This window comes from Tateyamaria sp. ANG-S1 (assembly GCF_000814025.1).
Classification (GTDB): domain Bacteria; phylum Pseudomonadota; class Alphaproteobacteria; order Rhodobacterales; family Rhodobacteraceae; genus Tateyamaria.
In genome coordinates, this window is record NZ_JWLL01000010.1 from 56776 (window position 1) to 139830 (window position 83055).

Annotated in this window: 76 protein-coding genes and 2 pseudogenes (1 of these 78 only partly in view); 38 read left to right on the plus strand and 40 right to left on the minus strand. The window is 61.3% G+C overall.

Annotated elements, in window-relative coordinates:
- Positions 1-591: the final stretch of a TonB-dependent receptor gene (locus RA29_RS18540; RefSeq protein WP_052249771.1), read on the plus strand. 1422 nt of this gene lie to the left of the window's left edge; only the last 591 of its 2013 coding nucleotides appear in the window; its start codon lies off the left edge, out of view; its stop codon occupies positions 589-591.
- Positions 592-603: 12 nt separating this feature from the next.
- On the opposite strand, the gene RA29_RS18545 is transcribed toward RA29_RS18540, so the two are convergent.
- The 5 genes from RA29_RS18545 to RA29_RS18565 form a co-directional block, all read right to left on the minus strand.
- Positions 604-1362, minus strand: a complete 759-nt coding sequence (locus tag RA29_RS18545; protein WP_039688815.1) for an ATP-binding cassette domain-containing protein — start codon at positions 1360-1362, stop codon at positions 604-606.
- The gene (locus RA29_RS18550) at positions 1359-2243 is read right to left on the minus strand and encodes an iron chelate uptake ABC transporter family permease subunit (RefSeq protein WP_241462653.1); all 885 of its coding nucleotides are present in this window, start codon (positions 2241-2243) and stop codon (positions 1359-1361) included. Before RA29_RS18550 ends, RA29_RS18545 begins: the two co-directional genes overlap by 4 nt.
- 49 nt (positions 2244-2292) lie before the next feature.
- On the minus strand, positions 2293-3246 hold the full coding sequence (locus RA29_RS18555) for an iron chelate uptake ABC transporter family permease subunit (protein WP_039688818.1): 954 nt from the start codon (positions 3244-3246) through the stop codon (positions 2293-2295).
- A gap of 4 nt (positions 3247-3250) precedes the next feature.
- Positions 3251-4147, minus strand: coding sequence for an ABC transporter substrate-binding protein (locus tag RA29_RS18560; RefSeq protein WP_039688821.1), 897 nt, complete (start codon positions 4145-4147; stop codon positions 3251-3253).
- Between the two features lie 104 nt (positions 4148-4251).
- Positions 4252-4551 carry a DUF2218 domain-containing protein gene (locus RA29_RS18565; protein WP_039688947.1) on the minus strand — a complete coding sequence of 100 codons (300 nt, stop codon included), beginning with the start codon at positions 4549-4551 and terminating at the stop codon, positions 4252-4254.
- 232 nt (positions 4552-4783) lie between these two features.
- On the opposite strand from RA29_RS18565, the gene speA reads away from it, so the two are divergent.
- The 10 genes from speA (at position 4784) to RA29_RS18615 (ending at position 18780) form a co-directional block, all read left to right on the plus strand.
- Positions 4784-6727: a biosynthetic arginine decarboxylase gene (speA, locus tag RA29_RS18570; RefSeq protein WP_052249773.1), complete on the plus strand. Its 1944-nt coding sequence runs from the start codon at positions 4784-4786 to the stop codon at positions 6725-6727.
- Between the two features lie 21 nt (positions 6728-6748).
- Positions 6749-7954 carry a saccharopine dehydrogenase family protein gene (locus tag RA29_RS18575; protein ID WP_039688823.1) on the plus strand — a complete coding sequence of 402 codons (1206 nt, stop codon included), beginning with the start codon at positions 6749-6751 and terminating at the stop codon, positions 7952-7954.
- Positions 7954-9129 (plus strand): carboxynorspermidine decarboxylase, encoded by a 1176-nt coding sequence (locus RA29_RS18580; RefSeq protein WP_052249774.1) that lies wholly within the window; start codon positions 7954-7956, stop codon positions 9127-9129. Before RA29_RS18575 ends, RA29_RS18580 begins: the two co-directional genes overlap by 1 nt.
- Entirely contained in the window at positions 9126-9980 is an 855-nt protein-coding gene (gene speB, locus RA29_RS18585) for an agmatinase (RefSeq protein WP_039688825.1), read from the plus strand. The genes RA29_RS18580 and speB overlap by 4 nt, the downstream gene beginning before the upstream one ends.
- Before the next feature lie 123 nt (positions 9981-10103).
- Entirely contained in the window at positions 10104-11918 is a 1815-nt protein-coding gene (locus RA29_RS18590) for an IucA/IucC family protein (RefSeq protein WP_082029610.1), read from the plus strand.
- Complete coding sequence (locus RA29_RS18595) at positions 11905-13608, plus strand: IucA/IucC family protein (protein ID WP_039688829.1); 1704 nt, start codon at positions 11905-11907, stop codon at positions 13606-13608. The genes RA29_RS18590 and RA29_RS18595 overlap by 14 nt, the downstream gene beginning before the upstream one ends.
- Before the next feature lie 3 nt (positions 13609-13611).
- Entirely contained in the window at positions 13612-14835 is a 1224-nt protein-coding gene (locus RA29_RS18600) for an AMP-binding protein (protein ID WP_039688831.1), read from the plus strand.
- Positions 14832-16103 (plus strand): DUF6005 family protein, encoded by a 1272-nt coding sequence (locus tag RA29_RS18605; RefSeq protein WP_039688832.1) that lies wholly within the window; start codon positions 14832-14834, stop codon positions 16101-16103. The genes RA29_RS18600 and RA29_RS18605 overlap by 4 nt, the downstream gene beginning before the upstream one ends.
- Complete coding sequence (locus RA29_RS18610) at positions 16100-16939, plus strand: sugar phosphate isomerase/epimerase family protein (RefSeq protein WP_039688834.1); 840 nt, start codon at positions 16100-16102, stop codon at positions 16937-16939. Before RA29_RS18605 ends, RA29_RS18610 begins: the two co-directional genes overlap by 4 nt.
- A gap of 11 nt (positions 16940-16950) precedes the next feature.
- Positions 16951-18780: an ABC transporter ATP-binding protein gene (locus RA29_RS18615; protein ID WP_039688835.1), complete on the plus strand. Its 1830-nt coding sequence runs from the start codon at positions 16951-16953 to the stop codon at positions 18778-18780.
- A gap of 74 nt (positions 18781-18854) precedes the next feature.
- Here RA29_RS18615 and tagF read toward each other — a convergent pair whose 3' ends face one another.
- The 13 genes from tagF to RA29_RS18680 form a co-directional block, all read right to left on the minus strand.
- Positions 18855-20246, minus strand: a complete 1392-nt coding sequence (gene tagF / locus RA29_RS18620) for a type VI secretion system-associated protein TagF (protein ID WP_039688838.1) — start codon at positions 20244-20246, stop codon at positions 18855-18857.
- A gap of 3 nt (positions 20247-20249) precedes the next feature.
- The gene (tssM, locus tag RA29_RS18625) at positions 20250-23741 is read right to left on the minus strand and encodes a type VI secretion system membrane subunit TssM (protein ID WP_039688840.1); all 3492 of its coding nucleotides are present in this window, start codon (positions 23739-23741) and stop codon (positions 20250-20252) included.
- Entirely contained in the window at positions 23738-25201 is a 1464-nt protein-coding gene (gene tssL, locus RA29_RS18630; RefSeq protein WP_152613080.1) for a type VI secretion system protein TssL, long form, read from the minus strand. The genes tssM and tssL overlap by 4 nt, the downstream gene beginning before the upstream one ends.
- Positions 25202-25230: 29 nt before the next feature.
- Positions 25231-26562: a type VI secretion system baseplate subunit TssK gene (tssK, locus tag RA29_RS18635; protein ID WP_039688841.1), complete on the minus strand. Its 1332-nt coding sequence runs from the start codon at positions 26560-26562 to the stop codon at positions 25231-25233.
- A gap of 16 nt (positions 26563-26578) precedes the next feature.
- Positions 26579-27835 carry a hypothetical protein gene (locus tag RA29_RS18640; RefSeq protein ID WP_039688843.1) on the minus strand — a complete coding sequence of 419 codons (1257 nt, stop codon included), beginning with the start codon at positions 27833-27835 and terminating at the stop codon, positions 26579-26581.
- Positions 27832-28812 carry a type VI secretion system baseplate subunit TssG gene (gene tssG, locus RA29_RS18645; protein ID WP_052249777.1) on the minus strand — a complete coding sequence of 327 codons (981 nt, stop codon included), beginning with the start codon at positions 28810-28812 and terminating at the stop codon, positions 27832-27834. Before tssG ends, RA29_RS18640 begins: the two co-directional genes overlap by 4 nt.
- 1 nt (position 28813) lies before the next feature.
- Positions 28814-30589, minus strand: a complete 1776-nt coding sequence (tssF, locus tag RA29_RS18650; protein WP_039688845.1) for a type VI secretion system baseplate subunit TssF — start codon at positions 30587-30589, stop codon at positions 28814-28816.
- On the minus strand, positions 30582-31112 hold the full coding sequence (gene tssE, locus RA29_RS18655; protein ID WP_193743580.1) for a type VI secretion system baseplate subunit TssE: 531 nt from the start codon (positions 31110-31112) through the stop codon (positions 30582-30584). Before tssE ends, tssF begins: the two co-directional genes overlap by 8 nt.
- Positions 31113-31116: 4 nt before the next feature.
- The gene (locus RA29_RS18660) at positions 31117-31905 is read right to left on the minus strand and encodes a type VI secretion system accessory protein TagJ (RefSeq protein WP_152613081.1); all 789 of its coding nucleotides are present in this window, start codon (positions 31903-31905) and stop codon (positions 31117-31119) included.
- On the minus strand, positions 31902-33326 hold the full coding sequence (gene tssC / locus RA29_RS18665; RefSeq protein ID WP_052249780.1) for a type VI secretion system contractile sheath large subunit: 1425 nt from the start codon (positions 33324-33326) through the stop codon (positions 31902-31904). Before tssC (RA29_RS18665) ends, RA29_RS18660 begins: the two co-directional genes overlap by 4 nt.
- Before the next feature lies 1 nt (position 33327).
- Positions 33328-34806, minus strand: a complete 1479-nt coding sequence (gene tssC / locus RA29_RS18670) for a type VI secretion system contractile sheath large subunit (protein WP_039688846.1) — start codon at positions 34804-34806, stop codon at positions 33328-33330.
- A gap of 2 nt (positions 34807-34808) precedes the next feature.
- Positions 34809-35324, minus strand: coding sequence for a type VI secretion system contractile sheath small subunit (tssB, locus tag RA29_RS18675; RefSeq protein WP_039688848.1), 516 nt, complete (start codon positions 35322-35324; stop codon positions 34809-34811).
- A gap of 114 nt (positions 35325-35438) precedes the next feature.
- Positions 35439-36482: a type VI secretion system ImpA family N-terminal domain-containing protein gene (locus RA29_RS18680; RefSeq protein WP_082029614.1), complete on the minus strand. Its 1044-nt coding sequence runs from the start codon at positions 36480-36482 to the stop codon at positions 35439-35441.
- Positions 36483-36782: 300 nt separating this feature from the next.
- Here RA29_RS18680 and tssH point away from each other — a divergent pair, with 300 nt between their 5' ends.
- The 5 genes from tssH (at position 36783) to RA29_RS18705 (ending at position 42777) form a co-directional block, all read left to right on the plus strand.
- Positions 36783-39365, plus strand: coding sequence for a type VI secretion system ATPase TssH (tssH, locus tag RA29_RS18685; RefSeq protein ID WP_039688850.1), 2583 nt, complete (start codon positions 36783-36785; stop codon positions 39363-39365).
- Between the two features lie 70 nt (positions 39366-39435).
- A complete protein-coding gene (locus tag RA29_RS18690; RefSeq protein WP_039688852.1) occupies positions 39436-39912 on the plus strand; it encodes a type VI secretion system tube protein Hcp in 477 nt (158 codons plus the stop codon).
- A 90-nt stretch (positions 39913-40002) separates the two neighbouring features.
- A complete protein-coding gene (locus RA29_RS18695; protein WP_039688854.1) occupies positions 40003-41166 on the plus strand; it encodes a hypothetical protein in 1164 nt (387 codons plus the stop codon).
- A 340-nt stretch (positions 41167-41506) separates the two neighbouring features.
- Positions 41507-41905 (plus strand): rhodanese-like domain-containing protein, encoded by a 399-nt coding sequence (locus RA29_RS18700; RefSeq protein ID WP_039688856.1) that lies wholly within the window; start codon positions 41507-41509, stop codon positions 41903-41905.
- 8 nt (positions 41906-41913) lie between these two features.
- Positions 41914-42777: an MBL fold metallo-hydrolase gene (locus RA29_RS18705; protein ID WP_039688858.1), complete on the plus strand. Its 864-nt coding sequence runs from the start codon at positions 41914-41916 to the stop codon at positions 42775-42777.
- A gap of 100 nt (positions 42778-42877) precedes the next feature.
- Here the strand turns inward: RA29_RS18705 and panC are convergent, their stop codons facing one another.
- The gene (panC, locus tag RA29_RS18710; RefSeq protein ID WP_039688859.1) at positions 42878-43732 is read right to left on the minus strand and encodes a pantoate--beta-alanine ligase; all 855 of its coding nucleotides are present in this window, start codon (positions 43730-43732) and stop codon (positions 42878-42880) included.
- Positions 43729-44562, minus strand: a complete 834-nt coding sequence (panB, locus tag RA29_RS18715) for a 3-methyl-2-oxobutanoate hydroxymethyltransferase (RefSeq protein ID WP_039688862.1) — start codon at positions 44560-44562, stop codon at positions 43729-43731. Before panB ends, panC begins: the two co-directional genes overlap by 4 nt.
- Before the next feature lie 162 nt (positions 44563-44724).
- Here panB and RA29_RS18720 point away from each other — a divergent pair, with 162 nt between their 5' ends.
- Both RA29_RS18720 and RA29_RS18725 read left to right on the plus strand, forming a co-directional pair.
- Entirely contained in the window at positions 44725-46176 is a 1452-nt protein-coding gene (locus RA29_RS18720; RefSeq protein WP_241462654.1) for an ABC transporter substrate-binding protein, read from the plus strand.
- 110 nt (positions 46177-46286) lie between these two features.
- Positions 46287-46682 carry a cupin domain-containing protein gene (locus RA29_RS18725; protein WP_039688865.1) on the plus strand — a complete coding sequence of 132 codons (396 nt, stop codon included), beginning with the start codon at positions 46287-46289 and terminating at the stop codon, positions 46680-46682.
- A 43-nt stretch (positions 46683-46725) separates the two neighbouring features.
- Here the strand turns inward: RA29_RS18725 and RA29_RS18730 are convergent, their stop codons facing one another.
- A complete protein-coding gene (locus RA29_RS18730; RefSeq protein WP_039688867.1) occupies positions 46726-47826 on the minus strand; it encodes an acetoin utilization protein AcuC in 1101 nt (366 codons plus the stop codon).
- Between the two features lie 40 nt (positions 47827-47866).
- Entirely contained in the window at positions 47867-48436 is a 570-nt protein-coding gene (locus RA29_RS18735) for an NAD(P)H-dependent oxidoreductase (protein WP_039688869.1), read from the minus strand.
- A gap of 70 nt (positions 48437-48506) precedes the next feature.
- Here RA29_RS18735 and RA29_RS18740 point away from each other — a divergent pair, with 70 nt between their 5' ends.
- The 14 genes and pseudogenes from RA29_RS18740 (at position 48507) to RA29_RS18805 (ending at position 60512) form a co-directional block, all read left to right on the plus strand.
- Positions 48507-49139 carry a TetR/AcrR family transcriptional regulator gene (locus RA29_RS18740; protein ID WP_052249786.1) on the plus strand — a complete coding sequence of 211 codons (633 nt, stop codon included), beginning with the start codon at positions 48507-48509 and terminating at the stop codon, positions 49137-49139.
- Positions 49140-49151: 12 nt separating this feature from the next.
- Positions 49152-50099: an ABC transporter permease gene (locus tag RA29_RS18745; RefSeq protein WP_039688871.1), complete on the plus strand. Its 948-nt coding sequence runs from the start codon at positions 49152-49154 to the stop codon at positions 50097-50099.
- Positions 50096-50911 (plus strand): ABC transporter permease, encoded by an 816-nt coding sequence (locus RA29_RS18750; RefSeq protein ID WP_039688873.1) that lies wholly within the window; start codon positions 50096-50098, stop codon positions 50909-50911. The genes RA29_RS18745 and RA29_RS18750 overlap by 4 nt, the downstream gene beginning before the upstream one ends.
- On the plus strand, positions 50908-52461 hold the full coding sequence (locus tag RA29_RS18755; protein ID WP_039688875.1) for a dipeptide ABC transporter ATP-binding protein: 1554 nt from the start codon (positions 50908-50910) through the stop codon (positions 52459-52461). Before RA29_RS18750 ends, RA29_RS18755 begins: the two co-directional genes overlap by 4 nt.
- The gene (locus RA29_RS22095; RefSeq protein ID WP_052249783.1) at positions 52461-52928 is read left to right on the plus strand and encodes a GNAT family N-acetyltransferase; all 468 of its coding nucleotides are present in this window, start codon (positions 52461-52463) and stop codon (positions 52926-52928) included. Before RA29_RS18755 ends, RA29_RS22095 begins: the two co-directional genes overlap by 1 nt.
- On the plus strand, positions 52925-54367 hold the full coding sequence (locus tag RA29_RS18765; RefSeq protein WP_039688877.1) for an aldehyde dehydrogenase family protein: 1443 nt from the start codon (positions 52925-52927) through the stop codon (positions 54365-54367). The genes RA29_RS22095 and RA29_RS18765 overlap by 4 nt, the downstream gene beginning before the upstream one ends.
- Positions 54360-54860 carry a GNAT family N-acetyltransferase gene (locus RA29_RS22100; protein ID WP_052249784.1) on the plus strand — a complete coding sequence of 167 codons (501 nt, stop codon included), beginning with the start codon at positions 54360-54362 and terminating at the stop codon, positions 54858-54860. Before RA29_RS18765 ends, RA29_RS22100 begins: the two co-directional genes overlap by 8 nt.
- Positions 54857-55572 (plus strand): annotated as a pseudogene (locus RA29_RS18775) (SDR family NAD(P)-dependent oxidoreductase). Before RA29_RS22100 ends, RA29_RS18775 begins: the two are co-directional and overlap by 4 nt.
- A 59-nt stretch (positions 55573-55631) precedes the next feature.
- The gene (locus tag RA29_RS18780) at positions 55632-56372 is read left to right on the plus strand and encodes an SDR family oxidoreductase (RefSeq protein WP_039688879.1); all 741 of its coding nucleotides are present in this window, start codon (positions 55632-55634) and stop codon (positions 56370-56372) included.
- Between the two features lie 40 nt (positions 56373-56412).
- A complete protein-coding gene (locus RA29_RS22585) occupies positions 56413-56922 on the plus strand; it encodes a GNAT family N-acetyltransferase (RefSeq protein ID WP_082029619.1) in 510 nt (169 codons plus the stop codon).
- 44 nt (positions 56923-56966) lie between these two features.
- Positions 56967-57317, plus strand: coding sequence for a cupin domain-containing protein (locus RA29_RS18790; RefSeq protein WP_039688968.1), 351 nt, complete (start codon positions 56967-56969; stop codon positions 57315-57317).
- A 49-nt stretch (positions 57318-57366) separates the two neighbouring features.
- Entirely contained in the window at positions 57367-58371 is a 1005-nt protein-coding gene (locus RA29_RS18795) for a P1 family peptidase (protein ID WP_039688883.1), read from the plus strand.
- Positions 58358-59149, plus strand: coding sequence for an alpha/beta fold hydrolase (locus RA29_RS18800; protein WP_039688885.1), 792 nt, complete (start codon positions 58358-58360; stop codon positions 59147-59149). Before RA29_RS18795 ends, RA29_RS18800 begins: the two co-directional genes overlap by 14 nt.
- A gap of 10 nt (positions 59150-59159) precedes the next feature.
- A complete protein-coding gene (locus RA29_RS18805) occupies positions 59160-60512 on the plus strand; it encodes a tetratricopeptide repeat protein (RefSeq protein WP_039688886.1) in 1353 nt (450 codons plus the stop codon).
- A gap of 104 nt (positions 60513-60616) precedes the next feature.
- On the opposite strand, the gene dxs is transcribed toward RA29_RS18805, so the two are convergent.
- From dxs to RA29_RS18875, 14 genes are all read right to left on the minus strand, one after another.
- Positions 60617-62548 (minus strand): 1-deoxy-D-xylulose-5-phosphate synthase, encoded by a 1932-nt coding sequence (dxs, locus tag RA29_RS18810; RefSeq protein WP_039688888.1) that lies wholly within the window; start codon positions 62546-62548, stop codon positions 60617-60619.
- A gap of 267 nt (positions 62549-62815) precedes the next feature.
- Positions 62816-63904 (minus strand): photosynthetic reaction center cytochrome PufC, encoded by a 1089-nt coding sequence (gene pufC, locus RA29_RS18815; protein WP_039688890.1) that lies wholly within the window; start codon positions 63902-63904, stop codon positions 62816-62818.
- Positions 63905-63906: 2 nt separating this feature from the next.
- Positions 63907-64896 carry a photosynthetic reaction center subunit M gene (gene pufM, locus RA29_RS18820; protein WP_193743581.1) on the minus strand — a complete coding sequence of 330 codons (990 nt, stop codon included), beginning with the start codon at positions 64894-64896 and terminating at the stop codon, positions 63907-63909.
- 4 nt (positions 64897-64900) lie between these two features.
- On the minus strand, positions 64901-65764 hold the full coding sequence (pufL, locus tag RA29_RS18825) for a photosynthetic reaction center subunit L (RefSeq protein ID WP_039688892.1): 864 nt from the start codon (positions 65762-65764) through the stop codon (positions 64901-64903).
- A 144-nt stretch (positions 65765-65908) separates the two neighbouring features.
- Positions 65909-66067, minus strand: coding sequence for a light-harvesting antenna LH1, alpha subunit (pufA, locus tag RA29_RS18830; RefSeq protein WP_039688972.1), 159 nt, complete (start codon positions 66065-66067; stop codon positions 65909-65911).
- A 9-nt stretch (positions 66068-66076) separates the two neighbouring features.
- A complete protein-coding gene (gene pufB / locus RA29_RS18835; protein WP_039688894.1) occupies positions 66077-66232 on the minus strand; it encodes a light-harvesting antenna LH1, beta subunit in 156 nt (51 codons plus the stop codon).
- Positions 66233-66391: 159 nt separating this feature from the next.
- Complete coding sequence (pufQ, locus tag RA29_RS18840) at positions 66392-66622, minus strand: cytochrome PufQ (protein ID WP_039688896.1); 231 nt, start codon at positions 66620-66622, stop codon at positions 66392-66394.
- Entirely contained in the window at positions 66619-68109 is a 1491-nt protein-coding gene (bchZ, locus tag RA29_RS18845) for a chlorophyllide a reductase subunit Z (protein ID WP_039688897.1), read from the minus strand. Before bchZ ends, pufQ begins: the two co-directional genes overlap by 4 nt.
- Before the next feature lie 100 nt (positions 68110-68209).
- A complete protein-coding gene (bchY, locus tag RA29_RS18850) occupies positions 68210-69778 on the minus strand; it encodes a chlorophyllide a reductase subunit Y (protein ID WP_039688899.1) in 1569 nt (522 codons plus the stop codon).
- Complete coding sequence (locus RA29_RS23320) at positions 69775-69951, minus strand: hypothetical protein (RefSeq protein ID WP_193743582.1); 177 nt, start codon at positions 69949-69951, stop codon at positions 69775-69777. The genes bchY and RA29_RS23320 overlap by 4 nt, the downstream gene beginning before the upstream one ends.
- 10 nt (positions 69952-69961) lie before the next feature.
- A complete protein-coding gene (locus RA29_RS18860) occupies positions 69962-70990 on the minus strand; it encodes a chlorophyllide a reductase iron protein subunit X (protein ID WP_039688903.1) in 1029 nt (342 codons plus the stop codon).
- A gap of 4 nt (positions 70991-70994) precedes the next feature.
- Positions 70995-71930, minus strand: a complete 936-nt coding sequence (gene bchC, locus RA29_RS18865) for a chlorophyll synthesis pathway protein BchC (RefSeq protein WP_039688905.1) — start codon at positions 71928-71930, stop codon at positions 70995-70997.
- Between the two features lie 157 nt (positions 71931-72087).
- On the minus strand, positions 72088-73203 hold the full coding sequence (locus RA29_RS18870) for a methyltransferase (protein ID WP_193743583.1): 1116 nt from the start codon (positions 73201-73203) through the stop codon (positions 72088-72090).
- Positions 73200-74081 carry a polyprenyl synthetase family protein gene (locus RA29_RS18875; RefSeq protein WP_039688907.1) on the minus strand — a complete coding sequence of 294 codons (882 nt, stop codon included), beginning with the start codon at positions 74079-74081 and terminating at the stop codon, positions 73200-73202. Before RA29_RS18875 ends, RA29_RS18870 begins: the two co-directional genes overlap by 4 nt.
- Before the next feature lie 96 nt (positions 74082-74177).
- On the opposite strand from RA29_RS18875, the gene crtD reads away from it, so the two are divergent.
- Both crtD and RA29_RS18885 read left to right on the plus strand, forming a co-directional pair.
- Entirely contained in the window at positions 74178-75743 is a 1566-nt protein-coding gene (gene crtD / locus RA29_RS18880; protein ID WP_039688909.1) for a 1-hydroxycarotenoid 3,4-desaturase CrtD, read from the plus strand.
- The gene (locus RA29_RS18885; RefSeq protein ID WP_082029620.1) at positions 75740-76612 is read left to right on the plus strand and encodes a carotenoid 1,2-hydratase; all 873 of its coding nucleotides are present in this window, start codon (positions 75740-75742) and stop codon (positions 76610-76612) included. Before crtD ends, RA29_RS18885 begins: the two co-directional genes overlap by 4 nt.
- Before the next feature lie 19 nt (positions 76613-76631).
- Here the strand turns inward: RA29_RS18885 and RA29_RS18890 are convergent, their stop codons facing one another.
- Positions 76632-76859, minus strand: coding sequence for a hypothetical protein (locus RA29_RS18890; protein WP_193743584.1), 228 nt, complete (start codon positions 76857-76859; stop codon positions 76632-76634).
- A 223-nt stretch (positions 76860-77082) separates the two neighbouring features.
- Between RA29_RS18890 and RA29_RS22990 the strand changes: the two genes are divergently transcribed.
- Entirely contained in the window at positions 77083-77421 is a 339-nt protein-coding gene (locus tag RA29_RS22990) for a hypothetical protein (RefSeq protein WP_152613083.1), read from the plus strand.
- Between the two features lie 129 nt (positions 77422-77550).
- Here the strand turns inward: RA29_RS22990 and RA29_RS18895 are convergent, their stop codons facing one another.
- From RA29_RS18895 to RA29_RS18905, 3 genes are read right to left on the minus strand one after another with little or no spacing between them, the layout of a single operon-like run.
- Entirely contained in the window at positions 77551-78033 is a 483-nt protein-coding gene (locus RA29_RS18895) for a TspO/MBR family protein (protein WP_039688915.1), read from the minus strand.
- Between the two features lie 5 nt (positions 78034-78038).
- Positions 78039-79073, minus strand: coding sequence for a 15-cis-phytoene synthase (locus tag RA29_RS18900; RefSeq protein WP_039688916.1), 1035 nt, complete (start codon positions 79071-79073; stop codon positions 78039-78041).
- A 42-nt stretch (positions 79074-79115) separates the two neighbouring features.
- Positions 79116-80654, minus strand: coding sequence for a phytoene desaturase (locus RA29_RS18905; protein ID WP_039688919.1), 1539 nt, complete (start codon positions 80652-80654; stop codon positions 79116-79118).
- A gap of 97 nt (positions 80655-80751) precedes the next feature.
- On the opposite strand from RA29_RS18905, the gene RA29_RS18910 reads away from it, so the two are divergent.
- From RA29_RS18910 to RA29_RS18920, 3 genes and pseudogenes are all read left to right on the plus strand, one after another.
- Complete coding sequence (locus RA29_RS18910; RefSeq protein WP_039688976.1) at positions 80752-81459, plus strand: spheroidene monooxygenase; 708 nt, start codon at positions 80752-80754, stop codon at positions 81457-81459.
- Positions 81456-82463, plus strand: a complete 1008-nt coding sequence (gene bchI, locus RA29_RS18915; protein ID WP_039688920.1) for a magnesium chelatase ATPase subunit I — start codon at positions 81456-81458, stop codon at positions 82461-82463. The genes RA29_RS18910 and bchI overlap by 4 nt, the downstream gene beginning before the upstream one ends.
- Before the next feature lie 127 nt (positions 82464-82590).
- Positions 82591-83055 (plus strand): annotated as a pseudogene (locus RA29_RS18920) (magnesium chelatase ATPase subunit D); the annotation flags it as partial.

The following is an 83055-nucleotide window of genomic DNA, read 5'->3' on the forward strand; positions in this document are numbered from 1 at the left end:
GACAACGCCTACATTGCCGCAAGCTATGATACCGGTACGTGGATGATTGACGGTAAAGTGTTCGGCACTGACATCAACGACGCGCGTGCGGGCAGTTTTCGCGGGGGGCCAAATGGACGGGCAGACGTTGCATCCCGCGGGTTTGAACTTGGCTTCTCAACCACGTGGGAGCGCGGTTTCTTCCGCATCGGCTATGCAAACATTGATACCGAAGTGAACGGCGTCGCAGCGAATTCCTTCACAGGCAACTACCTAGCGATACCGCTTGGTGAATTCATTACATTCCAGACCGCGCATCGCTTTGACAATGGTGTTTTGATAGGCGGCGATGCACAAATCGCTCTGGACTATGACGACACCCTTGATGACGATGGCCGCTCACCCACAATCCAAGGCTATACCGTTTTCAATACATTTTTGGAGTACTCCCCACAGCGTATGGATAACCTGACGCTTCGGATGGAGATCAACAACATCTTCGATCAGCAATACGCCGCCAGGGCAACATATGGCCAGGAGTTTATCGGCCAGGTCGAGCCGTTGAACGAACCCGGACGCTCCATTCGTCTGAGCGCTGAAATCGTATTCTGACGGTGCGGGGCCTCAAGGCCCCACATCCACGATGCGGCGGTTGTTATGGTTTATGACCGCCGCATCTGTACCATAGATTCTATTGATCAAGTCGTCGGTCACGACCTCTTCAGGGTTGCCCATGGCCGCAACACGCCCCTCAGCCAGCACGACCAGATGATCGGCATAAGCCAGTGCATAGTTGATATCATGCAGTACAATCACGACAGTCCGCCCCTGTTCGTCTGCCAGACCGCGAAGCTGCGCCATCAACCGGCGAGACGCGGCGATATCGAGGTTGTTGAGTGGCTCGTCAAGCAACAGGTAGTCCGTGCCCTGGGCAAAGATCATCGCCAACAGCGCGTTCTGCCGTTGCCCGCCCGAAAGCGTATCCAATGCACGGTTGCGCAGATCGGTTAGCTGAAAGGCAGCCAGCGCTGCATCAATGATCGCGCCATCCTGATCTGTCAGGCGCCCGCGTGAGTGCGGATACCGCCCAAACGCGACAAGGTCAGACACGCTTAACCGGGGTGCCGCATCCTGGATCTGTGGCAGGATGGCCAGAATCCGCGCCAACGCCGCGGTGTCGCAGGTCGCAATGTCGTGCCCGTCGACGGTCACGCGCCCATGCTGCAGCGGCAAGAGCCGCGCGATCAGTGACAAAAGCGTCGACTTGCCAGCGCCGTTTGGTCCGATCAGGGCTGTGACGCCATGCTTTGGCATATCAAGCGACACATCCCGCAGGATGGCTTTGCCCGCGATATCGTAGTCTATATTGCGGATCGAGATCATCTGGATCGGCCTTTGAGCAAGAGGAAGAAGAAAAACAGCCCGCCTAGCAGATCGACAACGACCGACAAAGGTGTGGACAGGGCAAACACCCGTTCCAGTGCCAATTGCCCGCCTACAAGAGTGATGCCAGAGATCAATGCGGCAATCGGTAAAAGCCGCGCATGGGTTTCAGAGCCATCGACCAACCGGGCAAGGCTGACCACCAAAAGGCCAAGAAAGGCGACCGGCCCAACCAAGGCTGTTGATACTGAAACCAGCACCGCGACCAGCAGAAGCGCAAACACCGTTTCTAATCGAACCCGCAGACCGAGATTTGTGGCTGCATCATGGCCAAGAGCCAGTACATCCCACTGCCTTCGCCTGTGCCAGACCAGTGCGATGGCTCCGAGGCAGAGGACTGAGGCGAGCGGCAGCAAGTCGGTATCGATCCGGTTGAAACGGGCATAGGAGGCCACTTGGATCACCTGGAACTCGTTCGGATCGATCATCCGCTGCCAGAATGCCGTCAGTGATCGAAACAGCGTCGCAAAGATAATCCCCGTCAGGATCATGCGCAGCAGATCGCCGCGTGTCTGCGCGATCAGCGTTCCAAACAACAGCACAGCGCCAAGCATCAAAAGCCCGGTGTTCAGACCAAACAGCGCCATCGGCGGCAACTGGATCGTCGCTTGCGCCCCCAGAAAAAACACCAACCCCGTCAGAAGTAGGCTGTAGAGCGCGTCAAATCCCATGATCGATGGTGTCAGGATCCGGTTGCCTGACACGGTCTGGAACAGCACGGTCGCCGTCGAAATGGCCACAGCAACCAACACCAACCCCGCCAGCTTGCCCGCGCGAAATGGGATCACAAAGCTCCACGCACCTTTTGCGCCGAGGGTCATGTACAGGACTGCGCACAGCAACAGCACCACACACAAGACAGCGACGGGCCTAGAGCGCATGAGACTTTGGTCTGTAGAGCAGCCACAGGAACAGTGCGGCACCCAGAATGCCCATCACTGTGCCCACCGGTATCTCAAACGGATGCCGCAGCAAACGCCCAAGGATATCGGAGAGCAGAACGAGTGCGGCCCCACCGCCAGCGATCATGGGCAGTGTGCGGCGCAGATTGTCACCGGCATAGCGTGCCACGACGTTCGGCACGACAAGCCCAAGAAAGGGAATGGCACCCACGGTGACGACAACCAGTGCCGTCACGATCGAAATTGCGAGCAGGCCAATGATCATCACCTGCTGGTAGTTCAGGCCCAGATTGATGCTTGCGGTCCGCCCCAAACCGAGGATCGCAAACTGGTCTGCCGCGGCGTAGGTCAGCGCAGCCACCAGAGCTGCGATCCAAAGCAACTCATACCGCCCGCGCAGCACGCCGGAGAATTCTCCGTTCATCCATACGTCGATGTATTGAAGCATGTCGCCCTGATAGGCGATGAAGGTCACCGCCGCCCCGAGGACGCCGCCATAGATCAGTCCCACCAAGGGGATCAGCAACGGTTGTGTCGGTGGCAATCTCTGCACGATGGTCAGAAAGCCTGCACTGGCCAGCAAGGCTGCGGCGGACGCAAGTGCCATCTTTGCGAGCAATCCCGCCTCCGGCAAAGCCCACGTGGTGAGCAGAATACCCAGTGCGGCCCCCTGTCCTGTTCCCGTCGTCATCGGCTCGACAAAACGATTGCGCACCATGCTTTGCAAAAGCGCGCCGCAGACGGCCAACGTGCCTCCCGCGATCACAACGGCAAGCGTGCGTGGCACACGGCTGTCGCGCAGTAGTTCCCATGCCGCCCGGTCGTGTAGCACATCTATTGGCGTAACTGGGATGACGCCCACGAAAAGCGAAAGAAGGCAAAGGGCCGCCAGCCCCCCGCCTAAGCACAGCGACGCACGCATCAGGTTATTGATCCGTCAGAGCCGCCGCAATTTCATCGAGCGTGAGCATCATCGACTGTATGCCGCCCCCAGCCAGATAGATGGGCGCCGAACTCAAGTAGACGACCTTGCCGTTTTTCCATGCGCTTGTCTCGTGAACAAGCGGATTGTCCAACGTGGCCCGCGCGCTGGCACCGTCCTGACCAATGGCCGACATCCTATCTACAACCAGCAGGATGTCCGGATTGGCATCGCGGATGAACTCGAAACTGATCGCTTCGCCATGGGTGCTTTCCTCGACATTGTCGATTGTAGCTGGAAGGCCAATATCCGTGTGCAACCAGCCAAAGCGGCTGTCAGCACCATAGGCAGATATCTTAGGCCCATTGGTCATCACAATGAGGGCGCTTCCCTGCCCCTCCAGATCCGTCTTCAACGTATCAAGCCGCGCATCAAATCTGGCAGCGAGTGCGGCGGCTTCGTCCTGCTTACCGAAGATGGTCCCGTAGACCGCAAGCCGGTCTAGGCCCTGGCCCACAACATCTTCCCAGATTGTCATGTCGATGGTGGGGGCAACACGTGCCAGATCCGGCACCACCCTCGACGACCGCCCACCGGCAAGGATCAGATCGGGATCCATCGCGGCGATGGCCTCGTAATCCGGTTCAAACAGCGTCCCCAATGGGGCCGCTCCGTCCATGGCATCCGCCAGATAGTCCAGCATCGGCGGGCCAACGACCCCGTCGGCCGCGACGCCAAGTGCGTCTAACGTGTCGAGAATGGCAAAATCCATCACGGCAATCGTGTCTGGAAAGGGGGTCACCTCCACCTGGCCAGCATAGGTATCAATTGTCTTGGTTTGGGCGTTGGCGGCGGGGCTCAGTGCAAAAACGATCGCACAGAAGGTGGCAAAGCGAAGCATTGGTGTCCTCATGCAGGCGTGTACGCATGGCTAAGGACTGGCTGTGCGCTTTCAGTGATGGGCCCCGGTTACGGCATCGGGGCAAATAGGTAAATCGATCAGTCTTACGCTGCCTGTGCGCCCACCCTCCACGACATCGTTTCAAACGCTTCGCGGAACGCAAATCGTGCCAGATGCGCATCAATCATGCGCTGTGCGTCCTGCGGGTCTTCGCCATCGTTCAAGGCGATGGTAACGGTCAGTGCTGTCTCAGACGCGGCAAAGGTCGTGTCGCCGAAACCCAGTGCTGCAAAGCCACTGGCATCGGTGTACTCGGCTTGAACTTTATGGCCGAAATGCTTGCACAACTGTTGTAGGTATCGCGATCCGTTCGAGGTATCAAAAGTGCCGATCAAAGAGGTCATAAGCATTTTCCTGATTATTTTTATCAGAAATATGTAGATCAGGTGATTATTCAAGTTAGTAAATAGCTTAGACGCCGCTTCGGTGGATTCTTGCGCGTCGAATTTTTTTCACTACGTCCCCCTTGCGCAATCTGAGATTGAAGTCTAGGCCATAGCCAAATACGCCCGGTAGGCTCAACCGCACACCCTTGCGCCGGTGACCACCAAGCAGTTTCTGAACATGAGACGGCGTATGAAATCCCTTACTATTGCTTCCGGTGACGTGACCCCAGTAACGGTCGGTCAGTCAAAATCAGATGCTGCTGCGCTCTATGGCATCGACCGTTGGGCGGACGATCTCCTGTGTGTGACGCCAGCCGGAGAGCTGGCGTTCAAAACTCCTGAAGCGCCGGACGCACTGCCTGTATCCCTGCCGCGGATCATTCAGGCCCTCAAACAGCGCGGTATCCCGGCACCGGTCCTTTTGCGGGTCCAACCGTTTCTGGATCGTTCGCTGGTGCGTTTGCAGGATGCCTTTGCGTGTGCCATTCGCGATTGCTGGTACAAGGGCGCGTATCGCGGCGTGTTTCCGATCAAGGTGAACCAACAGCCCGAAATTGTCGAACGAGTGGTCGATATGGGCCGTCCCCACCACTTCGGGCTCGAGGTTGGGTCAAAACCCGAGCTTCTGATCGCGCTGGCGCAATCCATGTCCCCGGATGCTCTGCTGATCTGCAACGGGGCCAAGGACGCGGCCTTTATCCATCTTGCCCTCCTGTCCCTGAAACTGGGGTTCAACACCGTCATCGTGCTTGAAAGCCTGCATGAGTTCGAGACGGTCCATCGCATTGCAACGGACCTCAACATACGCCCGCGTTTGGGTGTCCGTGTGAAGCTGATGGAGACCGTTGGCGGCAAATGGCAAGCCTCGTCGGGTGACCGTTCCGTCTTTGGCCTCGGCGCGCTGGATCTGGTGGAGCTGGCGGAACGGCTCGATGACACGGGGATGATGGATTGCCTCGTTCTGCAACACACCCATGTCGGGTCACAAGTGCCCCACATCATGGATGTGCGTCGCGCGACAACTGAGGCGTGCCGCTTCTATGCCGAACTGTCGCGTATGGGCGCGCCCCTGCAATACCTGGACCTCGGCGGCGGTCTTGGCGTCGACTACACCGGCGCCCGGCGCGCAGACGATAACTCGGTCAACTACACGGTTCAGGAATACTGTACTAACCTCGTGGAAAGCGTCTTTTACGCCATGGAAGAGGCTGATCTGCCCCACCCCACTATCGTTACAGAAAGCGGACGGTTCATTGCGGCGCAATCGGCGATCTTTGTTTTCGATATTCTGGATGCGACACTCTACGACACGCCGGAACGCCCAGCAATCGTCGCCGGTGATCATCACTTACTCAGCGACCTGCTTGCCATAGAAACCTACATCAACGGCGACAGACTGCAGGAAGCGCTGAACGACGCGATTTACTACCGCGACGAGATCCGCACCCTCTTTCGACACGGTCAGATCGGACTGCCGCTGATGGCGCGTGCGGAACAAGCGTTTCTATTTCTGCTGTCGCGCTTCAAAAAGGTTGCCGGACAAGACGGGTGTTCCGGGCTGATCGACCGGCAATTGTCGCGCTTCGTGGACTATTACCACGGCAACTTCTCTGTCTTTCAGTCCTTGCCAGATGTTTGGGCCATTGATCAGATGCACCCGGTCATGCCGCTTAGCCGGCTGAACGAGGCACCGACGCGACAGGCAATCCTCACAGACCTGACCTGCGACAGCGATGGTAAGATCGACCGTTTTGTGCTGCGTGACGGAATTGCAAATGCCTTGCCCGTCCATGACCTGCGCCCTGACGAAGACTACAACATCGGCGTCTTCTTCGTCGGTGCCTACCAAGAGACTTTAGGCGATTTACACAACCTGTTTGGCGACCCGAATGTGGTGACAATATCACTCGATGCAACGGGCGGTTTCACTATTGAAAACGAGACCGAAGGCGACAGGATTGCCGAGGTTCTGACATATGTCGAATACGATCCTCAGGCCTGCCTTGCCACCTTCCGCAAGACGGTCGAACGGGCAGTAAAAGCCGGACGTGTCGACGCGACCGAGCGGCGCACAATGATCGCCGCCTACAAGGAGAGCCTGGCTGGCTCCACCTATTTTTCCACTGACCGCTAACTGCAAAGCGAGGATTCAATTATGGGACGTGTTTTGGTCATCGGGGCTGGCGGTGTAGGGGCCGTTGCCGTCGTGAAGATGGCGATGAATCCGGAGGTTTTCACGGACATAACCCTCGCCAGCCGCACCCTGTCAAAATGTGAGGACATTGCCGCAAACGTGCTAAAACGCACCGGCGTCACCATCAAGACCGCGCAAGTGGACGCGATGGATGTGGCCGCAACCGTGGCCCTGATCCGCGAAACCCAGGCAGAGCTGCTGGTCAACCTCGCCCTGCCCTATCAGGATCTCGTCCTCATGGACGCCTGCCTTGAGGCGGGGATCCACTACCTCGACACCGCCAACTACGAACCCGAGGACGAGGCCAAGTTCGAATACAGCTGGCAATGGGCCTATCAGGACAAGTTCAAGGCCGCCGGTCTCAGCGCAGTCCTCGGCTCCGGGTTCGATCCCGGTGTCACCTCGATCTTCGCCACATGGGTCCGCAAACACAGGCTGGACGGCATCCGCCTGATCGACATCCTCGACTGCAATGGCGGCGACAATGGCAAACCCTTCGCCACCAACTTCAACCCCGAAATCAACATTCGAGAGGTCACCGCCGTGGCCCGCCATTGGGAAAACGGCGACTGGGTAGAAACCCCGGCGATGAGCCGCAAGGTCGCCTTCGACTTCCCTGAAGTCGGGGAAAAGAACATGTACCTCATGTATCACGAGGAACTTGAAAGCCTCAAAACCCACTTCCCCGAAGTGCAGCGCGCGCGCTTCTGGATGACGTTTGGCGATGCCTACATCAACCACGTCACCGTGCTGCAGAATGTGGGTATGACGCGGATCGATGCGGTTATGCACGAGGGGCAGGAAATCATCCCGCTCCAATTCCTGAAATCCGTACTGCCGGATCCCAGCGATCTGGGCGAATTGACCAAGGGCAAGACCTGCATCGGTGACATTATCACCGGACCTACGTCGGACGGGGAAAAGACCTTTTACATCTACAACATTTGCGATCACGAGGAGTGCTTTGCCGAAGCAGGTAGCCAGGCCGTTGCTTATACCACAGGCGTGCCTGCGATGATCGGCGCGGCCATGATGCTCAAGGGGATTTGGAAGCAGCCCGGCGTCTGGAACACCGAACAGCTCGATCCTGATCCCTTCATGGACATGCTCAATACCAACGGTCTGCCCTGGCAGATAGTGGAACTAGACGGACACCCTGAGTTCTGATGGTGGACATCGTCGATCTTTCACGACGGGGTTTCGCCCGGTTCGACCTGTCGCGAGTCCCCTCGCCCTGCTTTGTCGTGGATGAGGTCGCGGTCGAGCGCAACCTGACGATCCTGCAAGATGTCGCCGAACGGTCTGGCGCGCATATCCTCTTGGCGCTCAAAGCCTTCTCCATGTTCGCCCTCGCACCTCTGGTCAATCGCTACCTTGCTGGCACATGTGCATCAGGCCTCTACGAGGCGCGGTTGGGGCACGAGAAATACGGCGGTCTGGTCAGCACCTACTGCGCAGGCTTCAAACCCGCCGACCTGCCAGAGATCATCCGCCTGTCGGATCACCTGATCTTCAACACGCCTGCACAGCAAACCCGCTTTGCATCTGAGATCATCACTGCGCGCGAGCAAAGTGACGCTATAAGCATCGGCCTGCGGATCAACCCCAAGCATTCCGAAGGCTGGAACCCCAAATACGACCCTGCGGCCGCCTGCTCCCGCCTTGGCACACCGCTGTCGCAGATAACCGACACTGACCTGAAGGGCATCGAAGGGCTGCACATGCACACGCTGTGTGAACAAGGGTTCGAACCACTTCTGAGCACGTGGGAGGCCGTCGAACCGCGCCTCGCCCCTTGGCTACCGGAGATGAAATGGCTCAACCTCGGCGGCGGGCACCACATCACCATGCCGGACTATGATCGGAGCGGTCTCATCGACCTTATCCGCCATATCCGCGCGCAATATGACATCGACGTCTTCCTCGAACCGGGCGAAGCGGTCGCGCTGCACGCAGGCATTCTGGTGGGTGAGGTGCTCGACGTGGCCCAGAACGACATGGCGCTGGCCATCACCGATATCTCCGCCACATGCCACATGCCCGATGTGATCGAAGCGCCCTATCGCCCCGACCTACTAGGCGAGCAGAAAGAGGGCACGCCGATCCGAATGGGCGGCCCCTCCTGCCTCGCAGGCGATGTGATCGGTGACTATGTTCCTGCTGCACCCGTGCAGCCCGGCGACCGGATCGCGTTTCTGGATCAAGCCCATTACTCGATGGTCAAAACCAACACGTTCAATGGCGTGCCCTTGCCGGGGATCGCCTTGTGGAACTCCGATACCGACGCCCTGCAGATGATCCGCACCTTTAACTACGATGACTTTGTGGGGCGGTTGTCATGACGCATTTCCTTGCAGGGGAACTCACTGCCGCAGAACGCGATCCACGTACCGCCGGGTTCCAAGTGATCCCTGTGCCCTTGGAACGCACGGTCTCTTACGGCGCGGGCACCGCCCAAGGTCCCGAAGCCATCATCGAGGCAAGTACGGAGCTAGAGCGGCTCTTTGCCGGATCAGAGCCTTGTACAAAAGGTATCGCTACGCAGGAGGCAGTAGAATGCAGCGGCCCACTCCCCGAAGTGATGGAGAATATTGCCGCACGCACGGAAAGCGCCGTGCGCGCAGGTGCTGTACCGGTGACCCTCGGCGGCGAGCACGCGCTTACCTACGGAGCCGTGTGCGGCATCAGGCGTGCGGTGGCGCGATCTATAGGCATCGTACAAATTGACGCCCACGCCGACCTGCGCTGCGCTTACCAAGGCGAGAGGCACTCCCATGCCTCTGTCATGCAGCTTCTGGCTGAAGAGGAAGGCATTCCACTGGCTCAATTCGGTGTCCGCGCGCTGTGTCAGGAGGAGGCGAACCTCCGTAAAACGGCCAATGTGTTCTTCCGGGATGCCGAAGAGCTTGTTGTTGGCGATGTTCACGCTGTGGATCTTCCGACCGATTTTCCACAGGACATTTACATCAGTTTTGATCTGGACGGGCTCGACCCTTCGATTTTGCCAGACACGGGCACGCCCGTGCCCGGAGGCTTGGGATATTACCAAGCGCTCAACCTGCTGCGACACGCACTGAAAGGACGGCGCCTGATCGGCTGCGATGTTGTCGAGCTCGCACCCACCCCCGGAGGCGCAGTGTCCAGCTTCACAGCCGCGCAAATCACATACGCACTCATGTCCCTCGCGGACTAAGCCAGGCCGCGCGCCCCAGCTACCCCAACATCGCAACGACCTGATCGCCCCGGGGGCATCCACCCGCGGGTCATCCGGTGATCAACCACTGGCCACTTCGGTCAGCGCAGGAGGTATGCCAGAATGCAAGCACCAACTCTTGAGATCACAAAGAGCGCTCCGCCACCGACACAGCCGCTGGTACATACGGCGACGCAATCACGCACGTTGGACGCAAGTCGCTGCGCCGAACGCGCAACGCTTAAGGCACTGCTGAATTGCTATATCCGCGAGGTCTGCGCAGGCGCAGTTCTCCGCCCTGACGACCAAAGTGCGCCCATGCAGATGGAGGTTGCCCTCCCCCAAAGCGCAACACGCCTTCGGGTCGAGCTCCACTATTGTTCACTGGTCGGCCCCCACGACTTCGGACCCATCACCCAGTTCGATCAACAGGCCAAGACATGGCGACCTGCCCATCCCGCGCAAGTGATCACTATGCTGCTTATGGAGTGCGAGGCGCGGGTCCCCGGCGCGAATGGCACCGGGATGCTCGAACTGATGCGCCGTGTGCTTAACAGCTACGATCAGATCAGCAAACTTTGCCAAAACGCACCAGCACCCTGCGCCAGTTTCCTGCCTGCCGAACAGAGCCTCTATTTCGGTCACTGGTTACACCCCACACCCAAAAGCCGTGAAGGCATGACCGACTGGCAACAAGCCGTCTACGCCCCCGAGTGTGGACGTGCGTTCCAACTCCATTATTTCGCTGTTGATAGCACATTGATCGAAACCGGATCGGCAAATGGTCAAAGCGCGCAAGACCTGCTCGCCGATATGCCCGATCTCGCGCTTGACGACGTCCGTCCAACTGAAACCGCAATCCCTATGCACCCGCTGCAGGCGCAAACCCTGCTGCTGCAACCCCAGGTCCAAGGGCTCATCGCAGCCGGACATCTCCGCGACCTTGGACCGCGAGGCACGGAATTTGCTGCGACGTCTTCGGTCCGCACGGTCTACGCACCCGACTGCCGATGGATGCTGAAATTCTCGCTGCCCGTCAAAATCACAAACTCCCGTCGTGTAAATCTGCACCACGAGTTGGAAGCCGGTGTCGTCATGGCCCGCCTACTAGACAAAATCGGCCCCCTGCCGCCGCAATTTCATATCATCAACGACCCTGCCTTCATGACACTGTCCTTGCCGGACAGCACCGAAAGCGGCTTCGAAGTCATCTTTCGCGAAAACCCCTTTGTCGATCAGGCTGGCGATGGCGTTACCACCATCGCAGCTCTGACGGCTGACCCTTTGTCGGGGCAACAATCGCTATTGTCCCAAACCATCATGGCGCTGTCGCGTGTTAACAAGACCTTGCCCAGCAAGATGGCAAAACAGTGGTTCGCAGCCTACCTCGATTGTGCACTCAAACCGGCACTTGCGCTTTACGACCGCTGGGGCATCGCGCTTGAGGCGCATCAGCAAAACACCTTACTCGACATCGGCACGGGTCTGCCCACACGCGCCTTCTTCCGCGACAACCAAGGGTACTACATCGTAGACACGAAGCTCGATCGTCTCGCCACGCTGGAGCCAGGTTTGCGCAGCATTAAGGCGCTTTGCTTTGCCGAGGCAGAGATAAACGAACGCTATTGCTACTACCTGATCGTCAATCAGGTCTTTTCCATCATCAGCCGCCTGGGCCGCGATGGCCTAGCCGACGAAAGCGCGCTTATCGCTCACCTTCGCACGTGCCTGGCCGACATCGGTGCGCAAGCCATGGGCCCCGCTGCAGGCTTCATTCAGTTTGTCCTGACCGCGGATCACCTGCCCGCCAAAGGCAACCTTCTGACTCGTCTGCATGATGTGGACGAGCTGCAGGCCGAGGGGGAGAAAGCAGTCTACGTACGCCTTCCAAACCCCCTTTCCACACCGACGACGGAGGCCCGACATGTCCCTGCGTGAGGCCGTCCGCATTGAGACGACGGGTCAGCGGGTCGTGCGCCAACTATGCGAGGCGCTGATTTTTGAAGGGCTGTGCAAGCTCGCCCCAAACATCGGGATCGGGTGCTGGACATGGGGTGGCACAACCATTCGGGCCAAAATCACGTTGGGTGGCTTCAACCGCCCACGGATTACACCTGGTTCAGTGCAGATACAGTGCGGCACGGGTTGGGCACCGGCATCTGCAACAGATCTGCTCGCAACCGCGCCGATAGCAGAAGCCATGCGACAGGAATTGGCCGAAGATCTGCACCGCAGCGAAGCATTGACCGATCTGACGGGTCCCGATGTCCACCAGCGCGGACTGCGCAGCGGCATGAGCTGTGACGCGCTGGAAAGCGCCTTGCACGAAGGACACCCCTACCACCCCTGCTTCAAGGCGCGTAGCGGGTTCTCGGACAAAGACCACCTGATTTACGGCCCCGAAGCCGGGCGCTGCTTCCAGCTTGAATGGCTGGCTGTAGATCAAACCTTGGTCGATCAGTCGCTTCCCGACCGCTTTCTCGACACCGAGTTGGACGCCGCCACGCGGCTGCAACTCTGCGCGCAAGCAACAGCCAAGGGTGTCACGCTTGCCGCTCACACACTTGTTCCTGTGCATCCCTGGCAGCAGCGCGCACTTCAGGGCAATGCAATATATCAGGCGTGGCGTGATGCTGGGCGCATCACGCATCTCGGCGCCTTCGGCGACCGGTACCGTGCCACGCAATCGGTGCGTACGCTTGCCAATGCCGATCACCCAAACCGTGCACACGTGAAGATGGCGATGGCGATGCGCAATACGTCGTCACTGCGCATCATAGAACCACACTCTGTGTGCGCGGCACCGGCCATCAGCGACTGGCTCGTCACCATCATCGCAAACGATCCTGTGTTCAGCGACACATGCCGCCTGACCCTGTTGCGAGAATACGCCGGGATCATCGTCGGGCGGGACACACCATTGTCGGGGCATCTCGCGGCGATCTATCGCGACAGCCCTCAGGGCGCGGGCCTCAACGCGCACCAGGTCATGCCGCTCAACGCGCTCGCCGTCACCGAGGCCTCGGGCGAGCCGCTCATTGCCCCGTGGGTGCAGCGCTATGGCATACATGTTTGGGTAGATCAGGTGCTGCGCACCACTGTCTTGCCTATATGGCACTTGATGGTGGCCCACGGCATCGGGCTGGAGGCACATGGCCAAAACCTGCTTCTGGAACACGACAACGGCTGGCCCATTGGTCTGATCGCGCGGGACTTTCACGAAAGCGTGGAATACGTGCCGGACCTTTTATCGCAGCCTGACCTCGTTCCCGATCTCGCAGCCATCGACCCGGTCTATGCCAACGCCGCTCCGGGCCAGTTTCACCGCATGGCAGGGGGCGAGGACCTGCGCGAATTGGTGATGGACACATTGTTCGTCTACAACCTGTCAGAATTGGCCGCGCTTTTGCAGCGCCACTACGGGCTGACCGAGACGCTGTTCTGGCAGCGGGTGCGTACCGTGATCGACCAGCATGTCGCCCGCCGTGAGTTGAAGGCGCGGCAAGCGGCCTTTGCCCCCTTCGTGCCCAGCATCTCTACCGAGTCTCTCCTGACACTCAAGCTGAACGGTGGAACGGGCGTGTTTCGTCACACCGTGCCCAATCCGCTCTGCACCACGAAAGGATAACCGATGTTCATTCTGAATGACCGGCAAGTCGATATCGCCCCACTGTCCGGGCAAGACTTCATCAATCCCGAAAGTCATCGCTACGCTATACATCTGCATGATAAGGACGCAGTACTTAGCCATATCCTGGCTCTCTGGTGGGCTGATGCCGGGGTGTTTCCCATCCATCCTGACATCCCAGCGACCAAGGCGCGTGACATGGCCTTGCAGGCAGATTGCGACAGGTTGGTCAATGAAGCGGGCGTGCACGCGCTGCCCGTCGTGGCTGACGCACTGGGTGGTGTGCTGGTCCAGATGAGCTCTGGCACGACCGGTGCACCAAAGGTCATCACCCGCACTTGGGACCAAGTGCGGCGTGAACTCGAAAGCTACGTCGCCGCTTTTCCTGAACCCGCTGACATGACGCCCGTTATTGCCTGTCCGATCACTCATTCCTACGGATTGATCGCTGGGGTCATGGTCGCGCTGGAGCGGGGTCACATGCCCGTCGTTATCGACACCCTGAACCCAAAATACATATTGCGACGTATGCGCGAGCTGCGCGCGCCGCTCCTCTACACCTCTCCGGCAATGCTGCATACGCTCGCGGCCTTTTCACCAGCGGATCATCCCATGTACGGGGCCATGACCTCCGGCACGATCCTGTCAAAGCCGTGGTTCGAACAGATCAGGGCCAAGACCACCCATCTGTTCCAGCAATACGGCTGCTCGGAAGCGGGCTGCATCGCCATCAATCCCGATCTTCAGGACGCCGCTGCGGTTGGGCGCCCTCTCACCCATCTGAAGTTGAAAACCAGCAAAGACCCCAACGCGCCAGCGCCCATAGTTGTCAATGATGGGCAGCGCAACATCGATACAGGCGACCTCGGGTACCTGACCTCGGATGGCATGCTCGTCTTCGTGGCGCGGCAGGACGATGTCATCGACGTGGCGGGCCTTAACGTCTACCCGCAAGAGGTCGAACAGGCCGCCCTCGCCATGGACGGTGTCGGCGACGCGCTGGCCTTTGCGCAAAAGGACGCGCTCGGCGGTGATCGCGTCGGCCTCGTTTTCGAAGGGTCCGACGTGGCACCCAACGATCTGCGCCTGTGGCTGATAGAGCGTCTTGCGCCCTACCAACTCCCAGCGACGCTGCATTCTGTCCCGCGCCTCCCTCGCGAGGCCAACGGCAAGATCAACCGTCGCGACGTCGCCCGCCGGTTCGCCGAAGCGGAGACAACGCTATGAAAGACGCACACATCCTGTCCGCCATCGAAACCACCCTGCGCGGCCCAATGGCCAACGCTCACATGGCCAATTTCGACCCTGACGCGCGGCTAAACGAGGATCTGCATCTCGACTCGGTCCTGATCCTCCACCTGCTCCTGCACCTCGAAACCATGCACGGCATTGACGTGCCCGAACGGGAGATGAGTAAGGCAGGCGTCGGAACCGTCCGTGACCTGATCGCTTTCCTGACCGGGCAGTCCATTGAGGCAGAGCAAGAGGAAGAAATCGACATCAAGGTTCATTGCGTCGTCAGCTGCCTGAGTGCCGCGATCAAGGCGTGCCCAGACCTCGACCACCGCCCCTTCTACTTCGGCGTGTGGGACACCGGCTTCGAGGTCGATGACGCCTTTCGACTGTCCTACCACGGTCCAACAGTCAAACATGACCACTTTAGACACTGGTTCCGGCGGCTTTACGGGGTCAACGTGATTGGCTGGTACAGCAAGGACCGGACCAAGGCCGAAAACATCGCGTGTTTCGAACACCTCCTGGCAACCAAACGCAGCACCGAACACCTTATGGTGATGCTGGACATGTACCACCTCCCCGAGCGGGAAAATAAGTTCAACCAGAACCCGTTTCCCCACTACATCATGATCGAAAAGACCCCCGATCCCGACCGCTGGTTCATGCACGATCCCGACTACCGGTGGGAGGGCATACTGCCCCGCGCCGCCATCCTGAACGCCATCAACCAGCCCACGGTCGCGGGCGGCTATATCTTCGACCGAGCCAAGGCGCGCGCGCCACGCAACGAAGACCTGCGCGCCTATTTCGAGGCCGTGTTCCTTGAAAAACGGAACCCCATGATCGACGCCACGCGCCGGATCGTGCGCGCTCATCTCGACCCGGCGGGGCCGCTCAATCACACCGCGCTTGCAGATGCCCTGCGCGAACTGCCCGTGCTCGCCATCCGCAAATACGCCTATGAGCACGGGTTCGCGGTGTTCTGGCGCGCGCTCGACCTGCCCGATCAAGACTTCGAAGACTGGTGCGACGAGATCGAAGCACTGCACCAGGGTTTCCGCACGCTCCAGTACAAGATCACCAAACTCTCCGCCTCCGGCGACCCCGCACTGGCCACACAGGTCTTTGCCGCCCTCGACGCGCTCGACCAGCGCGAAACCCACATCAAGGCCGGGCTCAAGGCCTGGTTCGTCAAATGGCAAGTCTCGACCTTCGCCTCGGGCGAAGTCCCTCTCGTCATGACAGGAGCAGACCAATGAACATCTCGCTGTGCACGATCACCTTTCGCCACCACCTTGTCAGCCTTGAACAAATCGCCGATTGGGCCAGCCGGAACGGCTTTCAGGGGATTGAGATCTGGGGCGCCCATGCGCGGCATATCCCCTTTGCCACGGGCCATGACGCGCGCTGGCTGGCGGGTTTCGGGCTACAGGTGCCTATGGTCAGTGATTACTTGCCGCTTCACAAACCGGAGGCTCTGGAGGATAAAACCGTGGCAGCGCTCAATCAGGCGCGGCGCTGGGACACGACCAACATCCGCACCTTCGTGGGTCCATCTGGCAGCGCAGACATGGCCGAACCGGACCGGAAGAATATCACAAGCGCTCTGCGCGCCGCTTGCGAACAGGTGGCAGAGCACGGGCGGTCCCTACTGGTTGAGACCCACCCAGGCACACTGGCTGACACGCTGGCCTCGACCGTGAGGTTGCTGGATGAAGTCGACCACCCCGCCCTCGGCATCAACTTCGATGCCCTGCATGTTTGGGAAGGCGGCGACGATCCCTGCGCCGCCCGGCAAGTGCTGCAGCCGAAGATACGTAACTACCATTTCAAGAACATATCGGCGCGTTCCGCACTGCCTGTCTTTGCCCCCAACAACATCTATGACGCGGCTGGTTCGCGCGACGGCATCGTACCGGTATTCGAGGGAGAGATGGACTATACCCCGCTTCTCCAGGACCTCGCCGAAGAACCGGACGCGCGCATATCGCTGGAATGGTTCGGTGACAACGTGTTCGACACATTGAAACGCGACTGCGCCGCTCTGCACAAGATGCTGGGTGACGCGAAGACCTCATTGCAACACGCCTCCTGATACGTCCGGCCATGCCTTTCCGTTTCTTCGAAAACCGAATTGACCCGTTCGCTGACATTGTGGACGGTGCACGGCCCCGCACAGTTCTGGGCTACATCCGATCAGAACTTATGCCCTATCGCCGCTGGTTGCCCTTGATCGCACTTACGGGGCTTCTAACGGCGCTGATGGAAAGCGGACTGATCTTCTATTCCGGGCGCCTCATCGACCTTATGACGACCAGCGGTCCCGCTGCGTTTTGGCAACAACACAGTACCGAGGTGTTGCTGGCCCTGTTCGTTGTTCTTGCGATCCGACCTGCTCTCGTGATGCTCAACCACCTGTTGCTGGAGCAGACACTGTCGTCAAACCTGCAGGAACAGGTGCGGTGGCGGGCGCATAAACACCTTTTGGGGCAATCGGTTGGCTTCTTCCAAAACGACTTTGCCGGGCGTTTGTCGAACCGTGTGATGCAGATGGGTCCCGCGGTTCAGGACAGTGTGCACATGACGTTCGAAGCCCTGTGGTTCAGCGTCACCTACGTGATCGGGGCAGTACTGATCCTCAGCCAGATTGACATCCGCCTGGCACTGCCTCTTGTCCTGTGGGTGATCGGCTATGGCTTCTATGTCCGCCATATCGCGGTAAAGGTCGGTACCGCCTCTGAACGATGGGCCGATGGGCGATCTATGGCGACAGGACGGGTTGTTGACGCCTACAGCAATATCGAAACGGTCAAGCTGTTCGCCCACAACAGGCAGGAGCAAGACTATGCGCTGTCCGCCCTGCGGCGCCTGCGCCTGCGCTTTCAACGGTTCCTGCGATTGATGACAATGCTGGCATTTGGCATGAACGCGATCAACGGCCTCCTGATCCTGATCCTTGTTGGACCGGCCATTTGGTTTTGGACCCTCGGCACGGTGACAATCGGAGAGGTAGCCGCCACCTCCGCCCTTGCCATCCGGCTGAACGGGATGAGCAACTGGATCATGTGGGTCACCATCCGGCTTTTTGAAAACAGCGGCATTATTCAGGAGGGTCTGCGGTCCATCGCAATACCGCATTTGATCAGAGACACCCAAGGGGCTTCCGTCCTGCCCCGCAGGGCAGGCGAGATTTCAGTGCGGAATGTCACCCACCGCCACGGCAAGAATGACAACGGACTACAAAGCGTGAACCTGAACATCCCCGCCGGCCAGAAACTCGGGATTGTCGGCAAATCCGGCGCTGGCAAATCCACGCTCGCCAACCTTTTGATGCGGTTTGATGATCCCGAACAAGGGCAGATCTTGATCGATGGCACACCCATCGACCAGCTCACGCAGCGCAGCCTGCGGCAACAGATCGGCATGGTCAGCCAGAATAGCGCGCTCATGCACCGCTCCATCCGCGAGAACCTGCTTTATGGCAACGATACCGCGACCGAAGCAGATATGGTTCGTGCGGCCAAGCAAGCCCACGCCCATGACTTCATACTGACGCTTCGCGATAGTGCCGGGCGGCTTGGCTACGACGCACATGTCGGCGAACGTGGAGTAACCCTTTCCGGAGGTCAGCGTCAGCGTATCGCGATTGCCCGCGTGATCCTCAAGAACGCACCCATCCTGATCCTGGACGAAGCGACATCCGCTCTGGACAGCGCGGTCGAGGTCGAAATCCAAGAGGCGCTTCAGACGATCATGCAGGACAAAACAGTAATCGTTATCGCGCATCGCCTGTCCACGTTGGTGAACATGGATCGCATCATCGTTCTTGAAAACGGTCGAATTATCGAGGATGGCCCTCCAGCCACATTGCGTGCAAGCACGGGCCGCTTTGCAGAGTTCTGGCGCATGCAGCGGGGCGAGGTGCGCTCCGCTTAACATCTGCGCTCTCTAGGTTGTTTCGGTAAGCTCTCACGAAGCATAAACGTTTCAACGGGTGGTGACGCGGCTCGTCAGTCCCCGTCATTGCGCGACCGAAGCCGAACGCACATGGCGCTTGCGTCACACGACGCCCCGGCAATCAATGCGTCTTGCGTGAGCTCCTCAACTGCTGCACGGGGCGTTGATGCCCGCGCCAATGTATGCGCAATCTCCTGTTGGCTCAGCGCAGTGGTGACACCGGGTGATGCCAGTAGAAAGCAGTCTCCGGGTTCGACCTGCCCGATTGCAGTCGAGGGTGCCGCCATCTGGTCCGCACCCAGTGCTTGCGTCACAACCCCGCGCAGCCTGGTATCTACATGCGGGCGGTTCAGGGAAAAGAGCGTTCCGTCTCGAAAGAGGAAGGCGCTGCAATGGCCAACCCAAAGTAATGCATACCGCCGCGCTTGCACCAGCAATACGATTGCAGACGCCGCAACCGGATCCTCAGCGGCCGTGGCCATACGCGCACGGGCTGAAAGCCGAGTGTTGGCCGAGCCGAATTTTCCCTTTGCGACTGCGATCAGGTCGCTCATTGAAAAAGGATCGGCAATGTCCTGAAACACCGGCACCAGACCGTTGATTTGTGATGCCAAGGACGGCGCCGACCCGATCCCGCTGAGCAGCGAGAACGCCTGATCATCTTTGTTGACGGCGGTGGCCTCGGTCAGTGTAGCGCTGCGTGCGCCTCGCAGACATGCGCTTGCGTGGTCCGCTTTAAGTAACTGAACAGGTGCGGGTGTTGGCGCAGGTGTTCGCGTTTCGCTGGGTGTTTCCGTCAAATGCAACCGGGTTTGCGGGTCCGGTGTGTCCTCGTCCGGTGGCGGCGGCCCCATGAACATGTCCGCAAACTCCGACGGGGATGGCAGGGCGCGTGTCAGGTGCGCGCGCGCGCCATCGGTGCCGGTCCACCAATAGGCGACAGGGGCTTCGGCATCCGCGACATCCGGAGGTGCGAGATTGCGCAACGCTCCGAAAGGCAGTGCCTCGACCTCCAGCGCGAGGTCGGTGGGAAGCTCGGGCGCCCGCAAGCAGGACATCACCAGCGCTTCGGCGGCATCGAAGAAAGCTGTGTCTTCGGTCAGCGCCATCGGATCGCGCTCTCCCAGATCAGGGCGCGACACGGCGATCACCAAGGGGAAGTACCGCCCCACGCGGTCGACCGATGGCATCATGACGCCTGCCACCGGATCAGGGCCTCGCCCGCCTGTTTCAAGAACGAAGCGCCAGACAGGTGTCACCAGAAACGCATCAAGCCATCCGCGCCCAAGGCTCTTTTGGCTTTCCCGCATCGCGGCGCGTAGCCAGTGGTCGAATGTGGTTTCGACATCGCGCGGCAGGCCTCCGCTCACGAAATCGCCTGCTTGCGGAATTTTCCCAAAAAAGCCGCGCCAACCTGTTCGAACGGGGTCCGGAGCAACGGACATGTTTTAGAACCCCTCCGGGCATCGAAACGCCGACAGCGCGGGCAACATGAATGGGTTGTTCACGCTTCCCGATGTGATGCGGAATGTGACCTCTCGCCCGTCCACGAGGAAGGTGGCGTCGAACCTGTTGTCATTTCTTGGCGTGGTTTGCGCCTTGTCGAGCAACCTGAATGGTGCCCAGACCCCAGTTGCAGTTGGCGCCGTGGTCCTGTCACCGGGCAGCAGCATGACGCTTGCGATGTCGCCACCTTCTTCGGGGGGCCAAACAAGCCGCGTGCCATCTGACAAGTTCTGGCGGAACGCCGCCCGTGCACTGCCCACGAAGAACAGTGCGACATTTGCGTTCTCTGCAATATCGACAAGGTCCACAGACAGTTCGACCCGCGGTTCGGCTATTCCATTGGGGAAAAAGGCGTTGCGGATTGCGGCTGCACGTTGGAATTGCTGGAGCGCGCTTGCATCGCTGGCCTCACCAGCAAGGCCACCGCTGAACGTCCAGGGGTCCGTCGTGGTATCGACAATCTGCGCAAGATGTTCGTCAAAGAAGGTCTTGAACAGGCCTGTGGGACCAAACATCGCAATGAAGTCACTGCGCGTCACCTCGGTAGAAGCTGCCACGCTGAACGGGTATCGGTCACTAACGGCCCGCCGACAGGCCGCAGCACCTTCGGCCCGCCATAGCCGGTCCGCGCCGGCGCGGGCTTGCCCGACAGAGGCTTCGGCAACCCGGGATGCGATGGTGACAACCCATGTGTCTGCCGGTGCATCCAATTGACGTCCGGCTGCCATGAGCGATTGCGCAGCATCACGTAGACCGTTTTCGGATGCAAGTGCCTGTACTGCAGCAGGATCAGGCATATCCAACCGGTTGAGCTGTTGAAAGACCTCATCATAGAGCGGTGTCAGTGACGACAGTGCATCAACGGTGTTGCCATCACCATCCGTCTCACCCTCAAGCGAGCGGCGGAGCGGCCCGAAGGGATCAGGTGCGGCGGTTGGATCAAAGGGCAGTTCTGCGAGGTTGATCCCTGCCCCATCCGAAATCCCGGTCAGGTCGGTCTGTACAACGATGTCGCGCACAAGGCGGCCCAACGGATCAGACGCCGAAGCAAGGGCCGACATCATATCGGCGGCCTGCCCGAGACTGTCCGTTTCGGCCACCGTCGTATTCGCGATCGCGTCCCGCCAACTGCGCTCGAATTCGCTGTAGTAAAGCGCGATCGCATCCATCGCGATCTCGGACGGGTCGGTCCGCGTGGCCGCGCCCGGTCCACGCACCCAGTCCTCGCTTGCTGCAATTTCCGCCAGCGGGCCAAGTTGAGGTATCACGACCTGCCGATACCCGGTGCTGGTGAAAATCCCATCAATGCGCACACTTGCCATGGCATCGGAAAACACCTCAGTTGCTTGTGGGCCTGCAACGCCTGCGGGCCGCCAATCGCTCAACGCGCGCGTCGCCTCGCGCACAGCGAGCAGGTCCATCACCCGGCGCGCCGGGTTGCGTTGCGCAACTGTTGCGCGCACGTCAGCCACAAGATGGTCGTCGATTTCGAGTACCGGTAGCGTCCCCTTATCCAGCATCGCGGTGACATGTTCCAGAAGCGCGTCTCGCGTCGCTTCCCTGCCCGAGCCGGGATAGAGTTCGGCGAAAATGCGTTCCGATTGGGCCAGCAGCCCGTCGCGATCAATTGGGCCAAGGCCCGCGAGCGACAGATAGTGTTTGAGCGTCTCAAAGGCGCGTGCTTCGGATGTATCAGGGTCCTTCAGGATGTTCTGCAATGCGACCATGTAACGGGGCAAAAGGTAGGCCCCCAACGCCCGAGCATAGGCCACGGAGTGCCCTCGTTCGATCCGGGGGCGCCGATCCATGCCCAGCCCCGCCCGCTGCAGCGGTATCGGACCAACTTCGATGGTGTCGAAGACATCAGGGCTGCGCGCAAGCCGTTCGAGCGCAGGTAGGACGCGCAGAAAATCCTGATCCTGCACGTCTCGGACAGGGATCGCATTTGTCAGCGCCTCGTATTCGACAAGGCTGGTGTCGATTGCCGCAAGGGATTGCCGGTTGGCGATATAGCCAAAAGTCCAACTGGCCAGGAAGAAGGTGGCGATCAGCGCCGCCGCCGCCGTTCCAAGCGATGTTGCGATCTGTTGGCGACGCCCGACCCGGCTGTCCTGTGTGACAAGTGCCGCTTCGCCAAGGATCACGTCGCGAAACAGGCGTTCGACAAAATAGGTCCGGTTCATCGCGGACGCGCGGCGGGGAACGCCCGGAACCGAAGCTGGCTGCGCTGCATTTTCCTGCGTTGCGGACCCGAAATAGATCCCGCGCAGAAGCGGCTCGGACACGGACCCGGTGCCCGAAGACAGCTCTTCGATGATTTCACGCAAGGCATCGTGCAGGGCTGCCACCTGCGCTGGAAAACGAAAGATGCGCCCGCGTTCGGTGATGTCGGTTTCCTGCTGGAGCCGTTCAACGAGCATCGCGTTCAAGCGCGCCAGCAAGGCGTGGAACTCGCGGGAAAACACATCGGCCAGATCACTCTCGGTGACAGCGCCGCGTGTTTCTTCAGCTTCGCTGTAGGGGAATGTGATGCCCCAGACCTGTCGCCGCGCTTCCTGTCCCAGTGCGTCAAAGAAACGCCGAAAGCCCGTCAGCCGGTCAGCCTTGGTCAGCACGATGTAGATGGGGACACGCGCGCCCAGTGCGTCTTCCATCTCGGTCATGCGCTGACGCATGGCGCGGATATCGCGCAAGCGCTCTTCTGGGTCCTGGGTCAGAAGGTCGGTCAGGGACAAGGTCAGGATGACACCGTTGATCGGTTGTCTGCGTCGGGTTTTGCGCAACATCGTTAGAAAGCCAAGGAACCCTTCGCGATCTCTCGCACGGCCTGTTTCCTGCGTAGTATAGCGGCCCGCCGTGTCGATCAGAACGGCCCGATCCGTGAACCACCAGTTGCAGTTGCGCGTGCCGCCCACGCCCTTGACCGGGTCGGCCCCTTCCGCTTCGCCCAAGGGGAACTTCAGGCCGGACCGCGTGAGCAAGGTGGTCTTGCCTGCCCCAGGCGCGCCCATCATCAGATACCAGGGATATTCGTAAGCCGCGCCAAACCGACGCTTTGCCAGCCTGCGCATCGTCTTAAGAGCCGTGCGAAGACGTTCGCGCAACGCGGCGATTTCTTCGCGCGTTTCACCGGCTTCGATGTCTTCCGGGCTTTCCGATATCGCGTCATCTTCGGCCTGCGCCCGGCGGCGCTGACGTAGCCATGTCACGCCCGCGTAGATAAGCCAGATGAAGACCACGATGGCGATGGCGATCAGACGCGGACGGATTGGAGCCAGTGGATAGCCGCCGCCATATGGCAGCCGCGGGCCAAACATCCAGATGATCGCGCAGATGGCACCCACCCAGATCAGGGAGGCAAATCGCGGTCCAAGCACCGCAACATAAGACGAAACATTGGACCGGAACGAGGTCCACATGCCAAGCGGGTTCATTGTGCTGCCTCCTCGGGAGTGATCAGGCCATCCGGGTCAGGCAGGCCTTCTGTCAGCAAACTGTCGGGCACGCGCGCACCGGGTTCGCGCACGAGTATTTCGGTGCGCCGGTTCGCTTCCCTGCCCTCTTCTGTCTCGTTGGTGGCGATTGGGCGATTAGGGCCCAGTCCATCAATGGTGATACGCTGCTCTTCGACATAGGGCAGCAGTAGGTCACGCACGGCGCTCGCGCGGGCCTGGCTAAGAAAGTAGTTGTTGGGGAACGGGGCTGCCCTGATGCCCACATTGTCTGTGTGTCCCAGAACGGTCACGTCGAATGTTTCGGCCGCAAGGGCCTGTCCGATGCGGTCGAACACGTCCACAAAGGTTTCTTCGATCGTGGTGCTGCCCGATCCGAAGGCGCCGTTGTTTGCGATGCGGACCAGAACGGCATCCTCGGCCCGGAACAGCCGCACCAGACCCTCATCCACTTCGGGCTGCAGAAAGGCGACGAAAGCGTCGATGGGCGGCGTCTGCGGTGGGCTTTCAGGCGCGGGTGGAGGGGTAACCAACGGCTCAGGCTGTGGTTCGGGTTCCGGCGCTGGAGGCTCCGGCACATAGAGGGACGGCGGACCATCCGGTGGCAGAACGGAAAGTTGCGCCAGCGTTCCATCGGCGGCGCGGTTCAGAAGGGAGGTGTAGACGATGAACACCACCAGCAAGGCCAGCAACGCGGCACCGGACAACAGCCAGAACAAAAGGCCCGCACGGATTGGGTTGTGGGCGGCATCCTCACCACGCCATTGTGGTGACAGATCACGTTCGACGATGTCGAACTGCGTGCGCAAGGTACGGAACAGGTTTTCACGCACAAGCGCAAGTTCGGCCAGCCCGCGCGATGACACACGCGCGCGCCCTTCAAATCCAAGCGACAGACACAGGTAGATGAGAAGCAGAAGATCACGGTTGTTGCGTGGTGTTTGCTGGAAATGGTCGAGCAATGCGAACACCTTGTCGCCGCCAAGGACGTCGTGGTGAAAGGTCGACACCAAACCCTCGACCGCCCATTCACTGCCCCAATCGGTGTTGCGGATCACATCGTCCAACGTTGCGCAGACAACGTAGTGCGCGGCCCGCGCCTGATCCGGAAGCGTTCCAGCTGCGGCCAATGCGGCCTCGTACCGCCGGGCGGCTCCGGTCAATTCGCGGCGCAGTTCCGGAACGGCTGGTGGGTTCTGGCCTGTTCGGAGAGCGTGGGCGAGGTTGAGAAGCGGCGCGGCCTTGGCAACCATGTCAGGCAGGTCGCCGCCAGAGAACCGGAACCCATTCAGAATGTCCCCGACCGACAACTCTGCTGCCGGAGCCGGTGGGTCCGTATCGACGACCTGCGGTGCAGGGTCCGCCGGAGGACGGGCGGCGCCCGGTGTGGGCAAAACGATACGCGGTGTCTCGTCATCCTCTTCAGGGATGCGTTGCGACACCTGATCCTTGTTTTTTCGGGCTTCGTTGCTCACCCTCTGATACCCCACAATTCAAGGTCGATACCCGGGATGTCAGTCGCAAGATGGATGGCAAGTGCGCCGCCTTCGGTGGCATCGGCCCATAGCTCGTCCGAGGTTTCGAGTTCGAAATAGACAGAGCCCGCGCGGAACGGCAGCTGTCGTGGCGCGACGGGCGACGGGCGGATCGGGATACCCGGTAAGGCGACGTTGACCAGTTCGCTGATCCGCTCGACTGGCCCGATCTTGATCTGGTTGGGCAGCGTACGGCGCAACTGTTCGACCGGCAATTCGGACCGGGCCGCCAAAACCATGGCCGCATCGGATTTCAGCCCTGCATCTGCCAGCATACCGACACGCACCCCGTGGCGGCGCATCTCAAGCGGTATGGGCGTGGCGGACTGATCCAGAACGGCAGAGAGAGACCGGCGCAACTCGTCCATCACCGGGGCAAAGGTCGCTTCGGGATCCATATGGCCGTAGGGCGGCAGCTCGGGCGCGAGATTGTCGGATGCAATGAACGTCGCCAGTTCCCCTGCCAGCGCGACAAGGGTCGCAAATATGCGTTCGGGGTGGATCTGCCCGGCTTGCGCTTCGAGGTGCGCGACCAGCGGTGTCGATCTGTTGAGGGTTTGAAGCATCATGTAGTCGCCGATTTCCGCCGCCCCCCTGATGGATGGGTCGCCGATGCGGCGCGCAATGGCGGCGGAACGGTGTTGAAGCAGCCCAACCAGTTCTGTGAGGTACCCTTTCAGTCGCGGCGATGCCCCGACCTGCATCACTGGCGGGATCATCGTATCATCCAACACCACCCGAAGATCCGCGCCTGTCTCAATGACGCGCGCGACCGGCAGGCATTCAAAGCCTTCGCGTTCATCCCGGTCGGTTTTGAGTGAGAGTTCAAAGCGGCCCACCTCGATCGCGGCGGTAAAGGCCGTATCGGCATTCGCGTCCTCGGCTTCGTATTCGACGCGGCGGTGCCGTGCTGTCCCGTCGCCAGCCGGGCCATATTCGTCTTGTCCACCCTTCGCCATGCGCACAGCCAGGTAGACGGTTGTCGCACCCGATCCTTCGGCCAACTGAACGGGCGCGGGCAGATCGGCAAGGTCGGGGGCGGAGACCGGCGCGCCATCCGGCAACACGCAGGACAACGACGACAGCGCGACCCGACCGACCCCGAGAGCGGAGCGATCAATCTCAAGCTGCGTGAATCCCCAAGAGTATGGGCTGAGCGCGGCAGTGCGATCACGCAACATGCGCTCGGTCCATCGGTCCGCTTGCTGAAAGTGCTGAACCTTGAGGAACATGCCCTCGGTCCATGCGACACGGTTGTCAGTTTTCACGAAACGTCTTCTCCTGTCATTTCCGCGGTTCGCCACCGGGTGTGGGCAGCGGGAACGGTGTTTCGTCATGTGTTGCGTCGTCTTCGGTCTTGGCCGAGTGCGCGCGGATTGCGGCACTCAGAGCACGATCCGAAAGCGGCGGATCATCGCGCCCGCCCGCAAAACGTTCTTCATAAAGAGCCCAGGCCCTGGCAGCGGTGCCGACCCGCAGCGTATTGGTCGCATTTGCGCGCAGGCTGTCCGGATCAAGCGCCACACGCGCAGCGGCAGCAAAGGCATAGGCACCGTCATGCGTGGCCGCGTAGGTGCGCGCCAAGGCGTCAAGCCGTGCTTCCAAATCTGCGAGGGCACCGCCCCCGGATTGCACGGCGCCGAGGATCATATGGATCGCATCACGCGGTGCTGGCCCAACTGCCTCGCTGGCCCGATCGGCAGCGCGGTTCAACGCAGCACGCTCCAGCGCAACGATACCATCAAGGGCGGTTCGCAATATGACCCCCAGCGCTTTCATCGCGTCTTGGTTCAGATCATCGAGTTCATTGGCTGAAAGACCTGCGCCGTTCAGGAAGGCCAGCCCATCTGGTCCGATGCGGCGATTTTGCTGCAAACCGTCGCCAATGGTTTGCGCTGCCACGACATGACCTGTTGGGCGTGATTGCCCGCTGCGCGCATCGGTGTCAGAGGCGTTCGCGTCGCCTTTGTCCGTGTGCCAGTCGTCAGGCAGAAACGTCCCGCCTGAGTGCAGAATGTCGAGCGGCGTGTCACGTTCCCCGTCTTCTTCTGTTACCTCAGCACGGTGATCGAACCGGCCCAGCCGGTCCCAATCGGGGCGTTTTGTCCCAGGTTCACCGGTCAGCCTTGAAATCCAGTCGTCGTCTGAGCGGGCTTGCACAGGGCTTTCGGCAGTGATCCCACCGGGTGCGATATCGGCCAGGATGGTGCTGATTGTGGGGGCTGCCGACGCGCGTGCATCGGTCAAATCATTGCGGAAACGCGCTGCGATCCGATGCGACCCCAAGCCGATCACCGCACCATCGGACACGGTCCGCGCCTCGCCCGTCGCAAGGGCGCGCTGGTCCAGATGCGCGGTGCCGCGCACCAGAACAACGCTTGCCCCGCCGCTTTCGGCAGTTACGCGCAATTCGCCGCCACTGTCCTTACCGCCCGCAGCAAGCGACCATGTTGCGTTTGGATAGGTTCCAACGGTGAAGGGTTGCCCGGCCTGCACAATGCGCCTGTCGCCAGCGTCGAGGTGTTCGAGAACCAATGTCATGCACACAGCGCCTTTTCGCTGTCGATGATCGCTTCGACGCTGTCTGTGGCCGCATCGGCATCGCGCGCCCAGCTGTTCCATCCAAGGCGCGGCGCAGGGCCGTCACCGCCCAATCGGGTCTGTGGGATGTCACGTCGATCCAGAACAACCTGAATGTCAAAATCGAGGACGGGACCGACAGCAAACCGAACCAGTCGCGCCAGGTCGCGAAGACGCGGCTGGCCTTGCTCTAGCGACAGGAAATCGGTGTAGCGCACCGGGCCGACCACCAGCCGGATTTGGCCAGCGCAGTCGCGTATCCAGGACCCTGTCGTTGCATCGTCATCAAGACGTCTGGTGCCATTCAAGCATGTTTGTTCGTCCGGCAGTACCTGACGCCACTTTAGTTGGAACTGCTGCACCTTTACCGGCAATCCCAGATGCCTGTGGGCGATGGCCTCAAGGGCCACGGCAGAGCGCGTGCGTTGGGCCAGTAACCCGGCATGCACAAGCGTGGCGTCTTGAAACAGCGGCGCCCGCGCTTCAAGCCCGGGCGTCGCCAGACCGATCAAGGCGTTTAAAGCTTGCAGAACACCGTTCGCGCGCCGCGGTGCCCATTGTAGAAGCACGGTCAAATCATACTTGGCCGCCGCCCGGGCAAATAAAATGGCGAGCCGGGATGAGAAAAGGTCGAGAAACGCCGCCAGACCACCCGCGCGGCGGCGGCGATCAGCAGCAGCGAGTTCGGTCCAGGCCGGTGGCAGTGGCGATAGTGGGCCTACCAATCCGGCAAAGCTGGCCTCTAACCGCACTTCGGTTGCGTCCACAGACACGCGCGAGATTGCAGTGGGCGCAAGCGTGCCTGTCGGCGGTGCCGTGATGTGAATTGGAACGCCCCGGCGTTTGGCTTCTGTCTCCGCCAGTCTGAGCGCGGTCATCGGCTCGAACAGGTGCGGATCCTGGCACAGACGGTCAAAGGAATGGTTTGGGGCAGTCATGTCAGATCAGTGCTCCTTCGCCCGAGCGCGCAGGAAAACGCGCCAGAACATCAAGCCGGTTCTTCATTCGGACGCTCAGCCGGGTGAAGGTATTGATGGTCGTGTAGCAGCCAAAGAAACGGTCCAAAACGGAAGCAAATACAACCGCTTGCCCGGAAGAGATACGGCCGTCATCCAGGGTGAGCGTGATGTCGGTTCCGGTCACGTTCATGCCTGACATACGTGCCAGCCCTGTCTCGGTCTCAACCCTGTCAATGGCATCAATCATCTGCGTCATCTCGGGACCGTCGCCGGGGTCGTAAAGCCGCAGGATTTCGCGCAGTGTCGCGGCACCACCCGATTGCAGGGACAGGTGGTTCAGTGACAGATGCGACATCAGTTGCCAGGCCCGGTCATCATCTGCGGCAGGGCGTCGCGGCGCGGTTGGTGCCCGCAGGCACGCGATGCCTGCGACGTGATCAATCGGAGCGGACAGAGCGAGTCGGGGTTGACCGCCACCGAACGGCAATTTGCGTGGCAGCATCCCATTGGTGGCCAGGATGTCGACCCCAGCTGTGCCAGCATCAGATGCCGTATCCACCCCGCGCCTGTCTAAAAAAGCGAGCGTCGTACGACCGGTGCCATCCTCCTTCCGCGATGTATGCCGACGCAGTTGCCAATAGACCTCGCCCTCCCGCCTGTCAGTCAGCCGGTGAAAGAGCGGTGGTGCGACCTGCGTTTTGCCATCGGACCCGGCGATTGTGACACGGGTGACTGAATGGACTGCGCGGGTTTCTGGGCGGCGGGCATCTGCGGCCAGCGGATATGCCGTTCGACTGCCATCCAAGGCGATTGGTTCCGCTCTGGCCGGAAAGAGGTTTACGGCAGGTGTCGCATGCAACGTGACCGACCCCACACCAACGCGGGCCAAGGTGTCATCCGGGGAACTATCAAAATACAGGTACACATCCAGCCTGTCGGTCTCCCGCAAAGGCCCGAGGTCAATGTCGAAGAACAGAAACTTCTCCGAGAGTGCGGCGAATTCGGCCAGGCTTCGGTATCCTGCGAAGCTGCCCTTTGGCCAAGGTGTCAAAGCCGTGTCAGCATCGAAGCCAACCGGCGTGACGGACGACGCAGGAAGGCGCCGTGCATCAGGATCGGAAGCATGGGCCGCAAGCGCCACCCCGACTGTCGATTGCAGCAGGAGCCGGGCCAGGCCCTGCGCCTGTGCCGTTGGCCCGGACAGGAACAACCGAAGCCGATCAAGCCCCATGTCATTCAACGCCACCTTGCCTGTCGTTTCTATCGTCAGGCGCAGGCAAGCCGCAGCGCTTGCAGGTGCTGAGGGGGCTTCGAACGGGCGGGCACGCAAGCGCGTCTCGGTAAGCCGGATAGGGGCGAGATGCACCTCTTGTGTCGTTGCAAAACAAACGCGATCCCCATCAATCGGTTCCGATGTCACTTCGGTCCCGCGCGGCACTGGAAGCGCACCGTCCAGGGCCGGATCCGGGGCGAAGGAAAGGATCGTAAAGGATGGCTGCGGCGCGAGATAATGCGGGTACAGGGTTTCGAGCAGCCCGTCGGTCAGTTCCGGCAACCCGTCCTCGAGCTTCTGACGCACCCGGGCCGCAGTATAGGAAAAGGACTGGATCAGCCGTTCGATGTTTGGATCATCTGCTGCATCGTCAGACAAACGCAAACGGGCGGCAATCTTCGGGTGCGCTGCGGCAAAGCGCGCCGCGCGTTGCCGCAGCGCCTCAAGTTCAGCGTTGTAAAAGTCGAGAAAGCGGTCAGCCATTGCGTCCTCCCCTATTTCCGCCCGCGCTGCTCGTCGTGTCGCTAACGCTGAAACGGCCCGCGACCGGATCCATTGCAGTTTCAAACACGATTGGGGGCAATCCGGGTCGCGCCACATGGCGTGCCTTGATCCGGAGCCTCAGATGCCGACGCGAAGGTATCGGGTCCGATACCAGATCCACGGTCAGATCACTGAGCCGTGGTTCGAACTTCTCGATCCGTTTTCGGATTTCCTCGGAAAAGGCCTTGCGTTGGGCCTGCGTCACCAGTTCCGCTGAAAAGAAGTCTCCGGACCCGTAGCTCAGCGCGCTGTCGCCAAGCTCCATAAGATGTTGCGGCAGATGACGGGGTGCTGTGCGCGTGTTCAGGAGCATCTCCAGATCCCGACGCAGCGCAGCCCGCAGCCCGGCAACTGTTTCCATGTCGGTCCTGGGCGGGTCTTCGGACAGGTCGGGATCAAGGTCGATCAGCCGATCCAACAGGGCCGGAGCAACGCGATGTTCCTGCGTGTTTCTCTGTCGCATTTGATCAACCATTGAAAACCACAGTGGTTGGGTCCAGCAGGCCGCCGAGGGTGTCATTGAGCAGATAGGATCGTTGCCCATGTCCGCGGGTGACGTCAGGCACCACTTGCGAGAAATCGGTTACGCGGCCAAGCATTTCAGCCCCACTGCGCGGCGCATCATAGATTGCTGCGAGCCTCAGGTCGGCAGTCGAGCCGTCACGCAACCTGAGCCGGGCCGGTCTTGCCAGTACGTCAAACGGTGCAACGACGGGCTCAAAATCAATGCGTGCAATGCGGGCGAGATCAATCCACAGGTAGTGTCCGCCAGGTGTCAGCGCCTCCACCGCATGCGGCAGCCGATCATCAACATCCCGCAGGTCTTCGACCTCAACCTCGTCCCAGGTTACAGGGCATGTTGCCCGTGTGTCTTCCAGTTGCTTGGCCAGTGCAGCAGCTTCGGTGTCATCCCTCGACTTAAGTGCCACGTTCAGTGCCATGGCGATTGCATCGGAGGGTGTTGGCGCGCCCGGAAATTCAGGTGCCGCACCGTCCGACCACCACGCTGCTCGCGCGTGCAAGGCCCGCAAATACTGGCGGAATTCTGACAGCGCCACCGTATGTCCCACGCTCTGAACTTGCGCCATCTTGGCATGGGTCTCTGCCCGCTCCAGATCTCCGGACAGGGCCAGAAGCTGGGCAAGTGTGACGCGCAGCTCAATATCATTTGGCGCAGATTTGACGCCTGTGACAGCGGCATCCACCGCCTCTGATATGGCGTCCTGAAATAGAAGTTCGCGAACTGAGATACTCACGCGATGGCCCTTTCCACGCCAGCCGGAGCCTCGGAGACGAGGTGAAAGCTGGTCGAAATGTCGTCGAGTTGAAAATGTGGTTGCAGCCTGATCGTTGCTGCATAAGCGCCCGGTCGCCCTGGCAGGGGTGCCACACGGGCTGATGCGTCGCGCAGCGGATACTGCGCCTTGAGTGCTGGATCTGCATCCTCATTGCCCAGGCAATAGCCCCGCAGCCAATCGTTCAGCCCCTTTTCGATGACCTCAGGCGGCGCAACAGACCCGATCTCGTCCCGCATCAGGACCTTGAGGTAATGTGCAAAACGCGACGTGCAGAGCACATACTGCAGCATGGCCGAGATGCGCGCGTTTTCGCTGGCAATGCCGGTACCGAAACGGGCGGGCTGATGCAGCGACGGGTTGGCGTTGAAGACAGCGGTTTCACTCATCGGCAGAGTGCTAAGCGGTATGACACCGCGGGCAATCAATGCGTCTTCTTGCGTTGCCGTGAGGCGCAGCGTTGCGGGTGGCTGGCGTGACAGGCCGTGGCAATCCACACCAAGGTCGTGGCCGGGCCATCCCGGCACCGTGCCCGCACCCTGCGCTTCATCCTGGGCGCCTCTGATCGCGGCGAACCAACCTGACCGCAGGTAGGCTGCGACAACGGTCACAGCAAAACCAAAGGCACCGGTTACGGTAAGGGGCGCACGCAGGTCTTCGTCGAACGTGAACCCGTCTGCGCGGGCAGGCGACAGGCGCGTACGGGGCGCACGAATGACAAGATCCGGTGCAACAAGACCAAGAAAGCGCGTATCTTCTTGCTTACGCAGCGCCGACCAACGCATGTTTTGCGCCCGCTCGCTTTGGCTCGGTCGACGCTCGGACAGGTCCGTGTGCGGAGCGATCCGGTCATAGCTTTCAACCCCCAGCAGATCAGGAGCCGCGCCAAGCACAATTGGACAGAATGCGCCCGCACCGACGGCCGATAAGCGCGCCAGTGTTTCGACCTGATCGCCGCGGGTGCGATCCGTGGCCGAAGACACCGCGTAGTCCCCAACAATCAGACCAAAGGGCACGCCACCCGGCATCCCGAATTCGCCGTCATGCACAAGGCGGTGCAGATGCGATTGATCGAACTCCACCGCACGATCAAGGTCGCGCACGACCTCGGGCCATGCGGCGTCAAATACGCGCACGATAACTTGTCCATCCGATCCGGCCTGCGCAACAAGCCGCGCGAGGGCACGCCAGCGCGCCTCCAATGCACGGACCTGCGGAGCCCCGAGGATCGCGTTGACCTGGCGCGTCAGGGCGGCGTCTATCGCCGAAATGAGCCTATCGACCCGGGCCGCGATATGCGCGAAATCCGGGTCCGGTTCATCGAACAACGCCGCCCCGGCACCGCCCGCGTGATGCGGGGCGATGACGGGTGCAGTTGTCATGTCACTGCTTCTCCGGAATCCGCGCCACCATCCGCAGGGACGTGGTTAGTTCTTCCATCTGAAGCCAGGGACGCAACCAGGCCACGGCGTTGTAGCTGCCGGGCTTGCCGGGGATCTCCTCGACCGACACACGCGCGTCGCGCAGCGGATAGGCCGCCCGCATTTCGGGGCCCGCATCGTCATTGGCGTTGACGTAGTTGTTGATCCAGCGGTTCAGCCAGGCTTCGCAATCCTCCGGCTCCATGAAAGACCCGATTTTATCGCGACCGATCACCTTTAGGTAATGCGCAAACCGCGACGTCGCCATCATGTACGGCAGACGGGCCGAGATTGCGGCATTCGCGGTCGCCTCGGGTCGATCGTATTTGGCCGCCTTGTGCGTCGTCTGCGCCCCGAAGAACACGGCGTAGTCGTGGTTTTTGTAGTAGCACAGCGGCAGGAAGCCCATAGCGCCAAGCTCTGCATCGCGCCGGTCGGTGATCGCAATCTCGGTCGGGCACTTGATGTCCGTGTCACCTGCATCGGTTGAGAACAGGTGCATAGGCAGCCCGTCAACCTTGCCGCCATTCTCTGCGCCGCGAATGGCCGTGCACCAACCGGTCTGATTGAACGCTTCGGTCAGGTTTGCGGCCATCGCATAGGCTGCGTTCATCCAGCAATAGTTGTTGTGTGGGATGCGGTCACCTTCGAACGAAGCGGCCTCATCATAGCTGAACTCGTCAATCGTGCGCGTCGTTGGGCCGTAGGGCATACGGGCAAGCACGCGGGGCATGGTCAGTGTGGCAAAACGGCTTTCGTCCGATGCCCGGAAGTTGCGCCATTTCGAGTATTCAGACGCATCGAAGATTTTCGACAGATCGCGTGGCTTCGACAGTTCCGTATAGTCATCGAAACCAAAGAGCTTCGGTGATGCTGCCGAAATGAACGGTGCAAAGGCCGCGGCAGAGACCTGACTGATGCCTTGCAGGCATTCCAGATCCTCAAAGCTGTTGTCGAACTCGAAATCTCCGATCATTGCGCCCAGAGGCTCGCCGCCCGGCGTGCCGAATTCGTCTTCATAGATAGATTTGAACAGCCGCGACTGGTCAAATTCCACGGCCTTGGCCAGATCACGTCCGATTTCGGATTTCGATGCGTTCAGTACGCGGATTTTCAGGTTCGCTGAGGTGTTCGAGTTCTGCACCAGATGCCACAGACCGCGCCACGACCCTTCCAGCTTGGAAAACTCCGGGCTTTGCATGATCGCTGCCAACTGGACGGATATTTGTTCGTCCAGCGCCTCAATCGCCTTGGTCAGTGTGATGGTCAGATTGCGATTGTAGCTGACGGTGCCATCGAGCGCGGCGTCGGTCAGTGTCTTGAGCAGTTCCTTGGTGCGGTCCGGTTCGGTCTGCCGGGTTGCGCCAATGACACTGTCCAGAAGTGACTGTTCATTGACGGCCTGGGCTGCGCCCGCCTCGGTTTGAAATTCGGTACCCATTCTCACTTGTCTCCTTGATCACCGGTTTGCGCTTCGAGCTGATCAACAACGTCCTTGATCGCGGTATCGTCCTGCAGAAGTTTCTCCAGCAGCGTCTCAAGCTCTTCAGAGCGGTCGGCCTTGGACAGCAGGTCACGCAGCTGATTGCGGCTTTCCAACAGCTTGTTCAGCGCAGGCACCTGGCTGACGACCTGCGCCGGCTCAAAATCCTCAAGACGGGAAAAGGACAGTTGAACCTTCATTTCCTCGTCCGCATCGCTAAGCGTGTTTTCGACGCGGAAATTCAGCCCGGGTGTCATCTTCGCCATCACGTCGTCGAAGTTGTCTTTGTCGATTTGGACAAACTTACGCTCGCCGAAGGGTTTCAGCTTTTCGGTGGGATCGCCTGAAAAGTCGCCAAGGACGCCGACCACAAAGGGCAGCTCCTTTTCGACCATCGTGCCTTCTGTTTCGACTTCATATTTGATGTGCACGCGCGGTTTGCGCACGTTGTCGAGTTTGTCGTGAATACTTGCCATGGGTGGCCTCCTTAAAATTCGGTGAAGTTTCGAGGTGGGTTTGCACCTGCAATTGAAATGCGTTTCGCGGATTCAGTGTGCGCGTGCGGCAGGATCGCAGCGTTTTGTGTTAGGTCACTCTCCGTTCTGGTTCTTGTCTGGTTGGCGCCCGATGCCTGCGGTGGTCATCACGGCGGTGCGGGCGTGTTCGTCCGGGATCAGTTCGGCCAGCAGGGTCGCAAAATCCATGCGCCCGCGGCGGACCAGCGTCTCAAGCGCATCGGCGATGGGTGAATGCGGTTCGGCACACCGGAAGTAAGCGGCAATGCGCAGCATCTGGTCAAAGGCGTCCTCGCGCGACGAAATTGTGCCGGATGAGGGTGTGGTTGCGGGCGGCCCGTCTGACATTGCAACCGTATCGCCGTTCGGGGCCTCATTTTCAGATACATCTATATCAAGGCTATCTGCGGCCAGACTGCGAATGGTCCGCGCGGCCTCATCCAACGCGTCTGCAATTTTGTTGAACGGTGGGGCTTCGGGACCGAGAAGATCACCAAGAAGGTTGTCGCAGCGTTCCAGTTCAGAGCTTGCATATTGTATAGCGTGAAGTTGGGCGCTGACGGCTGCCTGCCCGGATTGGGCCAGCGCGTTGGATACTGCTGCACTGCCGCCGCCATCGGTCACATTCCAAAGCCCATGCTCGCCGTAATTGCCATCCGGTGACAAGGGGACGAGGCGCAGGGGTGCGATCAGCGTGCCTTCCCGCCCGACGCCGTTCAACGCGCCGATGATGTCAAATGGACGGTCGAGGGCATCTTCCGGTTGCGGGTGCAGATTCGTTCCGTGCGCCGCGATCATGTCAGCGAGTCGCACAAGCGATTCGCCCAAACCCGTGAACCCATCAAGTCTGGTGCGCGCCTCAATCAGCCACACCGCGACTTCTATATCCAACCCGATTTCGTCGAGCAGATACGCCGCTGTATCGGCGACATGTCGCCAATCCGGCGCAATCTTGAGTACACGCTCTGCGGGTTCCGCCCCCTCCTGTCGGCGTTCTTCCGCTCGCGCTGCTGACCGGGCATCACGCAAGCGGCGATAATCCGCTAGCGCTGTGCTGGATTCCCGCGGGTTCTCGCCAACCGAGAGGGCTGTTTGGGGAAGCCTGCTGTCGTCTGGCACCGTTTTACTCTCCTACCGTAAATCATGTTTTTTCAATAAAAACCGAGACTTAATGAAATTCACATCTCGATTCGTACAAAACCGTACCCGAGCAATTCCGGAATTCCGAATGGATAATTTGCTTGAAGAAAGTTCAACTGACTGAGACCTTCACTGGTAACGAAGGCGTGTGATCGTCAGCAAACCTTGAAGCGAATTCAGCGTGTTTCAGGGCGCTTGTATTACAACCTTTGAATGTATTTTAATGCGTAAATTCTTGCGCTGTAACGACGAGCAAATCGTTTTGATTGATGTGTAACTATGTCCCAAATTGATCTGCATGTTTTGATTTCCCGGCTGGCGCCAGATGTCTCAGCCACCCTCGAAGAAGCCGCCGGAATTGCGGTGCGCCATGGGCATGGAACGATTGAGCCAGAGCACTGGATCGTCGCCATGTCCGCGTCAAAGCCTGCCGCCGAGGCCATCGAAGCGGCTGGCGTCAATCCTGACGAAGTGCGGTCCCAGGCCCAGCTTGCGGTGGATGGTTTGGCGCGTGGAGCGGCCGCGACCCCCACAATGGCGCCAGCGGTTGTCGATCTGGCACGCGAAAGCTGGACGGCTGCCAGCTTGCGGTTCGCGCAAAGATCAATCACCGCAGAGACACTGTTGTACGTCCTGACCAGCGACACCGCCCTAAGCGCCAACTTGCGACGCGCGGCACCCGCATTGCTAAAGCTGGACAAGGCCGTCCTGCAGGACCGGATCAAAGCCTCTGCAGACACACATTCGCCGGACGATCCCTCGCCCGCTGTTGGCGGCGAGGATTTCCTGGCGCTCTACACCCACGACCTGACAGCGCAAGCCCGCGATGGAAAGATCGACCGTATCGTGGGTCGCGATGCCGAATTGCGCCAAATGGTCGACATCCTGCTGCGCCGCCGCCAAAACAACCCGATCCTGCTGGGCGAAGCGGGTGTCGGCAAAACCGCCGTTGTCGAAGCCTTCGCCATCATGATCGCTGATGGGACAGCACCAGGGCCGCTGAAGGACGTCACGCTCTATACGCTTGATTTGAACCTGCTTCAGGCGGGCGCTGGCGTGAAGGGCGAATTTGAACGGCGTCTGACCGGTATTCTTGACCAAGTCAAAGCGGCTACAGGCCCTGTCATCCTGTTCATCGATGAGGCACATGGCCTTATTGGCGCTGGTGGTCAGGCGGGCCAAGGTGATGCTGCCAATATCCTCAAGCCTGCCCTTGCGCGAGGCGAGTTGCGTACCATCGCAGCGACCACTTGGAGCGAGTATAAAAAGTATTTTGAAAAGGATGCGGCCCTCACACGTCGCTTCCAACCGGTCAAAGTCGATGAGCCTGACATCGAGACAGCCATTCGCATGATGCGCGCCGTTGCGAGCAAGTTCGAAGCGCATCATGGGGTGCCCATCCGGGAAAACGCATTGCGTGCCGCCGTGGAATTATCGGCCCGCTATCTGCCCGAGCGCCAACTGCCGGACAAGGCCGTCAGCGTCATTGACACCGCGGCCGCAGCCGTCCGTCTGTCGCGCGAAGTCGATCCCGAAGCGCTTGAACGCCACAGGACCGAGGCCAGGCATTTGTCGGCCGAGATCGCGCGGCTCGAAAGCGAGCCCACGCTGTCCGGCGCGAAGGAAAGCGACCTCAAATCACTGCGCACCGCACGCAGTGCTGAGGAAAGTGCCGCCGATGCGGTCGCGGGACAGCTCAGCACACAACGCGCGCTGGCGCAAACAGCGGATGAGATCGCCACGGCAGACCAAGCGGACCTGCCCAAGCTCGCAGAAGCCGAACGCGCGCTGGCCAAGGCTGCGGGGGAAGCGCCGCTGGTGCATCGCGTCGTTGATGCAGATGCCGTTGCACAAGTGATCGGGCGCTGGACCGGTGTTCCAACCGGTCGCCTGATGCGGAGCCAGATCGACGCTGTCGAAACGCTGGATCAGCGCCTCAAGGCGCGCGTGCTGGGTCAGGACGCAGCCCTCAACGCGCTGTGCGAAGCAATGCGCGTTGCGCGCGCGGGATTGGGCGAGGTGCGCAGACCGCAAGGCGTGTTTCTGCTGGCCGGTATGTCAGGCGTCGGAAAGACGGAAACGGCGCTGGCACTTGCGGATGAGCTTTATGGCGGCCAGCAAGCGTTGAGCGTCATCAACATGTCGGAATTCAAGGAAGAGCATAAAGTATCGCTGCTCATGGGATCGCCCCCCGGCTATGTTGGCTACGGCGAGGGCGGCGTGCTGACCGAAGCGGTACGGCGCAGGCCCTATGGCGTTCTATTGCTTGACGAAATCGATAAGGCGCACCCGTCGGTGCAGGACATTTTCTATCAGGTCTTTGACAAGGGTATGCTGCGCGACGGTGAGGGTCGCGATGTGGATTTCCGCAACACGACGATCCTGATGACCGCCAACACCGGCACGGAAACGCTGGCCACATTGGCAGAGGACCCCGATGCCATGCCTGCGCCCGAGACGCTGCCCGATCTGATCCGGCCGGAGCTTTTGGCGCATTTCAAACCCGCCTTCCTCGGTCGGCTCACGGTGGTGCCATACCAACCGCTCGATACAGAAACCCTGAACGGCATTGTTGATCTGCAGATCGCCGGCATCGCGGAGCGGTTGGCTGGAAGTTACGATGCACAACTCAAGATCACCGATGCCGCCCGCGATGCGCTCGGCGCCCGCGCGAAATCAAGCGAAACCGGCGCTCGGGCAATCGAGGCGATGCTGTCACAAAAGGTCCTGCCCAAGCTGGCTGACCTTTTCCTGGATTCGGTCACCCGCGGACTTGTGCCGCGGGTGGTCGAACTAGACGTCGATGAGAGTGGCGAAATTTCTGTCGCCGCAATCGGAAAAAGGAGACGTCTGGCAAGCTAGCCGCCGCTGTGCTTGCCGAATTCGATACCACTACAGACTGCAACCCAATTGACTCAAGGAGCAATACAATATGCCAATCTACATGCAACTCGACGGTGTGCCTGGTGACGCGACGCACGAGACCCACCGTGAGTGGATGGACATCGAAACACTGCACTGGAACGTGGCACGCAACATGAACACGCAGGCCGGTTCCACCGCGAACCGCGAGGCGTCCGAGCCAACGGTCAGTGAAGTGGTTCTGACCAAAGTGACCGACAGCTCCTCGACCAAACTGTTTGCCGAGGCCTGCACCGGTCGGACAGGCAAGCTGTGCACGATCCATCTGGTGACCACCGGCAACCCCGGCGACACCTATGTCGAGTACAAGCTGACCAACACGCTGGTGTCGAACTACTCGGTCGATACGTCGGGCGACCGCCCGGTTGAGACCATTCGTCTGAACTTCACCAAGATGGAAGTGAAGTACATCCCGCATGACGAAAACCACAGCCCGCAGTCGCCGATGATCGCGTCCTACGATCTGACAACGACCAGAGCTGCGTAAGCGCATTCGGCCGATCCCCGCCTCCGCAGGGGTCGGCCCACCTTTTCTGCCCAAACTCCATTTTGTCAGCGAAAAGAGGGACGCCCTACCATGGCCACCGATGCAAAGACGAGGCTTGAAGCGCACGCGCGACGGCTCGGTTCGATCAAGTCAGACTACTACGGACATGTGTTTCAAGGCGTTGCCGGCGCTTATTCAGATGCGTTTAATGCATTCAACAAAAAGCTGGATGAACAAAAGACCGCCGACGATCTGAAGATGGAACTGGCGATGACCGTGCTGATTGTGGCCGCCGTCGCCGCCGCGCCCATCGCTGCGGGCAGCGCCGTCACAGCACTTGCAGGAACCGCCGTTGGTAGGACCATGGCAACCTATTCAGCACGTGTTGCCTCATCGGGTGTTGCCACGTCGAAGGCCGTGCAATGGGCCGTCTCGCAAGGGGGGGCCCTGCACTCTGCAACCACCCAGCTGTCCAATCGCACCGTGGTGAAAGCCATCTGGGCGCCTGTGCGGTCCGAGGTCGCCAGTTACGTGCGCAAGCAAAGCGCAAAGCAAGCGACACGGATGACCACGGATGTACCCGGGCTTGAGATTGAAACAGGCAACCCCAGCTCCCTGCTGCGGGCGATGACGGCATATGTAAAAGATTCCTACGCCTATCTTGAAACGCAGATTGAGGCAGCGATTGCCAGCGATGGGCACAAAGATATTCTCGAAGCATTTGCCGACGATCTGGACAAGCACCCGTTCCTCAAACGCCCGCCGACCATCGACGAAGCAACGCTGGCAACGATGCGCCGCCGCTTTGAGTTGGCGTTGTTTCTCGACTACCTGATGCAATTTGATCGTTTGGAAGTCACGACATTCAGCCACCATACCCGGAAGGATGCGATCCCTGTCTACACGACGACATCCTCCGCAATTCCAGCGCTGCCGGGGTCGCCCGACTACCCGCGCAATGTCTCCAAGCAGTATTCGCAGGAAGGCCAGCGTGTTGTTCACCGTGATCCAGGCAACAAGGTCGAGGATCGTATAAACGAGTTGATGGCCGCTGAACTGGACGCGAGCAACACGCTTGTGCAACTCAAGGATCTGCCGCGTACGCTGATCCGGGACCGGTCCATCTTTGAAACCGGCCCCTTCGGCCCAGACGTGGATGCAAAGGCCATGCGCGACAGTGCGAAAGTGCTGCGTGCCCTGAACGACGCATCACCGCTGGTCAAACTGATCCCCGCACAGATGGCGGCGGGGTAGCAGACACCAGAGAGGTGCGCCTTAAGAGACGAACGCCAGCATCGACATATGTCGTGCCGAACTGGACCTCGATTGGAAGATCGATGCTGGCCCACCGACCTCACCTACGCGCGTTGATCAGCGACTCTTTGACGGCCAACTCGTAACAACCGTACAGGCATTTTCACCCGTGAAAATGTCAGAAACGGGTACAAATCTAGGTCCGTGCAAAGGCAACAACCGTCACCCGCAGCGCCTTGGCCCATAATCAGTGGGTTTTAAGCACAGCTCGCACGGGCACAGAAACCTTGCCGAGAGCGTCATCCGCTGGCACAGTTTTGCCCGCAATACGGAGACGCACATGGCCCTGAAGACAACTGCCGCCCAAATGGTCGCAGATGCGCGCGCCCGCATAAGGGAAGTTGAGACCACAGACGCCATCAAAATGGTCAATGACGCCGACGTGGTTATCGTCGATATCCGCGACATACGCGAACGTCAGCGCAGCGGCTACATCCCCGGATCGGTACACGCCCCACGCGGCATGATCGAGTTCTGGGTGGACCCCGACAGCCCGTACTTCAAGGACGTGTTCGGTCAGCCAGACAAGACCTACCTGTTTCACTGCGCCTCCGGCTGGCGATCGGCCCTCACCGTCGCCACATTACAAGACATGGGATTTGATGCGGCACATCTGCGCGAAGGGTTTTCAACCTGGGAAGCGCAAGGAGGGCCGGTAGAGAAGGAGGACAAGACGTGACACCAGACATGACCTGCCATCCGATTGTAACACCGTTCTTTGATGAACGATCCAACACCATCTCGTATGTTGTGCAGGAGCCCAACGGACGGGCCTGTGCAGTAATCGACGCCGTGATGGACATTGACTATGCCGCAGGTGCTTTGAATTTCGACGGCGCGGACAGGATCATAGCCCATATCCGCGCCAATGACCTGCAACTCGACTGGATCATTGAAACCCACGTCCACGCCGATCACCTGTCCGGTGCGCCATACATACAGGACGCCCTTGGCGGCAAAATCGGCATCGGTGCCAAAATCACCGAAGTGCAGGACACCTTTGGAAAGGTGTTCAACGAAGGCACCGAATTCCAGCGGGATGGCTCGCAATTCGATGCGCTTTTCAAAGATGGCGACACCTACGAAGTTGGCGCAATGACCTGTTTTGCCATCCACACACCCGGCCATACACCGGCCTGCATGGTGCATGTGATGGGCGATGCAGCCTTTGTCGGCGATACGCTATTCATGCCGGACGGCGGCTCCGCCCGTGCGGATTTCCCCGGCGGCGATGCGGGCCAGCTTTATGACAGCATTATGCGCGTTCTGTCCCTGCCCGACGCGATGCGCCTGTTTATTTGCCACGACTATGGTCCCGGCGGGCGGGCTATTGCATGGGAAACCACGGTGGCCGAAGAACGGGAAAACAACATCCATGTAGGCGGAGGCAAATCACGCGCGGATTTCATCAAGTTCCGAACCGAACGGGACGCGCAGCTCGCAATGCCAAGCCTGATCATTCCAGCATTGCAGGTGAACATGCGGGCGGGCGAGATCCCGCGCGATGATGCGGGCGACATGGCGCTCAAGGTGCCGTTGGGCAAGCTGTAGCGGTCTTTGACGCAAAGACCCGCTGGAAATCGGCGCGATTTCCGGTCCCAACTGCGGCTTTCTGCGTCAGAAAGCCCACGGAGTTTGCGTCAAACTCCGTTTACCTGGCCAAAGGCACGTCGATATTGTCGATCAACCGCACCCCCGCCATGTAAACGGCGGCAAACAATCGCGCCGGTGTGCCCGCCCGTTCAATCAAGCTGAACGTATCGTTTGTCCGCATCTCCAGATAGTCGATGTCGCCGAACCCCGCCGCGGCCAGACGCGCCTCGGCATTTGGCAGCAGATCAGCCATAGATGCCCCCTGCCCCAACTGATCAACCATGTCTTCCATGACCTCGTTCAGCGCCGACGCACGGCTGCGCGCCTGATCCGACAACAGCAGGTTGCGTGATGACATGGCCAGCCCATCAATCTCCCGGATGGTCGGGCAGCCCACCACCTTAACCCCGAGGTCCAAATCACGCGCCAACCGCCGGACGACCTGCAATTGCTGAAAATCCTTCTCCCCGAAAAACGCCAGATCGGCGGAGGTTTGGGTAAAGAGTTTCGTGACAATCGTGGCGACCCCATCAAAATGACCGGGCCGATGCGCCCCGCACAGCACGTTGGTCAAGCCATCAACGCTTACAGTGGTGGCAAAGCCGTCCGGGTACATCTGCGCACCGTCAGGCACGTAAATCGCATCGACAGCAAAGCGCTCCAGCTTGCGCGCGTCCTCGTGCTCGGTCCGGGGATAATTCGCGAGGTCCTCGGGATTGTTGAACTGCTTGGGGTTCACAAAGATGGTCACGATCACCCGGTCGCTCATCTCCTTGGCACGCGCCACGAGGCTCAGGTGCCCGTCATGCAGCGCACCCATGGTCGGCACCACGCCAATCGTTTCGCCCGCCCTCTGCCAACCGCGCGTCATCTGTCGCAACTCGGCCAAGGTACGCACAATTGGCGCAGTCATGCCTTGGCTCCCGGAACGACGTCTGCAAAGACATGCTCCGGCCCGGGAAAACGACGCGCGCGCACGTCCTCAGCATAGGCGCCGATGGCTGCTTCACCGACTTTGCCCAGTTCCGCATAACGCTTCACGAACTTGGCCTTGAAGGCAGTGAACAGGCCCAACATGTCATCCACCACGAGGATCTGGCCGTCGCAGCCTGCGGACGCACCGATACCGATGGTCGGAATCTCGACGGCTTCGGTGATGTCGTTGGCAAGCCTTTCCGGCACCTTCTCCAACACCACGGCAAAGGCTCCGGCCGCCGCAACGGCCTCTGCATCCGCCTTCAGCGCAGCCCCTGCGTCACCCCGGCCCTGTACCTTGTAGCCGCCCAGCGTGTTGATGGATTGCGGGGTCAGGCCCACATGCGCCATCACCGGAATACCCCGCGCCACAAGGAACGCGATGGTGTCGGCCATCGCCACGCCCCCTTCCAGCTTCACCGCCCCCGCACTCGTCTCTGCCATCAGGCGGGCTGCATTCCGGAACGCCTGTTCGGGGCCTTGCTCGTACGAGCCAAAAGGCATGTCGATCACCATCATCGCCGACGACAGCCCCCGCGCGACGGCCTGCCCGTGCATCACCATCATCTCCATCGTCACCCCCAGGGTCGACGGCAAACCATGCAGCACCATGCCAACGCTGTCGCCAACCAGAACAAAATCGCAATGGGCATCCATCATCTGCGCCATTGGTGTTGTGTAGGCGGTCAAACTGACAATGGGCGTGCCGCCCTTCATGGCGCGAATGTCGTCGGGCAAAGGGGCGGTCTTGCGGGCGGTGGCGCTCATCTTCGGGCCTTTCGCTGGTCGTTTCGTGGGCGCAGATACCAGCCTTCCGCCCTCTGCGCCACTGAACAAAAGGCGCACCAGACTTGCGCGACGCCACGTTTGCGGGAAAGCTGTCTTTGAACCGGACCGACAGGGGAGACCGCCATGTTCCACCGACTGCTGATGACCACCGCCGCCATCGCTTTAGCCTCAAGCGCGTGGGCCAAGACCGACATCACCGTGGCGATCCAGCTCGAACCCCCGCATCTCGACCCGACCTCAGCGGCAGCTGGCGCCATCGACTCGGTGCTCTATTCCAACGTGTTCGAGGGGCTCACCCGCTTCATGGGCGACGGATCGGTCGTGCCAGGCCTCGCCGAAAGCTGGGAAATCTCGGATGATGGACTGACCTACACCTTCACCCTGCGCGACGGTGTGACATTCCACGACGGCACCACCATGGATGCCGAAGACGTCAAGTTCACCTTCGACCGCATCCTCGCCGAAGACAGCGCCAACGCACAGAAAGCGCTCTATGCCGCCATCAGCACGGTCGAGATTGTAGACCCGCAAACTGTGCAGATGACGCTGTCGGAACCCAACGGCAACCTGCTCTTCAACCTCGCCTGGGGCGATGCGGTGATCGTGGCCCCCGATAGCATCGAGACCATCAAACAGCAGCCGATCGGCACGGGCCCCTTCAAATTCGACAACTGGACCCAGGGCGACAGCATCCGGATCAGTCAATATGACAGCTACTGGGGGGACGCCCCCGCCCTAACAGAAGCCACGTTCAAATTCATCTCAGACCCGACCGCGGCCTTTGCTGCCGTGATGGCCGAGGATGTGGACGCCTTCATCGGCTTCCCGGCGCCCGAGAACCTGCCTCAGTTCGAAGCTGACCCGCGTTTTCAGGTCCTGATCGGGTCAACCGAAGGCGAAACGATCCTGTCCACCAACAATGCGGTGGCCCCCTTCGACGACCTGCGCGTGCGGCAGGCGGTGGCCCACGCCATCGACCGGCAGGCGATCATCGACGGAGCCATGTTTGGCTACGGCACACCCATCGGCACCCATTTCGCACCGCACAACCCGGCTTATGTCGATTTCACAGGTGGTTCCGCCTACGACCCGGAAAAAGCGCGCGCCCTGCTGGCCGAAGCAGGCATGGCCGACGGGTTCGAGACCACTCTGCATCTGCCGCCGCCCTCCTACGCCCGCCGCGGGGGTGAGATCATCGCCGCCCAATTGGCCGAGGTCGGGATCAGGGCCGAGATCATCAATGTCGAATGGGCCCAATGGCTCGAAACCGTGTTCCGAGGCAAGAACTTCGGCCTGACCATCGTCAGCCACACCGAGCCAATGGACATCGGGATCTACGCAAACCCCGACTACTACTTCCAATACGACAACCCCGCCTTCCAGGAACTGATCGCGACGCTCAACAGCACCACCGACCCTGATACGCGCACCAACCTGATGGCCAAGGCGCAGGAAATGATCGCCAACGACGCAGTCAATGGCTACCTGTTCCAGCTCGCGCAGCTGGCGGTGGCCAAGGCAGAGCTTCAGGGCCTCTGGACCAACATGCCAACACAGGCGACAGACCTCACAGGCGTAAGCTGGGCCGAATAAGCGCAAGGTCCCCGCTTCCCTGTTTTAAAAAATCCTCCCCGAAGGACCGATCCGCCAAGGAGCCGTTCGGGGAATTCAAAGTCCATCGCGCCAATGTCAGAGGACACCCAATGATCATCCATCCCGCAGGCAGCCGTGCCAGCTTACGCGCCAACCCAGACTATTTCACAGGCGACGTCTGGCAGGGCCCGATCATCTCAACCGAAGCACCCGCCCGGCTACAGGCCCTCTTGGTCCACTTCGCGCCGGGTGCCCGCACCGCCTGGCACACGCACCGGTTGGGTCAGACACTTCATGTCACACAAGGCACAGGCCTAATCTGCCTGCGCGGCGAGACACCGCAGATAATCCGCGCAGGTGACACCGTATGGATCCCGCCGGGGGTCGAACACTGGCATGGCGCGGGACCGGACACTGCCATGTCACACATCGCCATGCAGGAGGCTGAAGACGGCGCGGCTGCAACATGGCTCGAACAGGTCAGCGACACGGACTACGGCGGATAGGTGAGAGGGGGGCCAGCCCCCCGGCTGCGCCTCCCCCCAGAGTTTATCTGGCAAGATGAAGGATCTTGTCGCGTACCTCGTCCCGGATAGGTCCGTTGCGTGGTGCGTCGCGCAGGTTTGTGAACCAATGCTCCGGCGGGTTCTTGCCGCGCCGGTTGCCGTCAAAGCGCAGCGCGCGCAGCACCTCTTCGCCCGCATATTCGACACGATCCGGGATCTCATAGCCACTCAACGTGGCCCAAACCCCCGTCCAAAGCCGTCCGACTGACCATGGGTTGTATCCGCCACCGCCCAACACCAACAGGCGCGGTGCCATCCCGATCAGCGCTTGCACGACAGCCCAATGGGCGTTGTTTGACAGGGACAAATGCGCCTGCGGGTCTTCCTCCACCGCATCCGCACCGCATTGCAGGACGATGGCGTCGGGCTTGAAGGCCGAAACACGGAGCAAGATCACATCATCGCGGATCAACGCCATCTCGTCATCGTTCAAACCACGCGGAACGGGCAGGTTCACCAGCGTATCAGTCGCCTCAAGCGGCCCTGTACGCGGCCAAAGCCCGTCCTCGTGGACCGAGATCATCAGCACGTCCGGATCATCGGCAAAGGCCAACTCGACTCCGTCGGGGTGATGCGCGTCTATATCCACGTAGGCCACCCGCTGCGCCCCGTTGCGGCGCAGGGACAGGATCGCCAGAACGGGATCGTTGAGGTAACAAAACCCCCCTGCCCGATCCGGCATCGCATGATGCGTACCCCCGGCCGGGTGGTAGACAATGCCGCCATCCGCCAGAAGTTCCCCAGCCAGCAGCGACCCACCTGCCGCAGTCGCTGGGCGCCGGTACATTTCCGGAAAAACGGGGTTGTTCGAAGTGCCAAGCGCGTGCCGCGACCTGACATCGGCGGTTACGGCCTGTGCCGCCTCAGCCGCGTGAAGCGCTGCAATATAGTCCGGCGTGTGCCAGATCGTCAGCGTGTCGGGCTTCGCACGCGGGCTGGGCACATAGGCGTCGCGCGGCAGCCAGCCCATGGCCCGGCTCAGATCAATCACGGTCGACACCCGCGGCACCCTCAGCGGGTGCCACGGGCCATAGGACGATCCACGATAGATCTCCGATCCGATGAACAGCGGGCGGGGCAACATCGCCCATAGATAGGCGGCCCGCCGTTCAAAACGAGGGGGATCAAGCCGCGGCGGCACCCATCGTCTCTGCCCGCGACAACCAGCGGTCGATCTTTTCCGGTTTGGCGAGTTTCACGGATCCGAACATCACGACATTCCGAGGTTTGACGCCCACGAACTTCATCACCTGATTGCGCATCACACGACGCCCCGGGCTGCGATAAATCAGAGTGTCGAGCCAGGTCGGCGTGTCCGCCGTGATAATCGCATCGCCCGTCCGCCCATCCAGCAGCTTGTCCCAACCGAGGCCCCGGTCATGGTACTTGTAGGCAAATCCCGATTGCAGGCCCGCGTCCATCACGGCCTTGGCCTGCGCGGGCATCGCGCCCCACCAGTAGGGGTGTACGATCATCACGTGATCGGCCCAGCTAATGTTGTCCTGCCAGACCTGGATGTCGGGCGAAAGATCCTGCCCCTCGCTGTAACCAGCCTCGGGCGCCATGTCCGACAGGTGCATGATCCGCACATCCGCCCCCTTGGCGCGGGCGCCTTTAGCATAGCGCTCGGCCAGTGCAGCGTTCAGCGATCCGGCCTTGGGATGCGCCACCCAGATGAAAACACGTTTGGTCATTTCGAAAACTCCATCGCTTGCTTGACACAGTGTCAATTGACAGCGTGTCAACTATGTGCTTCTTGACATCATGTCAAGTGAAGTGATCGACACCCCGACCAAAATTTTGCGCGCCACGCTGGAGCTGCTGGAAGCCCCCGGCGCCAAGCTGCCCACGATGTCTGACATTGCGCGGGCGACAGGGATCAGTCGGCAAGCGGTCTACCTGCATTTCCCCAGCCGCACCGACCTGCTGGTCGCCGCAACGCGCTATCAGGACCGGCAAAACCAAGTGGACGCCGCACTCGCCCCCAGCCGCGGCGCACGCTCCGGGGCCGAACGGCTCGACGCCTTTGTCACCGCTTGGGGGAACTACATCCCCAAGATCTACGGCGTGGCGCGGGCCATCATGGCGGTAACGGACACGGATGCCGAGGCGGCGGCAGCCTGGAACACCCGCATGCAGGACATGCGCGAAGGCTGCGCGGCTGCCATCCAAGCGCTGGCGGAGGACGGCTCTCTGCCCCCAGACACCGACATCGAACAAGCCACCGACCTGCTCTGGACGCTGCTCTCGGTCCGCAATTGGGAGAACCTGACCCAAACCTGCGGCTGGTCGCAGGAGTGCTACATCGCCACGATCCGGGGACTTGCCATGGCCACCATCGCCCGCGACCTCGGCGCTCTGACGGACGTGCTTGCCTGCACAGACCCGCCCGCCTAACGTCGTGGCTACATGCTGCGCTACACCCTCAAACGGCTCCTGTCGCTCATCATCAGCCTCGCCATCGCGTCGCTGGTCATCTTTACGGTGATCGAGGTGGCACCGGGCGATCCCGCCTCCTTCATGCTGGGCATCAACGCAGCCGAAGATACGCTGGCCGCCCTGCGTGCTGAGTTGGGCCTCGATCAGCCGAAATGGCAACGCTATCTCGCGTGGGTCGGCGGGATGCTTCAGGGCGATTTCGGCACCTCATACCAATACCGTACGCCCGTGTCCGAGATGATTGCCGACCGGCTTTGGGTGTCGCTACCACTCGCACTCTATGCCCTGACACTGTCGACGCTCATTGCATTTCCGGCGGGCATCTACGCCGCCTCGCGCCGGGGGAAAGCAAGCGATGTCGGCGTGATGGGCGCCACACAAATAGGCGTCGCCATCCCGAATTTCTGGTTCGCGATGATCCTAGTGCTGATCTTTGCCATCAACCTGCGCTGGTTCAGCGCGGGCGGTTTCGCGGGCTGGGACAAGGGGTTTTTCGCCGCGATGAAATCCCTCACCCTGCCCGCCATCGCGCTCGCCCTGCCGCAAGCCGCCATCCTCGCACGGGTGATGCGGTCATCGCTGCTCGACGTGCTGGATGAGGACTTCATGCGCACCGCCCGGGCCAAGGGATTAAGCCGCGGCGCGGCGCTGCGCCGCCACGGATTGCGCAACGCGATGATCCCCGTGCTGACAATCCTCGGCCTACAATTCTCGTTCCTGCTGGCAGGAGGCATCATCATCGAACAGGTGTTCTACCTGCCCGGCCTCGGGCGGCTCATTTTCCAAAGCATCTCTGCCCGCGACCTCATCGTCGTGGAGTCGGTCACGATGCTTCTCGTCTTTGCAGTGATCACGGTGAACTTCCTCGTCGACCTCGCCTATGCCGCCGTGGACCCAAGGCTAAGGGCGCGCGCATGAACCGAACGCTGATCCTCGGCGGCATCCTATCCGCCCTCATGGTCATCGCAGCATTGCTGTCCTTTGTCTGGACACCCTTCGACCACAGCGCGATGAACATCCCCGAAAAACTGCAAACACCGAACAGCAAGCACTGGTTCGGCACCGATCACTTCGGGCGCGACCTGTTCTCGATGATCATGGTGGGCGCACGCACGTCCATTGCAGTCGCCTGCGTGGCAGTGGGCATCGGCATCGGGCTCGGCGTGCCGCTCGGCCTCTGGGCCGCCGCGCGGCAAGGCGGCTGGGTGGACGAGGTGATCATGCGCGGCAACGACCTGATCTTTGCCTTCCCCAGCCTCGTCATCGCCATCCTGATCACGGCGATCTTCGGTGCTGGGGCCATCAACGCTATCGTCGCCATCGGCATCTTCAACATCCCTGTCTTCGCCCGCGTCACGCGAGGTGGCGCCCTGCCCCTCTGGGCGCGTGAGTTCATCCTGGCCGCCCGTGTGGCAGGCAAGGGCGCGGCACGGATCAGCATCGAACACATCCTGCCCAACATCGCGAACCTGCTGATCGTACAGGCTACAATCCAGTTCAGCCTCGGCATTTTGGCCGAAGCAGCGCTGTCCTATGTGGGCCTTGGCGCGCAGCCACCGACGCCAAGCTGGGGCCGCATGCTGGCAGACGCGCAGACGCTGGTCAGCATCGCACCCCACATGGCACTGGTGCCGGGCTTCGCGATCATCCTTACTGTTCTGGGCCTCAACCTGCTCGGCGACGGGCTGCGCGACGCGCTTGATCCCAAGCTCAGGGTGGCAAGAGTATGAGCCTGCTGGACGTCCAGAACCTGTCGCTATCAATCGCAGGCACACCGATCCTGCGGGACGTGTCGCTGACGCTGGCACCGGGCGAAGTCGTGGCGGTAACCGGTGAAAGCGGTTCCGGCAAATCCATGACAGCCCTTGCCGTGATGCAACTTCTGCCCTCCGCCGCGGTCGCAACCGGTAACATCACACTCGACGGCAATGACATGCTCGCGCTGGATGAAAGTACGCTGTGCACCCTGCGCGGCGACCTCGTCGGCATGGTGTTTCAAGAGCCGATGACCGCGCTCAACCCGGTGCAGACCATCGGCGCACAAGTGGGCGAGACAGTGCGCTTGCACCGCCCGGACCTCGACCCGAAGATGCAGGCACGGGAGGTGCTGGACCGTGTCGGCCTCGACGCCATCCCCCTCACCCGCTACCCGCACGAGCTGTCAGGCGGCCAGCGCCAGCGCGTCGTCATAGCCATCGCCATCGCCTGCAGACCCAAGTTGCTGATCGCCGACGAACCGACCACAGCGCTTGATGTCACCACACAGGCGCAAATCCTCGACCTGCTGAAACAGCTTGCCGCCGATGATGGCATGGGCCTCCTGATGATCACCCACGACCTCGCCGTCGTGGCCGAAATGGCCGACCGGATCACCGTGATGCACCATGGTGAAGTGGTCGAGGCGGGCGACACGCCAGCCTTACTCGCCAACCCGCAACACCCTTACACCCAAGCCCTTCTCGCAGCCTCTGACCACCAAGTCGATCTGCCGCAAACCCAAAAACAGGCCCCGCTGTTAAGGGTGCAAAATGTCGTGCGCGACTACACACTGCCCCGCACCCGCCTCTTTGTCCCCGCGGGGACACATCGTGCAGTGGATGATATCAGCTTCGACATAAAAAGGGGCGAAAGGGTCGGATTGGTCGGCGAGTCGGGCTGCGGAAAATCGACATTGACCCGCGCCATTCTTGGGCTTGAGCCGGTACAAAGGGGCACCATCACACTTGATGGCACCCCGGTCACCGACCCTTCTGTGCGGCGCAAGATGCAGGTGGTGTTCCAGGACCCCTACGGCAGCTTCAACCCGCGCCACCGCGTTGCGCGCCTGATCTCGGAACCCTTTCATCTGCTGGACACCACGCCGGACGATCGCGAAGCCCGTATCGCCGCGGCCCTCACCGATGTGGGCCTGTCGCCCGAGGATGCACAGAAATACCCGCACCAGTTCTCAGGCGGGCAGCGCCAACGCCTCGCCATCGCGCGGGCACTCATAATCCGCCCGGAGCTGGTGATCTTTGACGAGGCTGTGAGTGCTCTCGACGTCTCGGTGCGCGCGCAAATCCTCGACCTGATCGCTGATCTCTGCCGCCAATACGACCTGACCTATCTGTTCATCAGCCATGACCTGAGCGTCGTACGCACAATCACAGACCGGGTTCTGGTGATGAAAAAGGGCCAGATCGTCGAGGCAGGCGAGACCGAGCAGGTGTTCACGCAGCCCGCTCACCCCTATACCCAAACGCTGATCGAGGCGGCCCCAACCCTGCCGGGAGCGGCGTGATGCAGGTTGCACTCACCCCGCTGTCCAGCGCGGACACGCCGTGGCTACTTCACGTCGCAGAACCCTACTTCAACGAACTGGTCCCGGGTTTCGGACAACTGGCACAGGACCGCTTCGATATCTGGTGGACGGACGCAGACCGCGCAGCCTATGCCATCCTCGTCAACGACAAACGCTGCGGATTCGCCCTGATCCGCAGATGTGAAGATGGCCATCACGAGATATCCGAGTTCTGCATCGTACCGTCCGCTCGAAACGCAGGCACCGGCACCCATGCAGCCACCCTATGCCTGCGGCAACATCTCGGCCCATGGCGTATTGGCGTTGCAAGCGCGCTGCCGGGCACCGCTCGCTTTTGGGACCGACTGCTGAAAACAACACCCGGGATCACAGACCTTGCACAGGGCCCCGCCCTGACACCATCTCAGGCTCACAGCTATACCTTCACGTACCGGAACACCCCATGACAGACGCCCTTTGGTTCGACCCCTCCCTCATACTGATCGGAGGCACCTGGCGCGCTGCCACGGGGACGCTGCCCCTCATTAACCCTTCCGACGGCAGCGATCTCGCACGCATCGCACGCGGCACGGCAGACGACATCTACGCGGCGGTCAGCGCCGCCCACGCCGCACGCGCAGGCGATTGGGGGCGCATGACCGCCACCGAACGGGGGCGTATCCTGACCGAGATCGGGCGCCGCGTGCTGGACCGCGTCGATGAACTTGCAACACTCGAAGCCTTGGACGTCGGCAAACCACTGACCCAGGCGCGCGCCGATGCCACGGCTCTGGCGCGGTATATGGAATTCTACGGTGGTGCCGCAGACAAGGTGATGGGCGAGACGATCCCCTATCTCGACGGCTACACGGTCTATACCTTACGCGAACCGCACGGCGTCACAGGCCATATCGTGCCATGGAATTACCCCATGCAGATCATTGGACGCAGCGTTGGGGCCGCCCTCGCCATGGGCAACGCCTGTGTCCTCAAACCGGCAGAGGAAGCGTGCCTGACCGCCCTCGCCTTCGCTCACATCTGCCAAGAGGCCGGGCTACCCGATGGCGCATTGAACGTCGTACCGGGACTGGGGGCCGAGGCGGGCGCAGCTCTCGCCGCGCATCCCGGCGTGCAGCATATCAGTTTCACAGGCTCGGTTGGAACAGGGGCGCTGGTCCAGCAGGCGGCAGGGGCCAACGTGGTGCCGGTAACACTGGAACTCGGCGGCAAATCCCCGCAGCTTGTCTTTGACGACGCCGACCTCGATGCGGCCCTGCCCTTCCTCGTGAACGCAGGCATCCAGAATGCTGGACAAACCTGCTCCGCCTCGTCCCGCATCCTGGTCCAGCTCGACATTTACGATGATATACGCCACCGTATGTCCAAAGCCTACGAAGACCTAACTGTCGGCCCAGCCCTGTCAGACCTGCGCGTCGGCCCCCTGATCTCGACGAGGCAGAAGGAGATCGTCCAAGGCTTCCTCGACCAAGGCGCGGACCTCACCATCGCAGCACAAGGACGGCTACAAGACGCCCCCAACACCGGCGCCTATGTCCTGCCAACGCTCTTTGCCGATGTACCCCCAGACCACACGCTGGCGCGGGAAGAGATCTTCGGCCCCGTGCAGGTCCTGATCCCCTTCGACACCGAAGAGGACGCATTGCGCATCGCGAACAGCACCGACTACGGCCTCGTGGCCAGCGTCTGGACCCGCGACGGCGCGCGCCAGATGCGACTGGCCAAGGCGCTGCACGCGGGCCAGGTCTTTATCAACAACTACGGCGCAGGCGGCGGGGTGGAACTGCCCTTCGGCGGGGTGGGCAAATCGGGGCATGGGCGCGAAAAGGGTTTTGAGGCGCTCTACGGCTTCTCGACCCTCAAAACCGTCGCCGCACATCATGGCTGAGATTATCCCGCTCACTTGGCCAGACGATGGCCCGCGCATCCTGGACCTGTGCCACCGCGCCAGCGACTATGTCATGCTGGAACGGGGCCAGTCGCCTGACCTCGCCTATGTCGAAAGCGAAATGACCGAGGCGCCGCCATCGGTCCCGCCGAACCAGATTTGGTGCTGGGGACACTCGCAAGCAAACGGCTCACTCGACGGCGTCGCGACCTGCCTCAAGGGGTACTATGACCCCGATGACTGGTACCTCGGTCTCCTCCTGCTCGACCAAGCGGCGCGGGGTGCTGGTTTGGGCACGCAAATGGCCCAGCATGTGATTGAGCAGGCAAAGGCGGACGCCGCCCAATGTCTGCGCATCGCCGTGCTTGATGACAATCCCCGTGGCCGCGCGTTCTGGGAACGGCTCGGGTTCGCACATGAAAAATCGACCACTGCAGGTGACGGCCGTCTGCGTCACGTCCACCGCTTGCCGCTTAGAAAGGCCGCCGCATGATCTTCGAAAACCGCTTTCAGGGCCGCAAGGCTGTTATCACCGGCGGGGCTGCGGGCCTTGGCCGCGGCATCGCGGAACGCATAGCGGCAGAGGGCGGCGATGTTGAGATCTGGGACATCAATGCCGAAGCGCTCGCGGCATTCGACATGAGCACCCGGCAGATCGACGTCACGGACGCAACCGCCGTGGCCGACGCCATGACGCAAGCCCAGCCAGACATCTTGGTTTGTTCCGCCGGGATCACAGGGCCGAACACAACCACATGGGACTACCCGATCGACGACTGGCTGCGCGTGCATGACCTGAACCTCAACGCCGTCTTTTACTGCAACCGCGCCGCCGCCCCGATCATGCGCGGCAAAGGCTGGGGCCGGATCATCAATATCGCCTCCATCGCGGGAAAAGAGGGAATCCGAACGCCCCGGCCTACTCCGCCTCCAAGGCAGGCGTGATCGGCCTGACCAAATCGTTGGGCAAGGAATTGGCCACCAGCGGCGTCACCTGCAACGCCATCGCGCCCGCCGCAGTACGCACCGCCATTTTCGACCAGATGACGCAGGAGCACATCGACTTCATGCAATCCAAGATCCCGATGGGCCGCTTCGGAACGGTGGACGAAATCGCCAGCATGGCCTGCTGGCTCGCCTCGGACGAGGCCAGCTTCACCACCGGCTTCTGTTTTGATCAATCCGGCGGACGGGCCACGGCATAACAGGTTGCGTCGGCCAACAGGCCGCACATCATGCACATGAAAACGGGGGGGATTTCCAAATGCAGCTAAAGGGCAAAACAGCCATCGTCACCGGCGGCGCAAGCGGCTTCGGCGAGGGGATCGCCCGCGCCTTTGCCAGCGAAGGGGCGCGGGTCTTGGTGGCGGACATCAACGCCGATGGGGCCGAAGCCATCGCAAGCGACATTGATGGTGTGGCCGCACAGGTCGACGTATCGAACGCCGCTTCGGTCGCGTCTCTGGCCAAGCACGCCCTGTCGACCTTTGGTCATATCGACATTCTGGTGAACAACGCAGGGATCACTCACCTGCCCCAAGCGATGGAGGATGTCACCGAAGAGGAGTTCGATCGCGTTCTCGCCGTGAATGCAAAATCCGTGTACCTCACCGCCCGTCACCTCGTGCCCCACTTCAAGGCGCGGCAGGCCGGCGCAATCCTCAACGTGGCCTCCACCGCCGGGGTCAGCCCCCGGCCCCGGCTGAACTGGTACAACGCCTCCAAGGGTTGGATGATCACCGCGACCAAGGCGATGGCGGTGGAACTCGCCCCGCACGGTGTCCGCGTGAACGCGATCAACCCGGTGGCGGGCGAAACACCGTTGCTCAAATCCTTCATGGGCGAAGACACACCAGAGACGCGCGAGAAGTTCCTGTCGACCATTCCCTTGGGGCGCTTCTCCACACCGCAGGACATGGGGGCGGCGGCCACCTTCCTATGCTCCGACTCGGCCTCAATGATCACGGGCGTCGCCATGGAGGTGGATGGCGGGCGTTGCATCTGAGCCGCCGGGACATCAGAGCCGGAATAACCAAGGCGATCACATGACAACGCCCTCCCGCTACACGTTCCGCACAGCGACGCTGGATGACCTCGCTCTTTTGAAGGATTGGCAGTCAAACCGGCATGTAAGCGCGTGGTGGGACACGGATACGCCCTATGAAGCAGCCGACTTGGACAACCCACTGGTCAGGCGCTGGATCGTTTCAACCAACAACCGTTCCTTCGCTTTCATTCAGGATTACACGGTTCATGGCTGGGAAGATCATCACTTCGCCGGTCTTCCAAAGGGATCGCGGGGTATCGACCAGTTCATCGGCGAACCAGACATGGTCGGGATCGGCCACGGGTCCGCGTTCATTGGCCAGCACATGCGCAGCCTCTTTGATGCTGGTGCGCCGGTGATAGCAACCGATCCGCATCCTCAAAACGGACGGGCCATAGCAGTCTATACCAAGCTGGGCTTCGCGCCCCTGGGACCCCGACAAGACACGACATGGGGCTTGATTTTGCCCATGATCGCGCATCCACAGACCATATCGACACCCTTGTAGATGCCGACCGTTCGGGCATGATAGCGCCCAGACAGGAGACCGCCATGCAGCCCATCAACCTCAACACCAAGCTCTCACAATTCTCGACCCACTGGGATCCGCATGTCATTGCCGACTACAACGAGAACGATGTGATGGTGGTCAAATTCCAGGGCGAATTCCCCTTCCATCTGCACGAGGACACCGACGATTTCTTTCTGGTGCTCAACGGCGAAATGGTCATGGACCTCGAAAACGAAAGCCACGCGGTCAAAGCCGGTGAGCTTTTCATCGTGCCCAAAGGCGTGACACACCGCCCGCGGGCAGACGCGGAATGCAAGGTGCTTCTGATCGAACCCAAAGGCGTGCCCAATACCGGCGATCCCGCCACTGCGGCGCCCAAACCGCGTATCTGATCCACCTTCATCTTGCCAAGAAAACTCCCGCCGGAGGCACAAAATCCAAATGACCCCAGGCCCGCAAAATGCGATCACCGACATTGCCGGGCTCAAGGTCGGCCACGCGCAGGACGACACCCTCAAATCCGGCGTAACGGTGCTTACGGCAGACACACCCTTCACCGCCTCGGTCGCGGTGCAAGGCGGCGCACCGGGGACTCGGGAAACAGACCTTCTAGCCCCCGACAAGTCCGTAGCACAGGTAGATGCGCTGGTGCTGTCTGGCGGCTCTGCTTACGGGCTCGACGCCTGTTCCGGCGTGGTGGCAGGCCTAAGAGCCCAAGGGCGCGGCTACCGCGTAGGCAACGCGATCATCCCTCTTGTGCCAGGCGCCATCATCTTTGACCTTTTGTCCGGCGGTGATCAAAGCTGGACCGACACACCCTACCCTGCACTAGGCCGCGCCGCACTCGACGCGGCAACCGAAAGCACACCGATCGGCACCGTGGGCGCAGGCACCGGTGCCATGACCGCGATGATGAAGGGCGGGCTGGGCACCGCCTCCCTCACCCTCGACAGCGGTATTACGGTTGGCGCACTTGTGGCCGCCAATCCCATGGGCAGCGTGACCACGCCCGGGGACAGACACTTCTGGGCCGCTCCCTTTGAGATCGATGGCGAATTCGGCGGCCTTGGCCCCGATCCGAACGGCGGGCTGGGACGCAGCACCGACAGCCGCAAGCTCACAGCGATGATGGAACGCGCCAACACCACCATCGCCATCGTCGCAACCGACGCCACACTGGACAAGGCCCAATGCCAGCGGGTCGCCATCGCGGCCCATGACGGCATCGCCCGGGCCTGCGTCCCGGCGCACAGCCCTGGTGACGGGGACCTCGTCTTCAGCGTCTCTACCAGCGCCAAGCCCATGACATCACCGCAGGACCTGGCCCTGATCGGCCACGCCGCCGCGCTCTGCCTCAGCCGCGCCATCGCGCGCGGTGTGTATGCGGCAACACCCGCCCCAAATGACCTGCTACCAACCTGGAGCCAGCTCAATGCCAAAACTTGAGACGGGCGACATAAACCTCCACTACGAGGTGACCGGCAACGGGCCGCCGCTTCTGATGCTGGCGGGCTTCATGTCGGACCACGCCAGCTGGACGCCCCTGATCCCGCTGCTGCAGGACCATTTCACCTGCATAACCCCCGACAACCGCACCACTGGGCAGACGACACCGTGGAACGCACCGGTCAGCATTGACCTGATGTGCAAAGACGCGCTGGCGCTAATGTCCCACCTCGGCCACGACCGTTACCACACCATCGGACACTCCATGGGCGGGATCATCGCCCTGCACATGGCGCAAGAGGCGCACGAGCGCATGGCCTCGACCCATATCGCAGCCTCGGCCCCTGTGCGTCTGCCCCGCAACACAGCGCTCTTCGCGACGCTCATCGCGATCCGCCGCAGCAACGCGCCCGAAGACACATGGCTACGCGCCCTCTTCCCTTGGCTCTTCAACCCCCGCGTCTACAACAACCCATCAGCCGTGGATCAGGCGGTGGCCGACAGCCTCGCCTACCCCCACGCGCAATCCGCAGACGCCATGGAACACCAGCTCACCGCCCTGCGCGGATTCGACGGGACGGCCCTCGCCAACCCCAACTGTCCTACCCAAGTTCTGATCGGAACGCTTGACCTCATCGTACCACCGGACCACATCCTTGCGGTCCTCAGCCACCTGCCGCACCATATCCTTGAAGGGGCCGGGCACTCGATCCACTGGGACGCGCCCGACCAGGTCGCAGACCTGCTACGCGCCTACGCAGCCAAACACCCGATCTGAAAGGGGCATCATGCAAGACCTCTACAGCCTGCCAATCACCTGCGAAAACGACACGACCCGACAAGGGATCGACGACTTCGTCCACGGCTTCATCAGCTTCCAGACCAAGGCGGTGAACATCCTCAAGGCGGCCAAGGCTGACCCCTCAAGCGGCCTCGCCAACGCCTACGCCGCGATCCTCTACATGCTGCTCGAAGCGCCCGCGGCCCCCGCTCTCGCCCAGCCCTTCCTCGACAACGCGCTCGCCGCCACAGACCTCACGCCTCGCGAGGACGCAGCCGTCGAAGCCGCCCGCCTGTTCGTCACGGGTGACATCCCCAAACTCATCGAACTGTGCGAAGCAACCGTCAGCGCCTACCCCCGCGACATGGTCATGCTGAAACTGGGGCAGTACCACACGTTCAACATCGGCGACTTCCCCGCAATGCTGCGTATCGCACAAAAGGCACAGCCACAGGCGGCGGACATCGCTTACGCCCACGGCATGCTCGCCTTCGGGTTCGAGGAGTGCCACCTGCTCGACGATGCAGACGCCGCCGCGCGGCACGCGCTCACGCTCGACGACAGCGAACCCTGGGCGCACCATGCGCTCGCACACATCTACCTCACACGTGGGCAGGTGGCCGAGGGCACTGCGTTCCTGGAATCCGTCGCGCACCATTGGGCCGACCTCAACAGCTTCATGCACAGCCACAACTGGTGGCACCTAGCGCTGTTCTACATCTCCGCCGGGCGCACCGATGACCTGCTTGCGGCCTATGACACCCACGTTTGGAACCAGAACAGGGACTACAGCCAAGACCAGGTGGGCGCCGTGTCCCTGCTGGCGCGCATCGAGTTTGCGGGCATCAACGTGGGCGATCGCTGGCAGGACGTGGCGGACCACATTGCGAAACGGGGCGCAGACACAACCAGCCCTTTCCTGACGCTGCAATACCTCTACGCCCTCGGGCGCACCCAGCGGCCCGAGGGCGAAGACCTCCTCAAAGCCATCGAAGCCCGCGCCGAAGACGAGACGAAACACGACTGGCCCGTCTGGCGCGATGTGGCCCTGTGGGCCGCCCACGGCATCGCCGCTCACGCGGCCGAGGATCATGAAGACTGCATCCGTTTCCTGGGCAAAGCCCTGCCCCGCCTCGCTGAATGCGGGGGCAGCCACGCCCAACGGGACCTCTTTGAACAGATCCACCTCGACGCGCTGATCAGCGCGGGCCGCACATCACAGGCGCAGCAAGTTCTCGAAATGCGCCGCACCTTCGACCCGGACGGCGTACCGCTGAACACGATGCTGGCCGATGTCTACGAGAAGTCAGGGCTTCCAGCCCAAGCCGCCAACGCACGCGCGCGTGTTTCTTCTGACTGAAAATACGACCGCCGGAGGCTCCCACATCAGATGTCGGAGCCTCCGGCGGGGATTTTTTGAAACAGGGAAGAAGAGACCACCTCGCCAAATGTGACGGCGGCGCGCTATTCGCCTGCGATCAGATCAACCACGTTTGTCTCTGCCGAGCGCATGGCTTGGCGTATGGTGTTGGCAATATCGTCGGCTGTGAGGCCCGCATCCGCATACATCTCATCCGGGTTCGCCTGATCAATGAAGCGGTCTGGTAGATGCATCGTGCGCACCTTCAGCCCCTGATCCAGCAGCCCTTCGGCTGCCATCGCCTGCAGCACCATCGCGCCAAAGCCGCCCACGGCGCCCTGTTCAACGGTGACCAGCAACTCATGCCGCGCCGCAAGATCGCGGATCAGTTCCATGTCGAGTGGCTTGGCAAAGCGGGCATCGGCGATAGACACCGACAACCCTTCGGCCTCCAACCGTGCCGCCGCGCGTTCGCATGCGTCCAGATGCGTGCCAAGAGACAGGAGCGCAACGTCTTCGCCCTCTTGGATCATCCGGCCCTTACCGATCTCAAGCACCTCACCCTGTTCCGGCATTTCGACCCCGCGCCCATTGCCCCGCGGGTAGCGGAAAGCGATGGGGCCGCTGTTATGGGCGGCGGCGGTTGTGACCATGTGGACCAGTTCCGCCTCATCCGCCGCAGCCATCACGACGATGCCCGGCAGCGACGCGAGATACCCGATGTCGAACGACCCGGCATGGGTCGCGCCATCGGCACCGACCAGTCCTGCCCGGTCGATGGCGAAGCGCACGGGAAGCCTCTGCAGCACAACGTCATGCACCACCTGGTCATAGCCGCGCTGTAAAAAGGTCGAATAGATCGCGCAGAACGGCTTGAGTCCCGACGCTGCCATCCCGGCAGCAAAGGTCACGCCGTGCTGTTCGGCAATGCCCACGTCAAAGACGCGGGCCGGGAAGCGGTCGGCCATTTTGTTGACACCGGTGCCCGACGGCATGGCGGCAGTCACAGCCACAATGGACGGGTCCTTCGACGCCAGATCGGCCAAGGTCTCACCAAAGACCGAGGTATAGGATGGCGCGTTGCTCTTGCCCTTGGATTGCTGGCCCGTCTCAACATCGAACTTGCTGACACCATGGTACTTGTCCGCCGACCCTTCGGCGGGAGCGTAGCCCTTGCCCTTGACCGTGCAGGCGTGGATCAGAACGGGCCCCGTGGCGCGCGTGCGTGCTGCACGCAGGACACCCAGCACCTGCTCCATATCATGGCCATCAATCGGTCCGATATAGTCAAACCCCAGCTCTTCGAAGAACGTACCCCGGCTTTCTACCCCCGTCACCATCTCGCGCGCACGGCGGGCGCCGTCGCGCATGGGTTTGGGCAAGGCCGCCTCCATACCCTCGGCGATCGCGTGCAAAGGGGCAAAGGGCGAGTTGCGAGAGAGGTTCGACAGGTATGTACTCATGGCCCCGGTGGGCGGCGCAATCGACATCTCATTATCGTTGAGGATCACGAACAGCCGACGCCCCTCGTGACCCGCATTGTTCAACGCCTCGTAGGCCATGCCCGCGCTGATCGACCCATCGCCAATCACAGCCACCGCGTCACCGGTTGGCATCCCCATATCGCGGCCCACAGTGAAACCAAGAGCCGCCGAAATCGAGGTCGAAGAATGGGCCGCTCCAAAAGGATCGAAATCACTCTCGGCCCGCTTGGTGAACCCGCTCAACCCATCCTTCTGGCGCAAGGTGCCCATGCGATGCCGCCGCCCCGTCAGGATCTTGTGGGGGTAACATTGATGGCCCACATCCCAGATCAGCTTGTCGCGCGGCGTGTCAAAGACGGCGTGAATGCCCACCGTCAACTCCACGACGCCAAGGGACGACCCCAGATGCCCGCCCGTCCGGCTGACCGCATCAATCACATCGGCGCGCAGCTCATGGGCCAACTGCCCCAACTCCGCATCGTTCAGCCGTTTCAAATCAGCCGGTCCGGCAACCGTATCCAGCAGTGGTGTCTTGGTCATCGAATGGGTCATTGCGCACATCCTCCTTATGCCGCCCCACCCGCCTTGCCAAACGGACCCCTGGGGCAAAAAGGCGTCGTGCCTGAGGGTTCAAGCACGACGCCAGGTTCCTGTAGCCAACAGGAAGGGAACCGGGATCAGATGATCCCGCACGTGGGTCAAGGAAGCCGATGACCCGCGCCTGGCGTCACAGGGACGGCGCGAACCGCCCATGTCACATCTTGCTGCGCCCGCACCGGGGCGAAAATCGTAAGGCGGGCGTGTCGCCCGCCCAAGGCATCACTCGTAAACAGGCGCACCCGTCGTCGCCAGTTCAGGCCAGTCGGCCACCATGTTCATGCCCTGCAGCGGCTTCTGATAGCCCTTGTGGCACGTCCGGCAGCCGACCTTCGGTGCATCGGCAAAGATCGGACCAAGGCGCTCCGGCGGATATACCTCGCCCAGGGGGATCAGGTATTCCTGGTTCAACTCGATCACCATCTGACGCCCCAGAAGTGCAGTGCTCCACTGCGGCGTCACCTGCGCAGGGTCATAGAACGCACGGCTGTTGTGACAGAACACGCAGTTCACACCCAGCGAGTTCGAGAAGTAATTCATCAACGAATAGGTCATCTCGGTCTTCTGGATGGTCGCGACATCCTCGTCGATGCCCGGCACACCTGCCACCCGGCTTTCCAGATCGTGGACGTTCACCTGGCTGTCATAGTCGGTCAGGTAGACCTCGAGCGCTGACGATGGCAGGGACGTTGACGAACTCATCGACGTTGCACGGTTTTGCACCGCAGCCCAGCCACCGACATTCTCATTCACCGGTGTGACATTGAACCAGATGTCCGAAGGCACCGCCTCGCCACGGTGGCAGGTGTAGCAGTTCACACCTGCATTGCCGTTCACATTGACATGCGACGCCCAGTTTTCATTTAGGTTCTGGGTCATCTGGATCATGCGCCGCGCGACCACGGTCTGATAGTTCTCCTCCCCGTTGAACAGAACGTTGATCCCAACCCATGTCCGCATGGCGTTGACAACCCGTTCGTAGTTTTCCGGCGTCAGATCAGCGAGCAGCGGCTCGGCGTTCTCGATCACGTCACCGGCACGGACCGCATCCGGCCCCGGCACCACCGGAGGAGAGGAACTGTACCCGGCAATTGTCGGATCCTCGGCCAGACGTGACACGTTGTACTCCGGCACCGACATGCCCGTGCCGCGTGGACCCGTTTGCATGCTCTCGGTCTGAAGCGGGTTGCCCCATGTCACGACCAGAGCGGCGACAAAGACAGCACTGCCCACGATACCGATGGCGATGGCGGGCCCGAACACATTGGTCGGGTTCGCCTTGTTCCAGTCATTGAACCACTTGGGTAGCATGATCAGTCCTCCTGCCCGATAAAGGCTTCGTAGGAGCCATAGTCTTCGTAGCCATAGGCGCCGTCATACATCGGAGCGAAGTTGTGCTCCTGCGCCCAGATGAACCAGTTGTCCACGACCGTCCCGGTCAGCAGGATGCCGATACCACCGGTAATCGGGGTCAGCACCGCAAACCACCAGGCCCATCGGTGAATACCCTCCATGGTCGCGTTGAACCCCATGGTCCAGCGCCAGAACAGGGCCGCCCGCTCGGTCGCCGTGCCGCGGTCATAGATCTGCTCCAGCTCGCGGTCGCCGCCATAGCGGGTCACAGCCAGAATGGTGCCGCCGTGCATACAGAACAGCAGGACAGAGCCATACAGGAACACAATCGAAAGACAGTGGAACGGGTTGTAGTACAGGTTGCCGTAGCGGATCGAGAACGCCGTGGTCCAGTCAAGGTGCGGGAAGATGCCGTAAGGCACGGCCTCACTCCACGACCCCATCAGGACCGGACGGAACAGACCCAGCACCAGGAACAGCCACACGGCTGAGGCAAAAGCCCAGAACACATGCTTGCCCATCTTGTGCTCAGCCGCCAGCAGATACGACCGCAGCAGCCACGTCATCACCGAAACCAACAGAAAGAAGCTCGCGATGATGTACCAGCCACCTTCATTCAGCGGCGGCATCGACAGGCCGTATTCTGGCGATGGCGGCTCAAGCGCCAGCCAGAACAGTTGTCGGATGAACTCGGGGATCGAGTAGCCGACCTGCGCCAGCATGTTGAAGCCCACGATCACGAACCAAATCAGGCCCGTCGCCAGCGACACCATCCCGGTCCAGCCCAGATAAAGCGGCCCGATCTGTGCGTTGCCCAGCCAGCCTGCGAGGGTGGAGAACCAAGGCTTGCCGACACGCTCGCGTGTCATCTCGCCGCTGTCGTCCATACCCCATTCGGGGTTCCCCTGAACTTGGACCTGGGTGAAGATGTTTTGATATTCAACAGCCATGATCTTAGCCCCCAAATCCGGATTGATAGACAGGCAGCGGATCGGCACCCCAGATGGGCAGGTTCAGCCACCAGTTCCACCATTCGGGCCAGCCAGCGGTCCAGACGGGGCCAGAGATAATGATGCAGATCGCACTCCAGAAGCCAGCGTTGATGGCCAGCAGCCAGCCAAGGCGGTGAATGCCCAGCGTACCGATGGAATAGCCGATGAAGTCACGGAAGAACGTGTCCTCGTGATCCGGCGTCTTGGCCAGCTCGCCTTCCTCGGGGTTGGCGGCGGACAAGATCAGCGCGCCGTGCAGCGCCAGCGCCAGCGTGGTCGTGAAGAACAGCGTGACGGCCAGCATGTGCGCCGGGTTGTAATGGAAGTGCAGATAGGCGTAGCCGGTGTTGCTCACCCAATCGAGGTGGCTGAAGATGCCATATGGGAACCCATGCCCCCACGCGCCCATCAGAAGCGGGCGGAAGATCACCAGCGTCACATATGCAAAGATGGCAAAGCCGAAGCCGATGGGCACATGGTACCCCATGCCCAGCTTGCGACAGATCTCAACCTCGCGCAGCGCCCATGAGATAAAGGCGCCCGTCGCACAGATCGTGATGATCTGCCACAGCCCGCCTTCCATCAGCGGCGCCATGCCCAGACCGTAACTCAGGTCCGGCGGTGCGATGTTGATCAGCCAGGGATTAAACGTGCCCTGCTGGGATGCGCCCCAGAAAATCAGGATTGTGCCCAGCAATGAGAAAAAGGCAGTCGTGACCCCGAAAAAGCCCACGTAGAATGGGCCGACCCAGAAGTCGAACAGATCGCCGCCGATCAGCGTCCCTCCGCGGACGCGATACTTTCGTTCGAAGGATAGCAGTGCCATCTCGTACGTCTCCGCGTTTGGCGGCGCGGGCCCCCGATGGGCACGTCAGCCGTCTTTTGTCGTCAGAATTGATTTGCTGCGGGCAGGCAGGGGCGCACTTTATGCCCCGCCCGCAGCGCTGTCTTGGATCCCTTCAGACCGGTCTTACTGGGCGGTTTGGGCCGCCAGTTCGAACCAGTTGAAGTGCTCCGTGCTCAGCAGGACGAGGTGAATCATCGCTGCCAGCAGGAACAGAAAGACGCCTTGCGCAACGAACACGCGGCGGGGATCAAAAATGAGCCAGATCTTGTAGAACTTTGCCATGTCCATTCCCTACCAACCGTTCGCGAACCAGGGACGCCAGATGTACGTTGCCAAGTGAGCGACAACGGCCACGGCTGTGAAAAGCCAGAGCCCGCTCATGTAGACAGCGTGCAGCTCTTGCGCCTGCTCGTCTGTGAGACCTGTGAATGACAGGTTTTCAGCCATAGTAATTCCTCCGGAATTCAGTGCTGACGCCGCGCACCCCGCGGCCGGGTCCATCGGGGTCACCCCCTCCGGGCTCTGTCCACCTGTTGCCAGGCGTCCAGTCTCTGATCTCGGCAGGCGCACATTGCCAAGAATTCCGTGTTATGCCGTGGGCACCGATCACGCGTTAAAGATCATCGGCGTGATGATCCGCGCTTGGGTCCAGGCCCGGGCCATCGGGCCCTTGTCCGTAAAGCTGCGCGACTTGATCGCGGCCAGCGCCCAGGTCAGGCAGGCCAGCGGCAGGGTCGCCACAAAAATGATCGCGAAATAGACCATGAACTCGGTCCGCTCGCCGTTGCGCTTTTTCGCATGGGTCTCGGTGACCACGTTCGATGTCATGTCAGTCATGCTGTTCCTCCTTCGGAAACGTTGTCTGACGACCCGGCAAGGGCCGGGTCTAATGCGCGCACGGTTTCGATCACAACCCGGTCCGCGCCTTGGGCGAGGGCTGCTTGCTCAGCCGCATCGCGCAGGGTCTTGGCCGCGGAAATCCGGGTCAGGATGGGGTGCTGCTCGACAATCTTGTCGAGCATGGCCTGCGCATCGGCATCCCAGGGGAAATCCCGGCGCAGGGTCGTCGGTGTCGCCTCGGCGGCATCCATATCGGTGGCCAAGGGCAGAATGTGAAAGAGCGCATCAAAGAGGCCATTGCAGACCTCCTGAATGACATAAGTGGCGCCCGCATAACCCATAAAGGGCGTCCCCGTGGCCCGCCGGATCGCGGCACCGGGGAAGCTGGCGGGAATAAACGCGGGGCTCGGCCCATGCCCACCCTTCAACTCAGCCAGATACATCTTTTCATTGATGGACCCAAAGACGACCAACGGTCGCTTCTGTCCCATCCAGGCGCGCACTTCCTCGTTATTGGTCTTCTTGCCCGCCACCCGGGCGGTGGCAAAGGCGCACGGCAGGCCCATGTCTTCTTCAAGGAACAGGCGCAGCCCGCGGGCATAGGTCTCGTTCGCCACCACGGCAAAGCTGGCCGTTGCAAAGAAATCCTGCGTCACGGACCGCCACAGGTCCCACACAGGCTTCAGCGTCGAATGCTTCTCGCGCTGGATAAAAGGTTCGGGGTCGAGGCCGACCAAGGTCCCCAGTGCGCGCAGGAACTTGGTGGTACTCTCGACCCCTATCGGGGCTTGCAGATACGGCTTGGCAAGAAGCTCGCACAACCCGCGCCCGAACTCGCGGTACATGCAGATGTTCACATCCGCATTCACCAGATTTCGCATCTCGGCCACATGGGCGCCCAGGGGCATCACCATGTTGACCTCGCAGCCGATGCCTTCAACAAGGCGACGGATTTCAGCCAGGTCCGACGGCATGTTGAACGTGCCGTACATCGGACCCAGGATGTTGACACGAGGCTTCGCACTTTCCTCCCGCTTGGCCTCGCGGGGCATCCGACCCTTGGTCATACCGAACTCGGTAAAGATCCAGGTCATCGCCCGGTCTGCTGCTTCCCACTGATCTTCGTCGATGGTGCGTGGCAGAAATCTCTGAATGTTGGTGCCTTGGGGCGTGACCCCGCCCCCGATCATCTCGGCGATGGAGCCGGTGACGACAACCGCAGGCAAAGCCGGATCAAGCGTGCCCCAAGCCCGCTTCATGGCACCCTCGGTCCCGTCCCGGCCCAGCTCTTCTTCGCCCAGACCGGTAGTCACAATGGGCAACTCATGCGGCGGCAAGGCGTCGGTGTAGTGCAAGACGGACGTCACCGGCAGGTTCTCACAGCCCACCGGGCCGTCGATGACGCATTGCAGGCCCTTCACAGCACAGAACGCATAGACCGCGCCCCAGTACCCGCCAGCCCTATCGTGATCCATGATCAGCATGGCACGCCCCCCGCGGGCTTCTTCAACCGCGCTGCGGTCTCATCAGCCGAAGAGGTCCGAACCCGGACCGATGAGGCTAAATATGAACCCCGCGAAACCATCAAATCATCTCCGCCGCCTTCGCGGCCTTCGCTTGACGTTCCAGCTTCTTGGCGTTCTGCGCCCGGAAATCGGGCCGCACATTCGGATCGCCTTCCCAGACGCCAGCAGTGTCACCCTCGCCAACACCTTCAAAGAACTCCCACATGTGATCCATGCGCCCCTTGTTGGCGATGGCCGCATTGATGACCTGCGCCAGCGATCCAGCACCGGCTGGCCCCATCAAAGGCCGCGCTGAAATCAGGTTGGTGAAATACAAGCCAGGCACACCCAGTTCCTTGGCCTTCTGCACCACCGGCGTCGTGCCTATGGCAAGATCAGGCGTCACAGCCTCCATCGCCGCACAATCATCTTCCAGCGACGCGCGGAACTTCACCTTCACGCCCTTGGCCTCAAGCCACGCCTGATCCTCGGCATTCCATGGGGTACGCGGACATGCAGTGCCCACATAAGGCACCTCCGCCCCGCTCTCGATCAGCAGACGGGCCACCAGCAACTCAGACCCTTCGTAGCCGGACAAGGTAATGGTCCCCTTGATCGGCATCGCGGCCAGCGCACCAGCGATCGCAGGCAGCATCGCATTCTGCGCCTCAGCGATCTGCTCCGCCGAACAGCCATGGGCCTCGCCAATCGCCTTCAACCACGAAGCCGTGCCATCCCGGCCCACAGGGGCAGAGCCAACAATAGGCCGACCGGCGGCCTCAAACTCACGTACCGCCGCCGTGTAAAACGGATGCACAGCCGCCACGACCGCACTGTCCAAAGCAGCATACAGCTCGCGCCACTCACGACACGGCACAACGGGCCCCGCCGCCAGCCCCAAAGGCGCCAGCATTTGCCCGATCATCATGGGATCCGCCGGGAACATCTCACCCAGCAGCGCCACGGTCGGGCGATCAGATTTCCCACCCACGGGAGCCGCCACCGGCCCCGCCTCGACCTCGGCGCGGGCATAGTTCAGCATTGCTCCGGCCAGAACATCCTTGGCCTCGGCATGAGTGGGAATGCCAAATCCGGGCACATCGATACCGACGATCCGGACACCATTGATTTCGCTGGGCAACAGCCGCAGCGGCACGCCGGATGCCGTCGGAACACACAGGTTCGTCACGACAATGGCGTCGTATTTGTCAGGGTCGGCAAGGTCATGGACAGACTCGCGAATATCCTCGAACAGCTTGCCAGTCACCAGCGTTTCAGAATTGAACGGCACATAGCCAACCGACCGCCGCGCGCCGTAGAAGTGCGAGACGAAGGTCAGCCCATAGACACAGCAGGCCGACCCGCTCAGCACCGTGGCGGTGCGGCGCATCCGCAGCCCCACACGCAACGACCCGAATGCCGGGCACATGCTCTGCGGCTTGTCATGCGGCCCTTGCGGATAATCGGCAGCAAACTTGTCCAGCATCTCGGAGTTGCCCGCCATCCGCGCGGCCTTCTCCATCTCGGACCCGGAATGACATCCCAGCCCGTCAACAGGCGCTTCACCGCGCGGCATCTCTGCCTCGCGCGGATGGCCTTCGGTCACCACAACCTCTTCCGAGGCGTCATATGTGACCTTGGGGCTCATGCGTTCTCCTGCCGCTGTTCAGGCGAAGCCGCCGCGAATCCATGATTCAGAACATGCAAACGATCCGACTGCTCGCGCAGGCGTCGCGCGCGCTCCAGGCTCTCGTTGGCCATCACCGTGGCGACACGGCTGCGCTGTTGCAGCGTTTCGCTTGAAACACGCAGTTCATCCATGGATCGCACCTCAGGCATCGTCATAGATCACCTCCAGGCTTTCCTTGGGCTTGGCATTCTTGCCGCGCATGTCGGTATCCGTCGCAGGCTCCAGCACCACCCCGGCGCCCGTATCCGAGCCATCAAACAGTTCCAGTAGACCATCCTGGCTCAGCGGCGCAGGCCGCACCGGCGGCGCATTGGCGACGTTCATGCCCAGCTCGGCGAACAACGCGCCCCACTGGCTTTCTGCCGTGCCGACAATCTGATAATTCGCGGATTTCTTGCGCAGGTCATCATCCTGCGGGATCGACGCCAGCACCGGGATGTCGACGGCCTTGGCAAAGGCCTGCGCCTCACCCGATCCGTCATCCTTGTTGATGACCAGACCGGCCACGCCGACATTGCCGCCCAGCTTGCGGAAATACTCCACCGCCGAACACACGTTGTTGGCCACATATAGCGACTGCAGGTCATTGGACCCCACCAGGATCACTTTCTGAGCCATGTCCCGCGCGATCGGAAGGCCGAAACCGCCACAGACCACATCTCCGAGAAAATCCAGGAGGACATAGTCAAAATCCCAATCGTGGAAGCCAAGTTTTTCGAGGAGTTCAAAGCCATGGATAATCCCCCGGCCACCGCAGCCGCGACCCACTTCCGGCCCGCCCAGCTCCATTGCAAATACACCGCCGCGCTTGAAGCACACGTCGCCTATGGCGACCTCTTCCCCGGCCAGCTTCTTCTTTGTGGATGTCTCGATGATCGTCGGGCACGCCTTGCCGCCAAAAAGCAGGCTCGTGGTGTCCGACTTCGGGTCGCAGCCGATCAGCAGAACCCGCTTGCCCTGCTCCGCCATCATGTGGCTCAGATTGGCGAGGGTGAAAGACTTACCAATCCCGCCCTTGCCATAGATCGCGATGATCTGCGTTTTCTTTGTCGCCTCCTGCGGCAGCACGTCAGCCAGGTCTTCGTTGGCCTCATCCCTCAGACGCTGATCGAAATCCTTCAGGTTGGGGACGTCGCTCGCATCCGAGCGCTTATCAAGCTCGTCTTTCATCGCTTCAGTGCTCCCAATCCAAAATCATTTTCAGGCAAGCGCCGTCACTGAACGCCTGCTCATAAGCCGCGCGCGCATCCGCCGCGGGCCGTGTATGTGTGATAAGGCCATCGAGCCGCAGCGCCCCGCACTCGACCAGCGCGCGCGTCGCGGCCAAGTCCTCTCGGGTCCATTCGGCCGCCACCCGGAACCGCGCCTCTTTCATAAAGGCGGGCGGGAAGGCGAAGCTCAGCGGGGCCGTGTAAAACCCGGCCAGCACAATCTCACCGCCCTTGGCGATACGGCCCACCAGATCGTTCAGCAGATCACCGCGACCCGACGCATCATAGATCGACCGGTAATCGCGGCGCTCATCGTCGTCCGGGTGCATGACCTCATAACCCTGCGCACCATCGCGGCGGGCCGGGTCAATCTCCCACACCATCGGCGCAGGCGCGCCCGAGGCAATCGTCAGCCGCGCCAGCAGCCGACCCAAAACACCGTGCCCGACAATCAGGTCCGGCACAGCCTTGTTCATCCCGGCCATCGCATGACGCGCCGTCGCGGCCAGCGCCAGCAGCGCGCCTTCAGCGCCCAGTTCGGGATCAATGCGGGTCACCCGCGCGCTGTCGGTGATCAGCGTCTTCGCCGCGCCACCGAACAGGCCAAAGGCACCCTCGAAACAATTCGACCCCGGCACAAAGACGCGGTCGCCGGGCTTGAACCCCGTCAGCGGCCCCGCCTCAACCACCTCACCGGCGGCCTCATACCCAGGCACCAGCGGATAGCCCATCCCGGGAAAGGGGGGCATCTCGCCCGTCCAGAACAGTTTCTCCGTTCCGGTCGAAATCCCCGAATGCGTAACATCGACAACCAGATCACCCGCGCCCGGCGCGGTCAGCGCAAGCGTGTCCACGTCCAGATCCTTGGGACCTTTGAGAAGGACGGCAGAGGTGTCCACGGGTGTCTCCTTTGGTTGGCACTGCCGGGACCCGGATCACATGTCAGAGACTCAGGGCGGCAGTATGTCGCTATGTGTCATTCTAGTTAGACAACAATATGTGTCAATCAGATTAGACACATTGACAAAGATCAATCGTCAAACACGAAAACAGGTGTCATTCGGGACGCACAGCCGTCACAACCCGCGTCACGTAAGACCGGGCAGGCGCACGGCTGCGGATTTCAGCAAACCCCGCCTCGGCCAAAAGCGCCCCAATCTCGGCGGCCGACCGGGCACGGCCCGTCTGCATAGCCATTGTATAGAAGGCGAAATAGACATCCCCGGCCCGATCCGGCCGCACGCCGCCGCCCATCGGCTCGGACACAATCAGCCGTCCGCCCGGGGGCAGCGCGTCATGCACCTTGGCCAGCAAATCGCGCACGGTTTCGTCCGCATGATCATAAAGAACCCGGATCAACGAAATCGCATCCGCCCCCTCGGGCAGCGCGTCTACACGAAACGACCCAGGCGCAATCGTCACCCGGTCCGCCATCCCAGCCGCATCGAATCGCGCTTGCGCATCAGGCACCACGGGCGGCAGGTCAAACAGGGTCATCTGCATGGACCGGTTCGCCTGCCCCGCCGCCTCCAGAAACGCACCCGTCCCGCCGCCAATGTCCAAGAGATGCTGCACACCCTTCAACGACACGGCCCGCAACGTATCCTCGGCCACCAGCCGCTGGCTCTGCGCCATCAGGTCCGAATAAATCGCAGCGTCACCCTCATCGACGCTGCCCCCGAACACATAAGGCCAGAACTGGCTCAACTGCGTCTCTTCGGGTTTGCGCAGCAACGCCACCGGATCGCGCAGATCATCATAGAACGCCTTGTGATGCCGGATCATCGCCTCCAGCCCCGGCACACCCATCAAGGCGGCCCCCTTGCGGGCCAGCGCAAACTTGTCCCGCTTCCGCTTGAGCAGCCCCAAGGCGGCTCCAGCCTGCAACAGCACCTGCATCCGCTCGGCAGGCACATCACAGGCCCGACCCAGCACCTCGGCACTCCGCGGCCCAGCCCGCAACCGGCGGAACAGATCCAACTCAACCAGCGCCATCAGCACCTGACTTTGAACAAAGCCCTGCACCACATCAAACAGCGCAGCCCCATCGGCCCGCGCCCGTGATCGCGTGAGTGGAAACTTACTCGCCCAGCTTTGAAAACCCGGACGTGCAACAAGCCGGTTCAGCCAGCCGCCCCGCCATGCGGGCAGATCATGCGCCTCGGCGCTCATTCACCCGGCACACGGCTTGGGGACACAACGGGGGTCAACCGCTCCGCATACATCCGCACCATCTCAGCCAGCTGCGCCTCACCGGGGCATGACGGGATCGAGGCAATCGCCCCGCCCAGAATATCCTTCAGCCGCGAGATCGCGCCCTGCACGCCAAGTTGCGTCACCGCATTGGGCCGCCCATGCAGATCATCCTGACCCGCAGGCTTGCCCAGCGTCGCCTCGTCATACAGCGCGTCGCGCAGATCGTCGGCCACCTGAAACGCCTCGCCAATCCGGTCGCCCAATTCAAACCACGGCTCCGCATCCTGCCCCGCCGCAACGGCCCCCATCTGGGTCGCAGCAATAAACAGCGCTCCGGTCTTGGCCTGGTGGTAGGCGGACAGGTCCACCTGTTCCTCGCTCTCCCACCCCTGCCCCGCACAGATGCCACCGGGCATCCCGGTCCGCTGCGCCAGGGTCATAATCAACTGCGCCACACGCTCGGGCGCCTGCCCCGATTGCCGCGCCAAGGTCTCAAACGCGAGGACAATCAAACTGTCCCCCGCCAGCACAGCCAGCGGCTCCGAAAACGCCCGATGGACCGAGGGCTTCCCCCGCCGCACATCCGCATCGTCAAAGCACGGCAGATCGTCATGGACGAGCGATGCGCAATGAATCATCTCCAAAGCAGCAGCAGCAGCATTGGACACCGCAGGGCGATCATCTCCACAGGCCATGGCCACAGACATCAGAATGGTGGGCCTAATACGCGCCCCTCCTGGAGCGGTCGCATAATGCAGCGCCTCCGCCAGCTTCGGCGGCGTCGCACGCCCGGCCCCCTGACCCACGGCCACAGCCTCCGCTACCGCCGCCTCGATCCGTGTGCTCAGGCCCATCTGCCGCTCTCCTCTCGGATAAATGTCACGATGGCGATACACCAAAGTGTAAACCATACTGGACATATGCGGTATCACGAGTCAACATGTCCGCCCATGACTCATGTCAATGCGCCTGCCCCCCAACGTGCTGTCATCATCGGCGCGGGCATCGCAGGTCTGGCCTGCGCGGTCAGACTGCGGGAAGCGGGATTTGCAGTGACACTCCTGGAACGACACCAAACAGTTGGCGGCAAGATCCGCACGATCCCTTCGGACGCGGGGGCCATCGACGCGGGCCCCACCGTGCTGACCATGCGCCACGTCTTCGACGATCTCTTCGCTCAACTGGGCACACGGGTCGAAGACCACGTGACGCTCATCAAACAGGATGAGCTCGCCCGCCACTTCTGGCCCGATGGCAGTAAGCTCAGTCTCTACGCCGACGAAGAGCGCACAATTAACGCCCTCCGCACCTTCGGCGGACCCGAGGCCGTGGAAGACTTCCTCAAGTTCACCAACCGCACCCGCCAACTCTTCTCCGCCTTCGACGCCCCCATGATGCAAGCGCCCGAACCGAAGCTAACAGCGCTCACCAAACACGTCCTACGCCAACCGCACCTCATTCCGGCGATGGCCCCGCTCTCGACACTCAAAACCCTGCTCAAACGCAGCTTCCGCGACCCGCGCCTGCGGCAACTCTTTGGCCGCTACGCCACCTATGTCGGCGGCAGCCCAACCCACGCCCCCGCCATCCTGTCCCTGATCTGGCAGGCCGAGGCGAACGGCGTCTGGGTGGTCAAGGGTGGGATGCACAAGCTGACCCAGGCACTCGGGCGGCTCCTCGACGCGCACGGCGTCGAAACGCAAACAAACGCCCATGTCGACCACATCGAAACCCAAAACGGCCACGCCAAAGCCGTCCACCTCGCAGACGGCACGCACATCCCCTGCGACGTCCTTATCCACGCAGGCGACCCACGCGCACTGGCAACAGGCGCCCTAGGCCGAGACACAAGCCAAATCGCCAAACAAACGGCCAAGGCGAAACGCAGCTTCTCCGCTCGCGTCCTTAGCTTCGCCGCAGCACCCCACGGCCCGGACCTCGCCCACCACAACGTCTTCTTCGCCGAAGACGCCCAGTCCGAATTCAACGACCTCATGGCAGGCCGCGTGCCCACGCACCCGTCTTTCTACATCTGCGCCCTCGACCGCGGCCACGGCAAGCACACGCCCCAGCTCGAACGGTTCGAAATCATCACAAACGCTCCCGCAACAGCGGACGACAGCAATGCGCCCGGTACAGCGGGCGACACTCCGGAGGACCTCTCCCCATGGCTTCATCAGATCACGCACCAGATGGCGCAACACGGGATCAGCTTCAGCCCGACCCCGGACACGACAACGATAACGACGCCCCAAGCCTTCGCGCAGATGTTCCCAGCAACGCAGGGCGCGCTCTACGGCCAGACGCCCCACGGGCTGACAGCCGCCCTGCAACGCCCCACAGCCCGCACACAGATCCCGAACCTCTATCTCGCGGGCGGGGGGACGCACCCGGGGGCGGGTGTGCCCATGGCCACCCTCTCCGCCCGGCACGCGGTCGAGGCGATCTTGAGCGACCAAATTTCAACATCGACGTCGGCCCAAACGGCTACGCGTGGTGGTATGTCGACGGCCTGAGCGATTGCGGCACCCGCGCCGTATCGGTCATCGGCTTCATCGGCTCCGTCTTCTCGCCGTGGTACCGCTGGTCCGGTCGCAAGAACCCGCAAAACCACGTCTGCATCAACGTCGCCACCTATGGCAAAGGCGGCCGCTTCACCATGACCGACCGGGGCACCTCCGCCCTCCGCCAAACGGCCTCAAGGTTCGAGGTTGGCCCCTCCATGATGCGCTGGGACAACGATCAACTGATCATAGACATCAACGAAATCTCCTCCCCCCCACTGATCTCCCGGATCAAGGGCCAAATCCGCGTCATCCCTTCGGCACTCACAAACGTCGAACTTGCGCTCACGGACGACAACGCCCATATCTGGCGCCCCTTCGCCCCGCGCAGCCGCATCGAAGTCGACATCGACCGCCCCGGCTGGCAATGGTCTGGCGAAGGGTACTTCGACGCCAATTTCGGCACACGGGCACTGGAGGAAGACTTCAGCTACTGGACCTGGGGCCGCTACCCGACCGGGGACGGCGCCACCTGCTTCTACGACGCGACCCGTCTTGATGGCAGCGAGCTCGCAGCCGCCTTCCACTTCGACGAACAGGGCAAGGCCACCGACATCCCCCTACCCCCCAAAGCGCCCATGCGCCGCTCCCTCTGGGCCGTCAAACGCGAAACGCGCGGCGACGCCGGGGCACAGGCGCGCCAAGTCCAAAACATGCTCGACGCGCCGTTCTATTCCCGCTCGGCAGTGGAAACGACCCTGAACGGAGAACGGACCACAGGCGTGCACGAGGCGCTCGACCTGCGCCGCTTCCGCTCGCCACTGATCAAACCGATGCTGGCTGTCCGCGTGCCGCGACGAGCACGGTGGCAGTTCGACTGAACCACCACCCCGGCAGATGCTAGATGTCACATCCGCGTTGACGCGCCAGCGATTCAACCGACGCCTTCTGCGCGGCCTCGGTCTCGGGGTTCAACACAAGGCGCGTGGCATAGCCGCACCAGGGCGCTGGATTGTCCGGCTCAAACAGGGGCACGGGTTCCGGTTCCGGCTCCGGTTCGGCCGGAAGCTGAGGCCCGAAACACGCGGCCAGCCCAACAAGCAACGACATCAGACAAAACAACCGCATCTCAATCCCCTTGTTCAACCTGGGGTCAGGTTCGCAAGCCTGAGACGAATTGCAAGCAAAACTTGTTCATCGCGGAGCAGATGTGGGGTAACTTGTTGCAACGTCCAATTGCGGTGACCAACAAGCAAGGACCACTAAAGCACGGCGACTAGTAGAATCAACATCCTTTAAAAGACTTAGAAAATCTTATCGTTCAAGTAATCTGAAGCCGGAGGGCTTATACATGCCGAATAGATTTATCCCGGTGAAGCTGTCAGGAAAAACGTTGAAAGCAAATGGTCGACCCCTAGACAAAGGAGCTGCAGCAAAACGCGTTAAGTCAGGCAAGGACGTCTACAGCACAAAACAACAGGCCAGAGCGCTATCGAAAGCGATTGGTGGCGGTCGAAAAATCAAGTCAGATAGTGAGGAAGACCAGTGGATAATCAAGGAAATACACTCCAAAAACAAGGGCGAGATATACTTTGAACACTTCCACAATCCCCACCGAAAGGAACGAAAAAAGTCCGGACGAAAGAAAATGGGACACATGTTTTTTGGAGATGGTTATGAAGTCAAATAGCCTCCGACGCTGTCAGAAACTATGTTGCTAGCTTCTGCAGAGGCAGAAATTCGAACTGTGGAAACCGCTCGGCGCGTGGACAAAACAATCCGATGTACTCCAAGCCCAAAGTCAAAGCAGTAGTAAACCTCACTCCGCCGCCACAGACCCCTTCGCCGCCTCATCCCGGTTCAACCGCCACACCTCTGCATTCAGCGCCGACGCAATCGTCACCCACACCAGATATGGGGCAAACAGCATCCCCGCGATCATATCGACCTGCCACAGCGCCAGCATCGCGCTGAACACCGTCACCCACAAAACGCCAATGATCGCCATGCCCAGCCGGATATTCCGCAACCCGAAAAACACCGGCGTCCACAGACCGTTAAATGCGATCTGCATGGCCCAGAACGCCATCGCAATCGCGTTGTCTTCGGCCATCGCCGCCCGCGCACCGGCCACGGCCATACAGACATAAAGCACCATCCAGGTGACCGGAAACACCCAGTCCGGCGGCGTCCATGTGGGCTTGCTCAGGTCGCGATACCACTGACCCGGCGGGAACAGCCCACCGGTCACGCCAGCACCCAAACAAGCAGCAAAGAAAATGCAGAAGAGCAGCCAAAACATGACTGTCAGGTAGCGCGCGCCCGTGGCCCGATCAAGGTGGCGCGGTCTGCCTGCCGTTTCGTTTCCAGGGCCGCCAGGGCTTCGAACAGGCTGTCGCTTCGGCTGGTCCGCGCGCCCTTTGCCGCAGCATCGACAAGAAACTGCACCTCCGGCAACGGCTTGGCATAAAGCACGGCGGATTGCGGCATCACCGACGTTGTGGCACTTGCAGCCACCGACTGCGCCAACCACCCCAACTTCTGCGCCTTCGACGTCCGCGCCCGGACCGAGATGCTGTCATATTCCATCCCGGTCAGCCGCCCGCCAATGCCCGCATAGATAAACCGCGCCGCATAAATGCCCGGCCGACAGGACACAGGCAGCGCCGCAATTCCCGCTTCGGAGCGGTAATAGAGCCTGTTTGCCTCCATCACCAACCGCTTGATCATGCCCCGCACCGCCTTGGTCGGGCGCGGATCGGCAAAGAAGCCCTCCGGCGTCATCCCCGCCTCAGCCAGCCAGTCGGTCGGCAAATACAGCCGCCCCTCCAGCGCATCCTCGCCCACGTCGCGGGCAATGTTGGTGAGCTGCATGGCCACACCCAGATCGCAGGCCCGCGCCAACGCATCCGCATCGCGCACGCCCATCAGCACACACATCATCGCGCCGACAGCCGACGCCACCCGCGCCGAATAATCCTTAACCCCGCTCAACGTGGCATAGGTCCGCCCCTCTGCGTCCCACGCCAGCCCCTCCAACAGCGCATCCGGCAACGCCCGCGGCATATCAAACTGCTCAACAACAGCAGAAAAAGCCCGGTCAGCCGCTGCATCCTTCGGCGTCCCGGCATAGACCAGATCCAACCGGTCCCGCAGGCGCAGCACGGCCTCCACCTTCTCCGCCTTCAGATCGACCTCATCATCAGCCAACCGGCAAAACGCATACAGCGCCAACGCCGGATCCCGCACCCGCTTCGGCAACAGTTTCGAGGCTGCATGAAAAGACAACGACCCATGCCGGATAGCCTCGGTACACGCCTCAAGGTCTCTCGGATCAATCATGGCATATCTCCCGTAGGGTATGCGCTCTGCGCGCACCGCACCTCACGCCACCGCATCCGGCACCAATTGCGCCAGAACCTCCGCCGTCGAAATCACACCAGGCACACCGGCCCCCGGATGCGTCCCGGCGCCCACCAGGTACAGCCCCTCGGCCTCCTCACTGATGTTGTGCGGGCGAAACCACGCCGACTGCAAAATCCGCGGCTCAATCGAAAAACCCGCCCCATACGGCGACAAATACCGATCCCGAAACGTCTCTGGCGTGAACACCTGCTCGGTCGAAATTTTCGACCCTAATCCGGGCAAAAGCTGGTCCTCCAGCACAGCCAAGACCTTCGCCTTATACGCCTCAGCCTCCGTGCTCCAATCCACGCCCCCATGCCCCAAATGCGGCACGGGGCTCAGCACGTAGAACGTATCATCCCCCTCAGGCGCGACACTCGGATCAGTGACCGAGGGGCGATGCACATACAGGCTCATGTCATCCGACAGCTTGCCCTTCATAAAGATGTCATGCAGCAACCCAGTATAGCGCGGGCCATTCAGGATCGTGTGATGCCCCACATCGGCCCACTCGCCGCGCGTGCCCTTGGTGCCAAAGTACCAAACAAACAGGCTCATAGAATACCGCGTCCGCTTCAGCTTCGCCGGCGTCCACCGCTTCTTCGGCAGCGCCCGCATCAACCGATCATAGGTATGCCCCGCATCCGCATTGCTGACGACCACATCGGCCCCCAACTCCAGCCCAGATTCCAACCGCACCCCACGCACACGACCGTCTTCAACGACAATCTCGTCAACGGTGGTGTCCATCAGCAGCGTGCCGCCTTGATCCTCCACCACATCCGCCATCTTGCGCGCCATCCCGGCCAGACCACCCATGGCATAATGCACGCCAAACTGCTTCTCGAGGTAGCTGACCAGAATATACATGCTGGTCACATGGGTCGGATCACCCCCGATAAAGAGCGGATGAAACGAAAACGCCATCCGCAGCTTGTCATTGATAAAGCGCCGCTTGGCATGGGCATAGACAGAGCGATCCGCACGCAACATCCCAAAGGTGGGCAAGACCTTCACCAGCTCCCAAAGCTGGTGCATGGACCGGCGGCCCAGATCCTCGAACCCAAACCAGTACCGCTTCGCCGAATCCTCTAAAAACCGATCAAAGCCCGCCACATCGCGCGGCTCGATCTTGGCAACTTCGGCACGCATCGCCTCAGTATCATGCTGAGCGACAAATTTCGTCCCGTCCGGCCACCGGATCTCATAGAACGGATCAAGCGACCGCAGCTCCACATCATCCTCAAACGACCGGCCACAAGCCGCCCACAGCTCCTTGTAAAGCTGCGGCACCGTCACGATGGTCGGCCCCAGATCAAACCTGTGCCCGTCCTGCCAAATGGCCGACCCACGGCCCCCCGGCACGTCCAGCTTGTCGATCACAGTGACGGTATAGCCCTTGGCACCCAACCGCATGGCAGCCGCCAAACCGCCCAGCCCCGCACCAATCACAATGGCGCGGTTGCCCACAAGTTTCCCTACTCGGGCCTTCGATTCGATGGGATCAAGGCGTGTCATCTCCTACCAACAATAAGAGTGTCTAGTTTAGTTGACAATTTCTTTTCGAAGGATAGGCTGAAAACCGTGCCATTGTGCACGCTGCCAGTGCGAAATGATGAACCAGACAACCACCATATCCTTCTTCCGCTTTCCGCGGTGGCGCGACCGGGCATGGGCGCTCACGATGATGGGCGGCGCTCGGGCTGCGATGTCCCGCGTGCCCGACCTCGGCTTTTGGAAACTCTGCGGCTCCGGCACGGGCGAAGGGTTCACACCAGTCCCCAACACGGCCGTCTACGCCATCCTTTGCACCTGGCCGGACGAAGCCACCGCCCGCAAACGCATCGAAAACACACGTATCTTCCAACGCTACCGCGCCCGCGCGGCGGAACACTGGACCATCTACCTCTCCCCCACCTCCGCTCGCGGCGCTTGGAGCGGGAAAACCCCCTTTTCCGCTGTATCAGAGCCGAAATCAGGCCCGCTCGCCGCCCTCACCCGCGCCACAGTCAAACCCCGCGTGGCCGCAAAATTCTGGAACCGCGTCCCCGACATCTCCACAATGATCGGCAGCGATCCCAACGTGGTCTTCAAAATCGGGATCGGAGAAGTCCCCATGCTCCACCAGGTCACCTTCTCCATCTGGCCGGGCGCACAGGAAATGGCCCAATTCGCTCGCCAAAACGGCCCCCACGCCGAAGCCATCAAGGCCGTCCGCGACGGCGCATGGTTCCGCGAAGAGCTTTACGCCCGCTTCACCATCCTCGGTGACAGCGGCACATGGGGCGGCACCAGCCCGCTCGAAGGACTGCGACTGCAATGACGAAAACCCCCTTCCCTTTCTCCGCCATAGTCGGCCAGGACGACATGAAACAGGCCATGATCCTCACCGCGATCGACCCCGGCATCGGCGGCGTTCTGGTGTTCGGCGACCGGGGCACCGGCAAATCCACAGCGGTCCGCGCACTCGCCGCCCTCCTACCCCCGATCACGGCCATTCAGGGCTGCCCGATCAATGCAGAATCCCACGACGAATGCCCCAAATGGGCCAATGTAGAGACGAAAAAGACCCAAAAAATTCCCACCCCCGTCATCGACCTGCCCTTGGGTGCCACCGAAGACCGCGTGGTGGGTGCTTTGGACATCGAACGCGCCCTCACCCGCGGCGAAAAGGCGTTTGAGCCGGGCCTCCTCGCCCGCGCCAACCGAGGCTACCTCTACATTGACGAGGTCAACCTGCTCGAAGACCACATCGTCGACCTCCTGCTCGACGTCGCCCAGTCCGGCGAAAACGTGGTCGAACGCGAAGGGCTATCCATTCGCCACCCCGCCCGCTTCGTACTCGTAGGTTCCGGCAACCCGGAGGAAGGCGAATTGCGCCCCCAACTCCTCGACCGCTTCGGCCTGTCCGTCGAGGTGCGCAGCCCCAACGACGTGGCCGAGCGCATCGAGGTCATCAAACGCCGCGACGCGTTTGAGAGCGATTTTGACGCCTTCATGGACAAATACACCAAGGAAGATGCCAAAATCCGCCGCAAGATCCTCGCCGCGCGCAAACTCCTGCCTCAAATCGAAACGCCAGACGCCATCCTGCACGACTGCGCCGAGCTGTGCATCGCCCTCGGTTCCGACGGCCTCCGTGGCGAGCTGACCCTCCTCCGCGCCGCCCGCGCCCTTGCCGCCTACGACAAGGCCAAGGTGCTCACCCGCGACCACCTGAAACAGATCGCCCCCATCGCCCTCTCGCACCGCCTCCGCCGCGACCCGCTGGACGAGGCCGGCAGCACCACCCGCGTCACCCGCACGGTCGACGCCGTGTTGGCATGAAACGCGAGGCGGAGGACACCTCCGCCTTACGCACGCCCCCGCTCCGTAGGGCGGGGTTCACCCCGCCACGCACCATCACAACCGTCCGTAGGGTGCGCATTCACTGCGCACCAACCCCCAAAATCCTATGACCGCCGAAACATGGCATAACGCGGCCCTCGCCCTCAAACTCCTGGCCCTCGATCCGCAGGGCCTCGGCGGAGCCGTTATCCGCATGCGTGCCAGCCCAGACCGCGACGCTCTTCTCGCTGGGTTTACGCCTGCCCTCCCCATCCGCAAACTCCCCATCACAATCCCCGACGACCAACTCTTCGGCGGCATCGACCTCACCGCAACACTCTCCTCCGCACAACTCATTGAAAATAAATCATTTTTCAATGATCCAGTCATCGCCCAAATCCCCATGGCCGAACGCTGCCCCCCAGCCCTTGCCGCCAAACTCGCCCAAGCCGCAGATCAGTCTCTAACACAGGGCTTTTTGCTCCTCGACGAAGGCATAGAACCCGACGAACGCACCCCCGACCCCCTCGCCGACCGCTGCGCCTTCCACCTCGAACCACAGGGCCGAAACGCACTTGTCCCCGCGGGGACA

Coding starts and splice junctions, on each gene's coding strand:
- RA29_RS18545 (WP_039688815.1), bottom strand. CDS start 1,362: ATGATCTCGATCCGCAATATAGACTACGATATCGCGGGCAAAGCCATC.
- RA29_RS18550 (WP_241462653.1), bottom strand. CDS start 2,243: ATGACCCTCGGCGCAAAAGGTGCGTGGAGCTTTGTGATCCCATTTCGC.
- RA29_RS18555 (WP_039688818.1), bottom strand. CDS start 3,246: ATGCGTGCGTCGCTGTGCTTAGGCGGGGGGCTGGCGGCCCTTTGCCTT.
- RA29_RS18560 (WP_039688821.1), bottom strand. CDS start 4,147: ATGCTTCGCTTTGCCACCTTCTGTGCGATCGTTTTTGCACTGAGCCCC.
- RA29_RS18565 (WP_039688947.1), bottom strand. CDS start 4,551: ATGACCTCTTTGATCGGCACTTTTGATACCTCGAACGGATCGCGATAC.
- speA (WP_052249773.1), top strand. CDS start 4,784: ATGAAATCCCTTACTATTGCTTCCGGTGACGTGACCCCAGTAACGGTC.
- RA29_RS18575 (WP_039688823.1), top strand. CDS start 6,749: ATGGGACGTGTTTTGGTCATCGGGGCTGGCGGTGTAGGGGCCGTTGCC.
- RA29_RS18580 (WP_052249774.1), top strand. CDS start 7,954: ATGGTGGACATCGTCGATCTTTCACGACGGGGTTTCGCCCGGTTCGAC.
- speB (WP_039688825.1), top strand. CDS start 9,126: ATGACGCATTTCCTTGCAGGGGAACTCACTGCCGCAGAACGCGATCCA.
- RA29_RS18590 (WP_082029610.1), top strand. CDS start 10,104: ATGCAAGCACCAACTCTTGAGATCACAAAGAGCGCTCCGCCACCGACA.
- RA29_RS18595 (WP_039688829.1), top strand. CDS start 11,905: ATGTCCCTGCGTGAGGCCGTCCGCATTGAGACGACGGGTCAGCGGGTC.
- RA29_RS18600 (WP_039688831.1), top strand. CDS start 13,612: ATGTTCATTCTGAATGACCGGCAAGTCGATATCGCCCCACTGTCCGGG.
- RA29_RS18605 (WP_039688832.1), top strand. CDS start 14,832: ATGAAAGACGCACACATCCTGTCCGCCATCGAAACCACCCTGCGCGGC.
- RA29_RS18610 (WP_039688834.1), top strand. CDS start 16,100: ATGAACATCTCGCTGTGCACGATCACCTTTCGCCACCACCTTGTCAGC.
- RA29_RS18615 (WP_039688835.1), top strand. CDS start 16,951: ATGCCTTTCCGTTTCTTCGAAAACCGAATTGACCCGTTCGCTGACATT.
- tagF (WP_039688838.1), bottom strand. CDS start 20,246: ATGTCCGTTGCTCCGGACCCCGTTCGAACAGGTTGGCGCGGCTTTTTT.
- tssM (WP_039688840.1), bottom strand. CDS start 23,741: ATGAACCCGCTTGGCATGTGGACCTCGTTCCGGTCCAATGTTTCGTCT.
- RA29_RS18640 (WP_039688843.1), bottom strand. CDS start 27,835: ATGACATTGGTTCTCGAACACCTCGACGCTGGCGACAGGCGCATTGTG.
- tssG (WP_052249777.1), bottom strand. CDS start 28,812: ATGACTGCCCCAAACCATTCCTTTGACCGTCTGTGCCAGGATCCGCAC.
- tssF (WP_039688845.1), bottom strand. CDS start 30,589: ATGGCTGACCGCTTTCTCGACTTTTACAACGCTGAACTTGAGGCGCTG.
- tssE (WP_193743580.1), bottom strand. CDS start 31,112: ATGCGACAGAGAAACACGCAGGAACATCGCGTTGCTCCGGCCCTGTTG.
- tssC (WP_052249780.1), bottom strand. CDS start 33,326: ATGACAACTGCACCCGTCATCGCCCCGCATCACGCGGGCGGTGCCGGG.
- tssC (WP_039688846.1), bottom strand. CDS start 34,806: ATGGGTACCGAATTTCAAACCGAGGCGGGCGCAGCCCAGGCCGTCAAT.
- tssB (WP_039688848.1), bottom strand. CDS start 35,324: ATGGCAAGTATTCACGACAAACTCGACAACGTGCGCAAACCGCGCGTG.
- tssH (WP_039688850.1), top strand. CDS start 36,783: ATGTCCCAAATTGATCTGCATGTTTTGATTTCCCGGCTGGCGCCAGAT.
- RA29_RS18690 (WP_039688852.1), top strand. CDS start 39,436: ATGCCAATCTACATGCAACTCGACGGTGTGCCTGGTGACGCGACGCAC.
- RA29_RS18695 (WP_039688854.1), top strand. CDS start 40,003: ATGGCCACCGATGCAAAGACGAGGCTTGAAGCGCACGCGCGACGGCTC.
- RA29_RS18700 (WP_039688856.1), top strand. CDS start 41,507: ATGGCCCTGAAGACAACTGCCGCCCAAATGGTCGCAGATGCGCGCGCC.
- RA29_RS18705 (WP_039688858.1), top strand. CDS start 41,914: ATGACCTGCCATCCGATTGTAACACCGTTCTTTGATGAACGATCCAAC.
- panC (WP_039688859.1), bottom strand. CDS start 43,732: ATGACTGCGCCAATTGTGCGTACCTTGGCCGAGTTGCGACAGATGACG.
- panB (WP_039688862.1), bottom strand. CDS start 44,562: ATGAGCGCCACCGCCCGCAAGACCGCCCCTTTGCCCGACGACATTCGC.
- RA29_RS18720 (WP_241462654.1), top strand. CDS start 44,725: ATGACCACCGCCGCCATCGCTTTAGCCTCAAGCGCGTGGGCCAAGACC.
- RA29_RS18725 (WP_039688865.1), top strand. CDS start 46,287: ATGATCATCCATCCCGCAGGCAGCCGTGCCAGCTTACGCGCCAACCCA.
- RA29_RS18730 (WP_039688867.1), bottom strand. CDS start 47,826: ATGTTGCCCCGCCCGCTGTTCATCGGATCGGAGATCTATCGTGGATCG.
- RA29_RS18735 (WP_039688869.1), bottom strand. CDS start 48,436: ATGACCAAACGTGTTTTCATCTGGGTGGCGCATCCCAAGGCCGGATCG.
- RA29_RS18740 (WP_052249786.1), top strand. CDS start 48,507: ATGTCAAGTGAAGTGATCGACACCCCGACCAAAATTTTGCGCGCCACG.
- RA29_RS18745 (WP_039688871.1), top strand. CDS start 49,152: ATGCTGCGCTACACCCTCAAACGGCTCCTGTCGCTCATCATCAGCCTC.
- RA29_RS18750 (WP_039688873.1), top strand. CDS start 50,096: ATGAACCGAACGCTGATCCTCGGCGGCATCCTATCCGCCCTCATGGTC.
- RA29_RS18755 (WP_039688875.1), top strand. CDS start 50,908: ATGAGCCTGCTGGACGTCCAGAACCTGTCGCTATCAATCGCAGGCACA.
- RA29_RS22095 (WP_052249783.1), top strand. CDS start 52,461: ATGCAGGTTGCACTCACCCCGCTGTCCAGCGCGGACACGCCGTGGCTA.
- RA29_RS18765 (WP_039688877.1), top strand. CDS start 52,925: ATGACAGACGCCCTTTGGTTCGACCCCTCCCTCATACTGATCGGAGGC.
- RA29_RS22100 (WP_052249784.1), top strand. CDS start 54,360: ATGGCTGAGATTATCCCGCTCACTTGGCCAGACGATGGCCCGCGCATC.
- RA29_RS18780 (WP_039688879.1), top strand. CDS start 55,632: ATGCAGCTAAAGGGCAAAACAGCCATCGTCACCGGCGGCGCAAGCGGC.
- RA29_RS22585 (WP_082029619.1), top strand. CDS start 56,413: ATGACAACGCCCTCCCGCTACACGTTCCGCACAGCGACGCTGGATGAC.
- RA29_RS18790 (WP_039688968.1), top strand. CDS start 56,967: ATGCAGCCCATCAACCTCAACACCAAGCTCTCACAATTCTCGACCCAC.
- RA29_RS18795 (WP_039688883.1), top strand. CDS start 57,367: ATGACCCCAGGCCCGCAAAATGCGATCACCGACATTGCCGGGCTCAAG.
- RA29_RS18800 (WP_039688885.1), top strand. CDS start 58,358: ATGCCAAAACTTGAGACGGGCGACATAAACCTCCACTACGAGGTGACC.
- RA29_RS18805 (WP_039688886.1), top strand. CDS start 59,160: ATGCAAGACCTCTACAGCCTGCCAATCACCTGCGAAAACGACACGACC.
- dxs (WP_039688888.1), bottom strand. CDS start 62,548: ATGACCCATTCGATGACCAAGACACCACTGCTGGATACGGTTGCCGGA.
- pufC (WP_039688890.1), bottom strand. CDS start 63,904: ATGCTACCCAAGTGGTTCAATGACTGGAACAAGGCGAACCCGACCAAT.
- pufM (WP_193743581.1), bottom strand. CDS start 64,896: ATGGCTGTTGAATATCAAAACATCTTCACCCAGGTCCAAGTTCAGGGG.
- pufL (WP_039688892.1), bottom strand. CDS start 65,764: ATGGCACTGCTATCCTTCGAACGAAAGTATCGCGTCCGCGGAGGGACG.
- pufA (WP_039688972.1), bottom strand. CDS start 66,067: ATGGCAAAGTTCTACAAGATCTGGCTCATTTTTGATCCCCGCCGCGTG.
- pufB (WP_039688894.1), bottom strand. CDS start 66,232: ATGGCTGAAAACCTGTCATTCACAGGTCTCACAGACGAGCAGGCGCAA.
- pufQ (WP_039688896.1), bottom strand. CDS start 66,622: ATGACTGACATGACATCGAACGTGGTCACCGAGACCCATGCGAAAAAG.
- bchZ (WP_039688897.1), bottom strand. CDS start 68,109: ATGCTGATCATGGATCACGATAGGGCTGGCGGGTACTGGGGCGCGGTC.
- bchY (WP_039688899.1), bottom strand. CDS start 69,778: ATGAGCCCCAAGGTCACATATGACGCCTCGGAAGAGGTTGTGGTGACC.
- RA29_RS23320 (WP_193743582.1), bottom strand. CDS start 69,951: ATGGATGAACTGCGTGTTTCAAGCGAAACGCTGCAACAGCGCAGCCGT.
- RA29_RS18860 (WP_039688903.1), bottom strand. CDS start 70,990: ATGAAAGACGAGCTTGATAAGCGCTCGGATGCGAGCGACGTCCCCAAC.
- RA29_RS18870 (WP_193743583.1), bottom strand. CDS start 73,203: ATGAGCGCCGAGGCGCATGATCTGCCCGCATGGCGGGGCGGCTGGCTG.
- RA29_RS18875 (WP_039688907.1), bottom strand. CDS start 74,081: ATGGGCCTGAGCACACGGATCGAGGCGGCGGTAGCGGAGGCTGTGGCC.
- crtD (WP_039688909.1), top strand. CDS start 74,178: ATGACTCATGTCAATGCGCCTGCCCCCCAACGTGCTGTCATCATCGGC.
- RA29_RS18890 (WP_193743584.1), bottom strand. CDS start 76,859: ATGCGGTTGTTTTGTCTGATGTCGTTGCTTGTTGGGCTGGCCGCGTGT.
- RA29_RS22990 (WP_152613083.1), top strand. CDS start 77,083: ATGCCGAATAGATTTATCCCGGTGAAGCTGTCAGGAAAAACGTTGAAA.
- RA29_RS18895 (WP_039688915.1), bottom strand. CDS start 78,033: ATGTTTTGGCTGCTCTTCTGCATTTTCTTTGCTGCTTGTTTGGGTGCT.
- RA29_RS18900 (WP_039688916.1), bottom strand. CDS start 79,073: ATGATTGATCCGAGAGACCTTGAGGCGTGTACCGAGGCTATCCGGCAT.
- RA29_RS18905 (WP_039688919.1), bottom strand. CDS start 80,654: ATGACACGCCTTGATCCCATCGAATCGAAGGCCCGAGTAGGGAAACTT.
- RA29_RS18910 (WP_039688976.1), top strand. CDS start 80,752: ATGAACCAGACAACCACCATATCCTTCTTCCGCTTTCCGCGGTGGCGC.
- bchI (WP_039688920.1), top strand. CDS start 81,456: ATGACGAAAACCCCCTTCCCTTTCTCCGCCATAGTCGGCCAGGACGAC.